The 106113-nt window shown below is 72.8% G+C and carries 126 protein-coding genes and 5 pseudogenes (1 of these 131 only partly in view); 70 read left to right on the top strand and 61 right to left on the bottom strand.

The genetic code is table 11. The features are described 5' to 3' along the window. Positions 1–482, top strand: partial view of a DUF3159 domain-containing protein gene (locus ACLJQZ_RS26955; RefSeq protein ID WP_410622653.1) — the 3' portion only. 142 nt of this gene lie to the left of the window's left edge; only the last 482 of its 624 coding nucleotides appear in the window; the start codon falls outside the window, past its left edge; its stop codon occupies positions 480–482. A gap of 123 nt (positions 483–605) precedes the next feature. After that, positions 606–1019, top strand: coding sequence for a hypothetical protein (locus ACLJQZ_RS26950; RefSeq protein WP_410622652.1), 414 nt, complete (start codon positions 606–608; stop codon positions 1017–1019). On the opposite strand, the gene ACLJQZ_RS26945 is transcribed toward ACLJQZ_RS26950, so the two are convergent. The 4 genes and pseudogenes from ACLJQZ_RS26945 to ACLJQZ_RS26930 form a co-directional block, all read right to left on the bottom strand. Next, the gene (locus tag ACLJQZ_RS26945; RefSeq protein ID WP_410622651.1) at positions 994–2283 is read right to left on the bottom strand and encodes an alpha-L-rhamnosidase C-terminal domain-containing protein; all 1290 of its coding nucleotides are present in this window, start codon (positions 2281–2283) and stop codon (positions 994–996) included. The two genes, ACLJQZ_RS26950 and ACLJQZ_RS26945, sit on opposite strands and share 26 nt — an antisense overlap. 127 nt (positions 2284–2410) lie before the next feature. Next, positions 2411–3400, bottom strand: a pseudogene (locus tag ACLJQZ_RS26940) (family 78 glycoside hydrolase catalytic domain); the annotation flags it as partial. A 170-nt stretch (positions 3401–3570) separates the two neighbouring features. Continuing rightward, a complete protein-coding gene (locus ACLJQZ_RS26935) occupies positions 3571–4029 on the bottom strand; it encodes a DUF3237 family protein (RefSeq protein WP_410622650.1) in 459 nt (152 codons plus the stop codon). Continuing rightward, entirely contained in the window at positions 4030–5304 is a 1275-nt protein-coding gene (locus ACLJQZ_RS26930; protein WP_410622649.1) for an MFS transporter, read from the bottom strand. It lies immediately after the preceding gene. Between the two features lie 106 nt (positions 5305–5410). Between ACLJQZ_RS26930 and ACLJQZ_RS26925 the strand changes: the two genes are divergently transcribed. The 3 genes from ACLJQZ_RS26925 (at position 5411) to ACLJQZ_RS26915 (ending at position 8990) form a co-directional block, all read left to right on the top strand. Beyond that, the gene (locus ACLJQZ_RS26925; protein ID WP_410622648.1) at positions 5411–6202 is read left to right on the top strand and encodes an IclR family transcriptional regulator; all 792 of its coding nucleotides are present in this window, start codon (positions 5411–5413) and stop codon (positions 6200–6202) included. 62 nt (positions 6203–6264) lie between these two features. Continuing rightward, a complete protein-coding gene (locus tag ACLJQZ_RS26920; protein WP_410622647.1) occupies positions 6265–8073 on the top strand; it encodes a glycoside hydrolase family 3 protein in 1809 nt (602 codons plus the stop codon). 5 nt (positions 8074–8078) lie between these two features. Further along, entirely contained in the window at positions 8079–8990 is a 912-nt protein-coding gene (locus tag ACLJQZ_RS26915; protein ID WP_410622646.1) for an alpha/beta hydrolase fold domain-containing protein, read from the top strand. A 106-nt stretch (positions 8991–9096) separates the two neighbouring features. Here ACLJQZ_RS26915 and ACLJQZ_RS26910 read toward each other — a convergent pair whose 3' ends face one another. From ACLJQZ_RS26910 to ACLJQZ_RS26895, 4 genes are read right to left on the bottom strand one after another with little or no spacing between them, the layout of a single operon-like run. Further along, a complete protein-coding gene (locus tag ACLJQZ_RS26910) occupies positions 9097–9822 on the bottom strand; it encodes an alpha/beta hydrolase fold domain-containing protein (RefSeq protein WP_410622645.1) in 726 nt (241 codons plus the stop codon). Further along, positions 9819–11078, bottom strand: coding sequence for an amidohydrolase family protein (locus tag ACLJQZ_RS26905; protein ID WP_410622644.1), 1260 nt, complete (start codon positions 11076–11078; stop codon positions 9819–9821). The genes ACLJQZ_RS26910 and ACLJQZ_RS26905 overlap by 4 nt, the downstream gene beginning before the upstream one ends. 22 nt (positions 11079–11100) lie before the next feature. Further along, positions 11101–11877, bottom strand: coding sequence for an SDR family NAD(P)-dependent oxidoreductase (locus tag ACLJQZ_RS26900; protein WP_410622643.1), 777 nt, complete (start codon positions 11875–11877; stop codon positions 11101–11103). A 12-nt stretch (positions 11878–11889) separates the two neighbouring features. Beyond that, complete coding sequence (locus ACLJQZ_RS26895) at positions 11890–12618, bottom strand: SDR family NAD(P)-dependent oxidoreductase (protein ID WP_410622642.1); 729 nt, start codon at positions 12616–12618, stop codon at positions 11890–11892. A gap of 124 nt (positions 12619–12742) precedes the next feature. Between ACLJQZ_RS26895 and ACLJQZ_RS26890 the strand changes: the two genes are divergently transcribed. The 3 genes from ACLJQZ_RS26890 to ACLJQZ_RS26880 are packed head-to-tail and all read left to right on the top strand — an operon-like array spanning position 12743 to position 15047. After that, positions 12743–13324 carry a carboxymuconolactone decarboxylase family protein gene (locus ACLJQZ_RS26890; RefSeq protein ID WP_410622641.1) on the top strand — a complete coding sequence of 194 codons (582 nt, stop codon included), beginning with the start codon at positions 12743–12745 and terminating at the stop codon, positions 13322–13324. Then, complete coding sequence (locus ACLJQZ_RS26885) at positions 13321–14193, top strand: fumarylacetoacetate hydrolase family protein (protein WP_326950556.1); 873 nt, start codon at positions 13321–13323, stop codon at positions 14191–14193. The genes ACLJQZ_RS26890 and ACLJQZ_RS26885 overlap by 4 nt, the downstream gene beginning before the upstream one ends. After that, positions 14193–15047, top strand: a complete 855-nt coding sequence (locus tag ACLJQZ_RS26880; RefSeq protein ID WP_410622769.1) for a fumarylacetoacetate hydrolase family protein — start codon at positions 14193–14195, stop codon at positions 15045–15047. The genes ACLJQZ_RS26885 and ACLJQZ_RS26880 overlap by 1 nt, the downstream gene beginning before the upstream one ends. Here the strand turns inward: ACLJQZ_RS26880 and ACLJQZ_RS26875 are convergent. Continuing rightward, positions 15044–15265, bottom strand: a complete 222-nt coding sequence (locus ACLJQZ_RS26875) for a hypothetical protein (protein WP_410622640.1) — start codon at positions 15263–15265, stop codon at positions 15044–15046. The genes ACLJQZ_RS26880 and ACLJQZ_RS26875 overlap by 4 nt on opposite strands. 88 nt (positions 15266–15353) lie before the next feature. On the opposite strand from ACLJQZ_RS26875, the gene ligD (ACLJQZ_RS26870) reads away from it, so the two are divergent. The 6 genes from ligD (ACLJQZ_RS26870) to ACLJQZ_RS26845 all read left to right on the top strand — a co-directional run bounded on the left by ligD (ACLJQZ_RS26870) (position 15354) and on the right by ACLJQZ_RS26845 (position 19357). Beyond that, positions 15354–16274, top strand: coding sequence for a non-homologous end-joining DNA ligase (gene ligD / locus ACLJQZ_RS26870; RefSeq protein WP_410622768.1), 921 nt, complete (start codon positions 15354–15356; stop codon positions 16272–16274). A 245-nt stretch (positions 16275–16519) separates the two neighbouring features. Further along, complete coding sequence (locus ACLJQZ_RS26865) at positions 16520–16924, top strand: STAS domain-containing protein (RefSeq protein WP_410622639.1); 405 nt, start codon at positions 16520–16522, stop codon at positions 16922–16924. A 60-nt stretch (positions 16925–16984) separates the two neighbouring features. Beyond that, on the top strand, positions 16985–17404 hold the full coding sequence (locus ACLJQZ_RS26860) for a DUF6292 family protein (protein ID WP_410622638.1): 420 nt from the start codon (positions 16985–16987) through the stop codon (positions 17402–17404). A gap of 33 nt (positions 17405–17437) precedes the next feature. Then, complete coding sequence (gene ligD, locus ACLJQZ_RS26855; protein WP_410622637.1) at positions 17438–18427, top strand: non-homologous end-joining DNA ligase; 990 nt, start codon at positions 17438–17440, stop codon at positions 18425–18427. A gap of 40 nt (positions 18428–18467) precedes the next feature. After that, positions 18468–18896, top strand: a complete 429-nt coding sequence (locus tag ACLJQZ_RS26850; protein WP_410622636.1) for a GyrI-like domain-containing protein — start codon at positions 18468–18470, stop codon at positions 18894–18896. Continuing rightward, positions 18893–19357, top strand: a complete 465-nt coding sequence (locus ACLJQZ_RS26845) for a GNAT family N-acetyltransferase (protein ID WP_410622635.1) — start codon at positions 18893–18895, stop codon at positions 19355–19357. Before ACLJQZ_RS26850 ends, ACLJQZ_RS26845 begins: the two co-directional genes overlap by 4 nt. Position 19358: 1 nt before the next feature. Here the strand turns inward: ACLJQZ_RS26845 and ACLJQZ_RS26840 are convergent, their stop codons facing one another. Then, positions 19359–19868, bottom strand: a complete 510-nt coding sequence (locus tag ACLJQZ_RS26840; RefSeq protein ID WP_410622634.1) for a hypothetical protein — start codon at positions 19866–19868, stop codon at positions 19359–19361. 157 nt (positions 19869–20025) lie between these two features. Between ACLJQZ_RS26840 and ACLJQZ_RS26835 the strand changes: the two genes are divergently transcribed. Continuing rightward, complete coding sequence (locus ACLJQZ_RS26835) at positions 20026–20367, top strand: DoxX family protein (RefSeq protein WP_410622633.1); 342 nt, start codon at positions 20026–20028, stop codon at positions 20365–20367. Here the strand turns inward: ACLJQZ_RS26835 and ACLJQZ_RS26830 are convergent, their stop codons facing one another. Next, positions 20368–21192: an alpha/beta fold hydrolase gene (locus ACLJQZ_RS26830; RefSeq protein ID WP_410622632.1), complete on the bottom strand. Its 825-nt coding sequence runs from the start codon at positions 21190–21192 to the stop codon at positions 20368–20370. Positions 21193–21280: 88 nt separating this feature from the next. Further along, positions 21281–22303, bottom strand: a complete 1023-nt coding sequence (locus tag ACLJQZ_RS26825; RefSeq protein ID WP_410622631.1) for an alpha/beta hydrolase — start codon at positions 22301–22303, stop codon at positions 21281–21283. 134 nt (positions 22304–22437) lie between these two features. Between ACLJQZ_RS26825 and ACLJQZ_RS26820 the strand changes: the two genes are divergently transcribed. Genes ACLJQZ_RS26820 through ACLJQZ_RS26810 form a run of 3 tightly spaced genes read left to right on the top strand, consistent with a single transcriptional unit; the run spans position 22438 to position 24087 of the window. Next, positions 22438–23109: a hypothetical protein gene (locus ACLJQZ_RS26820; RefSeq protein WP_410622630.1), complete on the top strand. Its 672-nt coding sequence runs from the start codon at positions 22438–22440 to the stop codon at positions 23107–23109. Next, on the top strand, positions 23109–23660 hold the full coding sequence (locus ACLJQZ_RS26815; protein ID WP_410622629.1) for a DUF6529 family protein: 552 nt from the start codon (positions 23109–23111) through the stop codon (positions 23658–23660). The genes ACLJQZ_RS26820 and ACLJQZ_RS26815 overlap by 1 nt, the downstream gene beginning before the upstream one ends. A 10-nt stretch (positions 23661–23670) precedes the next feature. Further along, positions 23671–24087: a Rieske (2Fe-2S) protein gene (locus ACLJQZ_RS26810; RefSeq protein ID WP_410622628.1), complete on the top strand. Its 417-nt coding sequence runs from the start codon at positions 23671–23673 to the stop codon at positions 24085–24087. Here ACLJQZ_RS26810 and ACLJQZ_RS26805 read toward each other — a convergent pair. Continuing rightward, positions 24084–25763: a hypothetical protein gene (locus ACLJQZ_RS26805; protein WP_410622627.1), complete on the bottom strand. Its 1680-nt coding sequence runs from the start codon at positions 25761–25763 to the stop codon at positions 24084–24086. The two genes, ACLJQZ_RS26810 and ACLJQZ_RS26805, sit on opposite strands and share 4 nt — an antisense overlap. Positions 25764–25943: 180 nt before the next feature. Between ACLJQZ_RS26805 and ACLJQZ_RS26800 the strand changes: the two genes are divergently transcribed. Next, entirely contained in the window at positions 25944–26864 is a 921-nt protein-coding gene (locus tag ACLJQZ_RS26800) for a DUF3800 domain-containing protein (protein WP_410622626.1), read from the top strand. Here ACLJQZ_RS26800 and ACLJQZ_RS26795 read toward each other — a convergent pair. Together ACLJQZ_RS26795 and ACLJQZ_RS26790 are read right to left on the bottom strand one after the other, a co-directional pair. After that, positions 26854–28266: a serine/threonine-protein kinase gene (locus tag ACLJQZ_RS26795; protein ID WP_410622625.1), complete on the bottom strand. Its 1413-nt coding sequence runs from the start codon at positions 28264–28266 to the stop codon at positions 26854–26856. The two genes, ACLJQZ_RS26800 and ACLJQZ_RS26795, sit on opposite strands and share 11 nt — an antisense overlap. A gap of 345 nt (positions 28267–28611) precedes the next feature. Next, on the bottom strand, positions 28612–28953 hold the full coding sequence (locus tag ACLJQZ_RS26790) for a CAP domain-containing protein (protein ID WP_410622624.1): 342 nt from the start codon (positions 28951–28953) through the stop codon (positions 28612–28614). Positions 28954–29084: 131 nt separating this feature from the next. Between ACLJQZ_RS26790 and ACLJQZ_RS26785 the strand changes: the two genes are divergently transcribed. Further along, positions 29085–29993 (top strand): NAD-dependent protein deacetylase, encoded by a 909-nt coding sequence (locus tag ACLJQZ_RS26785; RefSeq protein WP_410622623.1) that lies wholly within the window; start codon positions 29085–29087, stop codon positions 29991–29993. Here the strand turns inward: ACLJQZ_RS26785 and ACLJQZ_RS26780 are convergent. The 3 genes from ACLJQZ_RS26780 to ACLJQZ_RS26770 form a co-directional block, all read right to left on the bottom strand. Then, positions 29965–30546, bottom strand: coding sequence for a TIGR03086 family metal-binding protein (locus ACLJQZ_RS26780; protein WP_410622622.1), 582 nt, complete (start codon positions 30544–30546; stop codon positions 29965–29967). The genes ACLJQZ_RS26785 and ACLJQZ_RS26780 overlap by 29 nt on opposite strands. Positions 30547–30713: 167 nt before the next feature. Beyond that, a complete protein-coding gene (locus ACLJQZ_RS26775; protein ID WP_410622621.1) occupies positions 30714–31169 on the bottom strand; it encodes a group II truncated hemoglobin in 456 nt (151 codons plus the stop codon). A 40-nt stretch (positions 31170–31209) separates the two neighbouring features. Continuing rightward, positions 31210–32157 carry an NAD(P)/FAD-dependent oxidoreductase gene (locus tag ACLJQZ_RS26770; RefSeq protein ID WP_410622620.1) on the bottom strand — a complete coding sequence of 316 codons (948 nt, stop codon included), beginning with the start codon at positions 32155–32157 and terminating at the stop codon, positions 31210–31212. Positions 32158–32234: 77 nt separating this feature from the next. On the opposite strand from ACLJQZ_RS26770, the gene ACLJQZ_RS26765 reads away from it, so the two are divergent. Beyond that, positions 32235–32822 (top strand): helix-turn-helix domain-containing protein, encoded by a 588-nt coding sequence (locus tag ACLJQZ_RS26765; protein WP_410622618.1) that lies wholly within the window; start codon positions 32235–32237, stop codon positions 32820–32822. Between the two features lie 4 nt (positions 32823–32826). Here the strand turns inward: ACLJQZ_RS26765 and ligD (ACLJQZ_RS26760) are convergent, their stop codons facing one another. Continuing rightward, a complete protein-coding gene (ligD, locus tag ACLJQZ_RS26760) occupies positions 32827–34821 on the bottom strand; it encodes a DNA ligase D (protein WP_410622617.1) in 1995 nt (664 codons plus the stop codon). A 216-nt stretch (positions 34822–35037) separates the two neighbouring features. On the opposite strand from ligD (ACLJQZ_RS26760), the gene ACLJQZ_RS26755 reads away from it, so the two are divergent. Next, positions 35038–36174 (top strand): FAD-dependent oxidoreductase, encoded by a 1137-nt coding sequence (locus tag ACLJQZ_RS26755; protein ID WP_410622616.1) that lies wholly within the window; start codon positions 35038–35040, stop codon positions 36172–36174. A 244-nt stretch (positions 36175–36418) separates the two neighbouring features. Here the strand turns inward: ACLJQZ_RS26755 and ACLJQZ_RS26750 are convergent, their stop codons facing one another. Next, entirely contained in the window at positions 36419–36703 is a 285-nt protein-coding gene (locus tag ACLJQZ_RS26750; RefSeq protein ID WP_410622615.1) for a helix-turn-helix transcriptional regulator, read from the bottom strand. 85 nt (positions 36704–36788) lie between these two features. Here ACLJQZ_RS26750 and map point away from each other — a divergent pair, with 85 nt between their 5' ends. The 4 genes from map to ACLJQZ_RS26730 all read left to right on the top strand — a co-directional run bounded on the left by map (position 36789) and on the right by ACLJQZ_RS26730 (position 39532). Next, entirely contained in the window at positions 36789–37610 is an 822-nt protein-coding gene (map, locus tag ACLJQZ_RS26745; protein WP_410622614.1) for a type I methionyl aminopeptidase, read from the top strand. Positions 37611–37710: 100 nt separating this feature from the next. Beyond that, entirely contained in the window at positions 37711–37851 is a 141-nt protein-coding gene (locus tag ACLJQZ_RS26740; RefSeq protein WP_410622613.1) for a hypothetical protein, read from the top strand. 126 nt (positions 37852–37977) lie between these two features. Beyond that, positions 37978–38595, top strand: a complete 618-nt coding sequence (locus tag ACLJQZ_RS26735; RefSeq protein ID WP_410622612.1) for an HD domain-containing protein — start codon at positions 37978–37980, stop codon at positions 38593–38595. 16 nt (positions 38596–38611) lie between these two features. Then, positions 38612–39532, top strand: a complete 921-nt coding sequence (locus ACLJQZ_RS26730; protein ID WP_410622611.1) for an NADP-dependent oxidoreductase — start codon at positions 38612–38614, stop codon at positions 39530–39532. Positions 39533–39552: 20 nt separating this feature from the next. On the opposite strand, the gene ACLJQZ_RS26725 is transcribed toward ACLJQZ_RS26730, so the two are convergent. Next, on the bottom strand, positions 39553–40140 hold the full coding sequence (locus ACLJQZ_RS26725; protein WP_410622610.1) for a TetR/AcrR family transcriptional regulator: 588 nt from the start codon (positions 40138–40140) through the stop codon (positions 39553–39555). Positions 40141–40210: 70 nt separating this feature from the next. On the opposite strand from ACLJQZ_RS26725, the gene ACLJQZ_RS26720 reads away from it, so the two are divergent. Then, the gene (locus ACLJQZ_RS26720) at positions 40211–41104 is read left to right on the top strand and encodes an NADP-dependent oxidoreductase (RefSeq protein WP_410622609.1); all 894 of its coding nucleotides are present in this window, start codon (positions 40211–40213) and stop codon (positions 41102–41104) included. Positions 41105–41177: 73 nt separating this feature from the next. Here ACLJQZ_RS26720 and ACLJQZ_RS26715 read toward each other — a convergent pair whose 3' ends face one another. Together ACLJQZ_RS26715 and ACLJQZ_RS26710 are read right to left on the bottom strand one after the other, a co-directional pair. Continuing rightward, positions 41178–41507 (bottom strand): FAD binding domain-containing protein, encoded by a 330-nt coding sequence (locus tag ACLJQZ_RS26715; protein ID WP_410622608.1) that lies wholly within the window; start codon positions 41505–41507, stop codon positions 41178–41180. 52 nt (positions 41508–41559) lie between these two features. After that, positions 41560–41799: a hypothetical protein gene (locus ACLJQZ_RS26710; protein ID WP_410622607.1), complete on the bottom strand. Its 240-nt coding sequence runs from the start codon at positions 41797–41799 to the stop codon at positions 41560–41562. A gap of 126 nt (positions 41800–41925) precedes the next feature. On the opposite strand from ACLJQZ_RS26710, the gene ACLJQZ_RS26705 reads away from it, so the two are divergent. Next, positions 41926–42627 carry a helix-turn-helix transcriptional regulator gene (locus ACLJQZ_RS26705; protein WP_410622606.1) on the top strand — a complete coding sequence of 234 codons (702 nt, stop codon included), beginning with the start codon at positions 41926–41928 and terminating at the stop codon, positions 42625–42627. A 57-nt stretch (positions 42628–42684) separates the two neighbouring features. Next, a complete protein-coding gene (locus tag ACLJQZ_RS26700) occupies positions 42685–43347 on the top strand; it encodes a hypothetical protein (RefSeq protein WP_410622605.1) in 663 nt (220 codons plus the stop codon). 3 nt (positions 43348–43350) lie between these two features. Here the strand turns inward: ACLJQZ_RS26700 and ACLJQZ_RS26695 are convergent, their stop codons facing one another. Continuing rightward, positions 43351–43938 (bottom strand): TetR family transcriptional regulator, encoded by a 588-nt coding sequence (locus tag ACLJQZ_RS26695; RefSeq protein WP_410622604.1) that lies wholly within the window; start codon positions 43936–43938, stop codon positions 43351–43353. 99 nt (positions 43939–44037) lie between these two features. Between ACLJQZ_RS26695 and ACLJQZ_RS26690 the strand changes: the two are divergent. From ACLJQZ_RS26690 to ACLJQZ_RS26680, 3 genes and pseudogenes are all read left to right on the top strand, one after another. Continuing rightward, positions 44038–44409: pseudogene (locus ACLJQZ_RS26690) on the top strand (alcohol dehydrogenase catalytic domain-containing protein); the annotation flags it as partial. Between the two features lie 235 nt (positions 44410–44644). Beyond that, complete coding sequence (locus ACLJQZ_RS26685; protein WP_410622767.1) at positions 44645–45076, top strand: zinc-binding dehydrogenase; 432 nt, start codon at positions 44645–44647, stop codon at positions 45074–45076. Between the two features lie 309 nt (positions 45077–45385). Continuing rightward, complete coding sequence (locus ACLJQZ_RS26680; RefSeq protein WP_410622603.1) at positions 45386–47260, top strand: Calx-beta domain-containing protein; 1875 nt, start codon at positions 45386–45388, stop codon at positions 47258–47260. Positions 47261–47310: 50 nt separating this feature from the next. Here ACLJQZ_RS26680 and ACLJQZ_RS26675 read toward each other — a convergent pair whose 3' ends face one another. Continuing rightward, a complete protein-coding gene (locus tag ACLJQZ_RS26675) occupies positions 47311–47850 on the bottom strand; it encodes an ester cyclase (RefSeq protein WP_410622602.1) in 540 nt (179 codons plus the stop codon). 92 nt (positions 47851–47942) lie between these two features. Between ACLJQZ_RS26675 and ACLJQZ_RS26670 the strand changes: the two genes are divergently transcribed. The 6 genes from ACLJQZ_RS26670 (at position 47943) to ACLJQZ_RS26645 (ending at position 53071) form a co-directional block, all read left to right on the top strand. Then, positions 47943–48617, top strand: coding sequence for a TetR/AcrR family transcriptional regulator C-terminal domain-containing protein (locus ACLJQZ_RS26670; protein WP_410622601.1), 675 nt, complete (start codon positions 47943–47945; stop codon positions 48615–48617). Between the two features lie 171 nt (positions 48618–48788). Continuing rightward, a complete protein-coding gene (locus ACLJQZ_RS26665; RefSeq protein WP_247052713.1) occupies positions 48789–49322 on the top strand; it encodes an EF-hand domain-containing protein in 534 nt (177 codons plus the stop codon). Further along, positions 49323–50399, top strand: coding sequence for an isocitrate/isopropylmalate family dehydrogenase (locus ACLJQZ_RS26660; protein WP_410622600.1), 1077 nt, complete (start codon positions 49323–49325; stop codon positions 50397–50399). It begins immediately after the preceding gene. Continuing rightward, positions 50396–51040 carry a cysteine hydrolase gene (locus ACLJQZ_RS26655; RefSeq protein ID WP_410622599.1) on the top strand — a complete coding sequence of 215 codons (645 nt, stop codon included), beginning with the start codon at positions 50396–50398 and terminating at the stop codon, positions 51038–51040. Before ACLJQZ_RS26660 ends, ACLJQZ_RS26655 begins: the two co-directional genes overlap by 4 nt. Beyond that, entirely contained in the window at positions 50992–51867 is an 876-nt protein-coding gene (locus ACLJQZ_RS26650; protein WP_410622598.1) for an SAM-dependent methyltransferase, read from the top strand. The genes ACLJQZ_RS26655 and ACLJQZ_RS26650 overlap by 49 nt, the downstream gene beginning before the upstream one ends. A gap of 271 nt (positions 51868–52138) precedes the next feature. Further along, complete coding sequence (locus tag ACLJQZ_RS26645; protein WP_410622597.1) at positions 52139–53071, top strand: hypothetical protein; 933 nt, start codon at positions 52139–52141, stop codon at positions 53069–53071. Here the strand turns inward: ACLJQZ_RS26645 and ACLJQZ_RS26640 are convergent. Further along, a complete protein-coding gene (locus ACLJQZ_RS26640; protein WP_410622596.1) occupies positions 52956–53372 on the bottom strand; it encodes a DUF6892 domain-containing protein in 417 nt (138 codons plus the stop codon). The two genes, ACLJQZ_RS26645 and ACLJQZ_RS26640, sit on opposite strands and share 116 nt — an antisense overlap. A gap of 74 nt (positions 53373–53446) precedes the next feature. Here ACLJQZ_RS26640 and ACLJQZ_RS26635 point away from each other — a divergent pair, with 74 nt between their 5' ends. The 3 genes from ACLJQZ_RS26635 to ACLJQZ_RS26625 all read left to right on the top strand — a co-directional run bounded on the left by ACLJQZ_RS26635 (position 53447) and on the right by ACLJQZ_RS26625 (position 56699). Continuing rightward, positions 53447–55006, top strand: a complete 1560-nt coding sequence (locus ACLJQZ_RS26635; protein ID WP_410622595.1) for a family 43 glycosylhydrolase — start codon at positions 53447–53449, stop codon at positions 55004–55006. Positions 55007–55089: 83 nt separating this feature from the next. After that, positions 55090–55959, top strand: coding sequence for a dihydropteroate synthase (gene folP, locus ACLJQZ_RS26630; RefSeq protein ID WP_410622594.1), 870 nt, complete (start codon positions 55090–55092; stop codon positions 55957–55959). After that, positions 55956–56699, top strand: coding sequence for a pyrimidine reductase family protein (locus tag ACLJQZ_RS26625; RefSeq protein WP_410622766.1), 744 nt, complete (start codon positions 55956–55958; stop codon positions 56697–56699). Before folP ends, ACLJQZ_RS26625 begins: the two co-directional genes overlap by 4 nt. Here the strand turns inward: ACLJQZ_RS26625 and ACLJQZ_RS26620 are convergent. Both ACLJQZ_RS26620 and ACLJQZ_RS26615 read right to left on the bottom strand, forming a co-directional pair. Then, positions 56656–57501, bottom strand: coding sequence for an alpha/beta fold hydrolase (locus tag ACLJQZ_RS26620; protein WP_410622593.1), 846 nt, complete (start codon positions 57499–57501; stop codon positions 56656–56658). The two genes, ACLJQZ_RS26625 and ACLJQZ_RS26620, sit on opposite strands and share 44 nt — an antisense overlap. Positions 57502–57650: 149 nt before the next feature. Further along, a complete protein-coding gene (locus ACLJQZ_RS26615) occupies positions 57651–57929 on the bottom strand; it encodes a WhiB family transcriptional regulator (RefSeq protein ID WP_247052696.1) in 279 nt (92 codons plus the stop codon). A 219-nt stretch (positions 57930–58148) separates the two neighbouring features. Between ACLJQZ_RS26615 and ACLJQZ_RS26610 the strand changes: the two genes are divergently transcribed. Next, a complete protein-coding gene (locus ACLJQZ_RS26610; RefSeq protein WP_410622592.1) occupies positions 58149–58376 on the top strand; it encodes a hypothetical protein in 228 nt (75 codons plus the stop codon). Positions 58377–58395: 19 nt separating this feature from the next. Then, a complete protein-coding gene (locus ACLJQZ_RS26605) occupies positions 58396–58638 on the top strand; it encodes a hypothetical protein (protein WP_410622591.1) in 243 nt (80 codons plus the stop codon). 49 nt (positions 58639–58687) lie between these two features. On the opposite strand, the gene ACLJQZ_RS26600 is transcribed toward ACLJQZ_RS26605, so the two are convergent. Next, positions 58688–58849, bottom strand: coding sequence for a hypothetical protein (locus ACLJQZ_RS26600; protein ID WP_410622590.1), 162 nt, complete (start codon positions 58847–58849; stop codon positions 58688–58690). A gap of 109 nt (positions 58850–58958) precedes the next feature. Here ACLJQZ_RS26600 and ACLJQZ_RS26595 point away from each other — a divergent pair, with 109 nt between their 5' ends. Continuing rightward, a complete protein-coding gene (locus ACLJQZ_RS26595) occupies positions 58959–59360 on the top strand; it encodes a hypothetical protein (protein ID WP_410622589.1) in 402 nt (133 codons plus the stop codon). Here the strand turns inward: ACLJQZ_RS26595 and ACLJQZ_RS26590 are convergent, their stop codons facing one another. Further along, a complete protein-coding gene (locus tag ACLJQZ_RS26590) occupies positions 59361–59540 on the bottom strand; it encodes a hypothetical protein (RefSeq protein WP_410622588.1) in 180 nt (59 codons plus the stop codon). Positions 59541–59566: 26 nt separating this feature from the next. Further along, entirely contained in the window at positions 59567–59779 is a 213-nt protein-coding gene (locus tag ACLJQZ_RS26585; RefSeq protein WP_328615789.1) for a hypothetical protein, read from the bottom strand. A 134-nt stretch (positions 59780–59913) separates the two neighbouring features. Here ACLJQZ_RS26585 and ACLJQZ_RS26580 point away from each other — a divergent pair, with 134 nt between their 5' ends. Next, complete coding sequence (locus ACLJQZ_RS26580) at positions 59914–61125, top strand: MFS transporter (protein WP_410622587.1); 1212 nt, start codon at positions 59914–59916, stop codon at positions 61123–61125. On the opposite strand, the pseudogene ACLJQZ_RS26575 reads toward ACLJQZ_RS26580, so the two are convergent. Both ACLJQZ_RS26575 and ACLJQZ_RS26570 read right to left on the bottom strand, forming a co-directional pair. Next, positions 61074–61406 (bottom strand): annotated as a pseudogene (locus ACLJQZ_RS26575) (OsmC family protein); the annotation flags it as partial. The gene ACLJQZ_RS26580 and the pseudogene ACLJQZ_RS26575 sit on opposite strands and share 52 nt — an antisense overlap. Continuing rightward, the gene (locus tag ACLJQZ_RS26570; RefSeq protein ID WP_410622586.1) at positions 61385–61720 is read right to left on the bottom strand and encodes a hypothetical protein; all 336 of its coding nucleotides are present in this window, start codon (positions 61718–61720) and stop codon (positions 61385–61387) included. The pseudogene ACLJQZ_RS26575 and the gene ACLJQZ_RS26570, both read right to left, overlap by 22 nt. On the opposite strand from ACLJQZ_RS26570, the pseudogene ACLJQZ_RS26565 reads away from it, so the two are divergent. From ACLJQZ_RS26565 to dmpG, 3 genes and pseudogenes are all read left to right on the top strand, one after another. Continuing rightward, positions 61689–61811, top strand: a pseudogene (locus ACLJQZ_RS26565) (LysR family transcriptional regulator); the annotation flags it as partial. The gene ACLJQZ_RS26570 and the pseudogene ACLJQZ_RS26565 overlap by 32 nt on opposite strands. 64 nt (positions 61812–61875) lie before the next feature. Continuing rightward, positions 61876–62775: an acetaldehyde dehydrogenase (acetylating) gene (locus tag ACLJQZ_RS26560; protein ID WP_410622585.1), complete on the top strand. Its 900-nt coding sequence runs from the start codon at positions 61876–61878 to the stop codon at positions 62773–62775. Further along, on the top strand, positions 62772–63797 hold the full coding sequence (gene dmpG / locus ACLJQZ_RS26555) for a 4-hydroxy-2-oxovalerate aldolase (protein ID WP_410622584.1): 1026 nt from the start codon (positions 62772–62774) through the stop codon (positions 63795–63797). The genes ACLJQZ_RS26560 and dmpG overlap by 4 nt, the downstream gene beginning before the upstream one ends. 207 nt (positions 63798–64004) lie before the next feature. Here dmpG and pip read toward each other — a convergent pair whose 3' ends face one another. Further along, on the bottom strand, positions 64005–64943 hold the full coding sequence (gene pip / locus ACLJQZ_RS26550) for a prolyl aminopeptidase (protein ID WP_410622583.1): 939 nt from the start codon (positions 64941–64943) through the stop codon (positions 64005–64007). Between the two features lie 157 nt (positions 64944–65100). Continuing rightward, entirely contained in the window at positions 65101–66609 is a 1509-nt protein-coding gene (locus ACLJQZ_RS26545; RefSeq protein WP_410622582.1) for an FAD-dependent monooxygenase, read from the bottom strand. Positions 66610–66674: 65 nt separating this feature from the next. Between ACLJQZ_RS26545 and ACLJQZ_RS26540 the strand changes: the two genes are divergently transcribed. Together ACLJQZ_RS26540 and ACLJQZ_RS26535 are read left to right on the top strand one after the other, a co-directional pair. Further along, positions 66675–67298 carry a TetR/AcrR family transcriptional regulator gene (locus tag ACLJQZ_RS26540; RefSeq protein WP_410622581.1) on the top strand — a complete coding sequence of 208 codons (624 nt, stop codon included), beginning with the start codon at positions 66675–66677 and terminating at the stop codon, positions 67296–67298. A gap of 37 nt (positions 67299–67335) precedes the next feature. Continuing rightward, positions 67336–68061 carry a hypothetical protein gene (locus tag ACLJQZ_RS26535; protein ID WP_410622580.1) on the top strand — a complete coding sequence of 242 codons (726 nt, stop codon included), beginning with the start codon at positions 67336–67338 and terminating at the stop codon, positions 68059–68061. Here the strand turns inward: ACLJQZ_RS26535 and ACLJQZ_RS26530 are convergent. Together ACLJQZ_RS26530 and ACLJQZ_RS26525 are read right to left on the bottom strand one after the other, a co-directional pair. After that, positions 67985–68158: a hypothetical protein gene (locus tag ACLJQZ_RS26530; protein ID WP_410622774.1), complete on the bottom strand. Its 174-nt coding sequence runs from the start codon at positions 68156–68158 to the stop codon at positions 67985–67987. The two genes, ACLJQZ_RS26535 and ACLJQZ_RS26530, sit on opposite strands and share 77 nt — an antisense overlap. A 34-nt stretch (positions 68159–68192) precedes the next feature. Continuing rightward, positions 68193–69080 (bottom strand): LysR family transcriptional regulator ArgP, encoded by an 888-nt coding sequence (locus ACLJQZ_RS26525; RefSeq protein WP_410622579.1) that lies wholly within the window; start codon positions 69078–69080, stop codon positions 68193–68195. A 67-nt stretch (positions 69081–69147) separates the two neighbouring features. Between ACLJQZ_RS26525 and ACLJQZ_RS26520 the strand changes: the two genes are divergently transcribed. Continuing rightward, complete coding sequence (locus ACLJQZ_RS26520) at positions 69148–69750, top strand: LysE/ArgO family amino acid transporter (protein WP_410622578.1); 603 nt, start codon at positions 69148–69150, stop codon at positions 69748–69750. Between the two features lie 28 nt (positions 69751–69778). On the opposite strand, the gene ACLJQZ_RS26515 is transcribed toward ACLJQZ_RS26520, so the two are convergent. From ACLJQZ_RS26515 to ACLJQZ_RS26480, 8 genes are all read right to left on the bottom strand, one after another. Beyond that, on the bottom strand, positions 69779–70273 hold the full coding sequence (locus ACLJQZ_RS26515; RefSeq protein WP_410622577.1) for a methylated-DNA--[protein]-cysteine S-methyltransferase: 495 nt from the start codon (positions 70271–70273) through the stop codon (positions 69779–69781). Beyond that, positions 70273–70650, bottom strand: coding sequence for a hypothetical protein (locus ACLJQZ_RS26510; protein ID WP_410622576.1), 378 nt, complete (start codon positions 70648–70650; stop codon positions 70273–70275). Before ACLJQZ_RS26510 ends, ACLJQZ_RS26515 begins: the two co-directional genes overlap by 1 nt. Beyond that, complete coding sequence (locus ACLJQZ_RS26505; protein ID WP_410622575.1) at positions 70647–71360, bottom strand: 2OG-Fe(II) oxygenase; 714 nt, start codon at positions 71358–71360, stop codon at positions 70647–70649. The genes ACLJQZ_RS26510 and ACLJQZ_RS26505 overlap by 4 nt, the downstream gene beginning before the upstream one ends. Positions 71361–71409: 49 nt before the next feature. Next, positions 71410–72009: a methylated-DNA--[protein]-cysteine S-methyltransferase gene (locus ACLJQZ_RS26500; RefSeq protein ID WP_410622574.1), complete on the bottom strand. Its 600-nt coding sequence runs from the start codon at positions 72007–72009 to the stop codon at positions 71410–71412. Next, positions 72006–72488 (bottom strand): RNA polymerase sigma factor, encoded by a 483-nt coding sequence (locus tag ACLJQZ_RS26495; protein WP_410622573.1) that lies wholly within the window; start codon positions 72486–72488, stop codon positions 72006–72008. Before ACLJQZ_RS26495 ends, ACLJQZ_RS26500 begins: the two co-directional genes overlap by 4 nt. A gap of 45 nt (positions 72489–72533) precedes the next feature. Beyond that, positions 72534–73739: a transporter gene (locus ACLJQZ_RS26490; protein WP_410622572.1), complete on the bottom strand. Its 1206-nt coding sequence runs from the start codon at positions 73737–73739 to the stop codon at positions 72534–72536. A 152-nt stretch (positions 73740–73891) separates the two neighbouring features. Then, positions 73892–74674 (bottom strand): putative protein N(5)-glutamine methyltransferase, encoded by a 783-nt coding sequence (locus tag ACLJQZ_RS26485; protein ID WP_410622571.1) that lies wholly within the window; start codon positions 74672–74674, stop codon positions 73892–73894. A gap of 19 nt (positions 74675–74693) precedes the next feature. Next, a complete protein-coding gene (locus ACLJQZ_RS26480; RefSeq protein WP_410622570.1) occupies positions 74694–75206 on the bottom strand; it encodes a L,D-transpeptidase in 513 nt (170 codons plus the stop codon). Positions 75207–75343: 137 nt separating this feature from the next. Here ACLJQZ_RS26480 and ACLJQZ_RS26475 point away from each other — a divergent pair, with 137 nt between their 5' ends. Genes ACLJQZ_RS26475 through ACLJQZ_RS26460 form a run of 4 tightly spaced genes read left to right on the top strand, consistent with a single transcriptional unit; the run spans position 75344 to position 77772 of the window. Then, entirely contained in the window at positions 75344–76078 is a 735-nt protein-coding gene (locus ACLJQZ_RS26475) for a lytic transglycosylase (RefSeq protein WP_410622569.1), read from the top strand. Position 76079: 1 nt separating this feature from the next. Continuing rightward, positions 76080–77120, top strand: coding sequence for a CHAP domain-containing protein (locus ACLJQZ_RS26470; RefSeq protein ID WP_410622568.1), 1041 nt, complete (start codon positions 76080–76082; stop codon positions 77118–77120). Continuing rightward, positions 77117–77386, top strand: a complete 270-nt coding sequence (locus tag ACLJQZ_RS26465) for a YbaB/EbfC family DNA-binding protein (RefSeq protein ID WP_410622567.1) — start codon at positions 77117–77119, stop codon at positions 77384–77386. The genes ACLJQZ_RS26470 and ACLJQZ_RS26465 overlap by 4 nt, the downstream gene beginning before the upstream one ends. After that, positions 77383–77772, top strand: a complete 390-nt coding sequence (locus ACLJQZ_RS26460; protein ID WP_410622566.1) for a hypothetical protein — start codon at positions 77383–77385, stop codon at positions 77770–77772. The genes ACLJQZ_RS26465 and ACLJQZ_RS26460 overlap by 4 nt, the downstream gene beginning before the upstream one ends. 64 nt (positions 77773–77836) lie before the next feature. On the opposite strand, the gene ACLJQZ_RS26455 is transcribed toward ACLJQZ_RS26460, so the two are convergent. After that, the gene (locus tag ACLJQZ_RS26455) at positions 77837–78610 is read right to left on the bottom strand and encodes an ESX secretion-associated protein EspG (protein WP_410622565.1); all 774 of its coding nucleotides are present in this window, start codon (positions 78608–78610) and stop codon (positions 77837–77839) included. Between the two features lie 48 nt (positions 78611–78658). On the opposite strand from ACLJQZ_RS26455, the gene ACLJQZ_RS26450 reads away from it, so the two are divergent. After that, positions 78659–79444 (top strand): helix-turn-helix transcriptional regulator, encoded by a 786-nt coding sequence (locus tag ACLJQZ_RS26450; protein ID WP_410622564.1) that lies wholly within the window; start codon positions 78659–78661, stop codon positions 79442–79444. 4 nt (positions 79445–79448) lie between these two features. Here the strand turns inward: ACLJQZ_RS26450 and ACLJQZ_RS26445 are convergent, their stop codons facing one another. The 5 genes from ACLJQZ_RS26445 to ACLJQZ_RS26425 are packed head-to-tail and all read right to left on the bottom strand — an operon-like array spanning position 79449 to position 82847. After that, the gene (locus ACLJQZ_RS26445) at positions 79449–80012 is read right to left on the bottom strand and encodes a hypothetical protein (protein WP_410622563.1); all 564 of its coding nucleotides are present in this window, start codon (positions 80010–80012) and stop codon (positions 79449–79451) included. After that, positions 80009–80701: a hypothetical protein gene (locus ACLJQZ_RS26440; protein ID WP_410622562.1), complete on the bottom strand. Its 693-nt coding sequence runs from the start codon at positions 80699–80701 to the stop codon at positions 80009–80011. The genes ACLJQZ_RS26445 and ACLJQZ_RS26440 overlap by 4 nt, the downstream gene beginning before the upstream one ends. Further along, complete coding sequence (locus tag ACLJQZ_RS26435) at positions 80694–81161, bottom strand: hypothetical protein (protein ID WP_410622561.1); 468 nt, start codon at positions 81159–81161, stop codon at positions 80694–80696. Before ACLJQZ_RS26435 ends, ACLJQZ_RS26440 begins: the two co-directional genes overlap by 8 nt. Beyond that, on the bottom strand, positions 81158–82372 hold the full coding sequence (locus ACLJQZ_RS26430) for a WXG100 family type VII secretion target (RefSeq protein ID WP_410622560.1): 1215 nt from the start codon (positions 82370–82372) through the stop codon (positions 81158–81160). Before ACLJQZ_RS26430 ends, ACLJQZ_RS26435 begins: the two co-directional genes overlap by 4 nt. Beyond that, positions 82365–82847 (bottom strand): hypothetical protein, encoded by a 483-nt coding sequence (locus ACLJQZ_RS26425; protein ID WP_410622559.1) that lies wholly within the window; start codon positions 82845–82847, stop codon positions 82365–82367. Before ACLJQZ_RS26425 ends, ACLJQZ_RS26430 begins: the two co-directional genes overlap by 8 nt. A 127-nt stretch (positions 82848–82974) precedes the next feature. Here ACLJQZ_RS26425 and ACLJQZ_RS26420 point away from each other — a divergent pair, with 127 nt between their 5' ends. Continuing rightward, complete coding sequence (locus ACLJQZ_RS26420) at positions 82975–83526, top strand: copper resistance protein CopC (protein WP_410622558.1); 552 nt, start codon at positions 82975–82977, stop codon at positions 83524–83526. Here ACLJQZ_RS26420 and ACLJQZ_RS26415 read toward each other — a convergent pair. Further along, the gene (locus ACLJQZ_RS26415) at positions 83523–84896 is read right to left on the bottom strand and encodes an APC family permease (protein WP_410622557.1); all 1374 of its coding nucleotides are present in this window, start codon (positions 84894–84896) and stop codon (positions 83523–83525) included. The genes ACLJQZ_RS26420 and ACLJQZ_RS26415 overlap by 4 nt on opposite strands. A gap of 171 nt (positions 84897–85067) precedes the next feature. Here ACLJQZ_RS26415 and ACLJQZ_RS26410 point away from each other — a divergent pair, with 171 nt between their 5' ends. The 5 genes from ACLJQZ_RS26410 (at position 85068) to ACLJQZ_RS26390 (ending at position 89633) form a co-directional block, all read left to right on the top strand. After that, positions 85068–85562, top strand: coding sequence for an Lrp/AsnC family transcriptional regulator (locus tag ACLJQZ_RS26410; RefSeq protein ID WP_410622556.1), 495 nt, complete (start codon positions 85068–85070; stop codon positions 85560–85562). A 117-nt stretch (positions 85563–85679) separates the two neighbouring features. Further along, positions 85680–87074 carry an aspartate aminotransferase family protein gene (locus ACLJQZ_RS26405; RefSeq protein WP_410622555.1) on the top strand — a complete coding sequence of 465 codons (1395 nt, stop codon included), beginning with the start codon at positions 85680–85682 and terminating at the stop codon, positions 87072–87074. Between the two features lie 258 nt (positions 87075–87332). Continuing rightward, complete coding sequence (locus tag ACLJQZ_RS26400) at positions 87333–88547, top strand: cytochrome P450 (RefSeq protein WP_410622554.1); 1215 nt, start codon at positions 87333–87335, stop codon at positions 88545–88547. Positions 88548–88592: 45 nt separating this feature from the next. After that, a complete protein-coding gene (locus ACLJQZ_RS26395) occupies positions 88593–88994 on the top strand; it encodes a hypothetical protein (RefSeq protein ID WP_247052611.1) in 402 nt (133 codons plus the stop codon). A gap of 3 nt (positions 88995–88997) precedes the next feature. Further along, complete coding sequence (locus ACLJQZ_RS26390) at positions 88998–89633, top strand: LuxR C-terminal-related transcriptional regulator (protein ID WP_410622553.1); 636 nt, start codon at positions 88998–89000, stop codon at positions 89631–89633. A 65-nt stretch (positions 89634–89698) separates the two neighbouring features. Here ACLJQZ_RS26390 and ACLJQZ_RS26385 read toward each other — a convergent pair whose 3' ends face one another. The 3 genes from ACLJQZ_RS26385 to ACLJQZ_RS26375 form a co-directional block, all read right to left on the bottom strand. After that, positions 89699–90850 carry a S8 family serine peptidase gene (locus ACLJQZ_RS26385; RefSeq protein ID WP_410622552.1) on the bottom strand — a complete coding sequence of 384 codons (1152 nt, stop codon included), beginning with the start codon at positions 90848–90850 and terminating at the stop codon, positions 89699–89701. Between the two features lie 14 nt (positions 90851–90864). After that, positions 90865–92994 (bottom strand): hypothetical protein, encoded by a 2130-nt coding sequence (locus ACLJQZ_RS26380; protein WP_410622551.1) that lies wholly within the window; start codon positions 92992–92994, stop codon positions 90865–90867. Between the two features lie 112 nt (positions 92995–93106). Further along, on the bottom strand, positions 93107–93835 hold the full coding sequence (locus ACLJQZ_RS26375) for a FadR/GntR family transcriptional regulator (protein WP_410622550.1): 729 nt from the start codon (positions 93833–93835) through the stop codon (positions 93107–93109). 23 nt (positions 93836–93858) lie between these two features. On the opposite strand from ACLJQZ_RS26375, the gene ACLJQZ_RS26370 reads away from it, so the two are divergent. Together ACLJQZ_RS26370 and ACLJQZ_RS26365 are read left to right on the top strand one after the other, a co-directional pair. Continuing rightward, positions 93859–94197: an oligopeptide/dipeptide ABC transporter ATP-binding protein gene (locus ACLJQZ_RS26370; RefSeq protein WP_410622549.1), complete on the top strand. Its 339-nt coding sequence runs from the start codon at positions 93859–93861 to the stop codon at positions 94195–94197. Next, positions 94197–95117, top strand: coding sequence for a dihydrodipicolinate synthase family protein (locus ACLJQZ_RS26365; protein ID WP_410622548.1), 921 nt, complete (start codon positions 94197–94199; stop codon positions 95115–95117). The genes ACLJQZ_RS26370 and ACLJQZ_RS26365 overlap by 1 nt, the downstream gene beginning before the upstream one ends. On the opposite strand, the gene ACLJQZ_RS26360 is transcribed toward ACLJQZ_RS26365, so the two are convergent. Next, positions 95083–95982 carry a DMT family transporter gene (locus ACLJQZ_RS26360; protein WP_410622547.1) on the bottom strand — a complete coding sequence of 300 codons (900 nt, stop codon included), beginning with the start codon at positions 95980–95982 and terminating at the stop codon, positions 95083–95085. The two genes, ACLJQZ_RS26365 and ACLJQZ_RS26360, sit on opposite strands and share 35 nt — an antisense overlap. 72 nt (positions 95983–96054) lie before the next feature. Here ACLJQZ_RS26360 and ACLJQZ_RS26355 point away from each other — a divergent pair, with 72 nt between their 5' ends. Beyond that, positions 96055–96981, top strand: a complete 927-nt coding sequence (locus ACLJQZ_RS26355) for a LysR family transcriptional regulator (RefSeq protein WP_410622546.1) — start codon at positions 96055–96057, stop codon at positions 96979–96981. Here ACLJQZ_RS26355 and ACLJQZ_RS26350 read toward each other — a convergent pair. The 4 genes from ACLJQZ_RS26350 to ACLJQZ_RS26335 all read right to left on the bottom strand — a co-directional run bounded on the left by ACLJQZ_RS26350 (position 96972) and on the right by ACLJQZ_RS26335 (position 100369). Then, positions 96972–97301 (bottom strand): hypothetical protein, encoded by a 330-nt coding sequence (locus ACLJQZ_RS26350; RefSeq protein WP_410622545.1) that lies wholly within the window; start codon positions 97299–97301, stop codon positions 96972–96974. The genes ACLJQZ_RS26355 and ACLJQZ_RS26350 overlap by 10 nt on opposite strands. A 52-nt stretch (positions 97302–97353) precedes the next feature. Continuing rightward, positions 97354–98712 (bottom strand): protein kinase domain-containing protein, encoded by a 1359-nt coding sequence (locus tag ACLJQZ_RS26345; protein WP_410622544.1) that lies wholly within the window; start codon positions 98710–98712, stop codon positions 97354–97356. 120 nt (positions 98713–98832) lie between these two features. After that, complete coding sequence (locus ACLJQZ_RS26340) at positions 98833–99294, bottom strand: HNH endonuclease (protein WP_410622543.1); 462 nt, start codon at positions 99292–99294, stop codon at positions 98833–98835. Positions 99295–99415: 121 nt separating this feature from the next. After that, the gene (locus ACLJQZ_RS26335) at positions 99416–100369 is read right to left on the bottom strand and encodes an alpha/beta hydrolase family esterase (protein WP_410622542.1); all 954 of its coding nucleotides are present in this window, start codon (positions 100367–100369) and stop codon (positions 99416–99418) included. Between the two features lie 158 nt (positions 100370–100527). Here ACLJQZ_RS26335 and htpG point away from each other — a divergent pair, with 158 nt between their 5' ends. The 5 genes from htpG to ACLJQZ_RS26310 all read left to right on the top strand — a co-directional run bounded on the left by htpG (position 100528) and on the right by ACLJQZ_RS26310 (position 105941). Further along, positions 100528–102450 carry a molecular chaperone HtpG gene (gene htpG / locus ACLJQZ_RS26330; RefSeq protein ID WP_410622541.1) on the top strand — a complete coding sequence of 641 codons (1923 nt, stop codon included), beginning with the start codon at positions 100528–100530 and terminating at the stop codon, positions 102448–102450. A 396-nt stretch (positions 102451–102846) separates the two neighbouring features. Beyond that, a complete protein-coding gene (locus ACLJQZ_RS26325; RefSeq protein WP_410622540.1) occupies positions 102847–103482 on the top strand; it encodes a phosphoribosyltransferase in 636 nt (211 codons plus the stop codon). 120 nt (positions 103483–103602) lie between these two features. Continuing rightward, positions 103603–104037, top strand: a complete 435-nt coding sequence (locus tag ACLJQZ_RS26320; RefSeq protein ID WP_410622539.1) for a DUF6292 family protein — start codon at positions 103603–103605, stop codon at positions 104035–104037. Positions 104038–104144: 107 nt separating this feature from the next. After that, positions 104145–105737: a phytoene desaturase family protein gene (locus ACLJQZ_RS26315; protein ID WP_410622538.1), complete on the top strand. Its 1593-nt coding sequence runs from the start codon at positions 104145–104147 to the stop codon at positions 105735–105737. A gap of 30 nt (positions 105738–105767) precedes the next feature. Further along, on the top strand, positions 105768–105941 hold the full coding sequence (locus ACLJQZ_RS26310; protein ID WP_410622537.1) for a hypothetical protein: 174 nt from the start codon (positions 105768–105770) through the stop codon (positions 105939–105941). Here ACLJQZ_RS26310 and ACLJQZ_RS26305 read toward each other — a convergent pair. Next, positions 105935–106113 (bottom strand): annotated as a pseudogene (locus ACLJQZ_RS26305) (IS256 family transposase); the annotation flags it as partial. The gene ACLJQZ_RS26310 and the pseudogene ACLJQZ_RS26305 overlap by 7 nt on opposite strands.

Here is a 106113-nt window from a genome sequence, read left to right as displayed (position 1 = left end):
CCGCGGTCACCGCGATCGCGGCGTTCGGCTGGCGGCTGTACCGACGTCAGCCGGTGCGCCAGGCCGTGCTGGGCCTGCTGCTGGTCGCGGCGTGCGCGGTGGTGGCCGCCGTCACCGGTGAGGCACGCGGGTTCTTCCTCATCCCCGCACTGATCCCGTTCGCGGTCATCGCCGTCTGCGTGACGACCGTCCTCATCGGACGCCCGCTCACCGGCCTGATCCTCAACCGCGTCGCCGGCGGCCCCGCGGACTGGCGGTTGGTGCCCCGGCTGCGCTGCATCTACACGGTCTCGACGCTCACCTGCGCGGCGGTCAACGTCGTCAACGGCGCGCTCCAGGTGATCTACTACCGGGGCAACCAGCCCCTGGTCCTGGGCGCGGTCCACATCGCGACGGGCCCGGTGTTCGCCGTCATCGTGGCGGTCACCATCGCCTGCGTCCGCCGGGCCCGGCGAACGTCTCACGTACGGCAGCGCGCGTAGCCGAGTCCGCGCGTACGGCGGCGGACGTAGCCGCGAAGCCGCCTCTCGACCGGCGACGGCGGTGCGCTCACCCCGGGACACTGTGCGGGTCAACGCATCCGCAGTGGATCAGAGGTGGCGCTCATGACCGGAACACAGCTCGGCGAACAGCGGACGAAGGCGGGCTGGGCGCGGGCGATGCGGGTCGTCGCGACCGGGGAGGTGCTTCTCCTCCTGGTGCAGGCGGCCACCGCGGGGCAGTTGCTCGAAGGGGTGGCGTCGGCGCGGACGCTGCACGGGGCCGGGGCGATCCCGGTGGCCGTGTTCGCGGTGGCCGAGCTGGTCGTCGCCGCGGTGGTGTGGCGGCGGGGGCGCGGTCCCGCGTGGCCGGTGTGGGCGAGCGGGGTCCTGGTCGTGCTGGTCTTCGTGCAGGCGATGCTCGGCGGGATGGGCAACCGGGCGGTGCACGTGCCGCTCGGCGTCGGGGTGGTCGTGCTCTCTTCGGTGCTCGCCGCGTGGGCGTGGCGGGCGTCTACTGTGGACACACCTCGGCGGTGAACGTGTGCCGTCCCGGGCCTTCGCTGGTGGTGCCGCCCGGGAGCCGGATCTCGGCGCGGGTGCCGGGTGGGACGTCGACCGTGAGCCGCAGTTCGTCGCCGTCGAGGTGCCATGCGCTGCGGATCGGGCCGTACGGGCTGAGGTGTTCCGCCTCGGCCCGGCGCAGGCCGCCACCCGGACACGGCTGGATGACGAACCGGCGGTACCCGGCCTCGTCCGGGCCGGGGTCCGCCGGGAGCCGGATGCCGGCGATGTGGGTGTACAGGAACGACATCGCCGCGCCCTTGCTGTAGTGGTTCAGCGAACCCCGGACCTCGCCGCCGTCGACGGCGTCCCAGCGCTCCCAGAACGTCGTCGCGCCGCGATCGAGCATCTCCAGCCACGACGGGATTCCCGTCGACCGGAGCACCCGGTACGCGACGTCGAGGTAGCCGTGGTCGGCCAGGGTGGGCAACAGCAGGCCCGTGGTGAGGAACCCTGTGCCGACGTGGTCACCGGCCTCGGCGACCAGCGCGGCGAGCCGGGCGGCCACGGCGTCGCGTAGGTGTGAGGGCACCAGGCCGAACGCGAGCGCCCGGACGTGGTTGCCCTGCGTGGACTCGCCGAGCGTGCCGAGGTACTCGCGTTGCCACGCGTCCCGGGCGCCGTCGGCGAGCCGCCCGAACCGGACGGCGTCCGACGCGTGCCCCAGCAGCGCGGCGATGCGAGCGAGCACCCGCGCCGAGCGGGCGAGGTAGGCCGTGGCGACGATGCCGTGGTCGGCCGTGGGGTCGGGGTGGGGCGGGACGCCGGGCTCGAGCCATTCGCCGAAGTGCCCGCCGGTGTCCCACAGGAACTCGTCGTGCGGGGCGGAGCGCACACGGTCCGGGTGCCGGCGTTCGCGGGCGGCCGCGGCCGCGTACTCGACCCAGCGGACCATCGATTCGTATTGCCCGGCCAGGATTTCCCGGTCGCCGTACGCGCGCCACAGCTCCCACGGCACGAGCACCGCCGCGTCGCCCCAGCCCGCGGACCCGGCCATCGCGTCCGGGAAGGCATTGCCGGACGGGCCGTCGCCCGCGGGGTCGGGCGTGATCGTCGGGACGCGGCCGTCGGGCCACTGGTCGGCGGCCAGGTCGCGCAGCCACTTCCGGGAGAACCCGGCGACGTCGTGGGTGAGCGCGGCGGTGGCGACGTAGACCTGCCAGTCGCCGGTGAAGCCGGAGCGTTCCCGCTGCGGGCAGTCGGTCGGGACGTCGCAGGCGTTGCCGCGCAGGCTCCACACCGCGGCCCGGTGCAGGGCTTCGCCGCGCGTCGCCGCACGCGAACGTCCCCGCCTCGGGCAGGTCCGTGTGGACGACCACGGCGGTCACGTCGGACGCGGCGAGCCCGCCGGGGAGCCCGTCGACCTGGACGTACCGGAAGCCGTGGGTGGCGTGCCGCGGCTCGAAGACGTCGTGGCCCGCGGAAACGACCGTGTCGACCTGCCCGGCGGGCAGCAGTTCTCCACTCGCGAAGTCGAACGCCCGCAGGTGGTCGGTGGTGACGCGGCCGTCCGGGCCCAGGTGCTCGCCGTGGGTCAGCCTCAGCCGGGTGCCCGCCGGGCCGAGGTCGGCCAGCCGGACCCAGCCGGTGAGGTTCTGCCCGAAGTCCACGACCACGCCGCCGGGGAACCGGGTGATCGAGACCGGCGGGATCTCCTCGATCCGGCGGACCGGCGGCGCTTCCGTGAGCACCAGCTGTTCGGGGCCGCTGGTGCGAACCCGCGCCGGGTCCCAGCCGGGCGCGGCCAGGCTCACGGAACCCGGTGCGGGGAGCCGGAAGTCGGTCGTCTGGCCGTCCATCAGGTCCGCGGTGATCCGGCTCGGCCGTGACCACCAGCCCGGGCCGGTGGTGACCGCGGTGGTGCCGTCGATCGCCAAGGTCAGCCACGCGGCGACGCGGTCGCCGAAGCCGTCGGCCGCGCGCTCGAAGCCGTGGCGGCCGCGGAACCAGCCGTCGGACACCAGGAACTCGACGGAGTTGAGGCCCTGCCGCAACCGGGCGCCGACGTCGAACGGCTCCACCTGGAGCCGCTTGCGGTAGGCGGTGAAGCCCGGCGTCAGTTCGAGGTCGCCGACGCGGGTGCCGTTGACGAACAGCTCGTAGATCCCGTGCGCGGTCGCCCAGGCCGTCGCGGTGACGACCGGTCCGGCGAGCGTGAACTCGTGACGCAGCTGGTAAGCCGGGCGCTCGCCGGGTGGCGCGACGACCGGCTCGTGCGGCTCGACCCACGTCGCCGACGTCGTGGGCAGCGTGACGACGGTCCACGGCGCGGGCTCCGACCAGCCGCTCTCCCCGAGGTCGGTCCAGACGCGGACCTGCCACGCCGTCGCCGGCCGCTCCGGCAGCTCGACGAGCACCGACCGGTCGCTCTCGCACCGGCCCGACGTCCAGTCCGGGCCGGTCAGCCGGACCTCGTACGCGTGCTGGACGGCCGCGCCACCGGGCAGCCACCACAAGAGCCGCGGTCGCGGCCCCGACGGCCGGCCCGGCGTGAGGTGGTCGAGCCGCAGCCGGGTGGGGGCGGTGCTCACGTCAGCCGGTAGAGGTCGTAGCGGACGGTGCCGGGCGTGCGTTCCGCCGACGCCACCAGGATCCCGGCGCTGAGCCGTCGCTCGACCGTGCCGGAAAGCGTTACGGTGAGCCGGAACTCGTACCGGGACCGCTCGACGTGCTCACCGCGGGCGAGCGCGGCCAGCACCTCGGGCGGCCCGCTCCGCACCCCGGTCGAAGTGACCGAGACGAGCCCGGTGGCGGCCTCGACGAGGTAGCGCGCCTCGACCAGCGTGGTGCCGTCGGGCAGGAGCCGTTGCCAGTCCGCGCCGACCGGCTGGACGCGGCCGGCGAGCCCGGGACCGGTGAAGCTCCCGCCCGTGATCGGGACGACCCGGCGCCGCCCTTCCAGGGTCTCGCCGACGTCGAGGGGCTCGCCGAGCTCGACGACCGCGCTGCTGACGTACTCGAGAGCGGGTGGTTCGAACAGTGGCACTCAGCGGACCTTCCGGATCGGCAGGATCAGCACCGCGCCCAGCAGGCCGGCGATCGCGCCCGCGATGAACAGAGCGGGGAAGTTCTGCGGCACGGCCGCCGTCGCGCCGATGGCGAGGATCGCGGGCGCCAGCGCCGGCACGACCGACGTCGGCAGGTTGCCGGCCAGGTTCATCAGCCCGAGGTCCTTGGCCGTGTCTTCGGGGTTGGGGAGCACCTGCGTGATGAGGGCGATGTCGACGGCGAAGTAGACGCCCTGGCCCAGGCCGATGACGCCCATCGCGACCAGGAACAGGGGATAGGTGCTGGTGAACGTCGCGAGCAGCAGCCCGATCCCGAAGATCACGGCCGCGGTGACGACGAACGGCTTGCGGCGCCCGACGCGGTCGGAGATCTTGCCGGCCAAGGGCGCGAACAGCAGCGCCGCGCCGGTGAGCACGAGCGTGGACAGGAAGACCGCGTTCGCGATGCCGGCCGGCGGGATGTGGAAGACGTTCATCAGGTAGAAGGCCTGATACGCCTGGATCGCCGCGACGCCGAAGAAGATCAGCAGCCGGCTCAGCCAGGTGAAGCCGAAGTTGGGGTGGCGCACGGGGTTCACCCAGAACGTGCGGGGCAGGTCGCGCCACGCGAACGCGGGCCGCTCCTCCGGGGAGAGCCGCCGGTCGCGCATCGTGAAGGTGAGCAGCAGCGTCCCGAGGACCGCTAGGCCCGCCGGCAGCAGGATCATCGCGGGCAGGTTCGGGGCGACCAGCTGGGCGATGAACAGTCCGATGACCGCGCCGACCGGGAGGCTCAGCCCGACCACGGCCGACGCCGGGCCGCGGCGGTCCGGGGGCAGCTGGTCCGGGATGACCGAGGTGAACGCGACGGTGGCCGCGCTCGCGCCGACCGTCGTGCAGCTCGCCGCCAGCGTCAGCGCGAACGTCGTCGAGCCCAGCTGCAGGCCGATCGCGCCGAACGTGAACAGGACGGCGCCGAGCAGGAGGAACGGCCGGCGCCGGCCGAACCGGCCCGTCGTCCGGTCGCTGAGCCGGCCGAAGACCGGGAACGCGATGAGCGAACACAGCGCGCTGATGCTGGTCACGATGGAGACCATCGTCGTGGCGCCCGCGGGGTCGAGCAGCGTCGCCTTGACCGACAGCGTCAGCACGGCCGGGACCAGGACCGCCATCCCCGCGCCGACCGCGGCGAAGGCGAAGAAGAAGAGGAACCCGCGCCGGGGCCCGGAAAACGTCGTTCCGGTGGTGGACTCTTGGCGGAAAGAAGTACTCATCGTTGGGCACCTTTCGCGTCTCGGTCGGCTGACCTGCGGGGAAGGATGAGCGCCTGGTGCGGTGTACCGTGAGGGGGATGCCAATCAATGGAACGTCGAGGTCGACATGACCGAGTCCGCGCGGGTGCGGGGCCGCCGCCCGGCCCACGGTGAACCGGTCGTCGACCGCGCGCTTTCCCTGCTCGCGTCGTTCGACGCGGAGCACCGCACCCTCACGCTGGCCGAGCTGAGCCGGCGGGCCGAGATCCCGCCGAGCTCGGCGTTGCGGCTCGCGAACCGGCTCGTGGACTGGGGCGCACTGGAGCGGGACGACGCCGGCCGGTTCTGCGTCGGGCTCCGGTTGCTGGAGGTCGCGACGCTCGCCCCGCGCGGCCACGGGCTGCGGCAGGTGGCACTGCCGTTCATGAACGACCTCGCCGAGGTGACGCACCAGCACGTCCAGCTGGCCGTCCGCGACGGGATGCAGGCGATGCTCGTCGAACGCCTGTCGGCCCACCAGGCGACGCCGGTGGACTACCGGATCGGCGGGCGGCTTCCGTTGCACTCCACCGGCGTCGGGCTCGCGCTGCTGGCTTTCGCGCCGAAGGAAGTCCAGGAGGAGCTGCTGTCCAAGCCGGTCTACAGCGAACCCGACAACCGCCTGATCCTGCCGGACGGCCTGCGCCGAACCCTGGCCGACGTCCGGCGCGAGCGGCTGGCCATCTTCCGGCGGGAGGACGAGCACGAGTCGATCGTCTCGGTTGCGGCGCCGGTGTTCGACCGGGACGACGCCGTGGTGGGCGTGGTGGGTGTGCTCGTCCCGAAACGCGTCGCGCAGCCGCGGCGCCTGGGTCTCGCGGTGCAGACGACGGCGCGGGGCATCTCCCGCGAGCTGGGTGCCGCCCGGGTGCGCCTCTGAAGCCTGCCATTGAATGGCATGGCCGTAGGTGAGCTGGACCGCGCGTGGTCATCCTCGGCGCCATGCTCCTTCTCCACGACGACAACGGTGTCGCCTTCCGTGATCTCGACGGCGACGGGGTGATGGCCCCGTACGAAGACCCGCGCCGGCCGGCGGAAGAGCGCGTGCGAGACCTCCTGTCCCGGATGACGGTCGCGGAGAAGGCCGGGCTGCTGTGTCACGCGCCGGTGTCCGTGGCGCCGGACGGTGGCCTGGTCGACGCGCCCGCCGGGCTGCTGCCGACCGCGCCCACGACGTCGGTGCTGCGCGACGGGCACGTGCGCTGCCTGAGCCTGATGGCCCCGGTCGCCGCCGGGCCGCTCGCCTGCTGGCACAACCGCGTCCAGGACCTCGCGGCGCGCAGCAGGCTCGGGATCCCGGTGCTGCTGTCGTCCGACCCGCGGCATTCGGCGAACGAGAACCCGCTGACGTCGGTGCCGTCCGGTGGCTGTTCGCGCTGGCCGGAACCGCTCGGGTTCGGTGCCCTGGACGACGAGGACCTGGTGCGCGAGTTCGCCGGGATCGTGCGGGCGGAGTACGCGGCGGTCGGGATCCGGCTGGCCCTGCACCCGATGGCCGACCTGGCCAGCGAGCCGCGCTGGGCCCGGATCTCCGGCACCTTCGGCGCCGACCCGGATGTGGTCGCGCGCCTGGCCGCTGCCTACGTCGAAGGCCTGCAGGGCCCGGCACTCGGCCCGGGGTCGGTGGCCGCGATGGTCAAGCACTGGCCCGGCGCGGGACCGCAGGCGGGCGGGCTCGACGCGCACTTCGCGTCCGGGCCGGACCAGGTCTACCCGGCCGGGCGGTTCGAGCTGCACCGCGACCGGTTCCGCCCGGCGCTGCGGGCCGGGGCCGCCGCCGTGATGCCGTACTACGGCCGTCCGGTCGGCGTGCCGGGGCTGCGTGAGGTCGGGTTCGCGTTCGACCCCGAGGTGGTGGCCGGCCAGCTGCGCCGCGACGAGGGCTTCGACGGCTTGGTGTGCACGGACTTCGGGCTGCTGACCGACAGCGTCCTGGCCGGCGGGACCGTGTGGCCGGCCCGCGCCTGGGGTGTCGAGCACCTCGACCGGACCGAGCGGGCGGTGCTGCTGCTCGACGCCGGCGTCGACCAGTTCGGCGGCGAGTGGTGCCCCGAGGTGATCACGGGCCTGGTCGCGGCGGGCCGGGTGTCCGAAGCGCGGCTCGACGAGTCCGCGGGCCGGGTACTGACGTTGATGGTCCACTTGGGACTGTTCGAGAACCCTTGTGTATCCGAGGAAAACGCGGTACGCACGGTCGGCCGAGCGGACTTCACGGCTGCGGGCGCGGCGGCCCAGCGGCGATCGATGGTACTGCTCGAGTCCGGAATCCTGCCGCTCGCCGAGGGCATCCGGCTCTACGTCGAAGGCGTCGACCCGGCGGTCGCGGTCCGCTATGCGTCCCTTGTGGACACTCCGGCCGCGGCCGACGCGGCGCTGGTGCGGATCGACACGCCGTACGAACCCGCGCGGCACCTGCCCGAGGCGTTCTTCCACCAGGGTCGTCTGGACCTGCCGGACGACCGCCGTGACCAGCTGGTCGCCTTGGCGGCGGCGGTGCCGACCGTCGTGGACGTCTTCCTCGAGCGCCCGGCGATCCTGCCGGAGGTCGCGTCGGCCGCGGCGGCGTTGCTCGGCGACTTCGGTGCCTCCGACGAAGCCGTGCTGGACGTCGTGTTCGGCCGGGCGCAGGCGGAAGGCCGGTTGCCGTTCGAGCTGCCCCGCTCGATGGCCGCGGTCGAGGCGCACCCCGAAGACCTGCCGGGCGGGACGGCCGACCCGCTCTTCCCGCTCGGACACCCGCAGAAAGGCTGACCCGCATGCCGATCCACCCCGCCGTGGCCGCGAAACTCCCGCTGCTCGACGGCGTCCCGTCCTTCGAGGCGCTGGTCACCGATCCCGCGTTCCGCGACCGGATGGTCCGGTTCACGACGCCGTCGGTGGGTGGGCCGCCGCCGGTCGTCGAGACCCGCGACGAGAAGGTGCCCGGTCCGCACGGGCCGGTGCCCGTCCGCGTCTACGCGCCCGGTGACGGGCGGCCGTGCCTGGTGTGGCTGCACGGCGGCGCGTTCAAGATGGGCGACCTCGACATGCCGGAGGCGGACTGGGTGGCGCGCGAGATCGCCACCCGGGCGGGCGCGACGGTGGTCAGCGTCGACTACCGGCTCGCCGTCCCGTACCCGGTCCCGCACGACGACGTCGTGGCCGCGGTCCGCTGGGCCCGCGACACGCTCGCGCCGGAGCGGATCGTGCTGGGCGGCGCCAGCGCGGGCGGCAACCTCGCGGCGGGCGCGGCCCTGCGCCTGCGCGACGCCGACGCCTGGCAGCCCGCGTCGCTGGCCCTGGTGTACCCGGTGCTGCACCCGGAACTCCTGCCGGCTACGGCGTCCCTCACCCAGCTGATGACCGAAGTGCCGCCGCTCCTGCACTTCCCGCCGGCCGAGGTCCGCTCGATCACGGAGGCCTACCTCGGCGGGCCGGTGAGCAGTGCGGACGGCTACGCGATGCCGGGCCTGGCGGTGCTGGCGGACCTCAGCCCGACCCTGCTGCTCACCGCGGAGTACGACGACCTGCGACCCTCGGGGGAGCGCTTCGCGGGCGCGCTGGCCGCGGCCGGAGTGGACGTGCACCACGTCCGGATCCGCTCGATGCTGCACGGCTTCCTGGGCCTGCCCTCGGCGATCGAGCCGGTCGACCGCGCGCTGACGCTCATCGCGGGAACGCTCGCGTAGCCCAGCGCGCCGCCGCCGTCCGGCACCCCGAAAAGCCGTGAAGGCCTCCTTACCGGCCATAAGAGCCGGTAAGGAGGCCTTCACGGACGAACCACGGAGGCGGCGCTCAGCCGAGCGCGCGGAGGAACTGCACCGAGCGGTCGACGATCGCGCCGACGTCCCGGGCGTCCGTCCACATGTGCCGCGCGCCCGGGACCAGGTCCAGCTCCACCGGGGCACCGACCGCCCGCAACGCCGACGCCAGCCGCTCGCTCTGGGCCGGCGGGACGAGGTCGTCGGCGTCGCCGTGCATCAGCAGGATCGGCGGGGCGTTCCGGTGCGCGAAGGTGAGCGGGCTCGCCGCCCGCGCCCGCTCGGGATCCGCCGCCGGGTCCACACCGAGCAGTTCGGCCTCCCGGGAGACGTCGGCCGCGCCGGCGACGTCGCCGGGCAGGCCCAGCAGGTCGGTCGGCGGGTACCAGGCGACGACGCCGTCGACGTCACCGCCGTCCAGGGCGGCCAGCAGGGCGAGGTGGGCGCCCGCCGACTCGCCCCACAGGAACGTCGCGGCACAGTCCACTTCGGACCGCAGCCAGGTGATCGCCGCGAGGACGTCGGCCAGCTGGGCGGGGAAGCGTGCCTCGCCACTGAGCCGGTAGTCCGCCGCGGCGACCGCGAAACCCCGCTCCGCCAGGGTCGAGCACAGCGACGCGGGGATCGTCGTCCGCCGCGATCCGCGCCGCCAGCCGCCGCCGTGCAGATACACGATGGCCGGGTGCGGGCCGGGGCCGGAGGGCAGGTGCAGGTCCAGCTCCAGCGGCCGGTAGCCGAGGACTTCGCGGTAGACCGTCACGCGGCGGGTGCCTTGTGGAACCGGCCGCCCTGCATGATCGCCAGCAGATTCTCCTTGTCCTGCAGCACAGTCACGTCCGACGTCGGGTCGCCGCGCACCACCAGGATGTCGGCGAGGTAGTCCTCCGTCAACACGCCGACCGGCATGTCCAGCACCTGGCCGCCGTACTGCGTCGTGGCGCGCAGGGCCTCGGCGGGGGAGTAGCCGAAGAGGCGCACGAACAGTTCCAGGTCTCGCGCGTTGCGGCCGATCGGGTTGTTCGGGAAGCCGTAGTCGCCGCCGGGCAGCACGCGCAGGCCGCGTTTGCGCAGCTCTGGGTAGAGCTGCTCCATCGCGGCGAGCGACTTCACCGAGCCCATCTTCTCCGCCAGGCCTGCGTCGATGCCGAACTCGGCGCCCTCGTGGACGTTCGCCCACATGATGCCGACGGCGGGGGACAGGAAGATCTCGTCCTTGTGCTCCTCCAGGAGGTCGATCGCCTCCTGGTCGGCGTACGAGCAGTGGTACACCGAGCGGAACCCGCTGCGCACCGCCAGCTTGATCGACTCGGGCGACTGCGCGTGGCAGTTGAGCCAGACGCCGGACTCGCGCGCCTGCTCGCCCGCCGCGGCGGCCTCTTCCGCGCTGTACTGGGTGACCATCGAGCCGCCTTCGAAGAAGACGTCGTCGTTGCTCATCAGCAGCTTGACGCTGTCGAAGCCGAGCGCGGCCTGCTCGCGGATGAACGCGCGGACCGCCTCGGGGCCGACCTCCTTGGGTGTCGGGCCGTTCGGCCCCATTTGCACGGGGTTGTTGTCCCGTTCGAACGACGCCGCCCGCATCCGGGGCCCGGCGGTCCGGCCCGCGGCGATCCGGTCGCGCAGCCGGACCTCGGTCGGCACCGGCGTCAGCGAGCCGGCGGAGTACGCGCTGGTGAAGCCGTGGTCCAGGAGGATCCGCGCGTTGCGCTCGGCGAGCGCGAGGTGCTCGTCGGGCGTCGGCATGTGGTGGAAGAACGACACGTCCAGCGGCGGGTTGAACGACGGGTCGACGTGCCCGACGGCGGACGGGAACGTCAGGTGCGCGTGCGACTCCACCAGGCCCGGCATGACCGTGGCGCCCCGGCAGTCGACGACCCGGTCACCCGGTTCGGGTTCGACGCCGGCGCGCACGGCTTCGATCTTGTCGCCGCGCACCACGACGTCACCCGGCACCGCCGGCGAGCCGGTCCCGTCGAACACCCGGCCACCGGTGAACACCACTCTGGGTTCGCTCATCTGCTCGTCCTCACTGACGAAGTCATGCGCCGATCATGTTGTAACCGCCGTCGGCGACCATGAAGCTGCCGGTCATGTGGCTCGCGTCCGCGGTGGCCAGGAACAGCGCGGTCCCCGCGAGTTCCTCCGGCCGCGGGATGCGGCCGAGCGGCGTGTCGCCCCGCAGCTGCTCGCCGCGCCCGGACTTCCAGTCCTCGCGGCCCAGCGTCGCCTCGGTCTCGATGAAGCCCGGCGCGAACACGTTCACCCGCACGGTGGGCGCGAAGGCGCGCGCGTAGGACTTGGTCAGGCCGATGATCCCGTACTTGGCCGCCGCGTACTGCGGGGCGCGGGCACTGCCCCGGGCGACGACCGTGGAGCCGATGTTGACGATCGCGCCGCCGCCCTGGGTGAGCATCCGGTCGCCGAACTCGTGGGTGCACAGCAGCGTGCCCTTGATGTCGACGGCCAGGACGTGGTCGATCGACTCCTCGGTGATGTCCCGCCACGACATCTGCTCGCGCGCGACGTCGCCGACGTTGTTGATCGCGACGTCGAGCCGGCCGAAGTGGCTCCAGACCTCGTCGGCCAGCCGGACGATCTGCGCGCGCTCGGCGATGTCGGCCTGGACGACGAACGCCTTGCGCCCGGCCTCTTCGACGCGTTCGGCGGTGCGCTCGGCCCCGGCGCGGGAGCCGCGGTAGTGCACGGCGACGTCGGCGCCCTCCTGCGCGGCGCGGACGGCGATCTCCGCGCCGAAACCGGTGCCCGCGCCGGTGACCAGGACGGTCTTGCCGGTGAACCGCTGGGGGAAGGTCACGAAATGTCTCCTTTAGACGAGGGTGCGGCCGCCGTCGGCGTACAGGATGTGTCCCGTGACGAACGCCGAGCGATCGGAACAGAGGAACAGGACGGGGCCGACGAGGTCGTCGACGGTGCCGAGACGCCCGGCCGGGACCAGCGACGTCAGGCCGTCGCGGACGCCGGGTTTCCCGAGGTGGTGGCGGGTCAGCCCGGTTTCGGTGTAACCGGGCGCGACGGCGTTCACCGTGACGCCGCTGGCCGCCCACTCCCGGGCCATCACCCGGGCGAGCTGGTTGACCCCGCCCTTCGTGGCGGCGTACGGCGCGTGGTGCGGGTGCGCGAGCAGCCCGGACACCGACGAGAGGTAGACGATCCGGCCGTGCCCGGCCGCCACCATCACCTCGCCCGCGGCCTTGCCGGTCCAGAACGCGCTGCCCAGGTTGAGCGTGACGATGTCGTCCCAGACCTCGTCCGGGGTCTCGAGCACCGGGCGCCGGTCGTTGACGCCGACGGCGTGCACGAAGACGTCGAGCCCGCCCAGCAGCTCGGTGGCGCGGGCGACGCAGTCGCGGCTGCCCTCGGCCGTGGTCAGGTCCGCCCGCAGCGTCTTGGTCCCGACGGCGGCCAGCCGCTCCTCGTCGACGTCGGCGACCACGACGTCGGCCCCCGCTTCGGCGAGCGCGGCGGCGACCCCGCCGCCGATCCCGCCGGCGCCGGCCACCAGGGCCTTCCGCCCGCCCAGCCCGAGCCAGTCCACCCGCACGCTCCTTCACCGTTCCTGGTCCGCCCGACGCTAGGTCCGGAGCCCGAGCTGGGGAACGGCCGTGCCATTGGTTGGCAGATCCGGGCGCGCCGGCCGGGGGCGCTGGTGGGATGGCGGCATGAGCAGGCTGCCGCACCTCACCCCCGACGACCTCGACCCCGAGCAGCGGGCGCTGTACGACGAGATCACGGGCGGCCCCCGCACGGCCGGCCCGCAGCGGTTCTCCCTGAAGGACGGCGAAGGACGGCTGGCCGGCCCGTTCAACGCGATGCTCGTCGCGCCCCCGGCCGGGCAGGCGCTGCAGGCGCTCGGCGCCGCGATCCGGTACGCGACGACGTTGAGCGACCGCGTCCGGGAGCTGGCGATCCTCGCCGTCGCGGCCCGCTGGGCCAGCGCGTTCGAGCAGCACGCCCACGAGCCGCACGCGCTCGCCGCCGGGCTCACCGGGGCGCAGGTCGAGGCCGTCCGCGCGGGTGCGATCCCGGACCTGGCCGACGAGACCGAGCGGGCGGCGCTGCGGTTCGTGTCCGCGCTGCTGCGCGAGGAGGACGTCGACGACGTGACCTACGCCGAGGTCGTGCCAATCATTGGCAACCGGATGGCCGTCGAGCTGACGACTCTGGTGGGCTACTACGCGACGCTGGCCCTCCAGCTGCGTGTGTTCCGCGTGGCCGACTCCGCAGGAAGTGGACCCCGATGAAGCTCGTCACCTTCAACGACAACCAGGTCGGGCGCATCGCCGATGACCAGGTGCTGGAACTCGACACCGCCTCGACGCGCGAGTTCTTCGAACGCGACCGGGACGTGCCCGAGACCGGGCGCCGCTACCCGCTGGCCGACGTGCGCCTGCGCGCGCCGATCGTGCCGAAGAAGTTCTTCCACACCGCCGGGAACTTCCGCGAGCACCACGAGGACCTCGTCCGGGTGAACTGGTCGCACCCGGTCAACAAGGGCATCGTCTTCTTCCAGAACGTCGACGCGATCATCGGCCCGGAGGAGCCGATCGTCTACCCGTCGCACCTGACGTCGGAGCTGGACTACGAGCTCGAACTGGCGATCGTGCTCGGCAAGCCGGGCAAGTTCTTCACCGCCGAGCAAGCGGCCGAGCACATCGGCGGCTACCTGGTGTTCAACGACATCACCGCGCGCGACATCCAGCGCCGCGAGATGGAGTCCGGCGTCTTCTCCTTCTCCAAGGCCATCGAGACGTTCTGCCCGATCGGCCCGTACATCGTGACCGCGGACGAGATCGAGGACCCGCACAACCTGGACATGGAGCTGCGCGTCAACGGCCAGGTCCGGCAGAAGTCCAACACCGGGCGGATGTCCGTGTCGATCCCGCAGCTGATCGCGTACCACTCGCCGCAGACCTACAGCGCGGGCGACCTCATCACGACCGGCACGGTCGCCGGCGTCGCCGCGAGCACCGAGGACCCGTTCGCGAACTACCTCAAGCCCGGCGACGTCGTCGAGGCCGAGATCGAGGGCATCGGGATACTGCGCAACCCGGTCGTGTCCTGGCAGGACGCCCACGGCACCCCGCCGCCGGCCGCGGACCAGTGGGTCTGATGCGCCTGTCCACAGTGGACGACCGCGCGGTCCTGGTGGCCGACGACGGCGTCATCGACGTCGCCGGCGCCAGCGACGGCCGGTTCGGTCCCGATCCGATGGCCGTCCTCGAGGAGTGGACGGCGTTCCGGGTGTGGGCGGCGAACACGTCGCTGCCCGCGGCGGAGCCCCTGGCCGGCCGGGTGCTCGACGCGCCCGTGCCGCGGCCGCGCCAGGTCTTCGCGATCGCCCTCAACTACCCGCCGCACGCCGCCGAAGCGGGCTACCAGCCGCCCGCGGATCCGCTGGTGTTCACCAAGTTCCCGAGCTGCATCACGGGCCCGGACACCACGGTGGAGCTGCCCGGCGACCGCGTCGACTGGGAGGTCGAGCTGGTCGCGGTGATCGGCGTCGGCGGTCACCGGATCCCCGCCGGGGACGCGTGGCACCACGTCGCCGGGCTGACCGTCGGGCAGGACCTGTCCGAGCGCGGCGTCCAGCTCCTCGGCACGCCGCCGCAGTTCTCGCTCGGCAAGTCGTTCCCGGGTTTCGGCCCGACCGGCCCGGCGCTGGTGACGCCGGACGAGTTCGCCGACCCCGGCGACCTCCGGCTGGTCACCGAGCTGAACGGCACGGTCGTCCAGAAGGCGCGGACCGGCGAGATGATCTTCGGCGTGCCGGAGCTGATCGCCCGGCTGTCGGCGATCTGCCCGCTGCTGCCCGGCGACCTCGTCTTCACCGGAACCCCGGCGGGCGTGGGCAACCGGATGAGCCCGCCGCGCTACCTCGGGCCGGACGACGTGCTCGTCAGCCGGATCGAGGGGATCGGGGAGCTGCGCACCCGCTTCACCCGCCGTGCCACCCGCGGCCGCTAGTCCCGGTCGCCGGCCGTCTTGGCGCGGTCGTGGGCCCAGCCCGCCACGACGACGCCGATCGCCGTCACGACGAGGTAGCAGACCAGCGTCCCCGTGAACCCCGCGTCGAGCCGGCCGAGCAGGCCGAGGTTCCCGTGGTCGATCAGCAGGCGAATCGCGCCCTGCGCGCCGGCCACCAGCAGCACCATCCCCAGCACCTGCAGCACGCCGAACTTCATGCTGCCCCCTCCCGTTGTTGATACAGTCGCATCATAACCAGGAGTGACCAGCGCGCTCAACCCCCGGCAGCGCGGTAGCGTGTCCGGCGTGGCGGGGAGCCGGATCACGGTGCGGGTGGGCGAGCGGCAGCTGACGCTCTCGAACCTCGAAAAGGTGCTCTACCCGAAGACCGGGTTCACCAAGGGCGAGGTGCTCGACTACTACACGCGGATCGCCCCCGTGCTGCTGCCGCACATCCACGACCGGGCGATGACCTTCGTGCGCTTCCCCGACGGCGTCACCGGCGGCTCGTTCTTCGAGAAGGACGTCTCCCGCCACGCCCCGGAGTGGGTCCGCACCGCGAGCCTCACCGTCGCCGGCCGCGGCAAGGAACCCGAGATCGTCAACTACCCGCTGATCAACGACCTGCCCGAGCTCGTGTGGGCGGCCAACCTCGCCGCGCTCGAACTGCACGTCCACCAGTGGACCGTCGTGGACGGCGACGAGCGGAGCCTGCCGGACCGGCTGGTGTTCGACCTCGACCCGGGCCCCGGCGCGACCGTCGTCGACTGCTGCCGGGTCGCCGAGCGGCTCTACGACGTGCTGACCGACGACGGCTTCACCCCGGTCGCGAAGACCAGTGGCTCCAAGGGCATGCAGCTCTACTCGGGCGTGGTGACCTCCGACGCCGGGGAGACGTCGCAGTACGCGAAGGCGCTGGCCGAGCGGCTGGCCGGCGAGACCCCGGACCTGGTCGTCGCGCGGATGACGAAGACCCTGCGCCCGGGCAAGATCTTCATCGACTGGAGCCAGAACAACCCGTTCAAGACCACGGTGGCGCCGTACTCGCTGCGCGGGCGCGATGAGCCGACGGTGTCCACTCCGGTCACCTGGGACGAGGTCCGCGCCTGCCGGCACGTCACGCACCTGCGGTTCACCGCGGACGAAGTCCTGGAGCGCGTCGACGAACTCGGCGACCTCTTCGCGGACGTCGAGCGGACGCGCGTCCCGATTCCGGCATTCGGCTGAATTTCGGAAAACGCAATTCCCCGCCGATTCGCCTCCGGTTCTCGCCGTGGCTGCCGGGTGCCACGAACAATGGGCGGACACGAGCCTGACCAGCGCGATTTGATCGTCCACAACGGACCCGTGCACGTGCAGACGGGCGTGTCGGTGCACGACCCATCGACCGGGCGGTTCCCGTTGTGCGCCAAGCTGGACGGACTCGGTACGGTCTACGCGTAAACCGTCAGCGTGAGCCGCCGGAGCCGGTCATGAGAATCCAGAAACCACCGCGGCTTTCGCGGGCATTCGGTCGCAGTTCGCCGAGTGCGTTGTGCGAGCCGTTCGTGGTCACCACGGTGTTCGAGGGGGCCCGGAGCACGGTCGTCACCGTGGCCGGTGACATTGATCTCGCCACCGTCGGAATTCTTGTCGAATGTGGGGAAACCGCGATTCGCGCGGGTGGCGTGCTCGTGCTCGACCTCGGCCAGGTGACGTTTTGCTCCGGGGTCGGCCTCCGCGCGCTGCACCGGCTGCAGGGTGCGGCCGAGGAAGCGGCCGTCCCGGTCGCCTGGGTGGTGCGGACCCCGCGGCTGTGGCGGTTGCTGCGAGGGGCCGGTGCCACCGGCTTCGCCTGCTACCGGGACCGCGCCGACGCGCTCGCCGCCGTCGGCTGATCCCGGCACGACCGGCCGGGCAGGGCGCCCGGCCGGCTTCGGAGGAGGGAAAGGAAACGGGTGTCCGGCCTGATCGACGCCGATCTCGAGTTCTGGTTCCAGCGCGGCTTGCGCGCCTACCTCGGCGAGGTGGCCCGGGCACTGGGCTTCGGCCTCGAGTCGTGCACCGTGGACGTCGACGTCCCGGTGTCGGCCTACCTCGCCGTCGACTGGCGGCTGCGGCGCTTCCCCGAGCGCGACGTCGCCCTGCTGTGGGACGAGGTGCACGGCTGGGCGGTCGCGGTCGAGGCGGCGTGCGGGGAGGAGATGATCGTGCTGGCCTACCTGGGCGGGGCCGACATCCTGCCGGACCCCCGGGTGATCGTGCGGTTCCTGGCCGCGCTGCGCGCCGGTGACCTGGCCCCGGACGGACCCGGCTCGCCGGTCCTGCGCCGCGCCGGGAGCCACCAGGACCTGCTGCCGCTGCTGCCGACGGGGTAGGCACGAGGGGCCCCATCCTCCACACTGGACGGCATGGTGGGGACGAGCACGGTGCCGGACGCGGTGGCGCCGATGCTGGCCGTCGACGGGCCGCTCCCGGACGACGACCAGCACGGCTACGAGTGGAAGTGGGACGGGTTCCGCGGGTGCGTGCGCGTCGCGGGCACCGGCGAAACCCGGATCACCAGCCGCAGCGGCAGCGACCACACGGCCCGGTACCCGGAGCTGGGCGACGTCTTCGGACCCGCGCTCGGCGGCCGGGCCGCCGTGCTGGACGGCGAGGTCGTCGCGCTGAACCCGGCCGGGCGGCCGGAGTTCGAGCTGATGCAGCGGCGCGCCATGTACGAGCCGACGGCGAGGCTGCGCGCGGAGGTCCCGGTCGTCTACTTCGCCTTCGACCTGCTGTGGCTCGACGGCGAGCCGGTGCTGAACCTGCCGTACGCGCAGCGGCGCGAGCTGCTGGCCGGACTGCTTCAGCCGGCGGACGGCCGGATCGTCGTGCCGCCCTGGTACACCCGCGCCGACATCGCGCCGGCGCAGCTGCTGGCGACCGCGGCCGAGCACGGCATCGAGGGCGTCGTCGCGAAGCGCCTGGACGCGCCGTACCTGCCCGGCGCGCGGTCGCCGGTGTGGACCAAGCGCGCGCTGACCCACACGGCCGAGGTGGTCGTCGGCGGCTGGCGTCCCGGCGCCGGCCGCCGCGCGGGCACCCTGGGCGCGCTCCTGCTGGGCGCCTACGACGACGAAGGCGCGCTGGTCTACCTCGGCGACGTCGGCACCGGCTTCTCCGACGACGCGCTCGACCACCTCAGCGGCGTGCTCGCGCCGTTGGCCCGCCCGGCGAGCCCGTTCGACACGGAGGTCCCGCGAGACCGCGCCCGCGGCGCCCGGTGGGTCGAGCCGTCGCTGGTCGGCGAGGTCGTCTACCGGCGGTTCACCCCGGACCGGCGGCTGCGGCACACGTCGTGGCGCGGCCTGCGCCCGGACCGGACGCCGGCCGAGATCGGGCTGCCCCCGTTGTGAGGGCCGGAAACCGTCGGTGCCGCGTGGTTGCATGGACACCATGACGAGCTCGGTCCTGCACGCCCCACCCACGCGCATCCACCGCCCGGACGTCCCGGTCATGGAGCAGACCACCGCCGACGAACTGCCGAGCATCCAGGAACTCTGGCCGGCGTTCGAGCGGCTCGTCGGGCTGCGCGGCCGCAAGATGTACGGGCGGGCCGACGTCAAAGCGGGCACCTACACCGCTTGCACGCCGATCAAGGAGGAAGACCGGCCGGCGGAACTCGGGCTGGCGACCGGGATCCTGCCCGGGGGCTGGTACCTGCGCGGGAATCTGACCGGTGAGCCGCCGGGCATCTTCGAGAAGATCGGCGCCGGGATGGCGGAGCTCGAGGGCGCCGGGCCGATCGACGACAGCCGCCCGCTGGTCGAGTTCTACCGCCGGTACGACGCCATCGAGCTGTGGGTCCCGGTGTTCCCGGCATGAGCTCGCCGGTGCGGCTGGTCGAGATCACCGACGTCAACCGGGATGCCGTGTGCGCGCTGCACGTGCACCCCGGTCAGCAGCGGTTCGTCGCGTCGGTGGCGCGGTCCCTGGAGGACGCGGCGACGACACCGGAGGGCGAGCCCTGGTACCGGGCCGTCTACGCGGGCGCCGAGCCGGTCGGGTTCGTCATGCTCAGCTGGGACGTGCCGCCCGGGCGCCCGGGTGTCCTCGGGCCGTACTTCCTCTGGCGGCTGCTGATCGACGCGCGGTACCAGGGGCACGGGTACGGCCGGGCGGTGCTCACACTCGTCGCCGGTCTCGTGCGCGCGGACGGCGGCACCGAGCTGCTCACCAGTCACCAGCCGGACGAGGACGGGCCCGGGCCGTTCTACCGGAAGTTCGGGTTCCGGCCGACCGGCGAGATCGACGACGGGGAGGTGGTCCTGCGGCTCACACTGTGAATCACATCAGCAGGAAGGCCACGTACACCCCGCCGCCGGCGGCGGCCAGGCCGATGAGGAGACCCACCCACCGCGGGATGTCGTAGTCCTCCAGCAGGAATTCGCGCACGAGCGCGACGAGGAGGCCGAGCGAGGCGAACACGATGATGCCGACGTCGTTGCCGACGGTGTTGCGCAGGTCCACGACCGTGCCGTTCTTGCGCACGGACACGATGTCGTCCGTCGTCCGCGACACCTGCACCACGACCAGCGTGCCCGGTTCGGTGTCGAGGGCCTGCTGTTCGTCGCCGAACTCGAAGTCCCCGGTCGCGCTGCGGACGGTGATGTAGTAGGTCGTGTACCCGGTCGAGTCCTGGGACGACTCGTAGTACACCTGCCGGTGCCCGACGACCGAGCCCTCGATGCTGTAGGTCGGCGCGTCGCGCACGTCGAGGTCGTGAACGGCGTAGGTGAGGAAGCCGGCCGGGACGCCGAACCAGAACAGGGTGCCGAGCAGCCGCAGCACGAACATCGCTCAAGCGTGCTCGCGCACAGCGCCCGGCGGGAGGGGACAACGGCCCTCAAGGGGTGATTACGGTCACGTCGATCGCTGTCACACGAACGCGGCGGCGGGGGTCGAGCAGGTGACGGACCCGAACCGCGGGGCCGGAAACCCTTGAGGAGCCCCGATGTCCACCGCTCACCTGATCGTCAGCATCGTCGGTGCCGCCATGGCCGGGTTCTCGGCCTTCTCGGTCTTCACCCACGCGAAGTGGGTCGTGGAGCCGCTCGCCGGGTACGGCGTGCCCCGCTCGTGGTGGCCGTGGCTCGGCACGGCCAAGGCCGCCGGCGCGGCCGGGCTGATCGCGGGCCTGGTCGTCCCGGCGATCGGCGTCGCCGCCGGGATCGGCCTGGTGCTCTACTTCACCGGCGCCCTCATCACGGTCGCGCGGGCGAAGTCGTACGCACACCTGGCTTTCCCGCTGATGTACGTGGCGCCCGTCGTCGCTTCGCTGGCGCTGGCGTCCTGATCAGCGGCGCGCGAGCCACGCGAGGGCGTCGGCGGCGTGGTCGAGCACCGAGAGGTGCCCGTCGGCCGGGTGCGGCCGGAACTGCGCGGTAGGGCAGTGCGCGGCGAGCCACGCGCCGTGCGACGCGGGGATCATCCGGTCGCGGTCGCCGTGCACCAGCAGCAGGGGAGCGGTGATCAGCGCCGGGTCGCAGCCCCACGGGGTGACGTACGCGAGATCGTCGTCGATCAGGGCGCCCGGCCCGGCCGCCAGCGCCGGTCCGACGACGTCGTTCAGCCACGACTGCGAACCGTTGAGCGCGGCCATGTCCGCGTCGGTGAAGACGCCGGGATCGAACTCGGCGGCGGCCTCGTACTTCTCCTTGGCCACACGACCTTCGGCCGCGGCGCGAAGAGAAGCTTCGCTCGCCGGGGCCATGCCGCCGAACCAGTCGAGCCCCGCGGCGTCGAAGGGCGCCATCGCGGAGATGCTCACGACGGCGAGGACCCGCGCCGGCAGCAGCGCCCCGCAGGCGAGGGCGTGCGCGCCGCCACCGGAGTGCCCCACGACGGCGAATTCGTCGATACCGAGCGCGTCGACGACGGCGGCGGTGCACGCGGCGGCGTTCGCGACGTCCCGCCCGGGAAGGGGCGTGGAGCCACCGTAGCCGGGCCGGTCGTACGACACCCACCGGACGTCGTGGCGCGCCCGGACCAGCGGCGCGGGCGGCGTACCGACGTTGGGCGTCCCGTGGTGCCAGACGACGGTGAGCCGCGCGGGCGCCCCCGTGTCGTAGACGTGCAGGGTCCGCCCATCGAGCAGCACGAGGTCGGTCTCGGTCACCATCACCGGAGCCTAGCGGCGGCCGTCTCGGTGGGGGTCGTGAGTGTTTAGGAGGGTTAGAACCCTCCTGAACACTCACGAGGACGCCGGGTCAGCGGGCCAGCCGTTCCGCCAGCCAGGCCAGCGAAAGCGGGTAGCGGTAGTCGATCGCGGCGTGGCCGGCGTCGAACAGCTCGAAGTGCACCCGCTCGTCCGGGACGCCCGCCTTCGCGAGCTGGTCCCGGAACGCCTGGGCGCCGACGTCGAGGTAGTACTCGTCGCGGGTGCCCGCGTCGATCCAGACCGCGCGCAGGGACCGGAGCGCTTCGGCGTGGCCGGGCGCCATCCGGACCGGGTCCCAGTCCAGCCAGCGCTGCCACGTCTCCGGGCGCAGCACGCCTGTCGCGGGGTCGAACGGCAGCTCCGGGCGGCCGTCGTCGCCCGGTGAGAAGCAGGCGGAGACGCCGATCAGCTGCAGCAGGTTCGCGTCCTCCGGCTTGGTGAACGCCGGACGGGCGCGGAAGTCCGCCCACCACCGCTGGATGTCCTGGTCGTAGCCGCGCAGGGCGCGGACGGCGTCGCCGAAGTCGGGGACGTAGCAGAGTTCGTACAGCGTGTCGCCCGCGTGGGTGGCCAGCGCGCCGAACAGGTCGGGGCGCAGCATCGGCGTGATCATCGCGCCGAAGCCGCCCGACGACTTGCCCGTGATCGCGCGGGACTCGAGGTCCGGGATGGTGCGGTAGTGCTCGTCGACCCACGGCACGATCTCGTCGCACAGGTACGAGTGGTACCGCCCGGTGCCGGGCGAGTCGACGAACTGCGAGCCCCCGTAAGCGGTCCACGCGTCGACGTACACCACGACGCAGCCCGGCGCCCCGCCGGCGAAGACCGCGTCGGCCGTCTCGGGGAACGGCTGCCGGAACGCCGTGCGGTTGGCCCACATCGCGAGGTGCCCGGTGTAGCCCTGGATGACGTACACCGCCGGGTAGCGTTCGGCGGAGTCGTCGTAGCCCGGTGGGACGTACACCCACAGCGGCCGCTCGTGCGGGTCGCCGAGCGGATTGCCGCGCAGCAGCGCGGAGTTCACGGTGTGCCGGTCGAGCCGGCCGGCGAGGTCGCCGTCCCAGGGCAGCATGGCGCCAGTCAACCACGCGCGCCGACCACTTGCAGAGGCTAAGCGATAGCTCTTTTCCTCGCGTAGCGTTGAGCCGCTCCGCTCCGACGTCCGTGTCAAGGGCACGGTGGTGGAGAGGGAATGCGGGGACGATCATGAAACATCCGGGACCGTTGTTCACCCTGCTCGCGGGCGTCGCGCTCGCCGGTGGGATCGGGATGGCCAACTTGGCGACGGGGACCGGCGCGCCGCCGGTGGCCGGCGCCGCGAACGCCGCGGGCGCACCGTCCACGACGCAACAGACACAGTCACCAACGACCCAGCCGGCCAAGACGGTCGACGCGCCCGCGCGGGCCGACTACGCCGGGCACGTCGACGGCGGCGGCGCGTCGGTCGCGGTGTCGGTCCGCGACGGCCACGCGATCGCCTACGTCTGCGACGGCAAGAAGGTCGAAGCCTGGCTGCAGGGCGTGACCGTCGGCGGGAAGCTGGACCTCAAGGGCACCAAGGGCGCGAACCTCGCCGGCAGCTACGACGCCACGGCGGTGACCGGCTCGGTCACGGCGGGCGGCAAGACGTGGCAGTTCACCGCGGGCCCGGCCAAGAATCCCGCCGGGCTCTACCGCGCGGCGCCGAAGGTGAAGGGCAAGGGCGCGAACGTCGGCTGGATCGTCCAGGCCGACGGCAGCCAGGTCGGCATCCTCACCACGGACGACGACCAGCAGTCGATCGCCGCACCGGCCCTCGACCCGGCGGCCGGGACCGCGACGGTCGACGGCGCCCCGGTGACCGCCGAAGCGATCAGCGGGATCGCGGGTGGGTTCTGATGACCGCGCCCGCGAGGAACAACCGCGCCGGGGCCGCGCTCCTCGTGCCGCTGGCGGCCGGCGCCGTCGTCGCGGTGGCGCTCGGCGTCTACGGCAACCTGCACACACCCACCGGCGTGGCGATCAACGTCGCGGGCTTCTCGAGCCCGCAGGCGGTGAAGGCGTGGCTCGCCACGGTCGTCGTCGTGCTGGCCGTCGTGCAGCTGGTCACGGCGCTGGTGCTGTACGGCAAGCTCGGGAGCACCGCGCCCGCGTGGGTCGGGCCGGTGCACCGCTGGTCGGGGCGCCTGGCGTTCCTCGTGTCGATCCCGGTGGCGCTGCACTGCCTGTACGCGCTCGGGTTCCAGTCGTTCGACACCCGCGTGCTGCTGCACTCCCTGCTGGGCTGCTTCTTCTACGGCATCTTCGTCGTGAAGATGTTGCTGCTGCGCAAGGACGGCGCGCCCGGCTGGTCGCTGCCGCTCGTCGGCGGACTGGTCTTCACCGCGCTGGTCGGGCTCTGGCTGAGCGCGTCGCTGTGGTTCTTCACCCAATCCGGCTTGACCTTCTAGGGGGACGATCGTGCGCGAAGAGGAAACGCTGGCCCGCCGGACGGCGCTCGCGGTGCTGGGCGCCGGCCTGGTGGCCGGCTGCAGCACCTACGGCGGCGGCACGACCGGGACGTCCGCACCGCCACCCGCCGCGGGCAGCGGCACCGAGCTGGGCGCTGCGGGCGACGTCCCGGTCGGCGGCGGCAAGGTGTTCGCCGACAAGCAGGTGGTGGTGACGCAGCCCGCGGCGGGGACGTTCGCCGCGTTCTCGGCGATCTGCACCCACCAGGGCTGCGCGGTCGACGCCGTCGCGGACGGCACCATCAACTGCCCCTGCCACGGCAGCAAGTTCAAGATCGCCGACGGCTCGGTGGCGGCGGGCCCGGCGAACCAGCCCTTGGAGAAGAAGACGGTGACGGTCACCGGCGGCAAGATCACGCTGGCTTAGGCGTACGCCTTCGCGATCGTCATCGGGCGCAGCGGTGGGGCCTGGTCCGCGGCCTGGACCGTCCACAAGGGATTCACCGGGTCCGGGTCGCCGTAGAGGAACGTCTTGGCACTGCAGGCGAACCGGGCGTTCAGGCCGGCCACCGGGGGCGCGCCGCCGGTGACGCCGAGGCACTGCAGGCCGCCGTCCAGGGCGAGGAGGAACGGGTTAGCCGTGCCGTCACTCTGGGGCGGGGCCGGCAGGGCCCCGGTGTAGCTCAGCAGTACGGCCTTCGTCGCCGTGGCGGGGCAGACGACCTGGTGCCGCGCGCTCGGCGCGGTGGCGGCGAAACACGGGTCGTACACCTTGTCCTTGACCGCGCAGCGGTAGGCGTCGTGCCGGCCGGACACCGTGGACGCCGCCGAGCAGGTGCCGGTCGCGGCCGTCGTGCGGATGCCCGCGGTGACACGGGTGCCGGTCCACGGCCGGTACGCGACGGTCTGGGTGAACCGCTCGGTGCCGCTGCCCACGGTCAGCGGCACCTCGAAGGCGGGGCCCTTCGCCGCGTCGGCGAGCCAGCCGGTCACCGGGCCGATCCCGGCGGCCAGGAAGCTGTGCAACGCGCCCGCGTCCGCCGTGCCGCACGGCGTCAACGCGGCCCAGACCTCCGCCGCGACCTGGGCGAACGGCCGGTCGGCGGCGTAGTGCGCGGCGCCGGCGTCCGCCGCGCAGGCCAGCACGCCGGGGTCCTGCTCGAGCTCGCCGGGCCGGGCGAGCGCCATGCCGAACAGCGCCGCCGCGCGGTGGGCCGTCCACGCCAGGGCCAGCCCGAGGTACGGGCCGGGGTCGGCCTGGCCGCGGATGCTCGCGGGCAGCCGCTCGACCGGGACGTCGTAGGTGACGCCGGCGCCGGGCCAGAGCAGGTCGCGCAGCCGGGGCTGCGGGAACAGCTGGACGGTCGCGGTGCTCGGCGCGGCGGTGCGGGAGCTCGGCGCCGGCCAGCCCGGCGGCAGGACGATCCGGTACGGCACCCGCGCGTTCGACGTCAGGGTGACGCTCGCGCCGCTGCCGTCCTCGGTCACGCACGCCCCGACCGGCGACCGCGCGTCGGCCGGCCCGCCGAGTTCCACCGTGACGCCGGCCGTGCTCGCCGCGCGCCCGAGGCACGTCGGTGGCGGATCGGCCGCCGCCTGAGCGACGTCGCGGCCCAGTGCGGCGAAGTCGAGCAGGCCACCCCAGAACGCGCCCTCGGGGGCCAGGTCGGCGACGATCCGGCGGGTCGTGGCGTCGTAGGAGGCGAGCGCGAGGCGCGTCCCGTTCGCGGTGACGACGACCGGTGCGAACCCGGGCGGCGGCGCGGCGGGCACCGCGATCCGCACCCGGACCGGGAGCCGTGGCGGCGCGCCGGCGTCGAAGGTCAGTTCGGCGCCGCCGCCGGTCCGGCGGACCACCGGCGTCAGGGCGCCCGGCTCCGGCGCGGCTTGCGCGGCCAGCCGGGTGCCGGCCAGGACGGCGTCCGGGGGCACGACGACCTCGACGTCGCCGACGGTCAGCGTCGCGCCGGCCGCCCCGGACACCGCGGCCGCGTCCCCGGCGCCGGTCAGCCGTTGCTGCACCAGCACCCCGGCGGCCCCCAGCAGCAGCGCGACCACGGCCGCCGCCAGTGCGAGCCGGGCCGGCCCGTGGTCCGTCGCCATCCGCACCTCCCAGCACCTGCTCGTCGAGTCTCCGGACGGCGCGCGGTCGTTAGCCGTCGTCGCCCAACCGTGACCGGGTCGCATTATGGGCCCCCGGGTGGCGCGCACGCGAGGCTTCGGCCGGGATCACCGCAGGCAATGAACTCGCCGCCGCCCGGTTCGTCTGGCACCATCGGGCGGGTGAACCCGGTCGAGATCGCCTGCGACGAGTCGGGTTCGGAGGGGGAGAACCTCGTCGGCGGCGAGACGGACGTCTTCGTCCACGCCGGGATCCGGATGTCCCCGGCGGCGGCCGAGGCCTGCGTGCGGGAGATCCGCCGCCGCATCGGGTCGCCCGCCGAGGAGTACAAGGCGAACCACCTGCTGCGCGCCAAGCACCGGCCGGTGCTCGAATGGCTGCTCCACCCGGCGGGCCCGCTGGCCGGCCGCGGGCACGTGCACCTGACCGACAAGACCTTCTTCGCCGTGCGGGCCGCGGTCACGCTGCTGGCCGAGCACGGCACCGCCGCCATGGCGCGCACGCTCCACCGCGAGGGCCCGGCCGCCTTCGGCGCCGACTGGGACTTCTTCCTCGCGGCCTTCACCAGCGTGCTGCGCCTCCGGCCACGCCGGGGCGTGCCGACGTCGCCCGCCGAGTTCTTCGCACTGGTCGCGAAGCTCGCCGAGACGCCGGGCGACGCCGGCGAGATCATGGGCCGCTTTCGCGACGGCGGCGGCCGCGTGGCCGCCTACCGAGCCCGGCTGGCCACCGACGCGAGCGTCGTGCCGGTGCTGGATCCGCTGGTGCCCGCGGTGCTGCACACCATCCGGCACTGGAGCGCCGACGGCACCCCGGTCGCCCTGGTCCACGACGAGCAGCTCGCGCTGACCGCCGAGCGCGTGCTGCAGCTCAAGGCCACGCTCGGGTCCCGGCTGGCCGGCGTGCGGTTCGTCGACTCGCGGTCCGACGCGCGCGTCCAGATCGCCGACTTCCTCGCCGGCGTCGCCCGGCGGATCGCCTCCGAAGAGCTGAACGCCCGCGGTGACGCCACCCTCACCGCGCTCCTTCAGTCCTTTGTGGACGCGGACTCGGTCTGGGCCGGCCCGTTCGTCAGCAGGTGACCACCGCGACCGGCGACGACGTGGTGTCGAGCCGCTTGACGTAGGCGGCCCCGGTACGCCGCGCGCACGCGCTTTCCTTCCCGGTGAACGGCCCGTCGAAGACGGCGTACACGTCGGCGCCGTCCACCTGCTGCCGCAGCGAACCGCAGCCGGTGCTCGGCGTGTGCAGGTAGCGCGCGCCGGGGTGGGCGTCCAGCAGCTGCTGGACGTCGGCGCGGTAGCGGGCGGGGGTGACGGCGGAGCCGAGCACGACGACGTACGAGCCGTCGCACGCGGGCGTGCTCAGCGGCGTGGTCAGCCCGAGGTCGGCGGCGGGGACGACCGACGTCCGCACGGTCACCTGGGTGGTCGTCACCAGTGGCACGCTCGCCGGCGAGGACGTCGTCGGCGGCGGCGGTGCCGAGGAGGTGGGTGCCGCCCCGGCCCGCGACGACGCCCGGTCGACCAGGAACCACGCGGCGACGGCCACCAGGGCCACCAACGCCACCCCGGCGACCAGCCACGGCGCTTTCGAACTCCGCGGGACAGCGGGCGCTGCCGTCCGGGTCGCCTGCCGGGTCGGGGGCGCGGCGGCGGGGACCGGGCTCGGGCCGCCGAGCGCGGCCCGCGCGGCGCCGGCCAGCTCCGTGACGCTCGCGAAGCGCACGGCCGGGTCCTTCGCCATGCCCCGCGCGACGACGTCGTCGAACGCCGCGGGCAGGCCGGGCCGCAGTGAGCTGGGCCGGGGTGGCGGCTGGTGCAGGTGGGCTCCGATCAGCGCCGCGGCCGTGGTCGCCGCGAACGGCTTGCTGCCGGTCAGGCACTGGTGCAGCACGCAGGCCAGGGCGTAGACGTCGACGCGGTGATCGGCGGGCGCGTCGGTGAACCGCTCCGGCGCCATGTAGTCGAGCGTGCCGACCGCGCCGCCGGTCGCGGTGAGCCCGGTGGCGGGCCCGGCCGCGCGGGCGATGCCGAAGTCCACGAGGTAGGCGAAGCCGGTCGGGCCGACGAGCACGTTCGACGGCTTGACGTCCCGGTGCACCAGGCCTTCGGCGTGCGCGGCGGCCAGTGCCTGCGCGACCTGGCCGACGACGTCGACGGCGTCGGCGGGGGCGAGCGGCCCGCCGGCGGTGAGCCGGGTGCCGAGGTCGTCGCCCTCGACCAGGCGCATGTCGAGGTAGAGGCGCCCGTCGATCTCGCCGTAGGCGTGGATCGGGATGACGTGCGGCTCCCGCAGCCGCGCGACGGCGTGCGCCTCGCGCCGGAACCGCTCCTGGAAGTCGTGGTCGGCGGCGAACTCCGGGGCGAGCAGCTTCAGCGCCACGACGCGGTCATGGCGCGTGTCGTAGGCGCGCAGCACCTCGCCCATCCCGCCGCGGGCGATCAGCGACTCCACCCGGTACGGCCCGAACTGCCAGCTCACGCGTCTTCCTCCACTCGGTCACCAGGCGTGAGGAGACTACGCGATCCGGCAGGCGGTGGAGCGGGACCGGGCGCCGGAGTCCACTGTGGATCATGACGCCCGGTCCGGCCGCCTAGTGTCGTGTGTCTGAGGTTCGTTGACGGGGCCGGGTAATGCGCCCCAATGTGGCGTTGGGTGCGTTGGACGCACCGAACGCCACGTTGGGTGCGTTGGACGCACCCAACGCCACATTGGGGCGTTTGGGGCCGGGGCGCTCCCGGAGGTCGCGGCCCGGCTGGGGAGGTGAGCTTCAGGGGCGACCCTGGTCTGGCCTCCTGGCTGTCAGGGGACTTGCGACGCGCGACACTAGGTCCAGGGCGTCCCGAAGTCCTGCGTCCAGTACGCCTTCTTCGCCGAGTCGACGCTGTAGCCGATGCCGATCTCGCGCAGCGAGCAGTCGAGGATGTCGGCCCGGTGCACCGGGCTGTGCATAGCGTCGACGACCGCAGTGGGGGTGCGCTGCCCGGCCGCGATGTTCTCGGCCCACCGCGCCCAGCGGTACCCGGCGTCGGTAATCCGCACCGCGGGTCCCTCGCCCTTGCGGCCGGTGTGGCTGATGTTCACCGGAACCGGAGAACGGGGCGGCACCGGGTGGGTGGATCTTCGGGAGGTCTCGCCGACGAACAGTCGCGGCACGTGCAGGCTCACGTGCGGCGCAATCCCCGGCCACGGCCGGCGAAGGAAGCGGGATCCGGTCGACGGCATCCGGTGGCGAACCGCGCCCGAATCCGGCGTCCGACGGCGAGCGCCGGTCCGGGAAGTCCACGTAGGCTGGTCCGGTGCGGACACGGCCCACCCTGACCTGGACCTCGGCGGACGCGCCGCTGCCGCGGACGGCCAGCCTCGACGAGCTGACCGCCGTCGTCGCGCGGCGGCGGGTCGCGGTGCTGAGCGGCGCCGGCCTGTCGACGGAGTCCGGGATCCCCGACTACCGCGGCGAAAGCGGCAGCCTGCGCCGGCACACGCCGATGACCTACGACGAGTTCGTCTCCAGCGACGCCGGCCGGCAGCGGTACTGGGCGCGCAGCCACCTCGGCTGGCGCACGATCGCCCGCGCCGACCCGAACGACGGCCACCGCGCGGTGACCGCCCTGCGCGACGGCGGGTACGTCGCCGGCGTGATCACCCAGAACGTCGACGGCCTGCACCAGGCGGCGGGCACCGCGGACGCGGTCGAGCTGCACGGCAGCCTCGACCGCGTGATCTGCCTGGACTGCCGGCGCACCAGCCCGCGCGCCGAGCTGGACCGGCGGCTGCGCGCGGCCAACCCGGACTTCGAGGGCACGGCGACCCGGATCAACCCGGACGGCGACGTCGAGCTGCCCGAGGACGTCGTGCGCCGGTTCGGCCTGGTACCGTGCGCGGACTGCGCGTCCGGCGTGCTCAAGCCCGACGTGGTGTTCTTCGGCGAGAACGTGCCGCGCCCGCGCGTCGAGCGGTGCTTCCGGCTGGTCGACGAGGCCGACGCGCTAGTGGTCCTCGGCTCGTCCCTGACGGTGATGTCCGGCCTGCGGTTCGTCCGGCACGCGGCGAACGCGGGCAAGCCGGTGGTGATCGTCAACCACGGCGAGACCCGCGGCGACCGCTACGCGACGGTCCGGGTGGACCGGCCGCTGGGCCAGGCCCTGACCGAGCTGGCCGACCGGCTGGGCTGCCCGGTCAGCGGGGGTCGCGGCCGAACCGCGTGAGCAGCCGGTCCTGGCGCGACGCCGGGGGCGCGCCGGCCGGCGGGTCCGCGAAGAACCGGTCGACCGCGAGCCCGGCGAAGATGTCGTCGTAACCGTCGTCGACCCAGGCGACGAGGTCCGCGTCGAGCGTGTCGCCGGCGCCGAGCGCGCGCGCCAGGTCCCAGGTGTGCACGACGCTGTCGGCGGTCCGCACGGCCAGGGCCCGCCGCCCGGTCAGTGCGCCCATCGGGTAGTCGACGACGCGGTCGAGCGCGCCGCTCCCGGCGAAGGCGGCCGCGCAGGCGGCGGCCGACGCGGTGAACGCCGCGACCGGGTCGTCGCCGAGCGCGTCGGCGTCGCGCTGCGCCAGGAACTCCTCGCGGGTGGCGCCGCGGACGAGGCCGGCGTAGTTCAGGTTGCCGCGCGTCATGTGGTTGGCCAGCTGCCGGACGTCCCACTCGGTGCACGGCGTCGGCGCGCCCCAGCCGTCGGGCGGCACCGCGCGGAGGTGGTGTTCGAAACCCTTGGCCGCGCGGCGGAACCGGTCGGGAACGTCGTCGAAGGTGTCGGCCATGCCGCCGAGTCTGCCCGCTGCGCGAAGTCCGGGCTCGCGGAAATCGGTCACGGCGTCCGGTGGACGAACCGGCCCGGGCGGGTTGGGGGGAAACGCGCCCGGGACGGCTCTGCGACGGACCTCCACAGCCAGTCGTTGCCCACAAGACGTCGCGGCCGCCCCGGGCGTTACACCGGCTGCAACCCGTTCCACGACCAGTGCGGCACGGCCAGGTCGGCGGGCACCTCTTCGGCCGGACCCGGGTAGGTGAGCACCTCGGCCACCGCCCACTCCATGTAGGACCGCAGCGCGGCCCGGAACCCGGGATCGGCGGGCAGTTCCGCGTCGTCGGCGGCGAGCACGAAGCACTCCACGAACCGGCGGCCGAGGTCGGTCATGTCGCCGTTGCCGGCGTGCATCCTGAGCATCGCGGAGTGGTCCGCGCACTCGGTGGAGAACCGCGGCGGGCCACCCATCACCTCCGCCCAGTACCAGGCCAGCCGCTCCACGTGCTTCGGGTGCTGTCCCGGGTGGGAGAACGGGTGGTTCAGCTCGGGATCGGCCAGGCAGCGTTCGTGGTGGGCGGCGGCCAGCGCGAGGAACGCGGGGTCGCCGCCGGCGAAGTCGTACAGCGTCGGGCGCACGGGCCGAGCCTGGCACGCGTGGCCCGCCAACGCCAGCGCGTCAGCGCATCGCCGCACGTTCCGCCGCGGGCGTGAAGCCGCCGTGGGAGTCGATCGCCATGCGGACGTCCTCGGTGACGAGGTCGTGGTTGAGCACTCCGGCGGCGGCCGCGCCCTGGGCCGCGGCGATGATCACGGTGGCCCGCGCGTCGACGACGTTGCCGGCGGCCCACACGCCCGGCACGCTGGTCTGCCCGCCCGGGTCGACCTTGACGACGTCGTTCTCCACCGCGCAGCCGAGCTCGCGCAGGTGCGCGTCGTGCGGGACGGTCCGGGTCCGGATGAACAGCGCCGCCCGCGGCACGAACCGGCTGCCCAGTTCGACGCCGGTGAGCTTGCCGTCCACGCGCCGCACCGCGGTCACGGTGCCCTCGACGACCCGGATGCCCCGCGCGTCGAGCCGCGTCCGGTCCTCTTCGGACGGCGGCGCGGTGTGGGCGAAGTAGACGACGTCCGGTGACCACTGGCGCACGAGCAGGGCGTGCTCGACGCTCGCGGCTTCGGTGCCGAGCACGCCGAGCGGCCGGTCGCGGACCTCGTAGCCGTGGCAGTAGGGGCAGGTCACCGCGTCGGTGCCCCAGCTCTCGCGCAGGCCGGGGAGGTCCGGGAGGTCGTCGTGGACGCCGGTGGCGTACAGGACGCGCCGCGCGGTCAGCACGCGGCCGCCGGCCAGGCGCAGCGTGAAGCCGGGCTCGAGGCTGGTGACGTCGTCGTCGACGAGGTCGACGCCGTACCCCGCGAGCTCTTCGCGGCCGATCTTGAGGAGCTCGTCCGGCGGCAGCCCGTCGCGGGAGAGGAAGCCGTGCATGTGGGCGGCGGGGGCGTTGCGCGGCGCGCCGCCGTCGACGACCGCGACGCGCCGCCGCGCCCGGCCGAGCATCAGGGCGGCGTTGAGGCCCGCGGCGCCGCCACCCACCACCACTACGTCGTAACTGCTGTTCTCGGTCATGCGGCCACCATGACCCCGGCGTCACGAATCCGACAACTTATGTTGCCGTTTCCGGGACGAGGGAGTTTCCTGGGGGCATGACGGACGCGATCAACCAGGCACTGGCCGAGGTGGGCCCGCGGCTCAAGCGGGTCCGCATGCAGCGGCGGGTCACCCTCGCCGACCTCTCGGAGGCGACGGGCATCTCGAAGAGCACGCTGTCGCGCCTGGAGGCCGGCCAGCGCAAGCCGAGCCTGGAGCTGCTGCTGCCGATCGCGCAGGCCCACCAGGTCCCGCTGGACGAGCTGGTCGGCGCCCCGGAGGTCGGCGACCCGCGCGTGCGCCTGACGGCGCGGCGCATCCCGCGCCACAACGGCGCGACGATGACGGTGCTCCCGCTGACCCGCCAGCCGGGCGCGCCCCAAGCGTTCAAGATGATCCTCGAGCCGGAGACGGGCGAGCCGGACCCGCAGGTCCACGAGGGTTACGAGTGGCTGTACGTGCTGTCGGGACGGCTGCGGCTGGTCTTGGCGGACCGCGACATGACGCTGGGCCCGGGCGAGGCGGCGGAGTTCGACACGCGCCTGCCGCACTGGTTCGGCGCGGTCGACGGCCGGCCGGCGGAGATCCTGAGCCTGTTCGGCAAGCAGGGGGAGCGGCTCCACCTGCGCGCGAAGTCCCGCTGACGGCTCACCCGGCCGGCAGCGGGGCCCGGGCCTCCAAGAGCGGCGTGAGCAGGTCCCCGTGCGTCTCGACGCGGTCCAGGACGTCGTCGGCGGTGAAGGTCAGGTGGCTGACGTGCCGGCAGGCGCGGACCTCGGCCCACGTGAGCGGCGTCGAGACCGTGGGGTGCTCGCGGCCGCGCAGGCTGTACGGCGCGACCGTCGTCTTGGCCGGGTTGTTCTGGCTCCAGTCGATGAACACCCGGCCGGCGCGCCGGGCCTTGACCATGACGGCGGTGACCGTCTCCGGTGTCTCGCGCGCGAGCCGCTGGGCCAGCCGCTTGGCGTAGGCCGACGGCGCGGCCGGGTCGTCCGTGCGGATGCCGCAGTAGAGCTGCATCCCCTTGGAGCCGGACGTCTTCGCGAACGGCGTCAGCCCGTCGGCGAGCAGGACGTCGTGGAGTCGTTCGGCGACCCGGCAGCAGTCGACGATCGACGTGCCCGGGCCGGGGTCGAGGTCGAAGACCAGCCGGTCCGGCGGCCGGCGGGTCGCGCCGGGGCCGACCGTCCACTGGGGAACGTGCAGCTCCAGCGCGGCCAGGTTCGCGGCCCACACCAGCGCGGGCAGCTCGTCGAGCAGGGCGTAGTCGATGGTCCCCTCGCCGCGGCCGGACCGGGAACCGGTGCTGGGCAGCGTGACGGTCGGCAGCCAGTCCGGGGCGCCGCGCGGGGCGTTCTTCTCGAAGAACTGCTGGCCGCCGACGCCGTCGGGGAAGCGGATGAACGTCACCGGCCGGCCCGCGAGGTGCGGCAGCAGCACGGGCGCGACGCGGGAGTAGTAGTTGATGACCTCACCCTTGGTGAAGCCGTCGGGGAACAGCGGTTTGTCCAGATTGGACAGTGTCAGTCGCCGCTTTCCCGCCTGCACGGTGATCTTCGGTCCCAGCGGCGGCGCGGGCTCCGAGGGGGCGGGCTCCGGGGGTGCGGGTGCCGCCGGACCGGTCGAGCGGGGCGCGCGGACGTCGTCGGGGCTCTTGTCGGCCCGCAGGCCCCGCCAGGCGGTGTGGCGGACGCGGCCGGCGCGGGTGAACTGCCGGTAGACGACCTCGCCGACGAGGTGCGGCTCGACCCAGCGGGCGCGGGTGGTGTCCTCGCGCGGCGGCGTCGTGGCGAAGGGGTGGGTCCGGCGCTCGAGCGGCGTCAGCATGGTGACGAGGTCGGCGCGGGCGGCCTGGGAGAAGCCGGTGCCGACGTCGCCGATGTAGACGAGGTCGCCGGTGGCGGGGTCGTGGGCGCCGAGCAGCAGGCCGCCGAGGGTGCCGGTGAAGCTGCGCTGGCCGGGGCGCCAGCCGCAGACGATGACCTCCGCGGTCTGGATGAACGGGTGCTTGAGCCAGGAGTCGGGCCGGTGGCCGGGTTGGTAGGTCGAGCTGCGGAGCTTGGCCACGACGCCCTCGTAGCCGGCGTCGGCGGCGTGGGTGAGGAAGTCGGCGGGGGAGCGGTGGTCGGCGTCGAGTTCGGCGAAGGTGACCGCGCGCACGACGGAAACCTTGTGGAGGTCGGGCATCGGCAGCGTGGCCAGCAGGCGACGGCGTTCGTCGTAGGGCGCGGCCAGCAGGCTGCGCTCGCCCAGCTGCAGGAGGTCGAAGGCGAGGAAGCGGACGGGGAGGTCGTCGAAGGGTTCGTCGCGGCGCAAGGAGCTCTGGTGCTTGACGTAGCGGCCGCGGCGTTCCTGCATCAGCTCGAAGTCGATCCGGCCGTCCTCGTTGTAGACGACGACTTCGCCGTCGAGCAGCGCGGCCTGGCCGTCGAGGTCGAGGACGTCGGTGACGCCGCGGAACTCGGCGGTGAAGTCGATGTTGTTGCGGCTGGTGAGCACCGTGGTGCCGTCGGGCGCGATCCGCATGGCGGCGCGGTAGCCGTCCAGTTTGTACTCGTAGGCCCACTCGGGGCCGCTGCGCAGGCGCCCGCCGTCGGCCTTGGCCAGCATCGGCTCGACCCACGCCGGGACGAGAGACGTCATGCCGCCCTCCCTTCCCCGTGCCGTGCTCCGACCGTAACCCGTTCGGCCTAGCTTCGCTGGGTTTGTGCAGGTGAAAGCGGCGCTGCCAGCGTGCGACAGACCCGTGCCAGTGCCGTGTGCGGCCCGTGCCAGCGGCCCGCGGCAATCTTGGAATGTAATTCCAACGGCGGCCGCGCCTGGGCTCACCGGGCGGCCGCGATCGGCGAAGGAGCCCCCATGAACACCCCAGTCACGATCATCGGTGCCGGCCTCGGCGGCCTCACCCTCGCCCGGGTCCTGCACGTCCACGGCATCCCGTCCGCGGTGCACGAGGCCGAGCCGTCCCCGATGGCCCGCATGCAGGGCGGGATGCTCGACATCCACGACTACAACGGCCTGCTCGCCGTCGAGGCGGCCGGCTTGACCGAGGCGTTCCAGGACCTCGTGCTGGAGGGCCGGCAGGCGATGCGGATCCTCGACCACCAGGGGAAACTCCTGTTCGAGAAGGTCGACGACGGCATGGGTGGCCGCCCCGAGGTGCAGCGCGGCGAGCTGCGCCGGCTGCTGCTCGACGGTCTCCCAGACGGCACCGTCCGGTGGGGCCACAAGGTCAGCGCCACCCGTGTCCGCGACGGAGGCGGCTACGAGGTGACCTTCGCCGACGGCGCCACCGTCGTCACGAACCTGCTGGTCGGCGCGGACGGCACCTGGTCGCGGGTGCGGTCGCTGGTCACCGGCGCCGTGCCCGAGTACGACGGCACGGCGTTCATCGAGACCTATCTCTACGACGCCGACACCTGGCACCCCGCCACGGCGAAAGCGGTCGGCGGCGGCTCGATGGCGTCGAACGGGCCCACCCCGGACCGGGCGATCAACGCCCACCGGGAAAGCGGTGACACCCTGCACGCCTACGTGGCGCTCACGGAGTCCCTGGACTGGTTCGAGGCCCTCGACTTCGCCGATCCGGCCGCGGTCACCGCGCGGATCGCGCGGGAGTTCGACGGCTGGGCCCCGGAGCTCACCGCGCTCATCACCGACGCCGACACCGCGCCGGTCTTCCGCCCGCACTACGCCCTGCCGATCGGGCACCGCTGGGACCGCCTGCCGGGCGTCACCCTGGTCGGCGACGCCGCCCACGTGACGGCCCCGAACGGCGAGGGCGCCAACCTGGCCATGCTGGACGGCGCCGAACTCGGCCAGGCCCTGGCGGCCCACCCGGGCGACGTCGAAGCCGCGCTCGCGGTCTACGAGGAGGCCATGTTCACCCGCACCGCCACCCCTCTCGACGACGCCGCCCTGAGGGAAAGCCTGTTCGACGGCGAACTCCCGGAGAGCCTGCGGGAGATGTTCAGCGGAGACCAGCAGAAGTCCTGAGCCCCGACACACCCGCGTGTCGACCCTCCAAACACACGTGTCGACCCTCTGATCACGGGAGCCGGCTTCCGGATCACACGGGCCGGGAGCGTCACGCGTGGGCCGGGACCGTCGGCGCGTGAGCCGGAGAGGTCGGCTCGCGTGATCGGGAGGTCGACTCGCGTGATCAGAGGGTCGACACCCGTGATTGCCGGGACGACACGGCGCAGCCGAACGAACCGGGCCGGAGGCCGGAGAGGTCGGCCTACCGCCGTCCGTAGGCCGGGGCGGTGTGCAGGGGGACGGCGGGGCCGCGCCAGGTGGCGGCCAGTTCGTGCAGCGGCGTGTCCAGCACCTCGCCGAGGCGGACGATCGTGCCGAAGCCGGGGGAGGGCAGGCGGCCGGTCTCGATCTTGCGGAGGGTCTCCGGCGAGATGCCGGCCGCCTGCGCGACTTCAGCGAGTTCGCGGCCCGCCCGCGCACGGCGCAGCACGACGCCGAGCCGCCGGCCGGCTTCGACCTGGGCGGGCGTGAGCGGTTGACGGACCATGCTCCGAGGGTAGGACTGGTATTACTATACCGGCAAGTGCTACGGTCCCGGTATAACTATACCAACCCTGTGACGTGAGGTTTTCGTGATCGAACTGAAGACGCCCGCCGAGATCGAGCGCATGCACGTGGCCGGGCGTTTTGTCGCCGAGGTGCTGACCGAGGTGGGCCGGCTCGCCGACGTCGGCGTCAACCTCATGGACCTGGAGCACCACGTGCGCGGCATGATCGAGCGCCGCGGCGCGGAGTCGTGCTACTGGGACTACGCGCCGTCCTTCGGCAAGGGCCCGTTCCGCAACGTCATCTGCCTCTCGGTCAACGACGCCGTCCTGCACGGCCTGCCCCACGACTACGTCCTGCGGGACGGGGACGTGCTCAGTGCCGACATCGCGGTCGGCATCGACGGCTGGGTGGCGGACTCGGCGCGCACGGTCATCGTCGGCACCGCGGCCGAGGAGGACCTGCGGATCATCCGCGCCACCGAGGAAGCGCTGGAGGCGGCGATCGAGGCGGCGCGGCCGGGCAACCGCCTCGGCGACATCTCGGCGGCGATCTACGCGGTGGCGTGCGACTACGGCTACCCGGTGAACACCGAGTTCGGCGGGCACGGCATCGGCCGCACCATGCACGAGGACCTGCACGTCTCCAACAAGGGCCAGCCGGGCCGCGGGATGAAGCTCCGGCCGGGCCTGACCCTCGCGCTCGAGCCGTGGTTCGCCCGGACGACCGACAAGATCGTCTACGACCCCGACGGCTGGACCATCCGCTCGGCGGACGGCTCCCGTACGGCCCACTCCGAGCACACGGTGGCCGTCACCGACGACGCCCCGCTGGTGCTGACCCGGCGTGAACCGGAGGCCCCGGCGACGCGGGTCGACGCCGACCGACTGTCCACAAAGGACGCCTGACGCGGCGGTCGGCGACCGTCCTCCGGTGATCGCGACGAGAGGGCCCGCTCATGGCCGATCCGGCCGACCCCGACCTGCCGTGCGTGCGAAGGCCGCAGAGGTGCGGACGGGCCGGTGGGTGTCGCGGCCGCTGGCGAGCGCCCGTACGGTCGAGCAGCTCCCAGCGTTGCTCGCCTCGGCGACGTTCGACCTCGACGCGGACGAGGAAGCCGCGCCGGACAAGGTCTCGCCGGTGTCCTGATCCGAGGGTTTCCTGGCCGGACGTAGGCCGCCTCGGGTCGGCATCAGCAGGCAGCGTGGAAGCCGGACATCCCGTCCGTCAGCCACGAGCGAAAGCGCGGCCACCATGTCAGAGATCATCGCAGGGGTGGCGGTTCCCGAAACGGCCGCGGTCGCCGAAGCGACCCGGCTCGCCCGGGAGACGACCAGCCCGCTCCTCTACCACCACTCCCGCCGCGTCTACTTCTTCGGCCGGATCCACGCCGGCCGGCTCGGCGTCGAGCCGGACCCCGAACTGCTCTACCTGGCCGCCCTGTTCCACGACGCCGGTCTCTTGACGCCCTTCTCCGGCGTCGAGCAGCGGTTCGAGGTCGACGGGGCCGACCACGGGCGCGAGTTCCTGCTGGAGCACGGGTTCTCCGCGGCGGCCGCGGAAACCGTGTGGACGGCGATCGCGCTGCACACCACGCCGGGGATTCCCGGCCGGCTGGGCCCGGAGATCGCCGCCACCCATTTCGGCGTGCTGACCGACGTCATCGGGTTCGGCCTGGACGTGCTGAACCCCGATCAGGTGGCGGAAGTCGTCGCCGCGCACCCGCGGGGCGAGTTCAAGGAAGAGTTCCTGAGCACCTACCTCGACGGCCTGAAGAACCGCCCGGAGACGACCAACGGAACCGTGAACTCCGACGTCCTGGCGCACTTCGTCCCCGGGTTCCGGCGGACGACGACCGTCGAGCGGATCATGGGCTCGGCTTGGCCGAGCTGACGCGAAAGGAACCGCTATGCGAGCCATCACCGTACGAGACCGTGCCGCCGGGACCGGCGGCCTCACCCTGACCGACCTGCCCCACCCGCACGCCGCGGAGAACGACGTCATCGTGCGCGTCCACGCCGCCGGCTTCACCCCCGGCGAGCTGGACTGGCCCGGTACCTGGACCGACCGCGCCGGCCGTGACCGCACCCCGAGCGTCCCCGGGCACGAGGTGGCCGGGGTCGTCGCCGAGCTGGGTTACGGCACCACCGGCCTCACCGTCGGCCAGCGGGTCTTCGGCCTCACGGACTGGACGCGCAACGGGTCCCTCGCCGAGTACACGGCGGTGGAGGCGCGCAACCTCGCGCCGCTCGCCGCCGACATCGACTACGCGGTCGCCGCGGCGCTGCCGATCTCCGGGCTGACGGCGTGGCAGGGACTGTTCGACCACGCCGGCCTCACCACCGGCCAGACCGTCCTGATCCACGGCGCGGCCGGCGGCGTCGGGTCGATCGCCGTCCAGCTTGCCCGCGAGATCGGTGCCCGGGTGATCGGCACCGGCCGGGCCGCCGACCGCGACGTCGTCCGGGACCTCGGCGCGCACGCGTTCCTGGACCTGGCCGCGGATCCGTTGCCCGGCGACGTCGACGTGGTCTTCGACGTCATCGGCGGCGACGTCCTCGAGCGGTCGGCCGCGCTGGTCCGCCCAGGCGGCACGCTCGTGACGATCGCGGCGCCACCCACGGTGCGGCCGAAGGACGGGCGAGCCGTCTTCTTCGTGGTCGAGCCCGATCGCGCCCGGCTGGCGGACCTGGCGCAGCGTGTCCGCGACGGCCGCCTGCGCCCCCTGGTCGGCGACGTCCGCCCGCTCGCGGAGACGGCCGAGGCGTTCGCCCGCCACCGGCGCACCTCCGGCAAGACGATCATCCAGGTGGCGCCGGATCAGCCGTGATCGATGCCGCGCCGGGTGGGTCAGCGACCTGCGGCAACAGGCCGGGTGACCTCCCAGGCGGCCTCGATCATCCCGAAGATCTCGTCGACGGCCGCCTGCGGATCGGCCGCCTCGCGGGACAGGGAGTAGGCGTCGATCACGAACCTGGCGATCGTGCGGCAGGCCGTGGGGGTCCGTGCCAGGCCGGGGTCGGCGGCGATGGCCGCGGCCAGGGAATCCGCGTGGCGCAGCCGCATCGACTCCTCGTACTCCCGCAGCGCGGGTGACCCGTCGATCATGCGCCGGATCGGGGCGGCGCCCTCCGCTGTGCAGTGGCGCACCAGGGCGTGGACCTCGCGGCGCAGCGCGGGCATGAGCGGCTCGTGCGGCGCCCGGCCGGTGACCGCCTGGGTGAGGCGTTGCTCGAAGTCGTCGTCCCGCTCGAACACCAAGGCCTCTTTCGCGGCGAAGTGGGAGAAGAGCGTGGTCACGGCGACGTCGGCCTCGGCGGCGACGTCGCGGATGCCCACCGCGTCGTACCCGCGCTCCAGGAAGAGCCGCAGGGCGGTGTCGGCGATCTTCTGGCGGGTCGCGGCCTTCTTGCGCTCACGGCGTCCCGGCTCGGTCATGGGCTGATGCTATCAGCTACGAAAGCGTAGTCAGTGCGAAACACTAACCGTTAGTGCTAACGTCGGCGGCATGAAGAGAGTGAGCTTCGCCGAGTTCGGCGGTCCGGACGTCCTGCGCCTCGAAGACGCCGAGGAGCCCCACGCGGGCGCCGGTCAGGTCCGCGTCGCCGTGCGGGCCGCGGGGGTGAACCCCGTCGACTGGCGGGTCCGGGAAGGCCAGTTCCTGAAGGCCCATCCGCTGCGGCTGCCCGCCGGAGTCGGGATCGACGCTTCCGGAGTGGTGGACGAGGTCGGTGACGGCGTCGACGGCGTCGAGGTGGGCGACCGCGTGTTCGGCGAAGGCTCGGACACCTACGCCGAGTTCGCGGTGCTGTCGGCCTGGGCCCGGATGCCCGAGGGCCTGACGTTCGCGGAGGCCGCCGGTTACCCCTCGGTCGTCGAGACGGCGTTGCGCGTCATCCGCCAGGTCGGCGTGCGGCCCGGCCAGACGCTGCTGGTCAGCGGCGCCTCCGGCGGAGTCGGGTCCGCGGTGCTGCAGATCGCCCGTGACCGCGGCATCACGGTGATCGGCACGGCCGGGGCCGCGAGCCAGGACTACGTGCGCGGCCTGGGCGCCGTCGCCACGACCTACGGCGAGGGCTGGGTCGAGCGGGTGCGGCAGCTCGGCCGGGTCGACGCCGCGCTCGACCTGGCCGGCTCGGGCGTGATCCGCGAGCTCGTCGCGCTGACCGGCGATCCGGCCAAGGTGGTCTCCATCGCCGATGTCGGTGCGCCCGCGCTCGGCGTCCGGTTCTCGGACACGGCCGGGAGCGTGCCGGACGCGCTCGTCGAGGCCGCCGGCCTCATCGCGCGCGGGAAGCTCCGCATCCCGGTCGAGAAGTCGTACAGCCTCGCCGAGGCTGCGGACGCGCACATCGACAGCCACGCCGGGCACACGCGAGGCCGCCGGGTCATCCTGGTCTGAGCTGGTCTTCCGCGGTGGGAACGTCCGGCGGACGCCGCGACACCCACCGCTTGCGGAACCTTGCCGGCGACACCTACCCGCTCGTCGAGACGGCCGAGGTGTTTCGCTCACCAGCGCCGGGCAGTTCGGCGTGCCGCACGAGAGCCCCGATCCGCAGCTCCCCGCCGACGACCTCGATCCGGGACAGCTCGCCGAGCTCGTTGATGTCGACCAGGGCTTCGGGCCGCGCCAGCCGCAGCTTCATCATCGGGATGAGACTGTGCCCGCCGGCGATCACCCGGCCCTCGGGGCCGTACTTGGCCAGCAGTTCGAGGCATGCCCGATACTGGAGGCCCGCTCGTACTCGAACTGCGCCGGCACCTGCATGACCGCCGATCGTCCCCGCCGGGTCCGCGGTCCGCAACAGTGGATTAAGGGAACTCTGAATCGGGCGGTGCCGACCAGCGCCGCGAGGGTCAGACGTCGGCGGGGGCGTGGGTCCATCGGAGTGCCTCGTGCCACTCCGCGATCAGCGCTTCGTCGTCCGCGAACGTCGGTGTCGTGCCCACCGGGACCCACGCCTGGCCGATCAGGTCGCCGTCTTCGACGCGCTGGACCGTGATTCCGGCGTACTTCACCACCTCGCGGCCGAATTCGGCCGGAGCCGAGACCTCACGGGTGCCCAGCCGCAGCCTTACCTGTCGTTCGCCCGTCACCCGACCACCCTCCCCGTCATTCTCGACAGTGCTGTCGCGAATGAGCCCGGATCTGTAACAGCCCGGGCCGGTGGCCTGCGGTGAGCGGCCGGAATCGGCCGGTGGACGGCAGATAAATTAGCTCTCGTGAATCGCACCGAAAGGCTGTACGCCCTCGTGGAAGAGCTTCGCGCCGTCTCGCCGCGACCGCGCAGTGCGACCTGGCTGGCGCGGCGGTTCGAGGTCAGCGTCCGCACCGTCGAACGGGACCTCGACGCGCTACGGGAGTCCGGCGTCGCCATCCGGAGCGACACCGGGCGCAACGGCGGGTACAGCCTGGACCGCGAGCGCACCCTCCCGCCCGTGACGCTGACCGCGCGCGAGGCGCTGGCGATCAGCGTCGCGCTGCGGGCCGCGTCGGCCACGCCCTTCGCGGACGCCGCGCGGCGGGCGGCCCAGAAGGTGCTGGCCGTGCTGCCGCCCGACGTGCGCCGCCGGGAGGACGCGCTGGCCGCGCGGGTGCACCGGGTCGGCCCGCACCCCGACCTGCCGGTGATCCGCGGTGCGGTCGCGGACACGGTCGAGGACGCCGTGGTGTCGAGCCGGGTGCTGCACGTGACCTACACCGACCGGGCGGGTGCGGCCTCCGAGCGCGACGTCGAGCCGATGGGCCTGCTGTGGGGGCCGCACGGCTGGTACCTCGTCGCGTGGTGCCGCTTGCGCGACGGCGTCCGCGGGTTCCAGCTGCACCGCATCACCGCCACCGCGCCGACCGGCGAGCGGTTCCGCCCGCGCGAGGCCGAGTGGGCCGCGGAACTCGACCGGCTGGACGCCGAAGCCCTGCGGTGAAATGTGACGCCGAACACCGACAGGACGGTGTCGCGGTCCGCTGGAACCGTGGCGGACATGGAAACCAACGAAGAGCGGATGCGGCAGTGGTGCCGCATGTGGAACGAGGACCCCGCGCTGGCGCACGAGCTGATGAGCCCCGCCTGCGTGCAGTGGTCCGGGCAGACTCCGGGTCTCGACAGCGTGGTCGGGCCGGCGGAGCAGGTGCGGTTCCTCGACGGGTACCGCGGCAAGCACGTCAACATCTTCCGCCCGCGGGTGCTCGCCGACGGCGGTGACCACTTCGCCTACCTGTGGGACGTCGGCAAGGCGGACGGGCAGAAGCTGACCGGCTTCGACGTCAACATCGTGCACGGCGGCCGGATCGCGGAGAACTGGACGTTCGTGGGGGAGCGGCGCGACACCGCGCCCGACCCGGCGTACACCGCCGACGACGACCTCGAGAAGGTCCTCGACGGCTGGCTCCGGTGGCGCGCCGGCGAGCCGGTGGACGTCATCACCGGGGACTTCGGGTTCTTCTCCGGCGCGGCGGGCCCGCTCGCGCGCCCGGAACCCGCGGTCCTGACGCCGCACCGCGCGCCGATCGTCGATTCCGACCGGGGCACCGTCGCGTTCCTGTGGACCGGACCCGCGGCGAGCGGCGCCGACCTGCTGTCCGTGCGCGACGGCCGGGTCGCCCGCGCCTGGTCGCTGACCGGGACCCGGTCCTTCCGCTACTGAGTCCTACCCGGGTGCGACAGCGCGCCGGACGCTCTCCCGCAGGAGCGTCCGGCGTTGCTCGTGCAGCTCCGGCGGTTCCTCGCCGGTGGCGGCGTAGACGTTGCTGACCGGCGACCACGCCATCGACATCGCGATCACCACGGCCATCAGGTCGAACGGGTCCCCGGCCCGGACGAGCCCCGCGGCCTGCGCGTCGGCGATGGCGCCGAGCTTGGCGGCGTCGAGGCGGTCGGCGTCGGCGACGAGGTGCCCGGCGGGGCGCCGCTCCAGGCGGACCCAGGTGGCCAGCCGGATCAGGTCGGGCCGGCGGAGGTACTCGTCGTACAGGCGCACGGCCCAGTCCGCGAGGTCGCCGGCGTCGATCGGGACGCCGTCGCGGATCGAGCCCATCGAGTCCAGGAAGATCGTGTCGAACAGCTCTTCCTTGCTGCCGAAGTAGCCGTAGAGCTGCGCCTTGTTGGTGCGGGCCGCGGCCACGATCCGCTCGACGCGCGCCCCGGCCAGGCCGTACCGCGCGAACTCCTGGGTCGCCACGTCGATGATGCGCTGCTTCGTCGCGGCTCCCCGCGAGGTCAGGGGCTTGTCGGCCATGCGGCCCACGATAACAACAGACCAGTCTGTTTGCCGGATCTCCCCGTGTTCGGCTACGGTCAAATAGACCGAACAGTCTGTTTGTTTGAGGAGTGAGCCATGAGGACGACCGTGGGCTGGCAGGCCGACCACGCCGGGGACGCGCTGCGGCAGGTGCCGCTCGAACGCCGTGACCTGCGGGCGGACGACGTCGCCGTGCGCGTGGACTACTGCGGGGTCTGCCACAGCGACCTCCACGCGCTGGGCCGGCCCGGCCGGGACGCGCCGCTGGTGCCCGGCCACGAGTTCACCGGCGTGGTGACCGAGGTGGGGAGCGGTGTCACGCGGTTCGCCGCCGGGGACGCCGTCGCCGTGGGCAACATCGTGGACTCGTGCGGGGAGTGCCCGATGTGCCGGCGGGGGCAGGAGAACTTCTGCTACGCGTTCCCGACCCTGACCTACGGCGGCACCGACCGCCACGACGGCACCCCCACGCTGGGCGGCTACTCCCGCGAGTACGTCGTCCGCGAGGGCTTCACCTACCCGCTGCCCGCGGGACTCGACCCCGCGGCCGCGGCGCCGTTGCTGTGCGCGGGGATCACCGTCTGGGAGCCGCTGCGGGCGCTGGACGTCGGCCCGGGCACGCGCGTCGCCGTGGCCGGGCTCGGCGGCCTCGGCCACCTCGCGGTCAAGCTCGCCGTCGCGCTCGGCGCCGAGCGCGACGGTCATCAGCCGGACCGCCGGCAAGGCCGAGGACGCCCGCCGCCTCGGCGCCCACGACCTGGTCGTGTCCACCGACGAGCGGCAGCTGGCCGCGGCGCGGGACCGGTTCGACGTCGTCGTCGACACCATCGCGGTGCCCCACGACCTCGGCCCGTACCTGAAGCTGGTCGCGCTGGACGGCACCCTCAGCGTCGTCGGGCACCTGGGCCCGGTCACCGTGCAGATGATGGATCTGCTCGTCGGCCGCAAGAAGCTGGGCTCCGCGGGCAGCGGCGGCCGCCCGACGACGGCGGAGATGCTGGAGTTCTGCGCCGAACACGACGTCGCCGCCGACGTCGAGGTGCTCCCGTCGAAGCAGGTGAACGAAGCCCTCGAGCGGCTCGGCCGCAACGACGTCCGGTACCGCTTCGTGCTCGACCTGGCCGACCTTTCGTAGCCCGGCCACTGCGGCATTCGGGTCATTCTTTGCGTTTCCGGTGAGAAAGATCGAGGGTTTCCCGCTTCCCGTCGAGCACGCATTGTGCAAATACCCCGGGCCGGCGTCGCTCTGGAGTGTGACGGTTTCCGATCGGCTTTCGACGGCTCGGCCCGGTCAGTACCTGGTTGAGTAGCCCGATTTCCCGGTGATCGCCCATTGAGCGCCTTGACACAGGGCACTCCGGGTGAACTGCGGGCGAAGTGCTAACGAAGCAGGCCATTTTCCGTCTTCTTCAGGCCAGGCACCGGAAATCTCGAAAGGGAAGTCATGTCCCGAAGATCAGTGTTCGTCGCCTTGACGGCCGTCACGGCGTTGCTCGCACCGACGGCCGTCGCCGCCGCGGCGCCGCCCGGGGTCGATCCGGCCACCGTCGACCTCACGCTCAACGCGGGCCAGAGCACCACCGTGACCAAGCACGTCACGACGTCGGCCGTGCCGCCGAACCCCGACCTCGTGCTGCTCGCCGACACCACGGGCAGCATGGGCGCCGCGATCGGCAACGTGCGCGCGAACGCCAACACCATCACCGGTGACGTGCTCGCCGCGCAGCCGACCGCGCACTTCGGCGTCGCCGAGTACAAGGACTTCGGCGACCCCTTCGCCTTCCGCGTCAACACGGGCATCACCGGTGATACCGCGGCGGTCCAGGCCGGCACGAACCAATGGGTCGCCTCCGGTGGCGGCGACGGCCCGGAAGCCGACCTCAACGCCCTGTACGAGCTGGCCACCGGCGCGGTCACGTTCCGCCCGGACGGCACGCGCATCGTCGCCTGGTTCGGCGACGCGCCGTCGCACGACCCGAGCGGCGGGCACAACCTGGCCCAGACCATCGACGCGCTGAAGGCCGCGAACATCCGCGTCGTCGCGGTCAACGTCGGCGCGCTCGACCTCGACGGGCAGGCCAGTGCGATCACCGCCGCGACCGGCGGCGTGCTGCTCAACAACGTGCCCTCGAGCGCGGTGTCGCAGGCCATCCTCGACGGCATCAAGTCCATCGAGGTCACGGTGGCCCCGCACGTCACGACGTGCGACCCGCAGCTCACGGTCACCAACGCGCCCGCCAGCGTGAAGGTGCCCAGCGGTGACGTCGCCACCTTCACCGAGACGGTGGCCGCCGCGGCGAACGCCGCGCCGGGGACCTACCACTGCACCGTCGACTACCTGGTCGACGGCGTCTCGCGCGGCTACGTCGAGACGACGACCGTGCGGGTGCTCGGCTTGAGCATCAACGACGTCACGGTGGCCGAAGGATCCGGCGGTGCTCCGGTGCCGGCGACCTTCACCGTGTCGCTGCTGGGCGGAGCCGGCCCGAACCCGGTGACGGTCCACTACGCCACCGCCGACGGCACGGCGAGCGCGCCGGCGGACTACGCGGCGGCGAGCGGCGACGTCACCTTCGCGCCCGGTGAGACGGCCAAACCGGTGACCGTGCTGGTCAACCCGGACACGGTCGACGAGCCGGACGAGACGTTCACGGTGACGCTGTCGGCGCCGGTCGGCGCGGGCCTGGTCGACCCGACCGGGATCGGCACGATCACCGACGACGACCGGGACGGCGCGTTCTCCTGCACCGGCACGGCCGCCAACGTCATCGGCATCACGGCCGGCGTCGCCAACCCGGCGGACCTGCCCTGCGCCGACGACAGCCAGACCGTGCTGGGCGCGACGCTCAACGCCGGCCTGATCAAGGTGGAGACCAAGGCGCTGACCGCGTCGACGGACGTCACGCCGGACAACCAGTCGGCGGCCCCGGCCGCCGGTGACCACGCGCAGGCCACCGCCAAGATCGACAAGACGGTGATCAGCACGCTCGGGCTGACCATCGAGCTGGGCGTGATCCAGTCGCAGGCGTCGGCGACCTGCCAGCCGGCCACGGGCGGTCTCGCCCCGGCGCTGGCGGGCAGTTCGAACATCGCCTCGCTGAAGATCAACGGCCTCGCGGTCACGGTCGGCTCGGCCCCGCTGACCATCCCGCTGGTCATCGGATCGCTGAAGCTGAACGGCCAGACCGTGGTGAACGGCGTCGTGAAGCAGCAGGCGGTCGCGCTGGACACGGCGCTCGCCAAGATCGTGCTCGCGGAGTCCCAGGCCGACGTGCACGGAACCACCGCCCACCCCGCCGGCAACCCCTGCCGGCGCTGACCAGGTGAAGTGAGCGGGGGCGGACGGTGACCCCGTCCGCCCCCGCCTTTTCAGCCGAGCAGCCGGGGATCCGGTTCGCCGCCGGCCTCGCTCAACGCGCCGAACACCGCGCGCACCAACGTGGCCAGGTCCTTCGGGTTCTTCTTGTCCAGTCCGCCCAGCAGCTGCTTCAGCACGGTCAGCTGGTCGAAGTAGACGCGCTCGGTGACCAGGTTCTCCTGCGCGTCGAAGACGAAGTACGCCGTCATCCGGGTGCGGTGCGTGCTGCCCGTCGGCGGGATCTTGCCCAGCGGGCCGAGGTGGGTGCCCTTCAGCCAGAACTCGACGACCACGGCGTCGGCCGTGTGGCGCAGGGCGATGATCTCGTGGTCCTGGTCGGGGAAGGCGACGCGGGTGTCGTGGTAGTAGCCGCGGACCTCGCTGGTGCCGTCGTGGACCGTCATCGACGCGATCAGCTCGTAGTGCGGGTGCGGGAACGTCTCCAGCACGTCGTCCCAGGCCTGGCGCACCTCGTCGTGGAAGTGGTCGAGGACGAGCTTCTCGCGAGCGCGCAGCACGTCTTCCGGCGGCAGGGTGTAGGCGGTCGTCATCCGGGGTCCTCAGTCTTGATGGGATAAAACCTACGCCGTAGGTATGTGCCGACCGTAGACCTACGCTGTAGGTTTTGTCCAGGAGGTGCGTGATGGACACCGAGACGGACCCGCCGCGGCGCGGCCGGCCCCGGCGTGGGCAGGAACCCTTGTCGCGGAGGCGGATCGTCGACGCCGCGATGGCGCTCGCCGAAGCCGAGGGCGTCGAACGGCTGACCATGCGCGGTGTCGCCAAGCGGCTGGGCGTCGACGCGATGAGCCTCTACAACCACGTCGCGAGCCGGGACGCGCTGCTCGACGCGATCACCGAGGCGGTGCTGGCCGGCCTGCGTCTGCCGGCACCGAGCGGCGACCTCGCAGCCGACGTCCGGGCGGTCGCCCACGCCTTCCGCCGCTCCGCGCTCCGGCACCCGCGCTGCGTGCCGCTGGTGCTGACCCGCCAGCTCGACGCGCCCGCCGCGCTCGGGCCGACCGAGGCGGTGCTGGCCGTCCTCGACCGGGCCGGGTTCCCGCCGGACCGCGCTGTGCACGCGTTGCGGACGTCGCTCGCCTTCCTGGTCGGCTCGCTGCTGCGGGAGGTGTCCGCGGGGCCGGCGTTCAGCGGCGCCGACGTCGAAGGCGCCGGGCGGCGCGAAACCGAGCTGGCGGCGTCCGGCCTGCCGCACGTCGTGGCGGCCGCCCCGCACCTGGCGGTCTGCGACCACGACGCCGAGTTCGCGTTCGGCGTCGACGCTCTGGTCGCCGCGCTGGAGGCCGCCCGTCGCTGAGCATCACCGTGTGTGCCGGGGCGTGCCCCGGCCGGGGTGAACCGGTGGTGCGCCCCGGTGAAAACGCGGCGAAACGGTGATTCCACACCTTGGGGTGAAACGGATTCACGGCCCGCCCCGCCGGGCGCAAACTGCTCGGGGAACAATCCCGACGCGAAAGGTCAAAAATCGATGGGTGCCACCGCGGTCGACCGGATCAAGCTCGTTTTCACCCTCTTCGACGTCGACCGGAACGGCTATCTCGAAGAACGGGACTTCTCGACGATGGCGGACCGCGTGCTGCGGGCGGCCCAGGGCTCCGGCGCCGCCGCGAAGCAGGCGATGGAGGCGGCCTTCCACCGGTACTGGACCACCCTGGAACGGGAGCTCGACGCGAACCACGACGGCAAGGTGAGCTACGACGAGTACGCGGCCTGCGTGCTGTCGCCGGAACGGTTCGACGCCACGGTGACCGAGTTCGCGGAATCCCTTGCGGCACTGGGGGATCCGGACGGTGACGGGATGATCGAACGCCCGCTGTTCGTCGCCCTGATGACGGCGATCGGGTTCGACCGCGACAACATCGACGCCCTCTTCGAGGCCTTCGGGCCGTCGGCGGGCGACCGCGTCCGGGTGCCGGTCTGGACCGCGGCGATCAAGGACTACTACAGCCCGGACAAGGTCGGCATCGCCGGCGACCACCTGGTCGCGAACGTGGCCGGCTGAATGGGCGCGCACCGCGCGCGGCCGGTCGTCGGGCTGGCGGTCGGCCGGGGCACCGGTCCGGAACTGGCGGACGTCTTCGAAAACGTGCTGACCCGAATCGGCCTCCGGCACTCGACCGAAATCGAAATCGTGCGCTCGCCCCGGTTGTACCATTCCTATTTCTCACTGAAGGGTGAAGGGGAAACCGAGCGGATCCGCCGGCTGACCCAGGAGGACGCCGAGCACTACGAGCGGTTCTGCCGGGAGCAGGCGCGGGCCGACGTCCCGGCGATCTTCCGCACGGCGATCAACGCGCAGTCGCTCTACCTGGTCCGGGAGCGGCTGCAGGCGGTCAAGGTCGACCCGATCACGCCGGGCCTGCTGCTGGTCCGGGACCAGGCCCAGGGCTTCTACACCGGCGAAAACCGGCACACGCCGGGCGTGCTGACCCGCACGACGGTGTTCAGCAAGGAGATCACCGAGAAGGTGATCGTGTTCGCGCTGCGCCGGGCCTGGGCGCAGTGGCCCGGCGACGGACCCGCCCGGATCGTCCTGGCGTACAAGTTCCACCTGCTCGACGGCGCGCTCGGCGAGTGGGTCGCCGAGATCGCCGGCCGGCTCGGGGTGACCGTCGAGCTCTGCCAGCCGGACACGGTGAACCGCAACCTGATCGAGCACGGCCTCACCCCGCGCACGCTGGTCGTCGCGGGCAACGAGTGGGCCGACATCATGCACGTCGTCCTGCTCGACGCGTTCGGCGGTGAACGCCAGGAGCGCCGCTACACCGAGAACGTCCTCCTGCACCCGGACGTCGCCGGGCTCGTCGAGTACCAGACCGTGCACGGCTCGGCCGACGACCTCGCGGGGACCGGCCGGGTCAACCCGACGGCCACCATCCGGGCCGCCGCGGCCATCGCCGAGCGGCACGCGGGCTGCCCGGGCGCCATCGCGGTGACCGAGCGGGCGCTGGACGCCGCCCGCGACCGGGGCGTCGGCACCCCGGACGTCGGCGGCCGGCAGTCGACCACCGAGGTCGTGGCCGAAGTCCTCGCCGCGCTGGATCCCGCGGCCGGCCGGGTGCCGGTGGCGGGCGCGTGAAAACGGCCCTGGTCGTCGTGGACCTGCAGAACGACTTCTGCGCCGGGCCCGTCGTCGCGGCCCGGTACCGCGGCGCACCGGGGACGTTGCAGCGGGCCACGACGAACGCCGCGCGCGCCGTCGACCTCGCCCGGCGGGCCGGCACCGAGGTCGTCTTCGTGCGGTTCCTCGGCGACGTCGAGCACCAGCGGCCGAGCTGGCGGCGGCGCGACCGGGTGCTGGGCAAACAGCCGAAGTGCCGGACCGGTTCGTGGGGCGCGGAGTTCCACAAGGTCGCGCCCGCGGCCGGCGAGCGCGTCTTCACCAAGTACGCCTGCTTCGACGCGTTCCTGGCGCACGGCTTCGGGCAGTACCTGCGCCGGCGCCGGATCGGGCACCTCGTCCTCGCCGGGGTCTACGCCGACGTCTGCGTGGACTCGACGGCGAGAACGGCGTTCCAGAAGGGATTCCACCTGACGGTCCTGACCGACTGCACGACCGCCCTGCACCGGTCCGACGAGGAAACCCTGCGGTTCATGGAAACCGTCTACGGGGCGCGGACGACCACGCACGACCGGCCCGCGTCGTGGACCCGATTCGCGGAGGAGGACGAGTGGTCACCACCCGAGGTGTCGAAGGCGGCGTCGGCCGGACCGCGCTGATGGTCGCCGCGGCCAGGGCGATCGAGGCGACCCGGCCGGATTCCCTGGCGCACGACGGGTTCGCGCGGCACTTCGTCCGGGCGGCGCGGGCGTCGGGGGAGTGGCCGGTGCACTGGCACGACGTCCCCGGCGGGGCGGCGAACCCGTTGTGGGGCCGGCTCGGGCGCTACTTCGGCCTGCGCACCCGGGTCCTGGACGACTTCCTGCTCGGCGCGGTGTGCGCCGGCGCCGGGCAGGTCGTCCTGCTGGGCGCCGGGCTGGACTCGCGGGCCTTCCGGTTCGCCTGGCCGGCCGGCTACCCGGTGTTCGAGCTGGACCGGCCGGACGTGCTGGCGTTCAAGCAGGAAGTCCTGGACGACCTCGGCGCGACGGCGAGCGCGGCCCGCACGACGGTCGCGGTGGACCTGTGCGACGACTGGGTCCGGCCGTTGCGCGAGGCGGGGTTCGACCCGCGCGTCCCGACGGCGTGGCTGGCCGAGGGCCTGCTGCTCTACCTGCCCGCCGACGCCGAGCGCCGGCTCATCACGACGGTCGACCGGCTGGGTACGCCCGGCAGCTGCCTGGCGTACGAGGTCAAGCTCGGCGTGGAGTACCGCACCAGCGCGATCTACCGCAGCGCGAAGGAGCAGATCGGCGTCGACCTGACGGCGCTGTTCGACGCCGAACCCCGCCCGGACTCGGCGGCCGCGTTGCGGGCCCGCGGCTGGGAGACATCGGTCCGCACGCCGTTCGACCTCGCGGTGGAGCACGGCGCGGACCTGGTGCCGGAACGCCACGACGCCCTGGCGAGCAACCGCTGGGTCTTCGCGGGCAAACCGGCGCGGTGAGCCGGGGCGCTGGTTTGGTGAGTTGCCGCGGGTTCTCGTGGTGAACCGGTGGTGGGCCGGGTCCGTGCTGTGGTGAGGAAGTAGTGGTGCGCACCGGCGACGGCGAGGTCGTCCGGGTCGTGGCCGGTCGAAGTGCCCTCGGGTCTTCGCCGGTCGGCCGGAGTGGATCCGGCGGGCGTCCCCTGGCCTTCACCGGCAAACCCGCGCGGTGAGCCCGGCCCGGGCCCTGTCGTAGACTTCCCGCGGGTGGTGAGGGCTGGGAGGCTTTCGGTTGGTCGTGCGTGAACCGGCGTTGCCGGTCGATCCGAGGCTGCCGGGCGAACCGTCGTTCGCCGAGGTGACCGCCACGCGGATGTGGCTGGCGCGGCACGGGGTCGAGGTCGGGCTGCCGACCCGGCTGCTCGCGCTGCGCGTCGGCACCCGGGAATGGCTGCGGCGGCCGAGCGTGTTCGCCGTGCTGGTCGTCTGCCTCGTCTTCTGGCCGGGTTTCCGCGCGCCGCGGGAGCTGGAACTGCTCCGGCCGTTGCTGTTCGGCGCGGTGCTGGCCGCGTTGCTCGTGATGCGGTGGCGCCAGGTGCAGACGCGCGAAGAGCTCGCCGAGAGCCTGACCGGCACCGGCACCCCGCCGCCGTGGCGTGCGGCGGCGCGGCAGGTCGGCTGGTGGCACCTGGCCGCGACGGCGATCACGTTCGGCGGGGGAGCCGTCCTGTGCGCCCTGCAGTTCCTCGCCGAGCCGGCCGCGCCCCTGGACGCCGGGGCCCGCACGCTCGGGCTCGCCGCCGGGGCCGGGGCGACCGCGCTGGTCCTCGGCCGGGTGCTGCGCGCGCCGATCATCGCCGAGGACGCCGCGTCCCGCGCCGTCGACGGCGTGCTGCGCGCCCAGGACGCCCACCGGTTCGCCCCGTCCGCGCTGTTCTTCGTCGCGGTGTGGCCGGCCGGGATGGACCTGGACCACCTCGGCGCGCAAGGGTGGTTCGCCTTGTCCTACCTCGTGCTCGCGGCCGGCACGCAGCTGGTCGGCTGGCTGCGCTTCCGCCGCCGGTTCCGGCAGCTGCCCGCGGGGTACTACGGCGACGCGGACCGCTCGGTCAGTCCGCCGCGACACCGCGGGAGCGAAGGATCTCCCGCGACCGCGGGCCGAGGAACTCCGCGCCCACGACACGCCGCAGGTTCGGCAGCAGTGCGAGATCGTCGAGCGAGCTGACGTCGAACAGCTCGTCCTCGCCGTCCCAGATCGGCGCGCACTCCTGGTACACCCGCAGGCCGCCGTCCATGACCAGCTTCTCCACGGTGGCCAGGAGTTCGTCGCTGATCTCCAGCGCCTCGAAGTAGTCGCGCGCCTCCGGGACCACCTGGTGGGCGAGCCCGCGCCGGTAGGTGTGCTCCCAGGTGTCCGGCACGCCCAGGACGTCGGCGATGCGGAACGCGGGCGTCAGTGTCTTGTCCGTGTACATCAGCTGCTCGACGACGATCAGCTTGAGGTTGAAGTCGGTGAAGTCGGCCATGGGGGCAATCTATGGGTTAGCGTAAAAGCCCGAGAGACTTGAAACGTTTCATATTCGGCAAGGAGGCCGGCACGATGACAGGCACCCGCAGGCTCCGGTCCGCGATCACCCTCGTGCTGGCGGCGGTACTGGCGGTGACGCCGGCCGCGCCCGCCGAAGCGCGCGCGTTCACCACGACCGTCACCAACTTCGACGCGCAGGGAAACCAGGTCGTCCGGTTCGACACGCGGGGTGACGCGGTCGACGCGCACGACGGCGAGATCGCCCTCTTCGGTGGCACCTACTACCTCTACGGCACCAGCTACGACTGCGGTTTCGCCTGGCAGGCGACGAGTTCGCCGTTCTGCGGGTTCAAGGTGTACACCTCGCCCGACCTGGTCCACTGGACCGACCGGGGCCAGCTGTTCGACGCCACCGGCGTCTGGCAGACCCGCTGCAACGGCGCCACCTACGGCTGCTTCCGGCCGCACATCGGCTACGACGCGGCCACCCGCAGGTACGTGCTCTGGGTCAACGTCTACGACAACAGCGTCGGCTTCCGGGTCCTCACCAGCGCGAACCCGGCAGGGCCGTTCACCGAAGCCCCGGTGCCGACGCTCGCGGTGAACAACAATGCGCCGGCGGGTGGGGTCAACAACGGCGACCACGATGTCTTCGTCGACACCGACGGCACCGCGTACCTCGCCTACACCGACTGGCGGGCAGGTGGCGACATCGTCGTCGAGCGTCTCGCCACGAACTACCTGACCGGCACCGGCGCCTACGCGCGGCTCGGCCAGAGCCAGACCGAAGCGCCCGCCCTGTTCAAGCGCAACGGCGTCTACTACCTGACCTACTCCGACCCGAACTGCGGCTACTGCGCGGGCACCGGCACGTCGTACCGGACGGCGGCGAACCCGCTGGGGCCGTGGTCGGCGCCGGTGAAGATCAGCCAGGACTCGTGCGGCGGGCAGCCGGCGTTCGTCTCGGCGCTCCCGACGACGTCGGGCACCGCCTACGTCTACGCCAGTGACCTCTGGAACAACGGGCAGCGCAACGAAGCCCTCGCCAACTACTACTGGGCGCCGCTCGAGTTCACCGCCACGGGCGCGATCGCCCCGATGACCTGCCGGAACTCCTTCTCGCTGAACCTCGCCACCGGGTCGGCCGGGCACCAGGACCCGGCGCCCGGCGTGGACCAGGCCGACGGCGTCACCGGCTTCCGGACCTACTGCGACGTCGGCGCCGGCGTCGCCCGGTTCCAGACATTCGTCCCGAGCCGCAGCGGCACGCTGTCCGCCGTCTCGTACACGAGCTTCCAGGCCGGAAACCCCGGCGCGGGCCTCGAAATCGGCGTCTACGCCGCGACCGGGGAGTTCCAGCCGACCGGCGCCGCGCTGAGCACGACCGTCGTGCCGGCGACGTCGATCGGGTGGTCCCCGCGCGCGGTCACGGTGACGCCGGGCATCGCCGTGACGGCCGGGAAACGCTACGGGCTGCTGGTCCGCTCGGCGACCACCACCGGCTGCTACGGCCTGGAGTACAACGACTCCGGCCCCTACCCGGGTGGCGGCGAGGCCTACAGCAACGACCACGGCGCGACGTTCCGCGCGGAGCCGGGCCGGTCGCTGAAGTTCTTCACCAGCCTCGGCTGAGCGCGAGAGAGCACCGCGAGAGAACGATGATCGCCTATGCTCGGGGACGACCACGCTGCCGGTCCCGCACAGGAGAGAACCGCATGCCGATCCACGACCTCGTCTTCCGGGGCCGGCGCCTCACCAGCGACAACGCGCTGGTGATGGCGATCGTCAACCGGACCCCGGACTCGTTCTACGACAACGGGGTGACGTTCGAGGAGGAGCGGGCGCAGGCGGCGATCGGCCGGGTGCTCGACGACGGCGCCGCCGTGATCGACATCGGCGGCGTGCCGGCCAGCCCGGGCCCCGAGGTCACCGTCAAGGAGGAGATCGCCCGGGTCGTCCCGACCGTGGCGTGGGCCCGCGAGCACTTCCCGGACGTCGTGATCAGCGTCGACACCTACCGCGCCGAGGTCGCCGACGCCGTCTGCCGCGCCGGCGCGGACCTGATCAACGACAACTGGGCCGCCTACGACGCCGAGATCCTGGACGTCGCCGCGGAGCACGGCGCGGGCTACATCTGCGCCCACACCGACGGTCTCGACCCGCGCACCGACCCGGTGAAGCCGGTCTACGACGACGTCGTCGCGTCGGTGATCGCCGACACGACCGCACTCGCCGAGCGCGCGGTCGAACGCGGCGTCCCGCGCGAGGGCATCATGATCGACCCCTGCATCGACTTCTCGAAGAGCACCCACCAGTCGCTGGCCGTGCTGCGCAACGTCGACAAGCTCGTGGCCACCGGGTGGCCGGTGCTGATGGCGCTGTCCAACAAGGGCGTCGTCGGCGAGACGCTCGACGTCGGCATGGACGACCGGGTCACCGGGACGCTGGCCGCCACCGCGCTCGCGGCCGCGCACGGCGCCGCGATGTTCCGGGCGCACCAGGTCCGCGAGACGCGGCACGTGGTCGAGATGATCGCGAGCATCGTCGGCACCCGGCCGCCGAAGAACGCGGTGCGGTGGCTGTGAAACTCCAGCAGATCTGGCCGACCGACAGCGTCCGCGAAATCGGGCGGGACGACCTCGAAGCCCTCTACCGCTTCCCCGACGTCGCGAAGTGGCTGATCGTCAACTTCGTGTCGAGCACGGACGGCGCGATCACCGTCGCCGGCCGCTCGCGCCCGCTTTCGACCGAACCCGACCGGGTCGTGTTCAAGCTGGGCAGCGACCTCGCCGACGTCGTCCTGCTCGGCGCCGGGACCGCGGTGGTCGAGGAGTTCGACGGCGTCCACCCGGACGAGGAGACCGCGGACCGCCGCCGGCGTCACGGCCTCGAGCCCGTCCCGCCGATCGCCGTCGTCACCACCGGCCGCGGCCTGCCGCCCGACGCGCCCGTGATCACCCGCGCCGCCGTGCCGACCATCGTCATCACCAGCGAGCGGACGCCGGAGGGCCAGCGTGACGCCTGGGTCGCGGCGGGGGCCGACGTGATCGTCGCGGGGGAGGAGCACGTCGCGCTCGACCTCGCCGTCGCCGCCCTGACCGAGCGTGGTCTCCGCCGGATCGACTGCGAAGGCGGGCCCCGGCTGTTCGCGTCGCTGGCCGAGGCGGGCTTGGTCGACGAGTTCCGGCTGACGGTCGCGCCGTTCCTGGTGGCCGGAACGGCGGACCGCGCCGCCGTCGGCGGTGCCTTCGACCCGCTGAAGCTGGACCTCGGCACCGTGCTCACCGACGGGTCGAGCCTGCTGACGCGCTACCTGCTGCCGTAACGCCGTCCTCGCCGGTCCGCGTGCCCGCGACCTCGCGGACGGCCCCGGCGACCGCGCCGAAGTCCTTGCGCAGGATCGCGCCGTGGTTGCTCGCGACCTTCGCGCTCACCTCGATGTGCGGGTTGCGGGCGACCGCGGCGTCGAGGCCGGCCCGGATCCGCTCCTGCTCGTCACCGCGGCTGCCCAGCGACGTCCCCGACGCGACCACGAACCGCGTCGGGACGGTGATCGCGTCGAGCACCGGGCCCAGCTCGCGTTCGCGGGAGAGCACGCCGATCTCGATGTTGCTCTCGGCCTGCTGCTCGGCGCTCATCCGCGGGGCCAGGCCGGTGGGGCGCAGCAGCGGCAGGAACCAGCTCATCCGCTTGAACAGCTTGCGGATCCGCTGCTCCATGGCGTCGTCGAGCCAGTCGTACGGAAAGGCGCCGTCGACCAGGACCGCGCCGATCGTCCGCGCCGGGTTCCGGGCGGCCCAGTGCGCGCCGACCAGCGCGCCGTAGGACCAGCCGACCACCAGCGCCCGGTCCACGCCCCGGGCGGCGAGCACGGCGTCGACGTCCCGGACGGCGACCTCGAAGGAGTAGTCGCCCGAGCGCTCGGACTTGCCGCGCGCCCGCTCGTCGTAGGTGATGTGCCGGAAGCCGTCGCCGAGCTCGGCGACGACCCGGCGCCAGTAGCCCTGGGTGGCGAACTGGCCGTTGAGGTAGACCACCGGGATGCCGGGACCGCCGGTGTCGGTGACCGCCAGGGCCGTGTCGTCGATCTCCACCATGCCGGACCAGGTCGCGCTGTTCGTTGTCATGAGGCGACTATCTGCGGCTCGCCTGACACGGCCCTGACGCCGTCCTGACACGGCCGTCAGACCGCTGTCCCCCCGGTGACCGGTTGCACGACGCCCGTCACGAAGGACGCCCGGGCGCGGTGCTTGATCGTTGAGATCCAGCAGCTGAGTCAGATGCGGGTGGCGATCAGCTGACGCAGCTCGCCCTCGCCGAGCCCGCCCCAGATGCCGTGCGTCTCCCGCACCGCGACGGCGTGGTCGAGGCACTGCAGACGCACCGGGCAGCTCGCGCAGATCTGCTTGGCGAGGTCTTCGCGGCGCTTGCGCGCCATCCCGCGTTCGTTGTCGCTGTGGAAGAACACGCCGGCGTCCATCCCCCGGCACGCCCCGCGCATCTGCCAATCCCAGTTCTCGCTGACGACCACCGGAAGCCGGGACACTTCGGACACCGGGACCACATCCCCTCGATTTTCGGGCCGCGAACCGGCCATCAAGCGGCGGTTACCCGGTATCCGCGCTGATCACCCACGCCGCCGCGAAGATCACCCACGTGTGGTACGCCACGGCCTGCCTCGACGGTTAAGCGAAGGGTTATTCGCTCGTTGCCCTGCGTGTCCTCCGGGTGGACCATTCGATCACCTGATCGACGGCGGAAGCGGGTACGCGCCATGCGGATCGAGTCCGACGGGCACAGCCGCGGCAATCCGCGGCTGTACAAACTCGTCGAGAACGCGCCGAAGAAAGGGCCGGGCCCGACCGTCTGGGCGTGGCCCCAGCTGATCGGGTTCCTCAAGGTGGCCGGGCAGCCCGTCGCCGGCCCTTGGCCGCCGCACCAGCGGCTTCGGCCGAAGCCCGAGGAGGACACCCTGCCGGTCGCCGTCCCGGACGAGGACTGAGGACGGAGGACGGACACCTATGTACCCGACCCGGTTCTCCTACGAGGCACCGCGCGAGCTCGACGAGGCGCTCGGCCTGCTGCGCGACCACGGCGACGAGGCGAAGGTCCTCGCCGGCGGGCAGAGCCTGGTGCCGCTGATGAAGCTCCCGCCTGCACGACGCGGTCGGCTTCGCACCGCGTTGAGCCGTTTCGCCCCTTTCGCGCGGGACGCGCTGATAGCGTCCCGGCGATGCGAGTGTGGTGGTGCGGCCTGGTACTGACGGCGGGAGTGGTCCTCGCCGCCTGTGGCAGCGGCCGGTCGGGAAGCGGTCAGGTTGTGCCGCCGTCGACGACGCCGGTTCCGTCCACAACGGAATCGACGGAGACTCCGCCGGTCTCGACGACAACGCCCCCGGTGACCACGACGACGGCCCCGGACGACCGGACAACCCGAGCCCATACGACGACGGCGACCCCGAGGAAGACGACCACACACCGCCGCACGACCACCCGCCGCCGACCGGGTTAGCGCTCGTCGCGGTCGAGGCACGATTTCCGCGATCCGGTAACTTTCGGGCCGAACCGGGCGACACACGCCACTGTGAAGACAGGGTTCCCGGCAACGCTGCTCGTGGCCGCCGTACTGGCAGCCGGATGCGACGCGGCCCCGGCGACCACCCTCGTCCCCGCGGCGCCGCCCACGCCGACCGTCGTCGTGACGGTGGAGCAGACCCCGGCTACGACTACGATCACTCTGCCGCCAACCTCCGTGCCGGTCCCGACCTCGGCGCCGCCGAAGACGGCCGCCAAGGCTCCGGTCCGGAAGACGACACCGACCCGCAAGGCCCCGCAGTACGGCTACCAGTGCCGTGACGGCGACGAAGCGAAGTACGAGGTCTGCGCGGGCCACAAAGCCTGGGTGGACGGCCAGCTGGAGTTCACCCACTGCCTCGACGGCGGTGGCACCTGGGACATCGACACCCAGCGCTGCGTGCGCCCCTGATCAGTCGGTGTCCGCTGCCTCTTCGGCGTCCCCTTCGCCGCCGTCCTCGGTGGCTTCCACCTTGTCCGGCGTCGCGTCGGCGATGCCGGTGTGTTCCGCCTGCTCGGCGGCCTCCTTGGCTTCCTTGATGCTTTCCCGGACCTCGGCGAGCTGTGCTTCGCCTGCGGGCTGATCGGTCACGGCGACTCCTCGATCGACAAATAAACTCAACGGCCCCTGAGCTGCGGTTTCGCCAGCCCCAGCGCGGCGCAGACGATCAGGACCACCGCCAGCACCGCCACGATGATCTCCAGGGCCGGCATCCGCGCGGCGGACATCGACAGCGTGACGATGCTCGACACCAGCAACAGGACGCCGGCCGCCATGCTGAGCCAGCAGAGCGGCGTGGTCCGCGGGATGACGTGCCAGCGTGTGGCCATCGAACCTCCTCGGTCGGGTCTTCCCGCTGATCTGCCCCGAACCCCCGGTGATCAAACCGGCGGGAATCCGACGTCACCCGAGTTGTCGCGAAACCGCCAGCGCCCGCGGTCCCCGGGCCCGTCTACTGGCGATCATGACCGAACGCCACCCCCTTGCCGTCGCCGCCGTGACGCTCGGGATCTTCGCCATCGTCACCACCGAGATCCTCCCGATCGGGCTGCTGACGCCGATCGCGGCCGGCTTCGGCGTCTCGCCCGGGGTCGCCGGGTGGACGATGACCATGCCCGGGTTCGTCGCGGCCGTCGCGGCGCCCGTGGTCACCGTCGCGACCGCGCGGCTCGACCGGCGGCCGATGCTCGCCGCGCTGATGGTCCTGCTCGCCGTATCCGGCTTCCTCACCGCCGCCGCGCCCACGTTCTGGGTGCTGCTCGTCGCGCGGTTCCTCGTCGGCCTGGTCATCGGCGGGTTCTGGTCGATCGGCGCCGGCCTCGCGCCGCGGCTCGCACCCGCGAACACCGCCCGCGCGACGTCCGTGATCTTCGCCGCCGTCCCGCTCGGCTCGGTGCTCGGCGTGCCGCTCGGCACGCTCGTGGGTCAGCTCGCCGGCTGGCGGACGGCGTTCCTCCTGCTCGCCCTGCTGAGCCTGGCCGCCCTCGCCGCGCTGCTGGTGTTCGTGCCGCCGCTGCCACCCGGCACGGTCACCCGGGCCGCCGTCCTCGAGAACCTGCTCCGCCGGCCGGGTGTCCGAAGTGGACTCGCGGTGACGTTCCTCGTCGTCCTGGCGCACTTCGGCACCTACACCTACGTGACGGCTCTGCTCAGTCCCGGCCTGACCAGTGCGTACCTGCTGGTCTACGGCGCGGCCGGGATCGCCGGGACGTTCCTCGCCGGCACCCGCCGCCTCCCGGTCACCTTCACCGCGGCGGCGCTCCTCATCGTCGTGGCCGCCGCGGCGCTGCCGTTCGCCGGCCCGATCGGCGCGTTCCCGCTGCTCGCCGTCTGGGGACTCGGCTACGGCGCGGTGCCGGTGTGCTCGCAGACGTGGTTCGCTCGCGCGGCGCCGGACGCCCCGGAGGCGGCGACCGTCGTGTTCACGGCGTCCTTCCAAGCCACGCTGTCGGCGGGCGCCCTGGCCGGCGGGTTCGTCGTGGACGCGCTGTCGGTCCCGGCGGTCATGGGGTGCGGCGCCCTGGTCGCGGCGGTCGCGGCCGTGACGGTTCAGGGCACGCGGCGCACCGTCGCCCCCGCCCGCAGCGCGCGGGGGATCTCGGCGACGGCGTCGACCGCCGCCAGCAGCCGGTCCAGCTCCTCGGCCGACGCCGGGGAGTCCAGCTCGACCCGGTAGCTGATCCCGGTGGACGCCCAGGTCTCGGTGTCGAAGCCGCCGCCGGCCGTCACGCGGACGCCGGTCAGCTCGATGCCCAGGGGTTCCGCCTCGCGGTACAGGTCGTTGAGGACGCACCCCGCGGCGGCGAGGTTGAGCAGGTGACCGCCGGTGAAGTCGGTCTCGACGCTCACCCCCGCGGGTGTCCACCGGTGCGGGAACGTCACCCCGCTGACGCTGCGCAGCGAACCCGCCCCGGCCACGACCTCGAACGCCGGCGTCACCGGCTGTGCCCGATCCATTCGTCCTCCCAGGCGTGCTCGTACCGTTCGCGGTTGCAGCGCGGCCGGTACACCGCCGCCAGCTCGCGCACGATCTGCTCGCGGTGCGACCGCAGCCCGCCCGGCGGATCGTACGTGCAGATGTGCACTTTCCACCGCGAACCCGCCCGGGCGATCCAGCACGGCGCGCGCGGGTGCCGGAACGGCAGGCCCGCGGCGGCGAGGTCGTCGGCCTCCCCGGCGTAGATCACGGCGTAGCGGCCGGGGCGCGCCTCGGCGTCGGGGCGGCAGAGCCGCACCGGTGCGGCCAACTCGCTGCGGCACTTCCTGGGCACGCCGGGCGCGATGCACGTGATGCGGGCGCCGGGCAACGGGGTGCCGCCGTCCCGCTTCCGGCCGCCGGTCTACGTGACGATCTGGAGCTGACGGCGTTCCACTGGTCGGAACACCGGGCTGTCGCGCGGGCCGGGCCCGGTGCGACGGTCGGGGCATGGCTCCCGTGATGGCGGCGATCGTCGGCCCTGGCAACATCGGCACCGATTTGCTGGCGAAGCTGCGACGCAGTGAAGTGATCGAAGTCGGTTACGTCGTCGGCGTGGTCGAGTCCGACGGGCTCGAACGCGCTCGCGCGCAAGGGATCGCGGCGTCCGCCGAGGGCGTCGACTGGCTGCTGCGCCAGGACCCGTTGCCACAGCTGGTGTTCGAGGCGACGTCGGCGAAGGCCCACGCCGCGAATGCGCCGCGCTACGAGGCCGCCGGCATCCAGGTGATCGACCTGACCCCGGCGCACCTCGGCCCGATGGTGTGCCCGCCGGTGAACCTCGGCGCGCACCTCGACGCCCCGAACGTCTCGATGATCACCTGCGGCGGTCAGGCCACGATCCCCATGGTGCACGCGGTTTCCCGGGTGACGCCGGTGCCGTACGCGGAGATCGTCGCGTCGGTCGCCTCCCGCGGCGCTGGTCCCGGAACACGGGCGAACATCGACGAATTCACCCGCACGACGTCCGGCGCGGTGGCCGAGATCGGCGGCGCCGGGCGCGGCAAGGCCATCATCATCCTCAACCCGGTCGAGCCGCCGATGATCATGCGGGACACGGTGTTCTGCGCGATCGGGATCGACGCCGACCGCGACGCGATCACCGCGTCCATCCACGAGATGACCGACGAGGTCCGCAAGTACGTCCCGGGCTACTCGTTGCGCGCCGACCCGCAGTTCGACGACGCGCGCGAGGAGTGGGACGGCAACGCGCGCGTCGGGATCTTCCTGGAGGTCCGCGGCAACGGCGACTACCTGCCGGAGTACGCCGGCAACCTCGACATCATGACCGCCGCGGCCGCCCGGGTGGGCGAGCTGATGGCCCGCGCGAAGCAGGAGGTCTTGACATGAGCCGTCCCGAGTTGAAGCACGACGTCCGGATCGTCGACACCACGCTGCGCGACGGCAGTCACGCCATGGCGCACCGCTTCACCGAGCAGCAGGTGCGTGACACGGTGCGCGCGCTGGACCGCGCCGGCGTCGAGGTGATCGAGGTGACCCACGGCGACGGCCTCGGCGGATCGTCGTTCACGTACGGGTTTTCCGCCGTCGACGAGCTGAAACTGATCGCCGCGGCGCGGGAAGAGGCGAAGCAGGCGAAGATCGCGGTGCTGCTGGTGCCCGGCATCGGCACGGCCGAAGACCTGCAGCAGGCGTTCGACGCGGGCGCGGAGATGGTCCGCGTCGCGACGCACTGCACCGAGGCGGACGTCTCGCCGCAGCACTTCGGCCTGGCGCGCGAGCTGGGCATGGAGACGGCCGGGTTCCTGATGATGGCGCACCGCACGCCGCCCGAGGACCTGGCGAAGCAGGCCCGGATCATGGTGGACGCGGGCTGCCAGGCGGCCTACGTCACCGACTCGGCGGGCGCGCTGCTGATGCACGAAGCCCGCGCCCGCTTCGAGGCCCTGGTCGCCGAAGTCGGCGACGAGGCCTGGGTCGGCTACCACGGCCACCAGAACATCTCGCTCGGCGTCGCGAACTCCGTGCTGGCCTACGAAGCCGGGGTCCGCTACATCGACGGGTCGCTCTGCGCCCTCGGCGCCGGGGCGGGCAACTCGCCGACAGAGGTCCTCGCGGCGGTGTTCGACCGCCTGGAGGTCGACACCGGCCTGGACGTCGGCGGCCTGCTCGACGCGGCCGAGGAGGTCGTCCGGCCGTACCTGCAGCGCTGGCCGAAGATGGACCGCAACGCGATCGTCCAGGGCTGGGCCGGGGTGTACTCGAGCTTCCTGCTGCACGCCGAGCGCGCGGCGGAGCGGTACGGCGTGCCCGCGCAGGCGATCCTGCGCCGCTGCGGGGAACTCGCGCTGGTGGGCGGCCAGGAGGACATGATCATCGACGTCGCGGTGCAGCTGGCCGCGGAAGGATAGGCAACCGGATCCGGGGCGTTCTTCGCCGTGCTGGTGGCGGCGTACGTCGTCGTGTCGTTCGTGCACCGCGTCTTTCTGCGCCGGTGGGTGGGGCGTCACCATCGGCGGGGGCATGGCCCAGGTCCGCTGGGTCGAAACGGACACCGGCCCTGCCGCGCCTCGCGGGAGTGTGGCTCTGGGGCGCGCTGTTCTCGGTCCTGTCCGTGCTTACCGGCGGCTAGCGAACCGGTCCAGCGCGGCCAGCGTCCAAGCGCGTTTCACCGGGCTGCCGCGGTGCCCGGAGTGGTCGTCGATCAGCAGTTCCGCGCCCGGCCACGCCCGCGCCAGTTCCCAGGCCGTCGTCACCGGGCAGCTCAGGTCGAGGCGGCCGTGGACCAGCACGCCCGGGATGTCCGCCAAGAGCCCGGCGTCGCGGATCACCGCGCCTTCCTCGAGCCAGCCCGCGTTCGCGTAGTAGTGGGACGTCAGCCGCACGAACGCCATCGTCGCGTCGTCCGGAGGTCCACTGTGGACACGCGGCGTCGCGCCCGGCTCCAGCGACAGCACGGTGTCCTCCCACTCCCGCCAGGCGAGGGCCGCGCGATCCCGCTGCGCCGGGTCGTCCAGCAGCCGGACGTAGTCGGCCACGACGTCAGCGGACCCGCCGCTGAACCGCTGCCACGCCTCCGGGAAGAACCGGCCGACCCCGCGGTAGAGCCAGTCGATCTCCGAGCGTCGCGTCGTGCTGATCGCGCTGAGCACGATCTCCGACACGCGGTCCGGGTACCGCTGCGCGTACGCCAGCGCGAGCGTGGTGCCCCACGAACCGCCCGTCAGCAGCCAGCGTTCGATGCCGAGGTGCTCGCGCAGCCGTTCCAGATCGGCGACCAGGTGGTCGGTCGTGTTGTGCGCCAGCGACGTCGCCGGGTCGGCGGCGTGGGGGAGGCTGCGGCCGCAGCCGCGCTGGTCGACCAGCACCGCGCGGTAGCGGGCCGGGTCGAACACCCGCCGCATCCCCGGCGCGCACCCCTGGCCGGGCCCGCCGTGCAGCATGACCGCCGGCTTGCCGTCGGGGTTGCCGCAGGTCTCCCAGTACACGCGGTGCCCGTCGCCGACGTCGAGCAGCCCGTGGTCGTACGGCTCGATCGGCGGGTACAGCTCGGTCATGAACGCGCCCCCGTGTCCTCTTGCGGTCACCGTCCGGATCCGACCCGGGATGGTGATCATTCCGGATCGGCGCCGTCCACACGAGGGGATTTCTTGGCTGGCCGCTCGCCGGGCGCCGTGGGGAGCGCGCCGGCTTCCCGGCGCGCCCCTTGCGAGGTCAGGCGGGTTCGCCGAACCACCGGCGCAGCGCGGCGTCCAGGCCCGCGGTGCCGCCATCTTCCCGGGCCCAGGCGATGTGCCCGTCCGGCCGGATCAGGACGCCGGTCAGGGCGGGCTCGCTCTTCACGGTGAGCACCCCGACCCGATCGGCCCAGCCGCTCGCCGTCTCGCGCAGGTCCGCGGACTCGGCGAGGTCCAGCAGCAGTCCCCGGCCGTCCTGGAGGTGCTCGCCGAGGCGGGTGCCGTCGGCGAACGCGAAGTCGGGGGCGGCGCGGCCGGCGAGGTCGTGCTCGCCGTCGATCGGGTAGCGGTGCAGCACACCGGAGAGCTTCTTGGCCAGGTAGGTCGCGCCGTCGCCGGTGTTCAGCAGGTCGGTGACGACGTGGCGCAGCGCCTTCGCCCGCGGGTCGGTGCGCATCAGCGCGATCTGCGCCCGCGTCCACTCGAGCACCCACTCGCCGATCGGGTGCCGTTCGGTGGTGTAGCTGTCGAGCAGGCCCTCGGGCGCCGACCCGCGGATCGTCGCGGCCAGCTTCCAGCCGAGGTTGACCGCGTCCCCGACGCCGAGGTTGAGCCCCTGCCCGCCGAACGGCGAGTGCACGTGGGCCGCGTCGCCCGCCAGCAGGACCCGGCCGCGGCGGTAGGTGCTCGCCTGGCGCGCGTTGTCGGTGAAGCGCGTCGCGGTGTGCACCTTCGTGACGCGAACGTCCACACCGGACACCCGCCGCAGGCTGTCTTCCAGCTCCTGCGCGGTGATCGGCGCGTCGCGGTCCTCGGGTGGCCCGTCGAACTCGACGGTCAGGATCCGGCCCGGCACCGGCCCGTGGACGTAGACGCCGTGGTCGGTGTGGTTCCAGCCGGTGCGGAGCGCGTCGGCGCCGGTCAGCTCGACCAGCGCCTGCCGCCCGGTGACGGCGGGGTCGGTGCCGGGGAAGTCGAACCCGGCTCCCTTGCGCACCAGGCTGCGGCCGCCGTCGCAGCCGATCAGCCAGCCCGCGCGGATCTCGTCGTCGCCGAGGTGGACGGTCACGCCGTCGTCGTCCGCCTCGAACCCGGTCACCTCGACGCCGCGGCGCACCTCGACGCCCAGGTCGGCGGCGCGCTCGGCGAGCAGCGCCTCGACCGCCTGCTGGCGGACGACGACCACCCCGGCCGCCGGGCCGACGTCGCGGAACGCCGGATCGTCGAAGTCGACGCCCGCCGAGCTCACCATGATCCCGGCGAAGTGCCCCACGGGCGGCACCGGCCTCGCGCCGCCGGCGCCGCGGCTCTTCAGGAACTCCTGCATCCGCGCGATGTCTTCCTGCACCAGCGCCTGGAGCGCGGGCAGCATGCCGCGGCGGTAGAACGCCTCGGCCGTCGGCAGGTTGATCGACCCCGCCTTGATCGTCTGGTCCGGTTCGGGCAGCCGTTCGGCGACGAGCACGTCGACGCCCGCCAACCGCAGTTCGCAGGCGAGCATCAGGCCCACCGGTCCGCCCCCGGAGATCACCACATCCCTGTTCATGCTTTCGATGATGCCGACAAACTTGTACCGAGTCAAACTTTGTGCTCGGTCTATACTCTCGGTCCATGGCGGATCACGGACTGCGCGAGCGCAAGAAGCGGGCGACCCGGCAGCTCATCGCGGACATCGCGAGCGGCCTGTTCATCCAGCGCGGCTTCGAAGAGGTGACGGTCGCGGAGATCGCCGAGGCGGCCGGCGTCTCGAAGATGACGGTCTTCAACTACTTCCCGCGCAAGGAGGACCTGTTCCTCGACCGCCACGCCGACCGCCTGGCCGACCTGGTCTCGGCGGTGCGCGCTCGCCCGGCCGGCATGTCGGCGGCTGCCGCCTTGAGGCGTCACCAGCACGAACTGCTCGCGGCCGGCCACCCCCTGTCCGGCGCGATCCAGGGCGCGTCGGGCTTCTGGTGGGTCCTGCGCTCGAGCCCGGCACTGATGACGCGGTTCCACGAGCAGGAGCGCGAGATCGCGGAAGCGCTGGCGGAGGTGCTGTCGGAGGAGACGGGCGAGCCCTTGCGAGCCCGCACGGTGGCAGCGTTGCTGACGACGGCGATCAGCACGATCTTCGCCAACGCGGTAAGCCGCCTGGTAGCGGGCGACGAGGAGGCCGAGGTCCGCCGCGACCAGGTGACGGTGATCGACCAGGCCTTCGACCTGGTGGAACACGGAGTGGGCGACTACCCGGGCTGAGTTCGCTGCCGTCACCGTGCTGGAGTCCGTGCCCTCCATGCGCACCTTGCCCGGGACCTGCGCCGCCACCGACCCGGCGGCGGTTGGCGAGCACACGGGGTCGAGCGCTCAAGCTGCGGCGGCACGGTTCGCCCGGCGACTACCAGGACTGCGCGATCGAGCCGCATGCTCGACGGCGGTGGGTTGCGATCGGCGGCCGCCCGGCGCCCGTCTCTCCGATTGCTGCAGTGGCTCTTCCGGTCATCGTGTTGGCCGCTCCCGTCAGTGTGTTGGCCGCTCCGGTCAGCAAGTTGGCCGTTGGCGGGCAACACGGCCGTTCGCGAACGGCCGACACGGCGACCGGAAGGGCCGACACGGCGACCGGAAGGGCCGACACGGCGACCGGAAGGGCCGAAACGGCGACCGGAAGGGCCGACACGGCGACCGGAAGGGCCGACACGGCGACCGGAAGGGCCGACACGGCGACCGGAAGGGCCGACACGGCGACCGGAAGGGCCGACACGGCGACCGGAACGGCCAACTCGGCGACGGGAGTGGCCAACTCGGCGACGGGAGTGGCCAACTCGGCGACGGGAGTGGCCAACTCGGCGACTGGGGCGGCCGACACACTGACTGGGGCGGCCAACATGGCGACTGGGGCGGCCGACGCGGCGACCGGGGCGGCCAACACGGCGAGTTGGAGTGGACTAGCTCGGGTGGGCCAGTCGGAACTCGAGGTCGAGTTCGGCCGCGAGCCGTACGGCGGTGGCGCTGTCGCCGGTGAGCCGGTCCGGCAGGCTCAGGGTCACGGCGACGCGCAGCGCCATCGGCGTCGCCAGGCCGGCCAGGCGGAGGAGTTCGGTCGTCTCTTCGCGTCCCACGACGAGCCACTTTGCCAGGCCGGTCAACCGCAATTCAGCGCAATGCGGCCTTCGCGCCCTTCGCGACCGCGTCCGCCACCGTGGCCAGCCCGGGCGAGTCGAGCTTCCACTGCTGCCAGTGCAGCGGGACGTCGAGTGGCCGGTCCGGCGCCAGGTCCACCAGCGCCTCCCCGCGCGGGGCCGCCTGGATCTCGGGCACCATGCCCCAGCCGAGGCCCGTCGCCACCGCGTCCACAAAGGACTCCGATGCCGGGATGTGGTGGCGTACCAGCGTGAAGCTCCGGCGCCGGGTCAACCCGCGGAGGAAGCGGTCCTGCAGGTCGTCCTTGCGGTCGAACACGATCACCGGGGCCGCCGGGAGCAGCTGGGGGAGCGGGCCGCCGGTCAGGCGCCGCTCGATGAACTCCGGGGACGCCATCGCGCGGTAGCGCATCCGGCCGAGCCGGCGGGACGTGCAGCCCTGCACCGGCTGCGGCGCCGCCGTGACCGCGGCCATCACCAGGCCCTCACGCAGCAGTGCCGCCGTGTGGTCCTGGTCCTCGCGCTGGAGGTCGAAGCAGATCCCGAGGCCCTCGGGCACGTCGGCGAGCGCGGGCAGGAACCACGTCGCCAGGGAGTCGGCGTTCACCGCGACCGTCAGCGTCCGCGTGCCCTCCTCGCCGAACCCCAGCTCGCCGAGCGCGTCCTGCTCCAGCTGGGCCAGCGACCGCGCGAACCGGACCACCACCTGGCCCGACTCGGTGAGCCGCACCGGTTTCGTCCGCAGCAGCAGGACGCGGCCAGTGCGCTGCTCCAGGGCCTTCACCCGCTGGCTCACCGCGGACGGCGTCACGTGCAGCACCGCCGCGGCGGCGTCGAAACTCTGCTCGTCGACGACGGCGAGCAGCGTCCTGACCTGGTCGAGCGGCAGATCCGACATCACGAGCGGTAATGTTACGTAAGAATCTTTAGCTGGAGTAATACGGCCACCGGCCCTTAACGTCGGTGACGTGCTCGCTCTCCTCCTGGCCGGGTTCGGCACCGGCCTGTCCCTCATCGTCGCGATCGGCTCCCAGAACGCCTTCCTGCTGCAGCAGGGGCTGCGCGGCGGCGCCGTCGCACCGCTGGTCGCCATCTGCGCGGTGTCCGACCTGGTCCTGATCGCCCTCGGGGTCAGCGGGATCGGCGTTGTGCTCGGCCGGTGGCCGACGGCGATCGGCGTGATCGCCGTCGGTGGCGGCTTGTTCCTGCTCGGATACGGCGCCCTCGCCGCACGGCGAGCGTTCCGGCCGTCGGTGCTGAGTGTCGGTGACGGACGCACGCCGCTGCGCAAGGCGGTCCTCGCGTGCCTCGGCTTTACCTGGCTCAACCCGCACGTCTACCTCGACACCGTGCTGCTGCTCGGCTCGGTCGCGGTCGCCCACGGCGACGGCCGCTGGCTGTTCGGCCTCGGCGCCTGCGTCGCGAGCGCCGTCTGGTTCAGCGCCCTGGGATTCGGCGCCCGCCGCCTGGCCGGGGTGTTCGCCCGGCCGGCGGCGTGGCGGGTGCTGGACGCGCTCATCGCGGTGACGATGGCCGGTCTCGGTGTCTCGATGGTGCTCAGTCGCGTGTGATCACCCGCATCCGATCACCTGCATCCGATCACCACAGCTGGCCGCGGTCTTCGGCCGGTGGGCGTTCCAGCTCCAGCAGGAACGCCTTGCGTTTCAGACCACCCGCGTACCCGGTGAGCTTGCCGTTCTTGCCGACGACGCGGTGGCACGCGACCAGGATGCTCAGCGGGTTGCGCCCGACCGCCGCGCCGACCTCGTGCGGCAGCCCGCCGACGGCCTTCGCGAGGTCGCCGTAGGTGGCTGTCCCGCCGTACGGGACCTGGTCGATCGCGGCCCAGACGTCCCGCTGGAACTCGTCACCCTCGGCGCGCGTCGTGACGTCGAACTCTGTGCGCTGCCCGGCGAAGTACTCCTTCAGCTGCCGGGCGGCCTCCGGGAACGCCGTGTCGTCGCGCTCGCCGAACGCCGTGCGGTCCGGGCGGGTCCAGTGGTGCGGGAAGTACAGGCCGGTGACGACGGTGCCGTCGTCGTCGCCGACCAGGGTCAGCTCGCCGATCGGCGAGTCGATGATCGCGTGTTTCATCAGTTCTCCCACCTGCTGCCGTCCGCCCGCGCGCCACGCAGGCCGGGCAGCGGACTCTCTTCGAGGGCGGCCGTGACCACCGTCCGATGTGGACTCCACGACGTCGATGCCGTGAGCCGCCGGGCCATTCCGGCCCAGCCGGCCGGCGTCGCGCTGACGACCCAGACGTCCGGTTCGGAGGCCGCGAACCGCCGGGCTTGCCGCAGCCACGATGCCGCCGTCTCCGGCCACGTCACCGTCGCCAGGACCAGGCCGCCCCACGCCGCGGCGATTCGCGCGCCGTCGGCCCGCGACCCCGCGTCGGCCGCCGTGCCGAGCACGATGTGCCGCGCTCGCCCCACGAGACGCAGCACCGCGTCGAGTTCCGCGTCGGTCATGTCGCGTCGTGGAACACGAGACCGAGCGTGTGCCGCTGCCCCGAACGGACCGCCGACACGCCGTGCCGCACCGGTGCCGCCGACCAGCCGCGGGCCGAGCGGACCGGCCGGTCGCGCGTGGTGAACACCAGGCCGTGGCCCTGCGGGATGAGCGTCGCCGTGCCGCGGGACTGCGCCCGCGGCCGTTGCTCGACCAGCAGGAACTCGCCGCCGGTGTGGTCGGTGCCCGGCTCGTTGAGGTTGATCACGACCTGCAGCGGGAACACCTTGTCCCCGTAGAGGTCCCGGTGCAGCGCGTTCCAGCCGCCCTCCTGGTAGCGCAACAGGATCGGCGTCGGCCGGGTCTGGCCCGCGTCGTGGCAGATCGCCAGCCACTCCTCGAGGGTGTCCGGCCACTCGGCGTCCCGGCCGAGCCGGGCGGCCCAGTCACGCGCGATCGGCAGCAGCCGCGGGTACAACGCCTGACGCAGCGCCCGAATCGGTTCCGGGAACGGCTCGGCGAAGTAATGGTAGTCGCCGTGGTCTCCGAAGCGGTACCGCCGCAGGTTCACCGTCGCGCGGAAGTGCTCCGGCTCGCCCCAGAGCGCGACGAGCTTCGCGCATTCCGCGGGGCTGAGCAGCCGCGGCAGCAACGCGCAGCCGTAGTCGTCGACCTCGGTGGCCACCGAGGCCCAGTCGGCCGAGGCGACGCGCTTCTCGAAAGTGCTCATGCCCTGTAGACGCGTGGGCCGGGTGAAACGTGAGATCGGAACCGGCAGCTCAGGCCGCGGCTTCCAGGTCGAGCAGGACCCGCTTGGCCTCTTCGCCGCCGGCGTACTGGCCGTACGAGCCGTCGGAGCGGACGACGCGGTGGCAGGGGACCACCACCGGCAGCGGGTTGCGGGCGCACGCCGTGCCCACCGCGCGGACCGCCTTCGGGCTGCCCGTGGCCGTGGCGACCTGGGCGTAGCTCTCGGTGTGGCCGTAGCCGATCTCGGGCAGGTGCTCCAGGACCGAGAGCCGGAACCCGTGGGCCAGCCGGAAGTCCAGGGCCACGTCGAAGGTTTGCCGGCTACCGGTGAAGTACTCGTCGAGCTGGCGGGTGACGGCGTCGAGGCGGGCGGGGGCGCGGAGGATCCGGGGGCTGATGATGTCGGCCAGCTCGGCCAGCACGGCGTCGTGGTCCTGGCGGTCGAAGGCCACCTTGACCAGACCTCGCTCGGTCGCGGCCAGCAGCAGCGGGCCGACCGGGGAGTCGAGGGTGCGGTAGGCGAGGTCCAGCAGGCCCTCGCGCTCGGCGGCGGCGGACAGCCGCTCGTGCATGTGGTGTGGCACGACTTCGTAGCCCGTCCCGGGGTACGTCATGAAGATGTCACTCATGAGTGCGCTCCTTCCAAGCTCGCCGGATAGGTGACCCGCAGGGCCTTGACGCCGTCGGCGGCCGCCCGCCGGGCGGCGTCGACGCTGCCCCCGATGATCTCCGCGATGTCGCGGTAGGGCAGCCCGGCCAGGTAGTGGTAGGCGACGGCGGCACGCTGCTTGTCCGGCAGCTTCGCCAGCGCGTTCCACAGGTCGCCATCCCACTCCGCGGCACGGCCGGGCCGATCCGGGACTTCGCCGACCGGGACCGGGCCGCGCGCCTGGGCCCGGGTGACGTCGACGGCCTTGCGGTGCGCGATCGTGACGAGCCACGCCTGGACGTTGGCGTCAGGCGGCAGGTCCGGGTACGCCTTGAGCGCCGAGAGGAAGGTTTCCGACCAGGCGTCTTCGGCGTCCGCCGGCCCGAGCACGGCCCGGCAGACCCGGAGGACCATCGGCCCGTGCTCGGCCACGACTTGCTCGAACGGTTTCACGATCACACCTAGTAGACGCGCCGGACGCGGGAAACGTGAGACCCGATCCTGTCACGCGTACGGGTACACCCAGTACCCGTCCCCGTCGAGGAGGTGGTTCGCGACGACGAACTGCCGGACGCTCGCCAGCAGCGCCTGGTAGTCCGTGTCCAGCACCGGCTGGACCGCGTAGGACGGGCCCCGCTCGACGCCCGGCGCCGGCAGCGTCGCGCCGTCGTAGGTGGTGTCGAACGGGTAGACGGCACACGTGTTGACCAGCCCGTCCGGCCGGTTCGCGTAACCCGGGCCCCAGCGCTGGGCGCAGGCCAGCTCGGCGGTCGCGCGGTGGGCGGCCTGGGCCGCGGTGTCGTGGTGCAGCCGCGTGATCGGGTACGTCCGGTTCGCGCCGGTGCCCTGGAAGCCGGGGTTGCCCGGGACGAAGTGGCCCTGCCGGAGGCCGGGGTAGGTGCTCGGGAAGCCGGTCATCGCGGTCCGGACCAGCGCGGCCGACGCCGGGAAGCCGGACGTCGCCGCGTTGTCCAGGACGTAGAGCGGCTGGAAGCCGAACGCGCAGTCGCTGCCGGCCGCGTACGCCGGGTCCAGCAGGCGGGCGACGTCGCAGCGCAGGTACGCGCTGTGCGCGCCGGTCACCAGCGTGGTGCGGCCGCCGGTGTCCTCGGCGACCAGGTGCCGCTCGCCGACGTACCAGGTGCGCTGCTCCGCCCGCACGGACGGCGAGTCGGCGGGGGACGCGGGATCGGTGCCCTCCAAGGTGAACACGCGCGTTTCGTCGGACTGCGCGCGCCAGTCGGCGACGCTCTTGAGGACCTGGGCGCTCGCGGTGTCGCAGTGCGCGGTGCCGGTGGTGTAGCGCGGGCCGCAGCTCATCGAGACGCCGAACTTCATCGCGTCGGTGACCACGCCGGACAGCGACCAGCCGACCATCCGCGTCGCGACTTCGAGGCGCCGTTGCGCGGGCAGCAGGTTGCTGGTCGAGATGACCCGGGCCCACGCCGCGCCGATGACGGCGCAGCCCGCTTCCGGGCAGGCGTAGCGCTGGTAGGCCATGTCCGTGATGGTGCAGCTGGCGAAGCGGTTCTTCGTCCAGTAGCCGTTCTTGACGTCCTTGCGGCACTCGTCGAACGTCACGGGCGCCGGGGTGTTCTGGTCGAGACCGGACAGCTGCCGGGGCGCTTCCGCGGCGGCCACCGGGATCGCGCGGAAGACGCCGACGGCCCGGTCCGGTGCCGCGGAGGCGGTCGCCGAAATGCTCGACAAAAGGATGGTGACAATTCCTAGTGAACCGAAGAGCCGTGTTCTGAAAGGCATTACTCCCCATTCCGCGGATCCGGGCTGTCACGCTAGCGCGGCCCGATCAGCGGGGTCACTCCGACGAAGGAGTGAACGGAAAGTGTTGCCGCATCAATCACTCACACGATCGGGGCGGTTCCGCTCACGACGGTGGCACCGAGTTCTGCGGAATTGTGCACCCGCGGTGACAGTCCGGCCACGGCGAAGATTTCCCCGGCGACCGGAGCCTGCCGCTCGCTCGATTCGATCAGCAGCACCCCGCCCGGAGCCAGCCAGTCCGGAGCGCCCGCGGCGACCCGGCGGGCGAGGTCGAGCCCGTCCACGCCGCCGTCGAGCGCGGTCAGCGGTTCGTGCAGCCGCGCTTCCGGCGGCATGGTCGCGACGGCGTCCGACGGCACGTACGGCACGTTCGCCAGGAGCACGTCGACGCGGCCGCGCAGCGAATCCGGCAGGGCGTCGTAGAGGTCGCCCAGGTACACCGCGCCGGGCACGTTGACGCGGGCGCACTCGACGGCCGCCGGTTCGACGTCGGCCGCGTGCAGCTCACCGGGGGAGACCAGCGAGGCGAACGCGGTCCCGAGCGCGCCGGACCCGCAGCACAGGTCGAGCACGACCGGGTCCGGCGGGGCCAGCGAGACGGCGACGTCGACCAGGAACTCCGTGCGGTGCCGCGGCACGAACACCCCGGGCGCCACGGTGATCCGCAGGCCGTGGAACTCCGCCCAGCCGAGCAGGTGTTCCAGCGGGAGGCCGGCGACCCGGCGTTCGACCAGCTCGTCGAGCTCCGCAGACGTCTTCGCGGCGGCGAGCAGCAGGTCCGCTTCGTCCTCGGCGAACACGCACCCGGCGGCGCGCAGCTTCGAGACGACGTCGGCGTGGGAGGCGTGGGAGGTGTCGGGCACGGATCACCGTACCCGGGGATCAGGCCCGGACCTGCACCGCGTCGCCGACGCCGAGGCCGTCGAAGAACGCCGCCGAGTCGGCGTCGGACAGGTGCACGCAGCCGTGCGACGGCGCGTCCAGCGGCCCGGCGTGGAACGCGATGCCACCGGCGGCGAAGAACACCGAGTTGGGCATGTTCGTCCCGTAGACGCTGCTGTGGTGGTCCCGGTCCTTCCAGACGACGTGGAACGACCCGGCCGGCGTCGCCTGGTCGGGCGGGCCGAACCCGGCCGGGACCGGGCCGCGCACCACCTGACCGTCGTGCAGCAGCCACGCGAGGTGCTGTGACAGGCTCACGCACGCGCCGGTCTTGACGTCGCAGGGCGGCGCGGTCGGCGGTGCCGGGGTGGGTGTGGGGGTCGGCGTCGCCGAGGTGGTCGGCGGGAGCGTCGACGGCTCCGCGATCAGGCTGGGCGTCGTCTCCCGCGGCGCGGCACAAGCCGCCGTGACCAGCAGGAACCCCAAGAGGGCCACCGCCCGCGTGCTGCGCATCCGTCGTCTCCTCGTGTCGTGCGTCCGCAGTTCAGTACGTCCGAGCGGGCCGAAAGGTTGAGCCGGGCGTGCAACGGGCGTGTCCCTGCGTGCAGCGCGGCTACCGCGGCGGGTACCCGGACGGTCAAGGTCGAACCATGACGAAGCTGAGCGCCGAGCAGATCGCCCGGCACGCCTACGACGCCGGGTTCCGCGGCCAGGGCCTGACCACCGCGGTCGCCGTCGCGCTGGCCGAGTCCGGCGGGCGCACGACCGCGCACAACGGGACCCCGCCGGACAACTCCTACGGCCTCTGGCAGATCAACATGCTGGGCGCGCTCGGCCCGGACCGGCGCCACCAATACCACCTGAAGTCGAACGACGCGCTGTTCGACGCGGACACCAACGCGCGGGTCGCGAAGGACATCTCCAGCGATGGCAAGGACTTCACGCCCTGGTCGACGTACACGAACGGCGCCTACAAGGACCACCTGACCGCCGCACGCAAGGCCGCCCAGGACGTCACGAAGCACCACGGCAAGCCGGCCCACGCGCAGTCCGGGAGCACGCCGAGCGGTGCGCTCCGGGTCGACGACACCGTGCTGCACGCCTACGTCAAGCGCACCCACGGCGTCTCCGACGCCCTCGGCGGCGCGGCGGGGCACCTGGGCGACGTCCGGGACATCGCCGGGGACAGCTTCGGCAAGATCGGCAAGGAGTCCGGGTTCGCCGACGCGCTCGCCGGCTTCGGGCTGGCGCTGCAGAAGCAGGTCAAGGGCGTCGGCACGCACGCCACCGGGCTGGCGACCGCCGCGCAGAAGGCCGCCGAGTCCTACCGCGACCACGAGACGGCCACCGCCGCCGCCCTCGACGAACACGCCCGACGGAGCTGACATGGACACGACCGCGCTCGCGCATTCGTTCGCGAAAGACCTCATCGCGCACCGCAACAAGCTCGCCGGGAAGGCGGAGGACGCCGTCCGCGCCGAGTACGCGCTCAACCGGGTGGCGTCGTCGCTGGACGACCAGCACGCCGCCTACCACAAGGAAAGCACCACCGTCCTGGGTCACTGGGACGGCCACGGTTCCGACGGCTTCAAGCACAACAGCGCGAAGCTGACGAAGGAGCTGAAGGTGACCGGCACCGCGGGGGCGGCGGCCGAGAAGATCGTCGCGCACATCGCGTCCACAGTGGACAGCGGGCACACGGCCGTGCAGCGGCTCGTCGACGAGTACACCACCAAGGCCAAGCAGGTCCTCGACGCCGGCACCGCCGCCGGGACGCAGGCCGCGCTGATGCGGGCCGTCGGGCACGCCGCCGACCTCGCGCCGCACTACACGCGGCAGTCGGCGTCGACCCTGCGGCACGTCGACGCCGAACTCAAGGCGGCGGCGAAGAAGCTGCGAGCGTTGCAGAAGGACCTGACGCACGACGGCGTCATGGACAAGGCCGTGGCCAAAACCGAGGCCACGCACGCCAAGAAGCCCCACGGTGGCGGCACGAGCAAGGCGTCCGCCAATGGCAAGGACGTCGTCCACGCGGCGCGGATGCAGCTGGGCGTCCGGGAGAACCCGCCGGGCAGCAACAAGAACCCGTACGGGCCGACCGCCGCGTGGTGCTCGTCGTTCGCGACGGCGATGTGGCGCAAGGCCGGGGTGAAGATCCCGATCCTGCCCTTCAGCGGCGACGTCTACCACTGGGGCCAGGAGAACGGGCACGCGTACGGCAAGAACTCGCTGCACGACGCGCGCCCGGGTGACGTGCTGATCTTCGGCACCGGCCCGCAGAACACGTCGACGAGCACGCACATCGGCATCGTCGAGAAGGTCGAAGGCGACAAGGTCACGATGATCGAGGGCAACTCCGGGGACGCGGTCCGCCGCAACACGCACACGCTCTCGTCGTCGACGTTCTACGGAGGGGTCCACCCGTGATCACCGGAAAAGCCGCCGACCGGACGGTCGCCGTCGAGGTCGCGCCCGGCGGCGCGCTGCAGGAGCTGACGCTGGAGGCGTCGGCGCTCCGCCTCGAGCCGGACGAGCTGGCCCGCCGCATCCTGCTGCTCACCGCGGCGGCGTCGGCCCGCGCCACGGCGTCGCTGTGGCACACCCTGCCGGAAGGCGACCTGGACGCGCTCGGCCTGAGCGCGCCCGGGGAGCCGGCGGAAGAGACGACGCCCGAGAGCTGGCGAGCCCAGTGAGCGCCGAGCGCACGGCCGTGGAGCTGGCCGACGACGCCTTCGCGGCGCCCGACCCGGGCTACGGCGCCCGGCTGGCCCTGATCCGCGCCGCCGCGGCCGCCGACGGCGTCTCGCTGGCGGTGGACCTGCACGGGTCCCTGGTGGACCTGCGGTTCGACCGGTGGGCGCTGAACCGCTCGCCGGGGGAGCTGGCCGATCTGGTGCGCCGGCTGGCGGCCGAGGCCGCCGCCGACGCGCTGCGGCAGGGGCGGGAGGTGCTGGGCGAGCTGCTGCCGGAGTCCTCGCTGCCCGCCGAGCGCGTCTGGGGGCCGGAAACCCGGCCCGTCCGGCTGGCGCGGCTGGACCGGGAGGACGACGCGTTCGCCCCGGCGACCTGGGCCACCTGACAGTCGTGAGTGTTTAGGGCGGTTCTAACCGCCCTAAACACTCACGACGAGCCGCGGCAGGACGCTAACGGGCGTCGTCGGTCAGGCGGGTGACGCGGTCGGCGAACCAGGCGTCGTCCGCGGGGGTCACCATCACCCACGGCTCGCCGCCTGCGTTCTCCGGCGTCACGGCGTAGCGGCCCGCCGCCGTGTCGAACCAGGCCAGCACCGGCGTGCGGCCGGCCGGGCCGGTCGCGGCGAGCTGGCCCGCGGCGTAGTGCTCGGCCGTCACGAGCGTCGCGAGTGGACGGATCGACCGGCCGGTGATCCCGGCCGCGCCGAGGGCCCGCTCGAACGCGTCGTACCCGGACTGCGCGTACGCGTCCATCGCCGCCGCGTACGCCGCGCGCGGCAACCGGAGCTGCTCGCCGGGGCCCGGAGGCAGCGAACCGAGCATGCGCGTCACCGCCGGGACCAGGTCGGCGGCACGCATCGGCTCCAGCACCAGGTCCCGCTCGTCCAGCACGGCCAGCACCCCGGCCGGGCCCCGGACGGCGGCCAGCAGCCGCCACGGCGCCTCGCCGAGCACCAGCGCGTCCACGCTCAGCGCGGGCGCCCCGAGCAGCACGAACAGGTCCGCCAGCCCCGGGGCGACGGCGTCGCCGTCGGTGAGACCGGCCTCGGTGAGCCCGGCGAAGACGCGCACACCCAGGTCGTCGCGCTCGGCGTGGGTGGCGCCGTGCGCCGGCACGTCGAACGGGTACGGCGGCGGCCCGCCCGGCCCCAGGTCCTCCCAGAGGAGATCGAACTCCAGATGCGACAGGATCACTCCCGCCGCCGTCGCGGTGCGCCGCGCCATGGTCCCCCTTCCCGTGGGATGCGGCCGCCGTCGGGCACGATGGTGCCGATGGCCGAGCCGCACTCAGTCGACGTACCCGCGACCGGGTACCTCGTCGTCCGCGCTTCGGGCGCCGCGGCCGCCCGCGCGGCCATCCTCGGCGGCTCGGCCGCGCCCGAGAGCGTCCAGCTGCTGCTGCGCTGCCCGGTCCCGCGCGCCGTCGCCGAGTCCGGCGCGAAGCTGACGTTCGCCGACGCGACGCTGCACCTGCAGCCGTCCGGCGTCGTGATGCTGACCGTCGCGGCGGCGAAGCTGTCCATCTCGTTCGCCGAGCTGCGGCCGCTGATGTTCCGGCCGGTCGAGGTGGCCGCGCCGCTGCGGTCGCTGTTCGCCGGCGCGGTCGCGCACGTCCTGGCGGCGGGCCCGCGGCTGGACCCGCACGGCTTGGCCCACCACCTGCTCGGCCTCGCCGAACTGGTGCTGCGAAGCGCGCTTCGCGTCGAGCTGGACCGCGTCGACGCGCTCGCGGCGCGAAGGCGCGAAGCGGTGGAGTACATGCGCGCCCACCTGGGCGAGCAGTCGCTGAGCGCGGACCGGATCGCCGAAGCGCTGTACATCTCGCGACGGCGGCTGTACCAGCTGTTCGACGACGGCCAAGGTGTCTCGGAACGGCTGAAGGGGCTGCGGATCGAGCGGGCCAAGGTGCTGCTGGCGGACCCGGCGAAGGCGGGCCGTGGGATCGCGGAGATCGCGCGTGACTGCGGGTTCATCAGCGCCCCGCACTTCTCGCGGACGTTCCGCCGCGCCACCGGGCGGACGCCGCGCGAGTTCCGAGAGCAGGCGCTGCGGGGCTGACGCATCAGCGTCTCGCACTTCTGGCGGCACCCGCGCGGGGTTCGGCCGGGGTCAGGTCGACGCCCGCGACCAGCGTCCCGGCCAGGCCCGCGACCTCCAGCCAACCGCGGCCGCCGGGGGAGTGCAAAGTGAACACGGCCGCGCGCGGGCGGTCCGGGTCGAGCACGACGGCCTGCAGCTGCGCGCCCGAAAGGCCGATCCGCTCGACGATCACCACCGGGTAGCCGCGGCCGGTGCGGGCGCTGCTGACCTCGCGGATGCCCGGCGTCTTGTCCGCGACGAAGTGGCCGAGGTCCGCGGCGGCGGCCTCGTCGAGCGGGCCGTCGACCGCGACGACGCCGGCGATGAGCAACGCGGGGTCGGCGTCGCGGTGCTCGACCAGCGCCAGCAGGCCCGCCCGCTGCTCGTGGGCGATCTCGGCGGACTGCACCGCGGCCGCTTCCAGGCCCAGGTCACGGGCGGCGTCGGGGCCGCGCAGCCGCACCATCAGCGCGTGCAGCTCGGCGGTCGTGCGCTCGACCGAGGCCAGGCTCACCGGGCTGATCCCCGGCACGGCGGGCAGTTTCACCGGCCACCCAGTGCCGCGGTGAACGCGCCGACGGCGCCGGCGGGCGGGGTGACCGGCGCGACGGGCGTCCGCGCGACGGTGACGCCCAGATCGCGGCCGGCTTGGGAGAACGTGTCGAGTTGTTTTGCCAGGCCACGGAAATCCGGTGCGCTGGGCAGTGGGGCGCCGTCGCCGAGGGACCGCAGCCGTTCGGCGACGCGGGCCGCTTCGGTGCCGTGGACGCGTTCGAGGTCGCGCGCCTGGTCCAGCAGGCGGTCGAGGTCCCGTCGCGCGGCCGTGAGCCGACTGCGAGCGGCGGTCAGTTCACCTTCGGCGCCGGGAGAGAACTGGACGGTCGTCTCGGCGCGTTCGACGTCGTCCTGGGCGTCGACGACCGCGCGCCGGGCGGTGCCGGCCCGGTGGTCGAGGTCTTCGGCCTGACGTCGGTGGGCCGCGAGGACGCCGGCCCAGTCGTCGAGGACGGCGGCGGCCTCGCGGAGTGCTTCGGGCACGGCGGCGAGGCCCGCGCGAGTGCGCCCGGCGCGGTCGGCGAGGGCCTGCGCGGACCGGCCGGCCCACTCGGGGATCTCGCCGGGGGTGGGAGCTTCGCCGAGCTTCGCGGCGGCCGCGACGCAGCGGCGGGCCGCTTCGGCGACGGCGTCGGCGCTGCCGGGGACGGGGTCGAAGCCGAGACCCCGGAACTTAGCCATCGGCACGGCCGGAATCGCCGAAAACGGCCGGGCCGAACGAGCCGGCGCCGCCGAGGTCGGTGCGCTGGTGGGGCTGCGCCGTGGTCGGACCTGAGTCGGTGGCGGGCGCCTGATCGGCGTCGGCGGGCCGAAGGGGCTGCGTTGCGGTCTGGCCGGGGTCGTCCGATCCCGGCTGTGCGGTGATGCGGCCCAGTGCTTCCGCCGCGCTCGCGTCCGCGCCGCGGAAGGCCTTCGCGGCCGCGCGGACGCTGTCCGCCGCTGCCGCGTAGTCCGTTCGTACGGCTCGTATCCTGCCGGACCACTCGCCGGTCAGCGCGGTGAGCGCGGCCGCCGGGGGGCCGAGGTCGCCACTCGCCGTCGCCTCGACGTCGGCCGAGGCCGCCGCGAACTCGTCGGCCGTGTCCTCCAGGCGCACCGCCAAGGCGTCCAGGGCGGCCGGGTCGGCGTGGAATCCGGTCATTCGCCGAACACCGGGGGATAGGCCGGGGGCAGGTCGTCCAGCAGGTCGTAACCGTCGGCGTACTTGTCGCGGTGCTCGGTGTCGTCCTCGCCCCGCGCGCCGCCCTGGCCGGGCGGGTACATGCCGTAGCCGCCCGCCGAGCCGCGGCCGCCGGTCGCGCCGGGGCCGAAGCCGGACGTCCCGGCGCCGAACCGGCCCGTGCCCGCCCGCTCGCCCTCGCCGAGCCCACCCGCGCCCGCACCGGCACCGCTGCCCGTCGGGCCCGGCAGGCCCGCGAAGCCGGGGACCGAGCCGGAACCGGAGCCACCCGCGCCGATCACGCCGTCGAGACCGGAAAGCCCGGGCAGCCCGCCGATCGCGCCGGGCACGGACCCGGTGAGCGTGCCCGGCAGCACACCCGCGGTCGTCGTCGAGTCGTCCGGCAGGCCGCCGGAACCGTGGTCCGGGCCGGGCGAAGGCGTAGGAGACGGCGACGGCGTGGGTGACGGCGAAGGCGTGGGAACGGGCGAAGGCGCGGGAGGCACGCGGGGCATCACCGCGTCCTCACCCTTCGCGCTCACCTGCGGCGCCGCGTCGAACGCCGGCGGCAGGCGGTGGCGGACCTCGTGGCTCGCCCCTTCGTACTGCTCCATCACGCGCACGGCTTCGGCCTTCGCGTCGTCGGCCTGCTTCTTCGTGGGGAGCTTGTCGTCGAGCAGGTCGTTCAGCATGTACGTGCCCTCGGGGCCGTCCAGCCGCTTGACCGCGTAGCCCTCCTGGAACCACCGCTCGGCCCAGTAGTGCACCGGCTCCGGCATCTTCCGCCGGGCCTCGCCGATGGCCGAGGTGTAGGTGTCGAGGCCGTCGCCGATGCTCCGGGCGTTCTCACCCGCCGTCGCGGCCCAGCCCGTCAGCTTCTGGATCGAGTCCGCGGCCTGCGCCGCCGACGGTCCCCGCCACGACAGCAGCAGCTTCTGCACCGTCGCGTGGACGTCGCCGGTGGCGGTGTCGACGCCCTTGGCGAGCTCGGCCCACCGGTGCGCCTGCTCGCCCAGCTTCGGCGGGTCGGCCGACTGGACCATGTCCCACAGCTCGCGGTGGTCGTAGCTGTCCCAGTTGATCCGCCCGAAGGCGTCCTCCTGCCGGTTCGCGATCTTCTCGCGGCGGACGCGCCGCGCCTTCGCCTTCTCGCGCTTCGTCGGCTCGTGGTTCGTGGAGTGGTAGTCAGGCATCCTGCGCCCCCGCGCTCGCCGCCAGCGTGGCTGCGGCTTCTTCGTCGTTACGGCGGTGCGAAGCGGCGACGGTGTCGAGCGCCTGCCGCAGCGAAGCCAGTTCGGTCAGGTAGGACAGCAACGCCGTCTGCACGCCACCGGCCTCGGCGCCCCCGCGCAGCCCGAACGACGCGCGCATCCAGTGCGAGACCGGCCCCTTGCCGTCGGCGAGCGGGGTGCCCAGGTCCTGGGCGTTGCCGAGGTAGCGGGCGACCTCCTGGTACCGCTCGTCGAGGGCCTTCTGCGCGGCGGCGATCTCGGCGTAGTCCAGCGCGAGCACGTCACCGCCGTCGGCGACGAGCGTGGCCGAGCCGACGCCTTCCGGCTTCGCGACGCTCGAGGCCTTCTCCCGCGGTTCGTGCTGGTCCTGTTTCTCCTGCCGCTGCTCCGCGCGCAGCTGCCGCCGCGCGTCGGCCTCGTCGCGCACTGTCGCCATGGAGGTCCTTCCCTACGCCACCCAGGCGTCCATCTTGACCAATGGGCCGCCCGGAGACCAGCGACACCCCCACCGCTGCACAGGTGGACACGAAAAGTGCACGAACCGGATAGGGCAGGATGTCCGAATGATCCGCCGCGCCCTGACCGCTGTGCTCGCCTTCGCCGCCGTACTCCTGCTGTGCACGCCGCCGGCGTCGGCCCACACCGAGCTGACGTCGAGCTCGCCCGCGGAAGGCGCGTCGCTGGCCGAGGCGCCGACGCAGGTCCAGCTCACGTTCGAGGAGCCGGTCACGTTGCCGCCGGACGCCGTGAAGATCACCGGCCGCGACGGCACCGCCTGGCCGGTCAGCACCCCGGTGGCGGCCGGGAACGTCGTGACCGCGCCGGTCACGCCGGCCGGGCCCGCCCAGGCCTACACGCTGACCTGGAAGATCGTCGCGAAGGACGGCGACAACGTCACCGGCACCGTCCACTTCACCCTCACGGCCGCGGCTTCCGCGGCGCCGGCGACACCCGCGGCGATCACCGAGGCCGCGCCCACCTCGCAGGCTCCCGTCGGCGGCGTCGACACCGGCAGCTTCCCCGGCTGGGTCTGGATCGTGGTCGCCGTCGTCGGCCTGCTCGCCGTGATCGTCGTCGGGCTGCGCTTCCTGCGCGGCGGCGGCCCGAAGGCCTAGTCCCGCGGCACCGTCACGACCCACCGCTCCGGACGCCGGCGCAGGTAACCCCACCAGTACAGCGCCGCTACCAGCAGCACCCCGGCCGTGATGCCCAGGTCGAGGGCGCTCTGCTCGACCAGGATGTAGACCAGCGCGGCGACGGCGAGCACCGGCACGACCGGCCACGCCGGCATCCGCCACACGTGCGGCTTCCGGTGCGCCGCCCGGCGGGCGCCGAGCGCGGCGGCCGCGACGCTGAGGTAGAGCGCCACGACGGCGACCCCGGTGACGCCGTTGAGCGTGTCCACCGGCACGAAGCACAGGACGGCCTCGGACAGCCCGGTCACCAGCGTGGCCACCCACGGCGAGCCGTACCGGCGCCCGACCACGCTCATCGCGCGGTTCACCGGCTCCGGCCAGGCCCGGTCGCGGGCCGAGGCGAACAGCACCCGCGAGTTCTGGATGACCATGACGATCACGGCGTTCACGATCGCCGCCGCGATGCACAGGCTGATCGTGACGCCGACGCCCGAGTTGCTCCAGCTCGTCACGAGCGCGGTCAGGTCGAGCCCGGCGAGTGACGCGGCGTCCGGCACGGCGAGGGTGATCGCGACGACCGGCACCAGGATGACCAGCGCGCTGACGCCGAGCGTCCAGAACACCGTCCGGACGACGGTCCGGCGCGGCTCCCGCATCTCCTCGGCGAGGTAGACGGCCGTGCTGAAGCCCTGCACGACGAACAGCGCGACGGCGAGCCCGGCGATCACCGCGATCGGCCCGATCCCGCCGGTGCCGAGGCTCGGCTTGACCAGCACGGCCGGGCTCTGTGAGGTGTGCGTGAAGCCGAGCAGCGCTACGACGAAGATGGCGACCAGTTCGATGACCAGGAAGATCCCGGTGATCCAGGCGTTGGAACGCAGGTTGAGCAGCCCCATCACCGTCGCCGCCAGCATCACGATCGCGCCGGCCACCGACGGGTCGATGGCGACGGCCGCGGCGAGGTAGTCCGCGACGCCGATGGCGATGATCGGTGGCACGACGAGGATGACGATCACCGACAGCATGAACGTCAGCCAGCCGGCGAACCGGTTCGCGACCGTGGTCACCATGGCGTATTCGCCGCCCGCGCTCGGGACCAGGGTGCCCAGCTCGGAGTAGCAAAAGGCGACGCCGACGCAGAGCAGCACGGCGAGGGTGATGGTGAGCGCGGTGCCGGTACCGAGGTCGCCGAACAGCGGGGGCACCAGGACGAACAGGGACGACGCCGGCGTCACGCAGCTGAGCGTGAGCAGCGTGCCGCCGCCGACGCCGATGGAGCGGGTGAGCGTGCGGGGTCCGGCGGGGGTGGTGGCCGTCGCGGTGCTGGGCGGGACAGGGGTGCGGGGCATGGGCGTTCCCTCCGGCCTGGGCAAGGTGCGACGGATGGAACAGCACGTGATTCGGTGTTGTCAACGCCGGAAATTCGACTGATTTCGTCGTTCAGGCGGTCGGTGGCCTTCGCATTCAGTGACCATCCGTGATCGAATCGCCGGGTTTGCCTCGCGTCGCCCGCGTCAGGGATGATCCCGGGCGTGAGCAGCCAGGACATCCCCAGCCGGCCGGCGCCGCCGGTGCTCGACGACATCTCGCGGCAGATCATCGCGCAACTGCAGGAGGACGGCCGGCGCGCGTACGCGACCATCGGCAAGGCCGTCGGCCTGTCCGAGGCCGCGGTGCGCCAGCGGGTGCAGCGGCTGTCGGACTCCGGCGTCATCCAGATCGTCGCCGTCTCGGATCCGTTGCAGGTCGGGCTGTTCCGGCAGGCGATGATCGCGATCACCGTGGACGGTCCGCTCGAGCCGGTCGGCGACGCGCTGGCCGACATGGACGAAATCGCGTACGTGATCCTCTGCGCCGGGCGCTACGACGTGCTCTGCGAAGCCGTCTGCGCCGACGACGAGGCCCTGCTCGAGCTGATCTCGACGCGCATCCGCGCGCTGCCGGGCGTCCGGCACGCGGAGGCGATGGTCTACCTCAAGCTGCGGAAACAGACCTACCAGTGGGGCACTCGCTGACCGTGACGACTAAATCCGAAGGCAAGATCGCTCCTTCGGTCGATAATTAGTCGTTAACGATGGTTACGGCGACCGGATCGCTTGCGTAACGTCGATGGTGCGTGCGATAACCGAGCCATGACCACAACCGCCGACCCGGCCGCCACCGTCGACGCCGCGGCCCTCGCCCAGTCCGCCCGCAGCAACCTCTGGATGCACTTCACCCGCCATTCCGCTTACGACACCACCGACGTCCCGGTGATCGTGCGCGGCGAAGGCGCCTACATCTGGGACGCCCGCGGGAAGCGGTACCTGGACGGGCTCGCCGGCTTGTTCGCGGTCCAGGTCGGCCACGGCCGCGAGGAGCTCGCCGAAGCCGCCGCGCGCCAGACGAAACAGCTCGCGTACTTCCCGCTCTGGGGTCACGCGCACCCGTCGGCGATCGAGCTGGCCGAGCGGCTGGCCGCCGCGTCGCCCGGCGACCTGAACCGGGTGTTCTTCACCGTGAGCGGCGGCGAGTCGGTCGAAACGGCGTGGAAGCTCGCCAAGCAGTACTTCAAGCTCGTCGGGAAACCCACCAAGCACAAGGTGATCAGCCGCGCGCTGGCCTACCACGGCACCTCGCAGGGCGCGCTGTCGATCACCGGCATCCCCGGCGCCAAGGCCGACTTCGAGCCGCTGGTGCCGAGCACGATGCGCGTCCCCAACACCAACTTCTACCGCGCCACCGAGCACGCTGACGACTACGCCGCCTACGGCCGCTGGGCCGCCGACCAGATCGAGCAGGCGATCGAGTTCGAAGGCGCGGACACCGTCGCCGCCGTCTTCCTCGAGCCGGTGCAGAACACCGGCGGCTGCTTCGTCCCGCCGCCCGGCTATTTCGAGCGCGTGCGCGAAATCTGCGACAGGCACGACGTCCTGCTGGTGTCGGACGAGGTGATCTGCGCGTTCGGCCGGGTCGGGTACGACTTCGCCGCCAAGCGCTACGGCTACCAGCCGGACATCATCACGACGGCGAAGGGCCTGACGTCCGGGTACGCGCCGCTGGGTGCGGTGCTCGCGAGCGAGCGGCTGATGGACCCGTTCACCCGCGGCGCCACGACGTTCGTGCACGGCTCGACCTACGGCGGGCACCCGGTGTCGTGCGCGGTGGCGCTGGCCAACCTCGACCTGATGGAGCGCGAGAACCTCTACGGCCACGTGCTGGCCGGCGAGTCCGCCTTCCGGTCCACTTTGGACAAGCTGACCGACCTGCCGATCGTCGGCGACGTCCGCGGCGCGGGGTTCTTCTACGGCATCGAGCTGGTCAAGGACAAGGCGACCAAGGAGACCTTCAGCGCGGCGGAATCCGAGCGCGTGCTGCGTGGTTTCCTGTCCGACGCGCTGTTCGAGGCCGGGTTGTACTGCCGGGCGGACGACCGCGCCGAGCCGGTCGTGCAGCTGTCGCCGCCGCTGATCTGCGACCAGCGCCAGTTCGACGAGATGGAGCAGATCCTGCGCGACACCCTGACCCGGGCCTGGAAGCTGCTCTAATTAGCCGGCGCGTCTGAAGGCCGGAGACGTGGCCGCGAACGCTGAGGGGCCTGTCGTGACGCGGCTCCGGCCGCCACGTGGGTCGCGGTTCCGGGCGCCTGCCGGGAAAGTCGCGTTCGTGCGGGTCGGTTAGCCCGGACGGGCAACGATTCTGCGGGGCGCCCGCCCGGCTGGGTACCGTGGATCTGGGGACCGGGGGAGCGGCCGTCGCCGGCCCGATTGTCCTTGCCCTCGGCCGCGCACCCGGGAGGACTCTCGATGACCGCGACCACGGACACCCCGCGCCTGCCGTTCGCGCGGCCGAACGTCCTGGAGATCGCTCCGCTCTACGAAGTGCTGCGGCGCCAGGGGCCGGTGGTGCGGGTGACCACGCCGGTGGGTGACCCGGCGTGGCTCGTCACCGGCTTCGACCAGGTGCGGACCGTGCTGTCGGACCCGCGGTTCGGCCGCTCGCACCCCGCGCCGGAAGAGGCGTCGTCGCTGTCGGACGCGGCGATCCTCAGCCGGCCGCAGGGTGACCACGACACCGAGCACGCCGAGCACGCGCGGATGCGGAAGATGCTGGTCCCGTCGTTCTCCGCCAACCGGATGCGACGGCTGGCCGGCCACGTCCAGGAGCTGGCCGACGGCTGCTTCGACGCGATGGACCGGGCCCGCGCCGAGCACCCCGGGGAGCCGGTCGACCTGCACGAGCTGCTGTCGTTCCCGCTGCCCGTGCTGGTGATCTGCGAGCTGCTCGGCGTCCCGTACGAGGACCGCGACACGTTCCGGGTGCTCTCGGAGCGGATGGGCCGCACGGACATCGGGACCGGCGCCGACGCCGCGCTCGACGAGTTCGCCGGGTACATGGGCCGGCTCGCCGCGGCGAAGCGGCGCCACCCCACCCAGGACGTCGTCTCCGACATGGTCCGCACCCAGGCCGACGACCCCACCTTCAGCGACGACGACCTCGCCCGGCTCGCCGCCGGCCTGCTGTTCGCCGGCCACGAGACGACGTCGAACCGGATCGACCTCGGCGTGTTGTTCCTGCTCACCGACCTCGCCCAGCGCGACGCGCTCGTCGCCGACCCCGAGGGCCGCGTCCACGGCGTCGTCGAGGAGATCCTCCGGATGTCGGCGCCGGGCGGCCTTGGCCTCCTGCGGTACGCGCACGACGATGTCGACCTCGGCGGCGCGGCGATCGCCCGCGGCGACGCCGTGGTCCTGTCGATCAGTGCCGCCAACCGCGACGAGTCCGTGTTCCCCGGCGCCGCGACGTTCGACCCGGACCGCAAGCCGAACGGGCACGTCGCCTTCGCCTACGGCGGCTGGTTCTGCATCGGCGCCAGCCTCGCCCGCACCGAGCTGCGGGTGGTGTTCGGCTCGCTGTTCCGCCGGTTCCCGGGGCTGCGGCTGGCCGTGGGGGTGGACGAACTGGAGGTCCGGACGAATCGTGTCACCGGGGGAGTGGACCGCGTGCCGGTCCTCTGGTAGACCGAAGCGGCTCCGACGCCGTTATCACCGGAAAGTCAGGACAGCATGGCCCTGTGGGACAAGCTCGGAATGGACGACAAGCTCGTCAAGGTGCTGAAGGAGATCCCACCGGGCCCGGAGGCCGAGGACTTCGGGCCCGCCTTCGTCACGATCCACCAGCTGGCCGTCGAGCTCGACCAGCGGTTTCCCGAGGTGCGCCGGCAGCTGGACGTGCCGTTCGGCGGTGGCGCGAGCCGGCACGCCGGGCTCGTCGAGCTGCTCGGCAAGGAGCTGGTCGACAAGATCAAGCGCTACGGCGACGTCTACCCGATCGAAGCCGCGCAGCTGTCGTCGGTGCGGTTCCGGGAGCTGCGGTTGCGCGGTCCGGGCGGGCGTGACCTGGTCGGCGCGTCGCGGACCGACCTGCCGCTGATCCGCCTGCGGGCCAAAGACAAGCCCGAGGACTGAGCGGTGCTCCCACCGCCACCGGTCCGGGTCCTGGTCGCCGAGCGCGACCCCGGCGTGCGGGACCGCCTGAGCGGGATCCTCGGTGAGGCGGACGGCATCGAGGTCGTCGGCTCGGTCGGCGACGCGACGGCGGCCCGGGCCACCCTCCGGCGGCGGCTGCCCGACGTGGTGCTGCTGGACCCGCGCCTGGCGCCGCTGGGTCCGGTTTCCCGGCGCCCCGCGGTGGTCGTGCTGGCCACGTTCGACTCCGAGGCGGGGATCCTGCGCGCGCTGCGGGACGGCGCGGCGGGGTTCCTGCTGCGGTCCGCCCGGCGCAACGAGCTGATCAAGGTGGTCCGGCTGGCGGCCGACGGGCACGTGGTCCTCTCGCCGGACGCCTCCCGCCGCCTGGTCTCCGCGGCGACGCGCCTGTCCGGCCCCCGCGACGAGCGGCTGGCGCGGGTGGACCTGCTGTCGGAGCGCGAGCGGGAGGTGCTGGTCGGCGTCGGCTCGGCCCTGACGAACGCCGAGATCGCGACGCGGCTCGAGCTGCCGGAGCCGGTAGTGCGGACCCTTGTCGCGCAGGTCGTGAAGAAGCTCGGGTGCGCGCACCGGACGGAAGCCGGGCTGCTGGCCATCGAACGCGGCCTCTGCCGCTGACGGAGGTGCCGTGAGGGGCACCCTCAGGGACATAAACGCCCTGAGGGTGCCCCTCACGACCTTGGTCAGAACCCGCCGAGGCCGTTCGGGACGCCGACGCCCGTGGGGGCGTCGTAACCCGGGGCGGCCACGCACAGGTAGTCGCCGCCGCACTTCGCGCCGCCGCCGACGGGATCGTTGGTCCCGGCCGTGATGTCGACGAACTGCGACGCCCGCGCGTAGAGGTCGGCCGGCTGCGCGACCCCCGCTCGGCCGGACCGGCCGTACAACCCTGCGACGAACGGAGCCGACGCGCTGGTGCCGTTCACCGGGAGCCAGCCACCCACGTCCGTGGTGTAGATCGCCAGGTCGTCGGCGACCGCCGCGACGTCCGCGACCGTCCGCTTGCCGCAGTGGGTGTCCTTCTGCCACTTCGGTTTCGCGATGTAGGCTGAGCAGCCGCTGCCGCCGTAGGACCACGCCTGCTCCGCCCAGCCGCGCGCGGAGTCCGGGTCCCTCGCCAGCGACGTCCCGCCGACCGCGACCGTCGTCGCCAGCGCGGCGGGGTAGCTCGCCGCGGTGAACCCGGAGTCGCCCGAGGAGGCCACCACCGTCACGCCCGGGTGCCGGTAGTGGCTCGCGAACGCCAGCTGCGCACCGCCTTCCCGCGAGCCGTAGCTGTTCGACACCACCTTCGCACCCAGCCGGACGGCGGTGTCCTCGGTCTCGGCGAGGTCGGCGAACCCGGGGGTGGTGCCTTCCACGACGACGATCCGGCACGACGGGCACGCCGCGGACACCATCGAGACATCCAAAGTGGACTCGATGGCCCAGCCGAAGTCGGCCGCCGGCAACGGCGTCGCGGCGCCCTGCTGGTTGACCTTCCGGAAGCAGCCGTTCGCCGTGGTGCACGGCGGCAAGCCGTACTGCGCCCGGTAGGTGGCCAGGTCGGCCTCCAGGTTGGGCGCGTCGTAGGCGATCGAGATGCCGACGACGGTGCCGGGCCCGGTGCTCGCGGGCAGCCGGTAGGCCGAGGCCAGGTCGTCGGCACCCCAGCCGACCGGGCCGTCGGCCAGGGCGCGCGTGGCCCCCGGCGTGAACGTGGTGAGGCAGCGCAGGACGCCCGGCCCCGCCTCGGGACAGGCCGCGCGCGGCCCGGGTGCGGCGGCCGCGGCCGGAGCCAGCGCGATCGCCGCTGCGCAGACGGCCGCCAGTGCGCCTAGCTTTCGAATGGACACAGTGGACACTCCCTTCAGGACGCGTAGACGTGGTAGGCGGCGGTGATCGTCTCCGCGATGGTCGCCCCGGCGGCGTCGGACGCGGTGACCCGCAGTGAGACGTCCGTGCCGCGGAAGGTGTCCGTGGTCGAGGCGAAGTCCGCGTGGTAGACGCCGTTCCCGCGGGCCGTGACGGCCGCGTCCTGCCAGGTGGTGCCGTCGGTCGAGTACTGCACGGTCGCTCCCGTGATCGCACTCGCGCCGGCCGACTGCAGGTGCCCGGCGGTGAGGTCGAGACCCTGCGGCCCGGACGCGGTGGAGCCGTCCGGCCGGAGCCCGCCGACCGCGTACCCCAGTGTCAGCAACGGCTCGACCGCGCAGGACCGGTCCGGCCCGTCGGCTCCGCGCGCGCAGTACAGCGCCTGCGGGAGGGTGACGCCGTCGACGTGCCGCGACTTCCACGTCCACTCGGTGTGGGTGGCCGTGCTCTGGTGGTACATCGGGCCGGTGCGGCCCGCGTCGAGCGTCAGCCCCAGTGTCGACGGCCCGGCGCCGACCTCCTGTGCCAGGTTGAGCGCGAAGCCGCCGACCGGGTCGCCCTCGGCGACCGTCGTGCCGTCCTGGGTCAGCGTGTAGTGCCCCGTGATCGTGTCGCGCGATTCGCCGTAGTAGCCGAAGCCGGTGTGGCCGGGTTCGTTGTCGCTGAACGGCGTGATGGCGAACCGCAGCAGGTCGCCGGCCCGCGTCGCGGCCGGCTGGGTGTACACGGTCGCGTCGTCCAGCGGCTCGAGGGCGACGGCACCGGCCGGGTGCAGCGGGAACCGGTTCCAGCCTTCGGTGACGGCGGTGCCGCCCCGGTAGCCGTGGAACGCCTCGTACTGGCCGCCCGCCCAGCCGGGGAACGGCCCGGGCAGGACGTACTTCGAGACCCCGCCGAACCAGACGAGGTCCGGCGCGGCCGAGACGTACTCGGTCTGCCGCCGCGGCAGGTCGATCGGGTGCGACGGCCGCCCGCTGGTGTCCTCGAAGGCGAACATGCCGCTGCGCTGCCGCAGGCCGGCCGAGGCGTACTCGCTGTAGTAGGTGGCGTCGACCGCGGCGACGTCCTTCGCCGTGATCACGTACCGCTGCTGCGGGATCGTGCCGGCGCTCGCCTTCTGCAGCACGTATTCGTACGGCGTGCCGGGTCCGGGCGGGGACACGAGCCGGCTGTACGGGTACGTCTGCAGCGCCCCGGTGGTGACGGGTTTCGCCGTCGGCGACGCCGAGATCGGCACACCGGGACCGGCGTCGAAGTCGACGAGCAGCGCGGGCCCGGTCTTCGCGGCCCGGCGGAACAGGAACCCGGTGTCGTCGAGCAGCGCGGGCCGCGGGGTCACCCAGGTCAGCTTGCTGGTGGCGCGTTTCGCGTCGACCCGGACGGTGGTGTCGGCCTTCACCGCGAACTGGGGCTGCGCGCTGAAGCGCAGTTCGGTCGGGTTGCCGTCGGCGTCGGCGGTCCAGAAGACGCCGAGCGCGCTGTAGTTCCCGTCCGGCGCGCTGAACTTCGCCGTTCCCCCGGTGAAGTAGTTGTAGTTCTCGTTCGGGTCCAGGATGTTGCCGTCGTCGGTGTTGTAGAGGAACGCGATCCCGTTGTCGGCGGGCTTTCCGCCGATGTCGGTGGCGTCCACCGAAACCGTACGCATCACCGACCGCGGCTGCGCTTTCGGCTGCTTCACGCCCTTGAGCGCGAAGCTCGCGCCGCCGGCGAAGAGCCCTTGCCCGCCGAAGTGGCCGCGGGCGTTGTCCTCCTTGAACTGCTTCGCCAGCGCAGCACCGAAATCGGGCACGTCCTCGGCGACCTGTCCGCCGGCCAGCAGCGCCTTGACGTCGAACAGGCTCAGGTCGAGCCCGCGCCCGAGGTAGGGGAGCGCGGTGCCGGGAACCTCGTAGTCCCGCCCGCCGAGGCGCAGGTGGACGAGCGCGCGGGCCATCCCCTTGGCCGCGGCGGGCTGGACGTCGAAGGTGTCCCGGCCGTCCGGAGCGGTCCGGACGGTGACCCGGTCACCGGTGATGAGCGTGGCGGTCGCCGCCGAGGTCGTCGCGCTCGCGGGTGGCGGGGCGAGCCCGGTCAGCCCCGCCTGACCGGCGAGCAGGACCGCGAACACCGAAAGAGTTCTTCGCACTGGCGCCTCCGTGTGGTGGTTGATCACCACTACGACGAGCCAGTCGCCGGGACCGTTGAGCCCCGTTCCCGAACCTGCCGGAAGTTACCTCGAACGGCTCAACCACCCAGAGTCAGGAAGAGTGGACCGCCGGCACCGGCCGGGCGACGCCGAAACCGCCGTACGGTCCGGCTTTCGCGCGCTTGCGGACCTCGTCGAAGTGCCGGTGCACCGCCTCCGCCGCGGCGTCCGCGTCCCGCAGCAGGAGGGCGTCCACGATCACCTGGTGCCGTTTCGCGGTGGCCGTCGGCGAGGCGGCCGGGCCGCCCAGCTCGCCCTCCGCGATCCGGTAGACGTCCCAGAACAACCCCGTCAGCTCGCGGGCCAGGTCGAAGCCGGCTTCGGCGCAGATCAGGTCGTGGAACTCGCGGTCGGCCTCCGCCGCGTCCGGGCCCTTGCGGCGCATCCGGGCGACGCACGCCTGCAGGTCGTCGATCAGCTCCGGCCGGTGCTCGACGGCGACGCGGCGGGTCAGCTCCGTCTCGAGCATCTCGCGGACTTCGAGGAGGTCGCGCAGGCGGCCGACGTCGGTCGCGCCGCGGGCGCGGGTGCGGAACAGCAGCCACGTCTGCAGCGACTCCGAGCCCGCCGACCCGACGAACGTGCCGTAGCCGTGGCGGATCTCGACGATGCCCAGGGCCTGCAGGGCCTTGATCGCCTCGCGGACCGAGTTGCGGCTGACGCCGATGTCCTCCATGAGGCTCAGTTCGGTCGGCATCGGCGCGCCCGGCGGGAGCTCCCGTTCGACGATCAGGTCGATGATGCGCTTGGTGATCTCTTCGCTGCGCTGCGGACGGGCCACTGCATGTCCTCCCCGGATGCGTCGTGAGAGGACATCCTACGTCGTACGTCCCGGGACTCTGTGACATCCGGGACTTCGCCCCGGGCCGGGGGCTTCGCCACCCGGAACCCCCGGAAGCCGCGCGGCATCCCTACACGCGGGCCCTCTTCTCGGCGACGCCCAGCCTGCTGCACCAGGTCGAGCCGATCGTGCTCACCGGCCCGGTGCCGTCGGCGACGCACCCGCCGAGCGGCTGCCCGTTCCGCACCCGCTGCCCGAAGGCCACCGGCGAGTGCGCGGCCGAGCCGCCGCTCGCCGCGGCCGACGGCGGCCACACCTACCGCTGCATCCATCCCGAGACCCCTGCCGGAGTGAGCGCCTGATGCCGAAGTTCGCCGGAATCGTCCCCCCGCTGTGCACGCCGTTGACCGACGACTTCAGCGTGGACACCGACTCGCTGCGGCGCCACGTCGAGTTCCAGCTCGACGCCGGCGTGCACGGCGTCTTCGTCCTCGGCTCGTCCAGCGAGGTCGCCTTCCTCCCCGACGCCCAGCGCCGGGTCGTCGTCGAGACGACGGTCGAGCAGATCGCGGGACGCGTCCCGGTGCTGGCCGGCTGTATCGACATGACGACGTTGCGGGTCGCCGAGCACATCCGCGCCGCCGAGGCGGCCGGGGCCGACGCCGTCGTCGTCACCGCGCCGTACTACACGCGCACGCACGTCGCCAAGATCGACCGGCACTTCCGGCTGCACGAACGCACGTCGCTGCCGATCGTCGCCTACGACATCCCGGTCGCGGTCCACACGAAGCTGGACGGCGCCATGGTGCTCGACCTCGCCGCCGACGGCGTCCTCGCCGGCCTGAAGGACTCCAGCGGCGACGAAGCGGCGTTCCGCGCGGTGCTGCTGGGCAAACGCGAACGCGGCCTCGACGCCTTCGCCGTGTTCACCGGCTCCGAACTCGTCGTCGACGCGGCGCTGGCGATGGGCGCGGACGGCGCCGTCCCGGGCCTCGGCAACGTCGACCCGGTCGGCTACGTTCTCATCCACGACCACTTCAAGGCCGGCAACCTCGCCGCGGCTCGCCGCGAACAAGAGCGTCTGCTGAAGCTGTTCTCGATCACCTCGGTGGCCCCGCCGAGCCGGATGGGCCGCGGCTCGGCCGGCCTCGGCGCGTTCAAGGCCGCGATGAAGATGCGCGGTTTCATCGACAACGCCGTCATGGCCCCGCCGCAGCTGCCCCTGGACGACGAGGAACTGCTGCGCCTCAAGGAGATACTCGTCGAAGCGGGCTTGCTCTGACGGCCCCGCCCACCCGCCCGAGGGAGATGAGGACGACGCCGGCGATGCTGAGCGCACCGCCGGCCACGTCCACCCAGGTCGGCGTCTCGCCCAGCCAGACGAACGCCACCGCCAGGGCGACGGCCGGGACGAGGTAGAGCGCGCCGGTCGCGACGGCGATCGTGTGGCGGGCCACCGCGTACCCCCAGGCGACGAACCCGGCCGCCGAGGGCAGCACACCCAGGAACACCACGGACAGCGTCGCGCTCAGCGGCGCCGTTTCGACGCCGCGAAGGGCCGCGGGCGCGAGCGGCAGCAGGAACAGCGTCCCGGCCCACATCGCGTAGCAGGCGACTTCGAGCCCGGTGTAGCGCTTCAGCAAGGGCTTGCTGCCGAAGTGGTAAACGCCCTGGACCGCGGCGGCGGCCAGCACGACCCACGCGGCACCCGAGTAGCCCAGGCCGCCGCCGAGCGCGATGAGCGCGCTGCCGCCGAACGCCACCGCGCTGCCCAGCACCTTCGTCGTCGTCAGCCGTTCGCCCAGGAACGCCATCGCGAGCAGCACGCTGAACACCGGCGCCACCGACACGAGCAGGCTCGCCGTGCCCGCCGGCACGCGCACCTCACCCCAGTTGAGCAGCAGCTGGTACGCGCTCATCCCGGCCAGCCCGCACGCCGCGATCAGCGGCAGGTCGGCCGCGCGCGGCCGCCGCACCCCCAGCGCCGGCGCGACCAGCAGCAACACAGCTGACGCCACCGCGAGCCGGGCGAACGACAGCCCGGCGACACCGTAGCCGTCGAGCCCCACCTTGATCGCCGGGAACGCCGACGCCCACAGCACGACGGTGACGGCCAGGGCGAGGGTTGCCTTGAGAGTGGGCTTCACGACGGCTATCGTCGGCCGGAAGATGCAGAAGTACCAGTTACGGTTTCTTTGCTGAAGAGAAAGTCTGACTTCATGTTGGAGCTGCGCCGCCTGCGCATCCTGCACGGTCTCGCCCAGCACCGGACCGTGGCCGCGACCGCGGCGGTGCTGCACCTGACCGGCCCGGCCGTCTCGCAGCACCTGGCCGCCCTCGAACGCGAAGCGGGCACGCCGCTGCTCGAGAAGCAGGGCCGCACCCTGGCCTTCACCTCGGCCGGGCGGCTGCTGGTCTCGCACGCCGAGGTGATCCTCGACGACCTCGCCGCCGCGGAGTCGGCGATGGCGGCGGTGTCCGAGAACGGCGGCACCGGCACGGTCCGGCTGGCCGCGTTCGCCTCGGCGGCGCGGCAGCTGCTGCCGGCGGCGTGGGCCGGGCTCCGGGAGGCCGGCACGGTCTCGCTGCGCCTGGTCCAGGAAGAGCCGGACGACGCGCTGGAGTCGTTGCGCCGCCAGGACGTCGACATCGCGCTGGTGCACAGCTATTCGCTGCTGCCGCGCAGCATCCCGCCGCGCTGCGAAGACCGGCGGCTGCTGGAGGACCCGGTGCTGCTCGCGCTCGCCCCGGCGCCGGCCGCGGCGGCCGGCCTGGCGCCGGGCGAACCCGTGCGGCTGGAGCGGTTCGCCGGCCACCCGTGGCTCGTCCCCGCCGCCGACCTCTCGTGCCGCGAGATGATCCACCGGGCCTGCGGCGCGGCGGGGTTCGTGCCGCCGGTGGCGGCGGAGGCGAGCGACTTCGCGGTCCTCGTCGCGCTGGCCGCGTCCGGCGCGGGCGTGGCGTTGGTGCCCGCCATGGCGTTGCCCGCCGGGCCGCCCGGGGTCAGCCTCCACCCGCTCGAAGAACCGTTGACGCGCAAGGTGTTCGCGCTGACCCGGACGGGCACGGCACGGCGCCCGGACATCCGGGTCGTGCTCGACGAACTCGAACGGTCGGCCCGCGACTGGGCGGACCGCTACTTCTGAGGCCGCGCCTTCTCCACTGCCTCCAGGAACTTCGCGACCTTCGCCCGCATCCCGTACGGGTACAGGAACGTGTTCCCGGCCAGCTTGTCGGCGAACAGTGGCACGTTCGCGACGACGTCCGCCGCCGAATCCGGGACCACGAAAACGATCTTGCCCGGTTTCCACGCGGTCGGCGGTGTGTGCTGGATCTTGCTGATCTTCTCGACCGGGAACGTGTTCCTGGTGTCGCTCGGGAGGATGAACCAGCTCTTCGTCGCGATGCTCAGCGTGACGGTGTGCCCGTCGAAACGGATCGACCTGCGCCTGGCCCTCAGATGCACGCGTCCGACTATGGCAGAGCACGCGCCCCGGGGGACAGGTGCTTCCGGGTGCTCAGAGCGTCTTGCAGGTCAGCTCCGGACGCGCGGTGCCGTTGCCCTGGCCCGTCAACGCGGTCAGGCCGAACGACGTCGAGCCGTTCGCGTCGAGCTTCGCGTTCCAGTCCGCGTTGTCGACCGTGACGGTCGAGCCGTCGACGGTGAAGGTGCCGTTCCACAGGCCGGTGATGTGGTGGCCGTCGGGCAGGGTCCAGTAGACGCGCCAGCCGAGCAGCTTGACGGCGCGGTCGTTGTGCACGGTCACCTCCACCTGGTAGCCGCCGGGCCACGAGTTCGTGACCCGGTAGTCGGCCGCGCAGCCCAGGTCCGCGGGGGCCGAGGAGCTGGTGGTGGGCGTCGGCGGCGGGGGAGTGGTGGAGAACGGCACGGGTGCGGGCGCGGCCGCCGTCGTGTTGCTGTCGGGCACCAGCGCCGTGCCGATGAGCACGCCCAGGGCCAGCAGCACCGCGCCGGCCGCGCCGGCGAGGACGAGCTTCCGGCGGGGTCGGCGGACCTGCAGCAGGCGCGTCCCGACCTGGGGGACCACCCGCGGCGGCGGCAGCGGACGGCCGCCGGTGACCGCCTCGAACAGCTCCTGCACCTCGGCCATGGCCGGCCGCTGCGCGGGATCGCGCCGCAGGAGCCGGCCGAGCACCTCGGCCAGCGGGCCGAGGTGCTTCGGCGGGATGACGTCGTCCTGGGCGATCCGCCGCAACAGGACGATGGTGTTGTCCTCATTGCCGAACGGCGGCATGCCCTCCAGCGCGCGGTAGAGCGTCGCGCCGAGGGAGAAGACGTCCGCCGGGAACCCGGCTTCGGCGCCCCCGGCGACTTCCGGCGCCAGGTAGGCGGGCGTGCCGGCGATGAACCCGCCGCCGGTCACGGCCCCTTCGCCGGTCGCGCGGGAGATGCCGAAGTCGGCGATCTTCGTGACGCCGTCGGGCGCCATCAGGACGTTGCCGGGCGTGACGTCCCGGTGCACGATGCCTTCGGCGTGCGCGGCGGCGAGCGCCGACGCGACCTGTTCGCCGACGCGCGCGACCTGGTCGGCCGGCAGAGTTTCCCGCTCCAGCAGGACTTCGGCCAGGCTCTGCGACGGCAGGTACTCCATCACCAGGTACGGGTCGCCGGCGTGCTCGACGACGTCGTGCACGGTGATGGCGTGCGGGTGCCGCAGCCGCGCGGTGAGCCGCGCCTCGCGCAGCGCCCGCGGACCGCCCTGCCCACCGCCGGACGGGTCGTAGCCCAGCTGCTTCACCGCGACGACCCGGTCGAGCCGCTCGTCGCGGGCACGCCAGACGACGCCCATCGCTCCCTGGCCGATCCGGTCGACCAGCCGGTAGCGCTCGGCGATCAGCTGTCCTGCCTCGGTCACGACGACCCTCCGGTACCGGTGCTCGCCCAGGCCTTCCCCGGTGACACGGATCCGGGGACCGATCGGTTCGAGCTTAACGGCCTGCTCGTCGCCTCGCCGACGAGCAGGCCGCCGCCACGCTCACGCGCCGAGCGGGTGCAGCTGGTCCCACGACGGGACGCGTGGGACCAGCTGCAGCCTCATCCCGGCCTCGGCGGGCAGCTTGTCAGCCTTGCGGGCGTTGCAGCTGCGCGCCGTCCCGCCGCACGCGGCGACCGTGTTGAGCCAGTCGGTCCGCGCGCCGCCGCGGCTCAGCGGCACCACGTGGTCGATCGTCGTCGCGCGCTGCCCGCAGTAGGCGCAGCGGTGCCCGTCACGTGCCAGCACACCACGCCGGGACCAGCGTGGCGGCTGCGTATATCGCCACTTCATGACGACGTACCGCAGCAACCGCACGATCTTCGGGCGCGGGAACAGCCCGTAGGCGAGACCGTCTTCGGCCTCGTGGACCACGGCGACGTCGCGCACGAGCATCCGGATGGCGTGCGGGACGGACACGGTGTGCAGTGGCTCGTAGCCGGCGTTGAGGACGAGAACCCCCATGGCGCAACCTCTTTCGGTGAAACGGATACGAAAAGCCGCCCGGATCGCGGTGATCCGGGCGGCTTTCCGCGAAGCGACCCGTTCATGGTCGCCGAGCTTCGCGAGAGGCGTCAATCGTGTTTCAGCGCAACGGGTGACTCTCGAGGAACCGCCAGATCACCGGGGTCGCGTCGATGACGGTCGGCGTGGCCGAGTCGAGGTTCGGTTTCGTGCTCGGCCAGACGTGCCCCGCGCCTTCGACGCGGTAGTGCTCGACCGTGCCGCGCCGGTCGCAGGCGAGCCACTTCTGCGCGACGACACCCTTGACCGGCGTCCACGACAGCGGCCCGAACCGGCAACCGTCCCTTGTGGACCACGCGGCCAGCCAGCCGGGGATCGGCGGCAGGCCCTTCTCCGGAACACCGGTGTAGGGGATGGTCGTGTCGGCGGTGCCGTGGAAGTCGAGGATCGGCACCGGCCGGCTCGGGTGGCAGGCGCCGCCCTGCGGGTAGAAGGCGCCGGACACCGGGGCGAACGCCGCGATCCGGCTCGCCAGGCGGCAGGCCAGCACGCCGACGAACCCGCCGCCGTTGGACTTCCCGGCGGCGAAGACGCGGTCGGCGTCGACGCACAGCGTCCGCTGCAGCTTCGTGATGAGGTCGCTGGTGAGCAGGACGTCGTCCGCGGCGGCCGAGTAGGGCGCGCCGGTCCAGGCGGTCTCGCCGTCGGTCCCGACGAGGCCCTGCGGGTAGACCGAGATCGCGTCCAGCGCGGAGAAGCCGGACAGCTCTTCCTGGTACTGGGACGTGCGCTTGTGCCCGTGGAACGACAGGAGCACCGGGTAGGACTTGCGCGGGTTGTAGTGCGCCGGCAGGTGCACGGTGTAGGTGCGGTCGAGGCCGCCCGAAGTGAGGTGCTGCGTCGTCGTCACGCCGGCCGGGACGGGCGCCGGGCGGCCGCAGCCGGTGGTGCGGACGGGGTGGTCGACGACGCCCTGGGGCGTCGAGGCGACGGCAGGCGCGGCGAAACCGGTGGTCAGCGCGCAGGCCGCGGCGAACGCGGCCGCCCACCGGGGCCGGGGGAAGCGTCCGGGCACTCGATCCTCCTTGATCGGCAGCAGGGCGTGGCCAGCATCACACCGGCTGTCGCGGCCCGCCTACATTGCGTTCATAAAGTGCGCGGCCGGGTGACGGCCCGGACTGTCGGACCCCCTCGGTAGGATCGGCGCGTTCGCCGAAACCAGGAAGGAAGCCCGTGACCACCCCGATCGAGACGCTCGAGTTCCAGTCCGAGGCGCGTCAGCTGCTCCAGCTGATGATCCATTCGATCTATTCGAACAAGGACACGTTCCTGCGGGAACTGGTGTCGAACGCTTCGGACGCCCTCGACAAGCTGCGGCTGGAGTCGTACCGCGACAAGGACCTCGTCGCCGACACCGCCGACCTGCACATCACGATCGAGTCGGACCCGGCCGAGCGCACGCTGACGGTGCGGGACAACGGCATCGGCATGACCCGCGACGACGTCGTCGGCCTCATCGGCACGATCGCGAAGTCCGGCACCGCCGACTTCCTCGCCAAGCTCAAGGAAGCGAAGGACGCGGCGGCGTCGCAGGACCTGATCGGCCAGTTCGGCGTCGGCTTCTACGCGAGCTTCATGGTCGCCGACAAGGTCACCCTCGTGACGCGCCACGCGGGCAGCGCCGAGGGCGTCCGCTGGGAGTCCGCGGGCGAAGGCACCTACACGATCGAGCCGGTCGAGGACGCGCCGCAGGGCACCGCGGTCACCCTGCACCTCAAGCCGGAGGACACCGAAGACGCCCTGTACGACTACACGTCCCCGGCCAAGATCCGGGAGATCGTGAAGAAGTACTCCGACTTCATCACCTGGCCGATCCGGATGACCGCCGACGCGGTACCGGCCGCCGAGGGCGAAGAGCCCGCCGAGCCGGCGGTGGAGACGGTCAACTCGATGAAGGCGCTGTGGGCGCGGTCGTCGAGCGAGGTCACCGAGACCGAGTACAGCGAGTTCTACAAGCACGTCAGCCACGACTGGCAGGACCCGCTCGAAACGATCCGGCTGCAGGCCGAGGGCACGTTCGAGTACCAGGCGCTGCTGTTCCTGCCCTCGCACGCGCCGATGGACCTGTTCCTGCGGGAGCGCAAGCGCGGCGTGCAGCTCTACGTCAAGCGCGTGTTCATCATGGACGACTGCGAGTCGCTCGTCCCCGAGTACCTGCGGTTCGTCAAGGGCGTCGTCGACGCGCAGGACCTTTCGCTCAACGTGTCGCGGGAGATCCTGCAGCAGGACCGCCAGATCCAGCTGATCCGCCGTCGCCTGGTCAAGAAGGTCCTCTCGACGGTCAAGTCGATGATGTCTTCCGACGCCGAGAAGTACGCCACGTTCTGGCGCGAGTTCGGCCGCGCGGTCAAGGAAGGCCTGCTCGACGACTTCGAGAACCGCGAGGCGATCCTCGAGATCTCGTCGTTCCCCTCGACGCACGACGCCGAGAAGCCGACCTCGCTGCGCGAGTACGTCGAGCGGATGAAGGAGGGCCAGGAGCACGTCTACTACATGACCGGCGACTCCCGGTCGGCCGTCGAGAACTCGCCGCACATGGAGGCGTTCCGGGCCAAGGGCTACGAGGTGCTCGTGCTCACCGACCCGATCGACGAGATGTGGGTCGACGCGGTGCCGGGCTTCGACGGCAAGCAGTTCCAGTCCATCGCCAAGGGTCAGGTCGACCTGGACTCGGACGAGGACAAGAAGGCCACCGAGGTCGCGCGCGAACAGCAGCAGAAGGACTTCGAGGGCCTGCTGTCGTGGATGGGGACGTCGCTGGGCGAAGACGTCAAGGAGGTCCGGCTCTCGTCGCGGCTGACGACGTCGCCCGCCTGCATCGTCGGCGACACCCACGACCTGACCCCGACGCTCGAGAAGATGTACCGCGCGATGGGGCAGGAGCTGCCGCCGATCAAGCGGATCCTGGAGCTCAACCCCGAGCACGCCCTGGTCACCGGCCTGCGCGAGGCGCACGCTTCGCGCCCGGAAGACGCCGGCCTGGCCGAGACGGCGGAGCTGCTCTACGGAATGGCCCTCCTGGCCGAAGGCGGCGAACTGGGCGACCCGGCCCGCTTCATCAAGCTGCTGGCGAACCGCCTCGAGAAGACCCTCTGAGGCCGCGGCCCGGGCGGATCGTCCCCGCCCGGGCCCGCTCCTCTCCCGAGGCGGCACCGACGCGTCGGCCCCGCCTCCTCGCCCGAGTGCCCGGCCCGCCGGCTCAGCGGCATTCCCGGCCGTGCCTGCGGGCAGTGGCCCTCTCCCGCGGCGGCACGCGCATGTCCTGCCCGCCGGTCCCGGACCCGCTCGCGGCGACGCGATCCGTCGGCATCTGGCTGGACTTGCCCGCCCGGGCCCGCCGGCGGGTTCTGGCCGGGCCGGCGTCGGCGTGGACCTGTCCGGCCTGCCGATGTCTCCACGTCCGGCGTTGCGCGCGTAGGCCGAGACCCCCCGCCGGGCCCGCCCGAGGAGGACACTCACCCGAGAGGCGCTCGTCGGGTGAGAGGAGCTCTCGTGTCCTCGTCGCAGGTTTTCGCCAACCGTGAGGACGGCGGCCGCCGGCTGGCGCGGGTGCTCGCGCGCCGGACCTGGGCCGACCCGCTCGTGCTCGGGCTCGCGCGGGGCGGGATGCCCGTGGCGGCCGTCGTCGCGCGGTGGCTCGGCGCGGAACTGGACGTCGCGGTCGCGCGGAAGATCGGCGCGCCCGGGCGGCGGGAGTACGGCGTCGGCGCGGTCACGCCCCACGGCCCGGCCCTCTACTCCGAAGCGAGCCTCCGGGCCCTGCACCTCACCGCCGGTGAGCTGGCGCGGACGGAAAACCGCGAACGGGCCGAGGCGCGCCGCCGGCTCGTGCGCTACCGCGGGGACCGGGCGCCGGTCGGTTGCGCCGGCCGGGACGTCATCCTCGTCGACGACGGGCTCGCCACCGGCGTCACCGCCCGGGCGGCGCTGCGTGACCTGCGCACCGGCGAGCCGCTGACCTTGGTTTTCGCCGCTCCCGTGTGCGCTCCGGACGCCGTCGCGCTGCTGCCCGAAGCCGACGACGTCGTCAGCGTCGTCGAACCGCCGGAGTTTCGCGCCGTCGGCCAGTGGTACGCCGATTTCCGCCAGACGCGCGACGAGGAGGTGCTCGCCCTGCTCGCCCGGTGACCCTCGGCGGTTCCACAGAGGACGCACCGTGACGTGCTGCTCCACCCGGGGAACACCCGATTGAGCGGCTGGGTGGCGGGGTATCACCGGGCGGGGGTACCGACTGAGGGGGCAGGTGTCATGGCGGAACGGGACGGACTCGGCGCGCCGGCGCTCGGACTGCGGCAGTATCTGCTGGCCGTCGCGAGCAAGCTCGACGCGCCCGCCTGGTTCTGCGAGGTCGAGGTGCCCGCCACCGCCTACCTCGCGCTCGAACTGCGTCTCGACCGGTTCCCGGACCACGAGACGGCGCTGCTGTGGGACGAGCAGGACGGCTGGGCCGCGGCCGTCGAGTCGGCGACCGGCGAGGACGTGGTGGTGCTGGCCTACCTCGGCGAGGACCTGCTGCCCGCGCCGTGCGCCGTCGAGGAGTTCGTCCGCGACCTCTACGGGGACAGCTACCCGGGCCGGCCGGACCCGCCGGACTTCCGCCGACCCGGTGCGGCGGACGGCTTCGACGAGCGTCTCGCCGCCTACGCCGGGAAGAGCATCTGCCTGCCGGAAGGCCAGGCCTGAGGGGCGCCCGTTCGTCCGTCCACATCGGACACAGTGTGACCGCCGGGTGACGGCCGGACCCGATCACACTACCCTGGGATGACCAGGAGTGACCAGCGGGAGGCCCAGTGAGCACGGAAGCCGCCGACGCGGTGGTGATCGGCGCCGGGCACAACGGCCTGGTCGCGGCCAACATGCTGGCCGACGCCGGCTGGTCGGTGCTGGTCCTGGAGGCGACGGACCGGCCGGGCGGCGCGGTCCAGACCGCCGAGGTCACCGAACCCGGTTTCCACGTCGACCTGTTCAGCTCGTTCTACCCGCTGGGCGCGGTGTCGCCGACGATCCGCGGCCTCGGGCTCGAAGAACACGGCCTGCGGTGGCGGCACGCCCCGGACGTGCTCGCGCACGTGCTGCCGGACGACCGGTGCGCGGTGCTCTCGCGCGACCTCGACCGCACCGCGGCGTCGGCCGACGAGTTCGCGCCGGGCGACGGCGCCGCGTGGCGGGCGTTGGCCGCGCAGTGGCAGGAGCTCCGGGAACCGTTGCTGGCGGCGCTGTTCGCGCCGTTCCCGCCGGTCCGCCCGGCGCTGAAGCTGTTGCGGCGCACCGGAACCGCCGACGCCTTGCGCCTGGCGCGGATGCTGACGCTGCCGGCGCGCCGGTTCGGCGAGGAGGTGTTCGCGGGGGAGGGCGCGCGGCTGCTGCTGGCCGGCAACGCCGCGCACAGCGACCTTTCCGTGGACAACGCCGGCAGTGCCGTGTTCGGCTGGCTGCTGGCGATGATCGGGCAGGACACCGGGTTCCCGGCCCCCGCGGGCGGCGCGGGGGAGCTGACGGCGGCTTTGGTGCGCCGCCTGGAGTCCCGCGGCGGGAAAGTCCACTGTGGACGTCCGGTGCGCGAGGTCGTCGTCGCCGGCGGGCGGGCGCTGGGCGTCCGCGACGCCGCGGGCGACCCGGTCCGGGCGCACCGCGCGGTGCTCGCCGACGTCCCGGCGCCGATTCTGTACGGCGAGCTGGTCGGCTCGGAGTGGCTGCCGTCCCGGCTGGTCGACGACCTGCGCCGGTTCGAGTGGGACAGCGCGACGGTGAAGGTGAACTGGGCGTTGTCGGGCCCGGTGCCGTGGACGGCCGAGGGTGCGCGCGGCGCGGGCACGGTCCACCTCGGCACGGACCTGGACGGCCTCTCGGCGTTCGGCAACGAGCTGGCTCGCGGCCGGACGCCTCGCCGGCCGTTCCTGCTGTTCGGCCAGATGACGACGACCGACCCGGATCGCTCACCGGCGGGCACCGAGGCGGCGTGGGCGTACACGCACGTACCGCGTGGCTCGATGGCGAGCCGAGGCGCGCTGGAACGGCGGGTCAAGCGGATCGAGGAGACGGTCGAGGCCCACGCGCCGGGGTTCGCGGGCCTGGTCAAGAACCGCTACGTCCAGGGCCCGGCGGAGCTGGCGGAGCACAACCCGGGCCTGGTGGGCGGCGCCATCAACGGCGGCACGACGGCGATCCACCAGCAGCTCTTCTTCCGCCCGGTCCCGGGCACGGGCCGCGCGGACACCCCGGTGGACCGCCTGTACCTAGCGGGCGCATCGGCCCACCCCGGCGGAGCGGTCCACGGCGGCCCCGGAGCCAACGCGGCCCGCGCGGCCCTGGCCCGAGCAGGCAAGCTGGGCGGCGGTTACGCGGCCCTGATCCGAGCGGCCCACCGAGCGATCTACGGCTGAGACGAGGACCGGCCGGCATGCCATGTCGGCGTGTTGGCCACTCCGGTCACCGTGTTGGCCCTTCTGGTCGCCGTGTTGGCCGATCCGGTGATCATGATGGCCGTTCGCGAACGCCCGAACGGCCGAGCTGCCCGCCAATGGCCAACTGACGGGAAACGGCGGGTCTATCCCGTGATCGGTGTTTCCGGCGTTGTTGATCAGTAGGTCTCGGCTCCCGGCCAGCGGTCACCGAACGTGATGGCGAACGCATTGATCACTGGCTTCCACCGCATCGTCCACCGGGCGCGGCCAGTCCCGGTCGGGTCCAGGCTGCGAGTCACAAGATACAGGCACTTCATCGCGGACTGCTCAGTCGGGAAATGCCCACGTGCGCGGA

This window comes from Amycolatopsis sp. cmx-8-4, assembly GCF_046548675.1.
Classification (GTDB): domain Bacteria; phylum Actinomycetota; class Actinomycetes; order Mycobacteriales; family Pseudonocardiaceae; genus Amycolatopsis.
The sequence above is the reverse complement of the archived record's forward strand: the minus strand, read 5'-3'. Positions and strand labels throughout refer to the sequence as shown.

Coding starts and splice junctions, on each gene's coding strand:
- ACLJQZ_RS26950 (WP_410622652.1), top strand. CDS start 606: ATGACCGGAACACAGCTCGGCGAACAGCGGACGAAGGCGGGCTGGGCG.
- ACLJQZ_RS26930 (WP_410622649.1), bottom strand. CDS start 5,304: ATGAGTACTTCTTTCCGCCAAGAGTCCACCACCGGAACGACGTTTTCC.
- ACLJQZ_RS26925 (WP_410622648.1), top strand. CDS start 5,411: ATGACCGAGTCCGCGCGGGTGCGGGGCCGCCGCCCGGCCCACGGTGAA.
- ACLJQZ_RS26920 (WP_410622647.1), top strand. CDS start 6,265: ATGCTCCTTCTCCACGACGACAACGGTGTCGCCTTCCGTGATCTCGAC.
- ACLJQZ_RS26915 (WP_410622646.1), top strand. CDS start 8,079: ATGCCGATCCACCCCGCCGTGGCCGCGAAACTCCCGCTGCTCGACGGC.
- ACLJQZ_RS26905 (WP_410622644.1), bottom strand. CDS start 11,078: ATGAGCGAACCCAGAGTGGTGTTCACCGGTGGCCGGGTGTTCGACGGG.
- ACLJQZ_RS26890 (WP_410622641.1), top strand. CDS start 12,743: ATGAGCAGGCTGCCGCACCTCACCCCCGACGACCTCGACCCCGAGCAG.
- ACLJQZ_RS26885 (WP_326950556.1), top strand. CDS start 13,321: ATGAAGCTCGTCACCTTCAACGACAACCAGGTCGGGCGCATCGCCGAT.
- ACLJQZ_RS26880 (WP_410622769.1), top strand. CDS start 14,193: ATGCGCCTGTCCACAGTGGACGACCGCGCGGTCCTGGTGGCCGACGAC.
- ACLJQZ_RS26875 (WP_410622640.1), bottom strand. CDS start 15,265: ATGAAGTTCGGCGTGCTGCAGGTGCTGGGGATGGTGCTGCTGGTGGCC.
- ACLJQZ_RS26865 (WP_410622639.1), top strand. CDS start 16,520: ATGAGAATCCAGAAACCACCGCGGCTTTCGCGGGCATTCGGTCGCAGT.
- ligD (WP_410622637.1), top strand. CDS start 17,438: ATGGTGGGGACGAGCACGGTGCCGGACGCGGTGGCGCCGATGCTGGCC.
- ACLJQZ_RS26850 (WP_410622636.1), top strand. CDS start 18,468: ATGACGAGCTCGGTCCTGCACGCCCCACCCACGCGCATCCACCGCCCG.
- ACLJQZ_RS26845 (WP_410622635.1), top strand. CDS start 18,893: ATGAGCTCGCCGGTGCGGCTGGTCGAGATCACCGACGTCAACCGGGAT.
- ACLJQZ_RS26840 (WP_410622634.1), bottom strand. CDS start 19,868: ATGTTCGTGCTGCGGCTGCTCGGCACCCTGTTCTGGTTCGGCGTCCCG.
- ACLJQZ_RS26835 (WP_410622633.1), top strand. CDS start 20,026: ATGTCCACCGCTCACCTGATCGTCAGCATCGTCGGTGCCGCCATGGCC.
- ACLJQZ_RS26830 (WP_410622632.1), bottom strand. CDS start 21,192: ATGGTGACCGAGACCGACCTCGTGCTGCTCGATGGGCGGACCCTGCAC.
- ACLJQZ_RS26825 (WP_410622631.1), bottom strand. CDS start 22,303: ATGCTGCCCTGGGACGGCGACCTCGCCGGCCGGCTCGACCGGCACACC.
- ACLJQZ_RS26820 (WP_410622630.1), top strand. CDS start 22,438: ATGAAACATCCGGGACCGTTGTTCACCCTGCTCGCGGGCGTCGCGCTC.
- ACLJQZ_RS26815 (WP_410622629.1), top strand. CDS start 23,109: ATGACCGCGCCCGCGAGGAACAACCGCGCCGGGGCCGCGCTCCTCGTG.
- ACLJQZ_RS26805 (WP_410622627.1), bottom strand. CDS start 25,763: ATGGCGACGGACCACGGGCCGGCCCGGCTCGCACTGGCGGCGGCCGTG.
- ACLJQZ_RS26780 (WP_410622622.1), bottom strand. CDS start 30,546: ATGGCCGACACCTTCGACGACGTTCCCGACCGGTTCCGCCGCGCGGCC.
- ACLJQZ_RS26770 (WP_410622620.1), bottom strand. CDS start 32,157: ATGACCGAGAACAGCAGTTACGACGTAGTGGTGGTGGGTGGCGGCGCC.
- ACLJQZ_RS26765 (WP_410622618.1), top strand. CDS start 32,235: ATGACGGACGCGATCAACCAGGCACTGGCCGAGGTGGGCCCGCGGCTC.
- ligD (WP_410622617.1), bottom strand. CDS start 34,821: ATGACGTCTCTCGTCCCGGCGTGGGTCGAGCCGATGCTGGCCAAGGCC.
- ACLJQZ_RS26755 (WP_410622616.1), top strand. CDS start 35,038: ATGAACACCCCAGTCACGATCATCGGTGCCGGCCTCGGCGGCCTCACC.
- ACLJQZ_RS26750 (WP_410622615.1), bottom strand. CDS start 36,703: ATGGTCCGTCAACCGCTCACGCCCGCCCAGGTCGAAGCCGGCCGGCGG.
- ACLJQZ_RS26730 (WP_410622611.1), top strand. CDS start 38,612: ATGCGAGCCATCACCGTACGAGACCGTGCCGCCGGGACCGGCGGCCTC.
- ACLJQZ_RS26725 (WP_410622610.1), bottom strand. CDS start 40,140: ATGACCGAGCCGGGACGCCGTGAGCGCAAGAAGGCCGCGACCCGCCAG.
- ACLJQZ_RS26720 (WP_410622609.1), top strand. CDS start 40,211: ATGAAGAGAGTGAGCTTCGCCGAGTTCGGCGGTCCGGACGTCCTGCGC.
- ACLJQZ_RS26700 (WP_410622605.1), top strand. CDS start 42,685: ATGGAAACCAACGAAGAGCGGATGCGGCAGTGGTGCCGCATGTGGAAC.
- ACLJQZ_RS26695 (WP_410622604.1), bottom strand. CDS start 43,938: ATGGCCGACAAGCCCCTGACCTCGCGGGGAGCCGCGACGAAGCAGCGC.
- ACLJQZ_RS26680 (WP_410622603.1), top strand. CDS start 45,386: ATGTCCCGAAGATCAGTGTTCGTCGCCTTGACGGCCGTCACGGCGTTG.
- ACLJQZ_RS26675 (WP_410622602.1), bottom strand. CDS start 47,850: ATGACGACCGCCTACACCCTGCCGCCGGAAGACGTGCTGCGCGCTCGC.
- ACLJQZ_RS26670 (WP_410622601.1), top strand. CDS start 47,943: ATGGACACCGAGACGGACCCGCCGCGGCGCGGCCGGCCCCGGCGTGGG.
- ACLJQZ_RS26665 (WP_247052713.1), top strand. CDS start 48,789: ATGGGTGCCACCGCGGTCGACCGGATCAAGCTCGTTTTCACCCTCTTC.
- ACLJQZ_RS26660 (WP_410622600.1), top strand. CDS start 49,323: ATGGGCGCGCACCGCGCGCGGCCGGTCGTCGGGCTGGCGGTCGGCCGG.
- ACLJQZ_RS26640 (WP_410622596.1), bottom strand. CDS start 53,372: ATGGCCGACTTCACCGACTTCAACCTCAAGCTGATCGTCGTCGAGCAG.
- ACLJQZ_RS26635 (WP_410622595.1), top strand. CDS start 53,447: ATGACAGGCACCCGCAGGCTCCGGTCCGCGATCACCCTCGTGCTGGCG.
- folP (WP_410622594.1), top strand. CDS start 55,090: ATGCCGATCCACGACCTCGTCTTCCGGGGCCGGCGCCTCACCAGCGAC.
- ACLJQZ_RS26620 (WP_410622593.1), bottom strand. CDS start 57,501: ATGACAACGAACAGCGCGACCTGGTCCGGCATGGTGGAGATCGACGAC.
- ACLJQZ_RS26610 (WP_410622592.1), top strand. CDS start 58,149: ATGCGGATCGAGTCCGACGGGCACAGCCGCGGCAATCCGCGGCTGTAC.
- ACLJQZ_RS26605 (WP_410622591.1), top strand. CDS start 58,396: ATGTACCCGACCCGGTTCTCCTACGAGGCACCGCGCGAGCTCGACGAG.
- ACLJQZ_RS26585 (WP_328615789.1), bottom strand. CDS start 59,779: ATGGCCACACGCTGGCACGTCATCCCGCGGACCACGCCGCTCTGCTGG.
- ACLJQZ_RS26580 (WP_410622587.1), top strand. CDS start 59,914: ATGACCGAACGCCACCCCCTTGCCGTCGCCGCCGTGACGCTCGGGATC.
- ACLJQZ_RS26560 (WP_410622585.1), top strand. CDS start 61,876: ATGGCTCCCGTGATGGCGGCGATCGTCGGCCCTGGCAACATCGGCACC.
- dmpG (WP_410622584.1), top strand. CDS start 62,772: ATGAGCCGTCCCGAGTTGAAGCACGACGTCCGGATCGTCGACACCACG.
- pip (WP_410622583.1), bottom strand. CDS start 64,943: ATGACCGAGCTGTACCCGCCGATCGAGCCGTACGACCACGGGCTGCTC.
- ACLJQZ_RS26545 (WP_410622582.1), bottom strand. CDS start 66,609: ATGAACAGGGATGTGGTGATCTCCGGGGGCGGACCGGTGGGCCTGATG.
- ACLJQZ_RS26540 (WP_410622581.1), top strand. CDS start 66,675: ATGGCGGATCACGGACTGCGCGAGCGCAAGAAGCGGGCGACCCGGCAG.
- ACLJQZ_RS26535 (WP_410622580.1), top strand. CDS start 67,336: ATGCGCACCTTGCCCGGGACCTGCGCCGCCACCGACCCGGCGGCGGTT.
- ACLJQZ_RS26515 (WP_410622577.1), bottom strand. CDS start 70,273: ATGAAACACGCGATCATCGACTCGCCGATCGGCGAGCTGACCCTGGTC.
- ACLJQZ_RS26510 (WP_410622576.1), bottom strand. CDS start 70,650: ATGACCGACGCGGAACTCGACGCGGTGCTGCGTCTCGTGGGGCGAGCG.
- ACLJQZ_RS26505 (WP_410622575.1), bottom strand. CDS start 71,360: ATGAGCACTTTCGAGAAGCGCGTCGCCTCGGCCGACTGGGCCTCGGTG.
- ACLJQZ_RS26500 (WP_410622574.1), bottom strand. CDS start 72,009: ATGAGTGACATCTTCATGACGTACCCCGGGACGGGCTACGAAGTCGTG.
- ACLJQZ_RS26480 (WP_410622570.1), bottom strand. CDS start 75,206: ATGCGCAGCACGCGGGCGGTGGCCCTCTTGGGGTTCCTGCTGGTCACG.
- ACLJQZ_RS26475 (WP_410622569.1), top strand. CDS start 75,344: ATGACGAAGCTGAGCGCCGAGCAGATCGCCCGGCACGCCTACGACGCC.
- ACLJQZ_RS26470 (WP_410622568.1), top strand. CDS start 76,080: ATGGACACGACCGCGCTCGCGCATTCGTTCGCGAAAGACCTCATCGCG.
- ACLJQZ_RS26455 (WP_410622565.1), bottom strand. CDS start 78,610: ATGGCGCGGCGCACCGCGACGGCGGCGGGAGTGATCCTGTCGCATCTG.
- ACLJQZ_RS26450 (WP_410622564.1), top strand. CDS start 78,659: ATGGCCGAGCCGCACTCAGTCGACGTACCCGCGACCGGGTACCTCGTC.
- ACLJQZ_RS26440 (WP_410622562.1), bottom strand. CDS start 80,701: ATGGCTAAGTTCCGGGGTCTCGGCTTCGACCCCGTCCCCGGCAGCGCC.
- ACLJQZ_RS26435 (WP_410622561.1), bottom strand. CDS start 81,161: ATGACCGGATTCCACGCCGACCCGGCCGCCCTGGACGCCTTGGCGGTG.
- ACLJQZ_RS26430 (WP_410622560.1), bottom strand. CDS start 82,372: ATGCCTGACTACCACTCCACGAACCACGAGCCGACGAAGCGCGAGAAG.
- ACLJQZ_RS26425 (WP_410622559.1), bottom strand. CDS start 82,847: ATGGCGACAGTGCGCGACGAGGCCGACGCGCGGCGGCAGCTGCGCGCG.
- ACLJQZ_RS26420 (WP_410622558.1), top strand. CDS start 82,975: ATGATCCGCCGCGCCCTGACCGCTGTGCTCGCCTTCGCCGCCGTACTC.
- ACLJQZ_RS26415 (WP_410622557.1), bottom strand. CDS start 84,896: ATGCCCCGCACCCCTGTCCCGCCCAGCACCGCGACGGCCACCACCCCC.
- ACLJQZ_RS26410 (WP_410622556.1), top strand. CDS start 85,068: ATGATCCCGGGCGTGAGCAGCCAGGACATCCCCAGCCGGCCGGCGCCG.
- ACLJQZ_RS26405 (WP_410622555.1), top strand. CDS start 85,680: ATGACCACAACCGCCGACCCGGCCGCCACCGTCGACGCCGCGGCCCTC.
- ACLJQZ_RS26400 (WP_410622554.1), top strand. CDS start 87,333: ATGACCGCGACCACGGACACCCCGCGCCTGCCGTTCGCGCGGCCGAAC.
- ACLJQZ_RS26395 (WP_247052611.1), top strand. CDS start 88,593: ATGGCCCTGTGGGACAAGCTCGGAATGGACGACAAGCTCGTCAAGGTG.
- ACLJQZ_RS26365 (WP_410622548.1), top strand. CDS start 94,197: ATGCCGAAGTTCGCCGGAATCGTCCCCCCGCTGTGCACGCCGTTGACC.
- ACLJQZ_RS26355 (WP_410622546.1), top strand. CDS start 96,055: ATGTTGGAGCTGCGCCGCCTGCGCATCCTGCACGGTCTCGCCCAGCAC.
- ACLJQZ_RS26340 (WP_410622543.1), bottom strand. CDS start 99,294: ATGGGGGTTCTCGTCCTCAACGCCGGCTACGAGCCACTGCACACCGTG.
- ACLJQZ_RS26320 (WP_410622539.1), top strand. CDS start 103,603: ATGGCGGAACGGGACGGACTCGGCGCGCCGGCGCTCGGACTGCGGCAG.